Source organism: Tepidibacter aestuarii, assembly GCF_934924865.1.
Lineage (GTDB): Bacteria > Bacillota > Clostridia > Peptostreptococcales > Peptostreptococcaceae > Tepidibacter_A > Tepidibacter_A aestuarii.
In genome coordinates this window covers 749730-865072 of the sequence record NZ_OW235315.1, presented here as the reverse complement: position 1 = coordinate 865072, position 115343 = coordinate 749730, and the positions used below count along the sequence as shown (strand labels likewise).

The following is a 115343-nucleotide window of genomic DNA, read 5'->3' as shown; positions in this document are numbered from 1 at the left end:
TTAAAAATAGGTCTTGATGAAATATCAAGACCTACTTTTATTTTTGTATATTTATTTCATATACAACCTCATTATAAACTTTATGTTTATCGTTTTCGTCATGTAGTATATAACTTATATTAATAGTTCCTTCTTTGATAGCTTTAAATTTCCATGTATACGAATAATTTTTTTCATCTTCAGAAACACTCTGAGATATAAACTCGATTAAACTATTCTCATCCTCACATACCATAGAATACTTAGTTCCTTTTGAATTTTGAAGTGTAATTTCAAAACTTTCTCCAACCTTAACATTCTTTTGATATTCATTATTCATGCTAAATTGAGCTATACTTCTAGTCTTTTGTTCTAAAGGTTCATCTGAAGCCATTTGAATATTCATTATATCATTATTCTCACTTTGTTCATTTTGAACAATTGGCTCATTTTGAACAGTTTGTATGTTTTGATCAGGCTTTTGATTATCTACAGAAGATTTCATACTATAATCAGATGAGACTTCTTTTTTCTTAGGTGCACTTGTACTAGTTTTTTCATTATCAGAAACTGTAGACACTATATCCACGTTCTCCATATTAACATTGCCATCTTCAACATTTTCCATGTTACTATCTTGCATAGGACTTTGCTGTGCATCTTCGTTATTAGAAGTCTCACTAATTTCTATATTACTACTTTCTTGAGTATCTATAGTCTTTAACTTGTCAATATTTTGTGTACTAAAAAACACTATAGCTAACGATGCAGCAATATACATATATTTACTCCATTTTCTTTTCCCTTTGACTCTCTCATTATTTAATTTTTTTCTTAATGTTTCATCATAATTGTCAGGTAGAGGAACCTGGTCAACACTATTTAAGCTATCTATCAAAACAAGCATTTGTTCATACTCACATCTACACTGATCACAATTGTTCATATGATTTTCAAATTCATGCTTATCATTGTCATCTAAAATATCATCTATGTAATAAGAAATATTTTCTCTGAATTTATCACAGTTCATGGGGTTTCTCCTTTCATTTAATAAAGATATTCTTCCTTCATACTTTGTGTTAATATCTCTTTTAGATTTTCCCGACCTCGCTTGATCCTGGATTTAACAGTTCCTAGCGAAGAATCTGTTATATTAGCTATTTCTTCATAACTAAAACCCTGTATATCTCGTAATATGATTGCTGTTTTTTGAATAGGCGATAATTTATCTATTGCATCCCGTATTTGCTGAGTTTCTATTTTTTTATCTAATATTTTTTCTGGATTGTTCTCAATATAATCATCTTGCTTATTAATAATCTCTTCATTTATAGGTATAACCTTATTTTTCTCATTTTTCTTCATGTAATCAAGACAAGTATTCATAACTATTCTATATAGCCAAGTCGAAAAAGAAGATTTCTGGTTAAAATTTTTGATATACCTATACACCTTAATCAAGGCTTCTTGGGATATATCCATAGCATCATCCGGGTTCTTTACAATTCCCAAGGCTATATTGTACGCAGTCTGCTTATATTTATCTATAAGCTTTTCAAACGCATCAATATCACCATCTATGCACCTTTTAATTAATTGATTTTCATTTAAATCCAAGTTCTACCCTCCTTAAACTTAAAAGCCCCCTTGTACTTATTAGACGACTTTTAATCAAAAAAGTTTCATTTATCTATGTAATACATCTATTTTATAACAAAACCGTAAAATATGATATGAATATAAATTCCATCTAATACAATAAATCTCATTCACAACATTTAACTATTGTTCATATTATGGAAGTATTCAGCGAAAAATTTTTAAAAGGAGGTTTCTAATGATTCCATATACCCCTTCATACCATAAAAGACCTACAATGAATAGAAACGACGATAATAAACCAAATAACGACGGAACAATATCAGTTGTAGGAACAGCATCTATACAAGTACCACCAGACATGGCAACAGTAACAGTAGGTGTTATAACCCAAGATAAAGATTTACAAAGAGCACAAGCTGAAAACACAAAACAAACAAACAACGTTATTAAGAGTTTGAACAACATAGGAATTGAGGATGAGGACATACAAACTATAGATTATTCAGTAAATATAAACTACGATTATATAAATGGAAAGCAAAAATTTAGAAACTATGAAGTAAGACATATACTTCAAGTAACCGTAAAAGATATAGATCAAGTAGGAGAGGTTTACGATGTAGCAATCAAAAATGGGGCAAACATACAGGGCGGAGTAACCTTTGGATTATCCAATGAAAAATATTATTATGACAAAACTTTAGATTTAGCAGTTAAAGACTCTGTAAGAAAAGCAAATAATATAGCAAGTTCATTAAATACAAAAGTTAATAATATACCTTCAAGCATAAAAGAAACATCATTTGGTCAAGCTGAAGTATATCCTACAACTTATACAGCTAAAAGTAGTGCACCACCTATTCAAAGCGGACTTATAGAAGTTTCTGCACAAGTAAATGCTACATTTAAAATGATTTAAAAATTTAGTACCACCCACTATATTCTTCATCATCTTTGCCACTTAATATATGAATATCATAAGGAGTATAATCCTGTATAAGTTTTTCATTATAATACACTAATTCTTCTACATCAACTTCATCCATACTGTTTATCAAAGTATTATATATATCCATATTTTTTTCCTTAAGATTCATAAATTCAGTGCCTACAATGCCAATGTTAGCTTCTAAATATGCATTATATACTTTACAAGGGGTACTATAATTTTTATCCGTTATTAAAGTTTTGAATTTTCTAGTTTCCTCTAAATACTCTCGACTATATTTTATTAGATCGTCTAAATTATCTTGTTTTAAGTTTATATTATTTATACTTTCTTTTAATCTATTGCTCTTTTTAATAATTTTGCTCCACACAGTTATAATATTCATAAATTTTCCTCCAAATCTAAATATTTAAATCTAAATAATATATATAATAAAAAATGAGAGTTTAGATCTAAACTCTCATTTTTTATTATATATATTATTTTCAATTAGCCTTCATTTCATTCTAATTCAAAGTCTTTACTATCTATATTTTCATAGTAAGTTTTAACAGGTGTATAATCCTTTATATCATTTCCATACTCCATATATAAACTTTCAATGTTTTTTAATTCTTTTAAACAGCCTATGTCTTCAATTTTATTTTCAATTATGTACAATCCTTTTAAATTAGTAAGGTTAGCTAAGGGCTTAATATCACTAATTTGATTTCCATTTAAAGAAAGTTGTTCTAATTTAGTCAAGTTAGACAAGCTATCTATATTTTGTATACTATTTCTTTGTAGATATAATTCATTTAGATTAACTAATACTTTTAATGAATCTATATCTCTTATATGATTTTCAGCTAGATACAATTTTTTAAGATTAATTAAATTTGATAAAGATCCTATTTTCTGAATACCATTTCCATTTAAAGATAATTCCTCTATATTAATAAGGTTTTTCAACGGCTTTATATCTTTAATTTTATTCCTTTGAAGATGTAAAACCTTTAATTTAGTAAGATATTTAATTTCTTCTATATTATCTAAATAATTATTATCCAAATAAAGTTTTTCTAAATTCACAAATTTAGATAATCCATCCAAATCTTTTATATCCCAATCACTCAATTTTAGTTCCTTAATATTTTTAACATCACTTTCAAGTATATCTCCTGTTGGCTTATTTATACTCTCCCTTACAGCTTTTTCTAAATTATTGTCAGCAAACTCTATTATACTAAGACGACTAGTTATACTAAGACCTTTTTGCTCATCCCAATCAGATTTTAGTCCAAATTCATCTACAACAAATCTCCATGTAAGCGGAAAATATGTTACATATCTAAAATTAAGTATAGGATATTCTTCCTTTGAGTTATCTATCTTTTTTCCATTTACCTCTATATTAAACTCCGGTATTATAGCAAGATACTTTACATCTAAAGAATTATTTCCTGTTGAATCCATTTTTATATCGCCTATTTCATTTAATTTTGAAACTTTTAGACCTTCTACTTCATCCCATGATGTTTGTAAACCTAAAGCCTTACTACAATCCCAGGTCATAGGAACATAAGTTACATAATTGTACACTATAAAAGGATATTTGCTATGTACATTATCAACCTTAACTCCATTAATTATAATATCAAACTTTGGAATCTCTACACCAACCCTCTTTTCCTGCGCATTAATATTTAGAGGAGAAGAAATTATCATTACTAACAAAATTAATACATATACTTTTTTCACCCTAACCAATCCCCCTTTTCTTCATTCTGTAATATTATACAAAATTTAGGATAAGTTTGGCAAATGTTTTGATTTAGAATTTTCAAAATTTTCTATTTCAAAATTCTTTCTGAATCAACTTTAAAACTTAGTTTCTCCAATTCTTCTATCATTTTTATCAATTCTTTATTATCTCTATCTCCTAGCAATGCTTTCTTCTCTATTGTTAATCTAAACAAACTAAGTGATATTAAGTCTAATTCTCTTTTATTTAAATTCATTATGAATTCCCCCTTTTAAATGTTCATCTCAAAACTCCATACAAATCTCTTTTTTTAATATTAACATTAAATACAATAAAAAAACTAGATATTAGTCACCTTTTTAAGTGTATAATATCTAGTTTAAGATTCATAATATAGAAATTATATTTTTAGTATTATATGATTTTTTTAATTTTTCTTTATAAAATATATATTTTTTAAGTTTAAATCTTATATAATTTTTAATTTGCTTCTTTTCTGTAGAATAGTAAGCCAGAAAAGAATACAACAGTAGAAATTCCTAAATCAATTAATACAGAAGGCTTAGAAAGTCCACCATATACAACTATTGAAGCCCCTAGAAGAGCAAGTATAGGAATAATGATTCTTTTCACAGTTGATAAGTCCTTCATTTTTATCATAAACGCAATGTAAATAACTATATAGAATGCATAAATTAAAGCTATTGGTAATTCTGAAATATCTATGAACATTCCGCCAGGAAATGATCCTGCAAAATTCATATACCAAATTATTAAATATCCACAAATCAGACCAAAACTCGCCATAGCTGAATTAGTAGGCATATTAGTTTTAGTATCTACTTTAGAAAAAAACTCAGGCTTTATACCTTGTCCACGAATAGCTAATGAATAAAAAGCACGTGAACCTCCAAGTATAAGTCCATTAAGCGTACCCAGACATGATACTATTATAAATGTAGTAAGAATAGATGCTCCTAAACTTCCAAATACAACACTGGCAGCAAGATTAACAGCATTGTCCCCTTGTTCTAAAATAGTCTCAGCGGGAATAATTCCTACTATACCAAGGAAATAAGAAATATATATAACTACTATAGCTAAACTTCCAAATATAAGAGCCTTAGGAAGAGTCTTTTTAGAATCCTTTATTTCCCCATTAATCGTCGTTGCAATAATCCAACCTTCATATGCAAAAGCTGTTCCAAGTACAGCAGCTGCAAATCCATTTCCTCCAGTAACTGCACTTGTTGCTGTAGAAAAATTCTCAACTAAGATTCCCTTATTCACCCCTTGGAATATACCAACTATAGCTATAATAATTAAGGGAACGATTTTAATTGCTGTTGAAGCAACCTGGAACTTTCCTGATAGTATAGGTGATAAGTAGTTCATAATATATATTCCTAACATATATATAGCAGACATAATCCACACAAAGTTACCTTCTTGATTAAGTAAAATAGCAGTATAATTAGCAGCTACCCACGCTAGTACCGCAGCTAGTGCTGGATAATAAATAATTGCATTAAACCAACCTATTAAATAAGCAAACCTTTCTGAAACTATCCCCTCAGCATAATCAACTATTCCATTAGACCTTTCAAACCTATTAGAACACTCTGCAAAAACTAAAGCTCCGAAAATCATAGAGATTGCTCCAACGATCCAAGCAATTAAAGCTGTTTTTACATTTCCTCCTGAAGCCATAAGAATGTTATCAGCCTTAAAGAATACTCCTGATCCGATTACTATACCAATAACCATAGCAATCGTGGTCCAAAGACCATATTTCTTTTCCATCATAGTTCATACCTCCTTTTAAACACTAATTTGATTCTAAAATTATATCCAGAATTATAATTTAATATATTATATAATACAATTTGAGAAAATTCTATATTTTACGACATTTTTTTATATAAAATTTTATTTTTCCTTATAATGTATATTTTTCTATACTCTATACTTAAAATTTATAGGTGTATTTATCATTTAACTATGTTTATTAAACTCAAAAACACTTCAAATTCTAAGTATTTGTAAATAATAAAAAGCTGCTTGCCAAACAAATTTGACAAGCAGTCTGTAAATCTAATTTATTATAATTTTTTAGATTGGCTTTTTCACTTTAATCACCTTATTAATATTTGTTATATCCAAACCCTACTCCACCATCAATTTTTCCTTTAAATGCATTTATTATTTTATCTTTACACTTATTTCTTAGTATAATTTTTTTAGTTTTACCGTTTATGACTAAATTCAACTTTAATTCTTTAGAAGAGTGGAAATCTATCTTATAGGATTCTATATCTTCATATTTATAATTTTTCATACCTGTGATAACTCCACTAGAATATATAATAAACACACCTCTAGAGGCCAACAAGCTCAGAATTATACTTATAATTAAAGCATCTTGTACACTTGATTTTTTAACTAACATTGTTTTAACAAAGAATATAACAGAAAATAATATTATCATCTTCAACACACTGTATATTATATTTAGACTATGTACTCTTTTAGATGATGAAAATATAATTTCTGAACCATCTAACATTTTTTCAACCTTTTTTTCATAGTATATAGAAGCAATAATTACAACTAAAACTCCAAATATATATAATTTCCACTCCATATCACTAATCCCCTTATTTATTATTAAATACCCTATCCATCTTTTTTATATCGTACTCCATCAACCATGCATTATATTTATTATATAAATGCTGTAAATCATCTTTTTTATAACCTATAACATCAAATCCTCTATCATCATACAAGTTGTAAATTATATTTTTATTTATATTAACAAAAAAACATCCTTCGTAAACTTTAGGATTTAAGCCTATTTCATGATTTGCTATTGCTTCTAATAAATCTTTTGTTCTTATATCCTTAACTTTGCATTTCAAAACATATTGATATGTAACTATATTTTCTTCTTCGTCCCAATTATAAAGATAATATGGTAATTTAACTATATCAATGCTTTTAATTAAATTCTTATTTCTTATATAATGCTTAAATACATCTATATTTTTAACATTTGGTATGTCTTGCTCAAAACCTTTCCTACTATTTACTACAAGAAATAGATCATCATTCTTATCATTTATCGCTTTAAATAATAATTGAGATTTTATATATAGATTCTTTACATATCTTTCAAATTCATTATTATACGATGGACTATTTAATCCTGTCCTAAATCTTAACCCTATGTCAGTGTTATAAAAAAGCCCCAAGGATAATTTTAACTGTGGAAAGTATTTATTCATATAATTATTAAATAAATCTATATTTTTCATTTATTCTGTCTCACCTACTCTAGTTTTTGTTGATATACTCTTATACATTGGTAATTATATCAAAAATTCAAAATTTTTGTAGATATTAATTGTGTTTTTTTCCAAATACTTACTAAAAAGGAGTTTAAACAAAAAAATCCCCCTTAAAGGGAGATATCACTATTTCATATCATCATATCTATAAATTTTTATATTATAATATCAAATAAATTTTTTTGGAAAAAGAAAATTAAACCTTGTAGATATTGATAGCATAGGAACGCTAATAACCATATCAAAAATAACAGACAACCCAAAATCTCTTTCAGCCTGTGCTTCTACAGTAAATATTACTTTGTCAGCTATTATAATAAAAGTTATTAGAGCAATGCCTTGATTATCAGAGATAAACTCTTTGTTCATTATTATTCCTCTAAAATTTAGGTAATTACTATCTTAACTACTTGTTATAATATTTAAATAAAATACAGTATTAAATAATTTTCCCAAAACAGAGCAATTCTATTAAATAAACCTGTTTGTATATACAAAAATCACCTTTTTATACAAACATATTATCTAAATATGTTTGTAAATATGACAATTAACAACACCCCTTTCATTATTTATTATACACATTATGTTAAAATAAGGAAATCAAAGAATATAATCTAGTTATCATCCATCTGCTCCTATTGTGCTTTTCTTTTTCTTACTTCTCTTATTAGAGTACTTTTACTTATTCCCGTTATCTGTACTACTTCGTTATAACTATTATCTTCTAGCATACTTATAGCATGGTTTAATTGTTTAGGAGTATACTTCTTTGGTCTGCCTTCTTTAAAACCTTTCTTCTTCTTTGCTATTGCTTTTCCTTCTTGTGTTCTTTCTATAATCATCGCTCTTTCAAACTCTGAAAATGCTAATAAATTAGTTACTATCAATCTTCCTATAGGAGTATTATCTATCCATCTCATATTTAGTATATGTATTTTAACATTCTTGCTTCTTAGCCTATCTATGTATTCAAGACCTTCCTTAGTTGTTTTACAGAATCTATCTAATTTAGTTACAACTAATTTATCTCCATCTTTTAACTCTTTTAAGATCTCATTAAATATAAATCTCTCTTTTTCTCCACTATAGCTTTCCTCTTTTATAATTGCTTCAGGATATTCTTTTAAGATTTTCTCTCTCTGCTCCTCTATACTATTTCCATCCAGTTGCCCTTTTGTACTTACTCTTGCATATCCATATATCATAACTTCACCTCTGGTTTTTGAATATAAGTTTTGACGCCATTATATGTATTGATTATACGTTATGCCCAAACAGGTGCCAATACTTAGAAGTTATGACACTTTTAAATGTATTTTTTCGGAATAGCATTCAATTTACTTAGAGCATTATAAAGGATATAATAGAGTTCTTAAAAAATGTTTATGAAACGATATCTAGGAGGTAATATGTACAATAAAAACTGGAAAGATATATCTTATTTAAAAGCAGGTAATGACAAACAAAGAAAGAGTTATGAAATACTTACGCATATAAAAATATTTAATATATTATCTGAGTATAACCCCATATTAGTGGGAACTATACCTCTAGGAATTGATATAGAAAATAGTGATTTAGATATAATTTGTAAAGTAAATCATTTTGAAAAATTCAAAAATATATTGATAGATAATTTTGCAATATATAAAGATTTTAAAATCACATACAAAGAAGAATTTGTGACAATATGTAACTTTATAGTAGAAGGTATAGAAATTGAAATTTATGGTTCAACTTATGACACCGAGAAATCAAATGGATATAGGCATATGATTGTCGAAGATAGGTTATTGAATTTATATGGAGATAATTTTAGAAAAGATATAATAGATTTAAAAATCAATGGATTGAAAACAGAACCAGCTTTTGCAAAAGTTTTAAAATTAGAAGATAATCCCTATAAACAGTTATTATTACTTGAAACATATAGTGATGAAGAATTATATAAAAAATACTAAAATTTTATGTTCAGTAAGACAATTACTTTTCTATAACATACCGAAGCACAACAAATAGCATAGGAGTTTACCGTCTATGCTACTGATTATGTATATAATTTTTTAGAAATATTACCTTTTATTATTATATTTCATTAAGAAATTTCTGCAATCTTTCAATATAATTACCTACATGAACGCCATCTAAAAGCATATGATTTACTTGTATAGAATATGGTAATAAAATCTTACCATTATCATTGAAGTATTTTCCAAAAGATATTCTTGGAATAGAATCCTCTTTATTCATTACAATTTCATTTGATATACTTGTGAAAGATATCCAAGGAATACAAGAGAAGTATATTAACTCATCTTGATTAACATTAGTTTCAGGAAAATAATTTGTTTGTTTAATTGACTTTTCTTTTGCCTTATTTGAAAATTCAATAATATTACTTTCTAAATCTAGACTTACAATTTTAAATAAGTTTTCAGAAGGCCCCATATCCGCAAAGGATGGTTGTAACTTATCATGAAGGATAATTTCTCCATTTCTAATTTTATAACGAAAATCTTCTATTTGATTCATTACATATGTAGATGCATAAATCATACTATAGTAAAATGAAATTTCATTACTTTTTACAAACTTAAAAAAATTAGTTACATCAACATTTAAACATATATTAAATTGTGGATTATCTACTTTTTCAAAAAATTTGTAATGATTTTTTCTCTTCCAAGTATCAAAATTAATATTCTGCATATTTACCTCCTAAATACATTTTCACATACTATTATAAAATAACTTTAATTATATACGCAATAAATTAGTTCCTAAAAATACATGTAAAATCTATTATTATATCTAATTATGCTATTTATTCAAAAAGGAGTCATTACTTAAAAGTTATGACACTTGCAAGTAAACGGAATAAAATAAAAATAGACTCGTAAATGAGTCCATCTATAAATTATTATATTTTTTCTTAAAAGAATTTATCAACAACATTAGTTGTAATAAAATATTCAATGCCTACTATAACCACACAACAACCACCAAAAGCGAATAACTTCATTTGCGAAAACCATTCATTCAGATAATCTCCATTGCGTATAGAAAGCCAAGCTGGATTATCAGAAGATATAAAGCACTCGTAAAAACCACTCATATTATTAAAAAACTTTTTGAATAAGTATTTGTATATTGGAATATTAACAATGATTAAAATGAGTAATATAATCTTTTCCATTTTATTCCCTCCAATTTCTGATATATGATTAGATTATATACCATATATTCTATACTTCAATAAAAAAATATACTCATTTTAAAGTCTATCCCATCAGTTCTATTTTGATATACAAAAAATCACCCTCCTACCTAGTCATATTAGATATATGCCTATATAAAAAGGTGATATTTCAATACTTTCTAAATATTACTCTTCCATTTCCCAGTTATGGTAAACTTCTTGTATATCATCATCATCTTCCATCATATCTATCATCTTGTTCATAGCCTTAACTAAATCTTCAGTATCAAGCTTTGCAGTAGTTTGAGGAAGCATCTTTACATCTGCTGCTATAAACTCATATCCTTTTTCTTTTAATGCACCACTTACAGCACTAAAATCTTCTGGAGCTGTTAATACTTCAAATCCATCTTCTTCACTTATGAAATCTTCAGCACCAGCTTCTAAAGCTACATCCATTAATTCTTCTTCATCTATACCTTCACTACCTATCATTATTTGACCTTTTCTATCAAACATGAATCCAACGCATCCTGAAGTTCCTAGGTTTCCACCATTTTTATCAAAGTAGTATCTTACGTTTCCAGCAGTTCTGTTCTTGTTATCAGTTAAAGCTTCTACTATAACCGCAACTCCACCTGGTCCATAACCTTCGTATACAACAGCCTCGTAGTTATCTCCTTCAGTTCCACCTGCACCTTTTTTAACAGCTCTATCTATATTATCATTAGGCATGTTGTTAGCCTTAGCCTTGTCTATAGCAGTTTTTAAAGCCGCATTATATTCAGGATCTCCTCCACCTTGTCTAGCCGCAACAGTTATAAGTCTTGCATACTTTGTAAATATTTGAGCTCTCTTAGCATCTTGCTTACCTTTTCTGTTAATTATATTTCCTATACGTCCCACGATTTCTCACTCCTTAAATATCAACATTAAACATTGTAATTTTAACACATAATTTCATTTTAGTAAACGGATTAGAATACAGGAGGCTTTGGAGGCATAACTCTTTTATGCTCTGATCTCTTATGTAATCTATCTATTATCTCTTTATCTTTTTGAGGAACTTCTTCCCCCTTAACTACCTTGTCTATCATATCATAAGTTGTTCCCATTTCATTCTCATCAGTTTGTCCTTCCCAAAGACCTGCAGATGGAGCTCTATTTAAAACAGAATCTGGAACACCTAAAACCTCTGACCATTCATAAACTTCTCTCTTTGTTAAGTTAGATATTGGAAGTATATCTACCCCTCCATCTCCGTATTTAGTGAAGTATCCTGTATGTACTTCAGCCGCATTATCAGTTCCAACTACCATGTAGTTTAAGTTATTAGCAGCTGTGTAAAGAGTACTCATTCTTACTCTAGCTCTTAAATTAGCATCCGCTATTCTAGTGTTGCCTTCATTATATATACCCTTATCTTCCATGTTATTGACTACTATATCGAATAATTTTGATTGAACCTCAGTTAAATCTAAATCTAAATACTTTATATTACAAGCTTCAACAACCTTTAAAGCATCCTCTCTATCCTTAGGGCTGCTCTTTATAGGCATTATTACTCCTAATGAATTATCAGGAAATGCCTTTTTAATCAAACACGCAACAAGAGCCGAGTCTATTCCTCCAGAAATTCCTACTACTAATCCTTTAGTACCAGATGTTTTCACTTGTTCTCTTAACCATTCTACGGTTTTTTCTATTTTTTGTTCTATAGTCAACATTTCATAACCCCTCTCTTTATTATATATATCTTTATTATAAGTCAAATTTATTAATTTATTTTACACAAATTTAATTATATCATAAATATATTTTCTAGTTTATGCTAAAAATAGTACTGGTGATAAAATATGAATATAAAGACTATATTAATAGGTTCCATAACAGGATTTATAAATGGTGTATTTGGTTCTGGTGGTGGAAGTATATTAGTTCCTGCCCTTAACAATATACTAAACATAGAGGAGCATAAATCTCACGCAACTGCTCTTAGTATAATAATATTTTTTACACTTACCAGTTCATTTATATACATAAGAAATGGAATATTTAATTTAAACATTACCTACAAGGTTGCTATAGGAGCTACGGTTGGAGGAATTATCGGAGCTAAACTTTTAAATAAGTTTTCTGGTCCAAAGCTTAGATTGATATTTGGATTTTTTATGGTAATAGCTTCATTAAGGATGGTGTTTTAATGCTTATATTAATAGGGCTTTTAGCTGGTATTATAGGTGGTATGGGGATAGGTGGAGGAACAATTCTTATACCTTCTTTATTGTTCTTAACGTCTATAGATCAGAAGATGGCTCAAAGCGTTAACTTATTGGCATCTATCCCAATGACTATATTTGCACTCATTTTCCATATAAAGAATAAGAATGTAGAATATAAAGTTATACTACCTATAGTCTCACTTGGAATAATAGGAGCTTTACTAGGCTCCAAAATATCTTCCAATTTAAACTCCGATTTTTTAAGAAGAATGTTCGGAGTATTCTTATTTATAATGGGAGTTTATGAAATAAAAAAAGGTTTAAATAAAAAAGATACTACTCCAAAGTAGTATCTTTTTTATTTTATATTTTTTCAATATGTTTAAAGAAATGTATACAGGGTACATATTAATTGAAAATAATTTTCATTATCACACAGCAAAAAGGAGGGTTTATTTTGTTAGACTTTAATATATTAATCGGAGGTTCTGCGGGACAAGGAATGGATACACTTTCTAAAAATATAGAGAAAACCCTTTTAAAAACAGGATACCATATTTTCTCTAATAAAGATTATGAATCTCGAGTTCGTGGAGGACATAATTTTACTCAAATTAGGTTTTCTGATAAAAAGATATATTCTCATTCTAGCAAATTAGATATTATAATAGCTTTAAATAAAGAAACTATAGAAATTCATAAAGATAGATTATCAGAGAATGGATTTATTATTTGTGATGAAGATATAATTGCAAGGGATAAAAATATTATATCTATAGATATGAAGAGAATAGCTAAAGATTTAAAGAACATGCTTGCTTTAAATACTATATCATTTGGTATTTTAATTAAGCTTTTAGGATTAGATTTAGATTTAGCTAAAACAGTTTTAAAATCTAATTTAAAAGATAGCATATTAGATTCTAATATAAATGCTTTAATAGCAGGGTATGATTCTTGTAAAAACACATTAGATATTGAAAAAACTGCTAAAAAATCTTATATGCTTATAAATGCTAATCAGTCTATTGGTCTTGGAGCTCTAGCAGGTGGAGTTAAATTCTATGGTGCTTATCCAATGACTCCATCTACAGGTATAATGACTTATCTAGCTTCTAAGCAAAATGATTCAGATATAGTTGTTGAACAAGCCGAAGATGAAATAGCTGCTATAAACATGGTTCTTGGTGCATCTTATGCTGGAGCTAGATCAATGACAGGAACATCAGGTGGAGGGCTTTCTCTTATGACTGAAACAATAGGACTATCAGGTATTGCAGAAATTCCTATTGTTATAGTCAATGTTCAAAGACCAGGTCCTGCAACAGGACTTCCGACTAGAACAGAGCAAAGTGATTTAAGCTTTGTACTTACTGCATCACATGGCGAAATCCCTAGAATGGTAATAAGCGTAAGGAATGCTGAGGATGCTTTTTATCAAACTGTAAGAGCTTTAAATCTAGCTGATGAACTTCAAATACCAGTGATAATTCTAAGTGATCAATATTTAGCAGATGCTAACCAGTCATTTGAACCTTTTGATTTATCAAAAGTTACTATTGATACCCATATGTATAGTATAAATAGTCCAAATGAAGATTATAAAAGGTATAAATTAAATGAAACAGGTATTTCTCCAAGAATAATTCCTGGAAAACACTTTGGTAATACCGTATTAATAGATAGTGATGAGCACGATGAGACTGGTCATATTATAGAAGATGCTAAGACAAGAATAGATATGATGACTAAACGTATGAATAAAATCAATATTTTAAAAGAAAAAGTTCTTGAGCCAAATTATTACGGAGTAGAAAATCCTGATATTTTATTAATAGGTTGGGGATCTACTGATGGTTCAATAAGAGAGTCTGTAGATACTTTAAATAAAGAAAATAAAAATGTTGGGGCATTAGTATTTGGAGATATATACCCCCTTCCTACAAAGCTTTTAAATAAGTATTATAAACAAGCTAAAACTCTAGTAAATATTGAACAAAACTATACAGGTCAATTAGCTAAGCTTATAAGACAAGAAACGGAAATTTCAATGGATAAAAGTTTATTAAAATTCGATGGAAGACAAATAAATAAAGATGATATAGTAGATTTTTTTAAGAAAGAGGTGTTTTAAGTGAGTAATAATTTATCTAGTGTTAAAAAATTTGATTCAGTTGAAACAGCTTGGTGCCCAGGCTGTGGTAATCACGGCATATTAACCGCTCTAAAACAGGCTCTTTGGGAACTAAATTTGGAGCCTCATGAAGTTTTGATAACTTCAGGAATAGGCCAAGCAGCTAAGACTCCTCAATATATAAATGTAAATGGATTTAATGGTCTACATGGTAGATCTTTACCTCCTGCTCTTGGTGCCAAAATAGCTAATAAAAATTTGAAAGTTATTGTAAATTCAGGTGATGGAGATACATTTGGTGAAGGCGGTAATCACGTTCTTCATAATATGAGAAGAAATATAGATATAGCTCATTTTGTCCATGATAATCAGATATATGGATTAACGAAGGGACAAGCATCCCCTACAACAGCTGCTGGGCAAAAGACTTCTACTCAAACAAATGGTGTCATCAATCAACCTTTAAACCCTATAGCATTTGCTATTATATCTGGTGCTACCTTTGTAGCTAGAACTTTTGCAGGAGATAAGGATCATCTTGTTCCTATTTTAAAAAAAGCCATAGAACATAAAGGTTATGCTATTGTAGATATAATGCAACCTTGCGTTATATTTAATAAAGTAAATACTTATCAATGGTATAAAGAGAATCTATACCACCTTCCGAAAACTCATGATAAGACAAATAAAATAGAAGCTTTAACTAAAGCTTTAGAGTATGAAGACGGTAAAGGTGTCCCAATGGGAATATTTTATGAGGTTCAAAAGCCTACTTTTATAGATCAAATTCCAAAGCTAAGAGATGGTGATGCACTTGTTGATATAGATGTCAACCCAATGTCTGCTCAAAAGTTTATAAATGAATTTATGTAATAAAAAACCGAGGATATTTCCTCGGTTTTTTTATCCTAATTCTACATATAAGCAATCATAGTAGACTATATTAAGGCCAAGTTCTTTAGCCTTATTTATTGTTTCTTCGTCAAAACTTCCAGGCTGAAACCATACATTTTTTATTCCAAGTTCTGATACATCATCTAGTAGTTTACTTGATATTTTAGGATTAACTACTACACTTACACAGTCAACCTTTTCTGGTACATCTTTTATAGATGTGTATATTTTATATCCTTCTATTTCACTATATTTAGGGTTAACTCCATGTGTTATATATCCCTTATCATTTAATTTTTTAAATATTTTATATCCATATTTACTTTTGTCTTCTGTAACTCCTACGACTGCCCACTTTTTCATTTGGATCATTTCTTTTTTCAATTTTTCTATTGTCATAATATCCCTCCTGTTATAAGGATATATACCCAGCTATAGATTAATCTAAAAGTATTTCTTCATTGTATTTTGATAGGTAGAAATCTTCTTTTTGTTCAACTTCAACATTTGAGCTTGTTATATCTATTATTTTGTTTTTTACTACCTCTACTTCATTTGATTTTGAGTATACTACTATTGTAACCATATCTTCATATAATATTTCTTTTATTATGTATCCTAAATTCATAAGCTCATTTTGAACTTTACCTAAAAGAGTATAATCCATTTTAAATCTTATATCAGTGTATAAAATTTTATCTATTATTTTTGCTGCACTAAGGCCTATCTTAGCTCCTTTTGTATAAGCTCTAACAAGTCCACCTGCTCCTAATTTTATTCCTCCAAAATATCTTGTAACAACTACTGCTACATTTCTCAAATCTTCTTTTTTTATGACTTCAAGGCTAGGTATTCCAGCTGTTCCAGATGGTTCTCCATCATCACTATATCTTTGAATATCCATGTTCATCCCTATAGTATATGCCCATACATTATGAGTTGCATCCTTGTGTTTTTTCTTTATTTCATTTATAAATTCTAAAGCTTCTTCTTCAGTTTTAACAGGCTTTGCATATCCTATAAATCTAGATTTTTCTATTATAACTTCATCTTGTCCGTATTCATGTATAGTTTTATATTGCTCCATAATAATAATCCTCCTATTTTTTATCCTATTCTAAAATTTTAGCACAAAGTTAAACTTAATTCAGTATAAAAAAGTCTGTTGATCAAATTAATCAACAGACACTTATTAATAACTAGTTGCTTGTTCTTCTTTTTTTATTATTTCGCTTTTCTTATCTCTTATGTAAAATGGTATGTACCATAATGAAAATATACCTACTGCTATAATAGCAAGTATAGGCACATAATATGGATAAGGGGGTAAGTAATCAAGTGGGCTTTTGCTAATAGGTTTACTTCTTAAATATGAATAATTAGCTCCTATAGCGTAATTTACTATTTCAACCCCTGCAAAGTAGACTATTGTCCAGTTTATAGTTTTTTTGAGTGATGATAATTTTGGTTCGAATTTGTAAAAATACATCATGAACAATACAGATATTAGCATTCCGCCATGGCCCATAAAAAACTGTACAAACATGACATGTGGAAATTCAAACCCAGGATCAGGAGTTATCAAAGCGACAACACTACCCGACATTCCCCAAAAGTAAGCCACCTCAAAAAAACCATAGCTCTCTTTTAAAATCATTACAATACATAAAATAGTCGTTACTCTACATATGTATAAAGGTAGAGATTCTTGCCAAGTAAAATTTCCAGAAGTTATGTACCAAGAATACATAAAAAACTGCTGAATAATAAGCATTATACCTATACCAAGCCCTACTTTTCTTCTATTTTTTTGTATATAATCTCTCATTAAAAACATACCTAAAATAATAGCACCTATTATTATCAAAGTCGTTATATGGCTCTTTGAATAAAGATTAAAACTCATTGAGTCATATGTATTGCTCCAAAATGCATCCATCTTTATTTTTTCTCTCCTTTTTTGTCTATATCTTACAATTTCATGTAACAACCTGTATATTATAACACATCTATATACAATAAAAAACGATCATAATTTCCTATTTTTAACATAACCTCAAACCTATAACGGTATTTTTTCTATAATAACAATTGTGTAGATAATATTTAACTTTATAATAGAATACTTACTCCTAAAACTATATATGAAAATATCGTTGTATTCACGGTATTTTCATATATAGTTTTGATTACCCACAAAATAAAAAAAGTAGCTACCTGAATTTCATTAGCACGAAATCCAGATAACTACTTTTATATTAATATTTTACTATAAATCGGCTACATCCTTTAAAGATACACTTTCTGCATCCTCTACAGGAGTTCCCACAAAATACACAGTTCCAATTATAGCTAAAACAGCTATTGGAAGAGTTATATATACAGGTACTCCAAATCCTGCTGGTAAATATCCAAATAGTATAGATATAGTACCTACAGTTACAGCATATACAATTTGAGTATTAACATGATCTATATGATTGCATCCTGCTCCCATTGAAGATAGTATAGTTGTATCTGAAATAGGTGAACAGTGATCTCCAAAAGTTGCTCCAGTTAAAACAGCTCCAGCGCTCATTATAATGTATGAAGACTCTGGCGATATAGCATGTGCTAAAGGTATAGTAAGTGGCATAAGTATACCCATTGTTCCATAAGATGTACCTGTCGCAAAAGATATAACAGCTGCAAGTGCAAATATCATAGATGGCAGTAAGAATTTAGGTATAGCACCAGATAATACTGATACTAAAAACTTAGCAGTTCCAAGCTCTTTTATAACACTACTTAAAGACCATGCAAGTAATAATATAACACCTGTTATAACTAGTGAATTCATTCCCTTTACCCACGTATCAATAGCTTCTGATACCTTGAATATTTTTTGACTAGTACCCATTATAATAGCTACTATACTTGCAAACAATGCACCCTGGAATAATACTATACTTGCATCAGATGCTCCAAAAGTTTCTCTAACAGCTGCAAATGAAACAGGTGAATTCTTTAATAATTCTATTAAAACAGTATCTTCTCCACCCATTATAGTATTGTATCCATTGTAGTAAAAACCAAGTAAAGATGCAAATATTAAAACTCCTATAGGAACTATAGCATTCCATACACTAAGCTTAATTCCTTCTTTAGGTTGAATCTCTTTACTTTCCTCTTCAAACTTAGCATCCATCTCATCACCTAAAACTTTTCCACTAGTTCTAGCTCTTCTCTCACACTTAAGCATCGGTCCAAATTCTCTTAAGAATATAGCAGTACAAACTATAAATATAAGAATTAATATATTGTAAAATCTATAAGGAATAGTAGATATAAATACAGAATAAGCATTTACCTGTTGACCTATACTTGCATAAGCATCCTTTATTAAACTTATTTCATAACCAATCCAAGTAGATATAATAGCAATACCAGCTATCGGAGCTGCAGTTGCATCTATTATAAATGATAATTTTTCTCTTGATATCTTCATTCTATCTGTTACAGGTCTCATTATAGGGCCTACTATAAGTGCATTTGCATAATCATCAAAAAATACTATAAGTCCTAAAATCCAAGTAAATAATTGAGCACTTCTAGGAGATTTAGCTCTTTTAGCAAGGCTCTCAGCTATAGCTTTAGCTCCTCCCATTCTAGTTATAAGTGCAATAAGTCCTCCTATAGTTAAACATTGAAGAATAATACCTGCATCCCAAGGGTCTGCTAAAGATGATAAAACCTTGTCTATTATAGATAAAAATCCATTAAATAATGCCATAAAAACATTAGAACCACTTAAACTAACCAAAAACGTTCCTGAAAATACTCCTAAAAACAAAGATAACACAACATTTTTAGTTACAAATGCTAAAACTATAGCAACTAAAGGTGGTAATAAAGTTAATAACCCAAACTTATCCGCATTAACTTGAGCTGGGTCTAGCTCTTCTGCAAATCCAAAGTTCATGCATAATGCAAACAACATAAAAGTTAAAATTAAAATAAATCCTCTTTTTCTCATTTTTACTCCTCCTAAAATTTAGATTACAAGCGAAATTTTTTGGAGAAGAGTCCATCAAAACAAAAAAACCTTGAGTCTTCACTCAAGGTTAAATAAGCATGTTTAAATTAATACCCTACAAATAGGGCTAATTGCCTACTTTCATTTGAATGATAGCTCCCCACAAATAAGTATTTGTGACAGTGTTGCATATATTATACGCAACCCCAACCCTACAACCTTAAAGCATCAGTTGTAAAGCTTCGGCATTATTTCCTTTCGTGCTTCTTCATAGTGCTTAACTCCAAAGCAGTACTATTAAACAATGCAACCTCTATCTTTTTTTTCGTTCACTTGTTATTTCATAATGATACAATACACTCTTAGTTTAGTCAACAACAAAATTTTAATTTTATATGAACTTTCTCAAATTTTCTAATGATTCTAAAGCTTTTTCTCTAGGTCTTACCTCTAATATATAAACCTTATCTTCAGCTCCTATATCCTCTATATACTTTGAAAAATCAAGCTTCCCATCTCCTACAACTTGATGATCACTTATATCATTTACATCATGGACATGAACAGTTTTAATTTTATCTATATTATTTTTGAAAAATTTTATTTCATCATACTTTTCAAAATAAGAATGACCTATATCCCATGTTAAAAATACATTTTTTTCATATATAATATCATCTAAAATTTCTTGGTACAATTTCTGAGTAAATTTTCCAGAATTTTCAACACAAAGTCTAATCTTGTCTTCACAATAATCACTCAAATCTATAAGAGAACTTTTCAAAATACTTTTATATTCTTCATGATATATATCATCTAAATAACATTTTTTATCTGTCAATGTAAAATAAGGAGTTGATCCTATGTGTATAGTTATTCTACTTGCATCTATATTTTTTCCAAACCCTATAATTTCTTTCAATCTATCAATACCAGCACGCCTAACCTTTTCATGAAGATTTAAAAGAGATATATCCTCAGGTGCGTGCATAGTAATCTCTATATTGTTTTCTTTCTTATATTTTTTTATATTTTCTATATCCTTTTCATCATAATTTTCAGGAAAAAAACACTTCATATTCATATTTATCTCAACTGCATTAAATCCATTTATTTTAGCAAATTCCATGCAATCAAGTATATTTTTTTCTCCAACTGATGCTGCATATCCTATTTTCATAAAACCGCCTCCTATAACTTTATACCTTTAGCCCACAATACATTTTTTGAATTTGATATACCTTCAATAGATTCTTTTGATACTCCTTCATCTACATTTAGTATCATTAAAGCTTTTTGCCCTCTTGTATTTCTACCAACTTGCATAGTTGCAACATTCACATTGTTCTTTCCAAGAACCATTCCTATATCCCCTATTACACCTGGAACATCCCAGTTTTGTATAAACAGCATATGTCTAGTAGGATTTACATCAACTTCATATCCATGAATTTCAACAAGCTTTCCTTCCTTTTTTGAAGATAAACTTCCAAGGAGAGTAAATTCACCATTCTTATTTTTTATTTTTACAGACATTGAATCCACATAGTTTTTATAGTTATCTTTTTTCTTTTCTTCATTTACAATTATTCCTCTATTTTTAGCACATAAATGAGCATTTATATAATTTACATTTTCCTTCATTACAGGCTCTAAAAGACCTTTTATAAATGCTATTGTAACCATTTGAACATCCTGAGAAGCTATATTTCCATGATATTGAATATCTACAAGTTCAATTGGCTCATTGTGAATTTGGTAATATATCTTGCCTAGTTTTTCTGCAAGTTCTATATAGGGCTTAATTAGTTTAAGCTCTTCCCTATGAATAGTTGGAAGATTAACTGCATTAGTTACAATATCACCATTTAATCCATTTATAATCTGATTAGCAATTGTTTTTCCAACATTCTCTTGTGCTTCTATAGTTCCAGCACCTATATGAGGTGTAACTACTATATTTGGATGATCAAATAATTTACTATTAACACAAGGCTCTATATTGTGAACATCAAGAGCAGCACTTGCTATTTTTCCATCCTCTATTCCCTTTAATAATGCATTCTCATTTACAATTCCACCTCTAGCTGCATTTACCAATCTAACTCCTATTTTCATACACTCTATTTCGTTTTCATCTATCATATTTATAGTTTCTTCTGTTTTAGGAGTATGAACAGTAATAAAGTCTGACTCTTGCAATAAATCTTTTAATTCATCCTTTTTAGTAGCTTTAAACTTTTCAAATCTTTCATCCATTATATACGGATCATAAGCTATTATATTCATGCCAAAAGCCTTCATTCTAGTTGCAACCAAAGATCCTATCTTTCCAAGCCCTATTATTCCAAGAGTCTTTCCATAAAGCTCTACACCCTTAAAAGAATTTCTTCCCCAATTACCTAGCTTAGTATCTTCATTAGCTTGAGGTATATTTCTTGATTGAGAAAGTAATAACCCTATAGTAAGCTCACAAGCAGACATAGTATTACTTTGAGGAGTATTTGCTACAATTATACCTCTTTTAGTAGCTGTTTCTATATCTATATTATCTATTCCATTTCCAGCTCTTCCTACTATTTTAAGATTTGTACCTTTATCCAACAATTCTTTGTCAACCATAGTATTACTTCTAACTATAATCCCATTATATTCATTTATTATATTCAATAATTCCTCTCTAGAAATACCTGCTTTTATATCTACATCTACTGTTTTTTGCAATATCTTTATTCCCTCTTTATCTATCATTTCTGTAATTATAACCTTGTTTTTCACTATAATCCCCTCCAATTTTGTACTTAGTATTCAGTATACATATTTTTTAGTTAAAATTTTTTTATAGCTTCTTCTAACGCATGTAAGGTTTTCTCTATCATTTCTTCATCAACGCACCCCATATGCCCTATTCTTATAATTTCATTTTTTAATTTTCCTTGACCTGCCGCTATTACTATATTAAATTCTTCCTCCATTATTGTTTTTATATCAACAGCTTTATTTTTCATTTTTATAGAAGTCACTGTATTAGATTGATATTTTTCATCTACAAAAAATTCTAATCCCATATTTTTAACACCTTCTCTAAACATACAAGCTAATCTTTCATGTCTCTTACAAACATTATCAATACCTTCTTTTTGTATCATCTTTAACGCCTCATTTGTTCCAACTATGAGCGATACAGCTGGAGTATAAGGTGTTTGAGGTAATTCTTTATCCATTCGATCTTTAGCTTTTTTAAAATCAAAGTAGTACTTCGGTATGTTAGATTTTTGATTGTATTTCCAGCCTTTTTTGCTAACTGCTATAAAACTTAGTCCAGGTGGCGACATCAAAGCCTTTTGAGATCCGCTTACTAATACATCTATATTCCAATCGTCCATCTTCGTTTCAATAGCTCCTAAAGAGCTAACAGCGTCTACTATGTAGAGCTGTTTTTTATTCTTCATGAACTCTCCTATTTTCTTTATATCGTTATTAGCTCCGGTTGACGTTTCATTATGAGTAATTATAAGTGCTTTGTGTTCGTCAGTTAATCTAGATTTTATATCTTTAATTTCAACTCCCTTTCCCCAAGGGACATCTAGTTTGTCAACTTCTATATCATATATCCTCGCTATATCTGCAAATCGATCTCCAAACACTCCTATTGAAACTATTAACACCTTGTCTTTTTTAGAAAGCATATTCACAATGCTTGCTTCTAATCCACCTGTTCCTGATGATGGAAATGTAAGTACTGTGTTATCTGTTTGAAACACATATTTGAGTCTTTCATTAAATTCTTTAAATATATTAGCAAACTCATCAGTCCTATGATGAATCATATTCTGGGCCATCTTATTCAAAACTCTTTTAGGAACATTTGTAGGTCCTGGTGTCATTAAAATTTTATCTATATTCATTTCACATCTCCCCTAAAATCTTTATTATATAAAATAAAAAATCCCCATCCTTGACGTTAGTCAAGGACGGAGATATTATCCACGTGGTACCACCTTGTTTTACTGTATATACAGTCTTTAATCTTTAACGGAAATCCCGGCATAAGTTTTTACCCCTATGCAGTTCCAGGTCGGATTCAATAACTCTTATTATGGATTCACACCAACCATCCACTCTCTGAAAATAGAAATTATTTACTACTACCTTTCTAAACTTTTAAAATATTATTTTGTAATGGCTTTTTTTATTTGAAATTGATTATATTACCTAAACAGAATTTCGTCAACACTTAAAATTTTTTTATATGTATTATTTTATTTAACACTAATTATTATTTTCATATATATATACTTAATTATATTATTTTGTTTTAATCTATTCAAATAATAAAAAAAGCCTTATTAAAAAATAAGACTTTTTAGTATATATTTTATTGCATATTGCTTCTAATCTGATCAATTAAATCTAGTGTGCACTTATTATTTTCATAGTGATTACACTTAGAACAATTTTCTTCATTTTGTCCAGTAGATGATGTAAACTGGTTTCCTCCCATAGGACTATATTGACTACATCTAGACGCTACTGCTTTTAATTCACTCATATTTAAATTTTCCATGCTTGTAAGCCTCCTTAAATTTTAGTCATATATAGTTTAACCTAAAATTTAAGCTTTAATTCTACTTAACTTACATTTCTCTTTTCAAATTTTTGTATTTTTTAAAAGATAAATTAACAATAGATTTATCTTGACTATAAGTTATCAATTCTAAGGCATCTTTTATTTTATAAAATCCACCATCTACAAATCCCAATTCTTTGTTTATATTACATGTTGCTTCATTTGATTCCATAACATACCATACTATTTCGTTACACACTGGAGTTTTTCTGCTTATTGAATAGAATTCATAATTAGTTTGACCTGCAGTTGATAATATTTTAGTATCTACTCCACATTCATTTTTAACCCTATCTATAGCTACTTTACTTGGAACATTATCCCCTTTAATTATTCCTTTTGGTAATACCCACTCATTTTTTTCATTTTTTAATAACAATACTTTATTTCCATAAAAAACTATTCCTCCTGCACAATTTCTAAAAAGCATTTTAAACTCCCCCTTATATTATATTTGGATAAAGCAAAACTTAATTCAGATGTATTTTTACTACAACTGAGTTTTTAGTTAAGCTAATCGAGAAGCTATTAAGTTCTTATCTCCAGCCCTAAAAGAGGATGAAGTTTTAGAACTTTTAGCTTTCGGATAAATTATAATTAAGATTATAAGATCAAGAGACCTTACCTTTCTGGGTTTTTGTTTGTATTATTAATATATGTTTTTAAAATAGTGCTTATGAGGATAATAGTCAATTTTTATTTTTAATATTTTCAAGAATATCTATGGCTTCTAAAAAAGCTCTTTTCACATATTCTTTTTCATTAGGATTATTTATCAAATTCTTTAACTTTTTTAAAGTAATTTCATTTCCTATTTTACACAAGGACTTAGCCGAATATTGTCTAACTTGTGGCTTTGCATCTATGAGCCCCTTATGCAAGTAATCTATACTTTTATCTGATCCTATTTTCCCCATAGCAGAATAAGACATTCTTCTCACTCCTCCATGAGGATGTTTAGAGCATGTATGGATTATATCTAATAATCTACAATCTTTTAGTTCTCCACATATCCAAAGAAGTATTATCAAATCATCTACATTTTTTTCTACCAGAATCCTTTTATACAATAACTTTTTTACATTGTTCAATTCATTTTCATTTAGTGAGTTTATAATATCCGTTCTTGAATCCTTATCTTCTTCAAGTAATATATCTATAATTGTCTTATTTTTGTGCTTAGTTTGATTCAAAAGTTGTTTGTATTTTATTATATCTCTATTTACATCATCAATTTTCATATTTCTTATTTTGCTTATCTGATTTATATTTTTGCCTTCTTGATATAGCAAGTATGTGATTTTAAAGTCTTCTAAGCTATCTATATTTTCCCAACTCAACACCACTTTTATCCTCCATATCTTACTTTATCTCATATTCTTTGTACTTTCCATAATCTATATCATCAAGTGTTACAGCGACAAATATTCCGTCTTCTTTATATTCAAAATCATCAACACTGTTCTTATTTTTAATAGAGTTAAATACCTCTCCCTTGTTATATGGAATTAGCAAAGATACATCATGAAGATTACCCATTATTTTTTCTTTTATTTTTTCTAAAAGCTTATCCATGTTATAACCAGTTTTGCACGATATAAATAGTACATCCTCATCTTTTTTTGCATCTACATCATATCCAAGTTTATCAACCTTATTAAATACAGTTATAACAGGCTTATCAAGTGCTTTTAACTCTTTTAAAACATCAAGAGTAGTATTCATTTGAATGTCATAACTATCATTTGATGCATCTACAACATGAATTATCAGATCTGCATATCTAACTTCTTCAAGTGTAGCTTTGAATGCATCGACTAAATCATGAGGCAGCTTGCTTACAAATCCAACTGTATCTACTACTAAAAACTCTTTTTTATTAGAAAGTGCTGCTCTTCTTAAAGTTACGTCAAGAGTTGCAAATAACATGTCCTTTGAAAAAACTTCCTTTTCCATTTCATAATCTTTATGAGTTTTCATAATTTCATTTGTAAGAGTTGATTTTCCTGCATTAGTGTATCCTACTAAAGCAACTATTGGTATACTATTTTTAAGTCTTTGAGATCTTTGTGTTTCTCTATTTTTCTTTACTTCCTTAAGCTCTTTTTTAATATCAGATATTTTGTTTAATATATGTCTTTTATCAACTTCAATCTTTTGTTCTCCAGGTCCTCTAGTTCCAATACCTGCACCTGTTTTTGACATTTCTTTGCCGAACCCTGAAAGTCTAGGAAGTCTATATTTCAGCTGAGCAAGCTCTACCTGAAGCTTTCCTTCTTTTGATAATGCTCTTTGAGCAAATATATCAAGTATAAGAGTAGTTCTATCTATAACCTTTACATTTAATAATTCCTCTAAATTCCGCATTTGTGCTCCTGAAAGTTCATCATTAAATATAACTACATTAACATCTAAGCTTTCACAATAATTCTTTATTTCTTCCAGCTTTCCCTTTCCTATATATAAAGCAACATCTCTAGATTCCTTGTTTTGAATTATCTTTTCTATAACCTCAGCACCCGCGGCCTTAGCTAATTCTTCTAATTCATCCATAGAATCGTAAATATCTATATCATCTTCTTTTTTAAATACATTAGTTATATTAAGTCCAACTAGTAGTGCTTTTTCATTCTTTTTATCCATAAAATCACCTCTTTAAAATTTTTCATATTATTTATTATACCATTTGTTGTTATTTTTAATTATAAAAAAGTCTTCCTTTGTAGATTTTAAACGTAGAATTTTTACTTCACATCCATATATATCCTTCATTTAAATTATACAAGAACATTAGTTTGGTGTAAATAAAAGACAAGACTAAATATGTATCTAGCCTTGCCTTTTAGCAAATTCTTCTAAATGTTTAAGATATTCTTCTTTTTCCCTTATAATATTCGATAAAAATCTATATGTATTAGTTTTTACATCTTCTTCTTTTACAACTAATCTTCCTTGTATATCTATAAACAATGCATATATTTGCTTTTCCAAATTCACAGAAAACTTCATAAGACTTTTCGTATCTGAAATTTTTGGATTCATCAATCTCTTTTTAAATTGATTAACCAGAAATAAAATTTTATCATATATCAAAAAATCAATTTCTTCTAATACATTTTCATTTTGTGCTATATATTTTTTTATCCTATTATAACAATCAATATTTTTATCTAAACCTTTGACTAAAGTATTTACAATTATATTCATTCCTTTGTTTTTGGAATTATCTTTTGCAATTTGCCTGTATATTTCTTTTCTTCTTTCTGCCATATCTATTGCTTTATCTATTAGGTCTATAGTATTATATGCCAATTGATACCTCCCTTTTCTGATACATTAGTGAATTAAAAGAGTTAAATGATATCAGAGTTATACTTATTAATTATATCCAATATAATTAATTCTTAACCACATGACCTTAGACCTATATTTTAGCAAGTTCTCACAGACCACACTATCAATAAAATACTAAAATTCAATATTTTAACTATATTTCACAATAAGAAAATTTATTTTTATAATAAAAATAAATGAAGGATTATATGTCATTTTAATATTGTATAAAATTATTGTATAATTAGTATATAAATAGAAGGGGGGGATATAAGTATGAGTGAAAATTATAAGTTTTTTCAAAATAATAAGTGTGAATACTTTCCATGTCATAAGGTAGGGGATTCAAAAGATTTTAATTGTCTATTTTGTTTTTGTCCTTTATATATGTTGAAAGATAAATGTGGTGGGAATTTTAAATACAAAAATGATATTAAAGATTGCTCTGACTGCACTATACCTCATAGTAAAGGTGGATATGACCATATAATGTCTAAAATGAAAGAAGTAATTAATATAGGAAGTAAAAAAACATAAGGTTAGTTATTAAGTCAAAAAATAACTCCTTAAAGTATTTTACAGATATTTTTTCTGTTTCTACTCTAAGGGGTTATTTTAATATATAAAATTATGTAGTTATTAAAGTTAATCATCCTTTCTAGAGCTACAGGTTCTAGATGTACATCCGCTACAACCTACGCATTCTCCTTTAGCTTCTTTTTTTAAAGTTCTAACTAATGCATATATACCATAACCTATTACCAAACCACCTATAATAAATGTCGCCATATTATCATCTCCTGGATTTCATATTGATTATCATTTCTTACTCAAAGTATATGTTAACTGATAATTTGTGCCATCAAAAAACTAACACGTAATTTCTTTCATAGTATTTTTAAAAGATGTCTTACTACTATTGTGACAGACAACTACTGGTATATTTCTTTTTTTAGCTTCCTTAGATACAGTACTAGCAACTTTGTGAGATATAGTATCCGTAAATATAACTATTCCGTCACTCTTTCCTATAGATTTTGTCATATCATTTCTGCCATATGTATATACCTTAGCTTTTACTCCATATCTTTTTGCTTCATCTATATAAATTCTCTCCATTCTATCGTGTCCACCATATATTACTATACTCATTTTAATCGCTCCTTATTTTTGTTATTAATAATCATTCTCACTTAATATTCTAAATCATTTTGTTTTTCTTGTCAATAAAAAAATACGATATCGTTTGATATCGTATTTTTTATTTATCTACTGTAAATTTATCTATTAATTTAACAAGGTTTCCAACCTCAGGCTTACTCATTTGAGCATCAGCTCCTACAGACTCACCCTTATGCATTAAATCATCCGTTATAAGAGATGAGAATATTATTACCGGAAGATTCTTCAGTACCTTATGCTCTTTTATCTTTCTAGTTAATGTATGCCCATCCATCTGTGGCATTTCAATATCTGTTATTAAAATTTGGACATCATCTATAAAATTTTCTCCCTTTTCGTCAGATATTGAGCTCAAGTAATTATATGCCTGCTCTCCATCATCAAAGAATCTTAAATTCTTAAACCCAGCTTTTACAAGAGTATCATTAAGTACCTTTCTTATAAGCGGAGAATCATCAGCCAATATCATTTTTACATGGCTTCTATCTTTAACCTCAATATCATTAATTCTTTTTTCACTTATTCCCGAAGCTGGACTTATATCCATAACTATCTTTTCAAAATCCAACAGCATAAGTATTTTATTATTGAATATTATATTTCCAATAACTAAAGATGTTTCATTTACATTTTCAGTTTTCTTAATTTGATTCCATCCTATTCTGTGAATTCCTAATATGTTGTCAACACAAAACGCTACCTTAATATTGTTAAATTCACATAATATTACTTTACATTTTTTAATATCTGTATTTTCTTTTTCTATTACATACTTCATATCTATTAATGTTACAACATCACCTCTAACTAAAGTAAGACCTGCCACTGCCGGATGGCTATTAGGTATCTTAGTCAGATAATCTACTTCAAGTATTTCTTTTACCTTTATAACATTTATAGCATAATGTTCTTTATTTATTGTAAACTCTAATATTTCAACTTCACCAGTGCCTGACTCTAGTAATATTCCTTTATCTTGCATAAATTCATCCCCTTCATTTTTCGACTACACCCTTTATCTTTCGACACTTTTGTCAGTTTTCCCTTTTTTATTCTATCGTTTTGTTATATACCCTTAATTTTATTAATAAAACCAATTCTAAAGACCTATTAATATAATAGTTATTATAACTAGTACAAATCCTATTATGAATACCGAATAAGTTATGCTATTTAAATGACTACCTATTTCTTTTGGTATATCAGATAGCTTATAACCAGTTTTATTAGCACATTTTATATTACTCATTTCTACATCAGCAATCTCTTTGATTCTTTTATCTGTGCTTTTGACAAGGCTTACAACAAATGTATCTATTGCAGAAAATCCTATAGATAATACTCTGTATACTAATTTGCAAACGGGTCTATAAAAATCATTTTCTAAATTAAACCATATAAGAGATGGATTTTTATATACCTTAGATTCTCTTTCTTTAACTAACAAATACTTTCTTATAAATAACACGTATACACCTACTCCTAGTAGTATAGTAATTATAGATGACCTTATGTTATCTATAGAATAAAATTTCATATCAAAATAACCACTCAAATGAATATTAAAAAACATGTAATCTTTATTCATAATATTTATTAAGAACGAAGGGTTTATAGCTATATAGATTATACTTATACTTAGTATAATCATCGGAATTAATGCTCTCTTTTTTATTTTGGCTTTATACTGACCTTTGAACTCATCGTTTTTTACAACAAATATAGATACAAATATTTTCAGTAGATATGCCACTGTAAAACTGCTGCACATTGTAAATAAAATTTCTAAAATTATAACTTCTTTCCCGTGAAAACTCTCTGATAAAGCATGATGTAACATAGTCTTACTAATAAAACCATTAAACCCTGGCATTCCTATAACACCAAGCATACCTATTAAAAACAGTACTTTTAATAAATTCTTATGCTTTCCAAAGCCATATATCTTATTTATACTAAGTTCATCTAATATCATATATATTGTACCTGCAACCATAAAAAGAAGAACTTTAAATAGTCCATGATTCACAATATGATACATACTTCCATATATAGCTATCTCTTTGTGCTCTCCTAGTAAGCCAATAAGTGCAACTCCCATTAATATATATCCAAGTTGACTCATACTACTATATGCTAATATCCTCTTTATATTCCTTTGGAACATTGCTAAAAATCCGCCTACGAACATACTCATAAACGATAGTATAAGTAAAATCTCACAAAACAGTTTATCATTTCCCATTATACATATTGAGACAATCATTATTCCATAAACACCAGCTTTTGCAAGTATTCCAGAAAGTACTGCTGTTGCAGGTGTAGGAGCTGCGGGATAAACTTTTGGAAGCCATACATGAAGCGGAAACATACAAGCCTTAACGGCAAAACCTATCATAAGAGAAAAACCTATTGTGTATTTCATACCTCCAATAGAATCTATTACAGATGATATTTCAGATATATTTAATGTATTTGTATAATCGAATAATAATAATATTCCCATTAATGTTATCATTCCACTGGCTATTGACATTCCTAAATAAATTTTTCCAGCTTCATGAGAATAAACGTCATCATCATGTATAACTAGCATATAAGATGTAAACGCCATCATTTCAAAGAATGTAAATAAATTAAGTATATTTTCAGATATAAATATACCTACTGTACTTGAAAGTGTAAGCATAAAAAATGCATAATACCTATTTCTATGATTATGCTTTATAAGATATTGCGTAGAATATATAGTAGTTAAAAACCATATAAAACACGTTAAAAATACGAATATATACCTCATCATATCCATTTTCAAATAAAGCCCAATTCCCATTACGTGAGGTATGAATATCTCTATAGGTTGTTTTGAAACACTAGGATACATCATTATTACCAAAAAAATCTCCATACCTGTTACAATATCTATAACTAAATTCCTAAGTCTTTCATTTTTTCTTCCAACTATATATCCTACCAAAGAGCCTATTAACGGAAGTATAATCATTATAATTAAATACATATCTAACCTCCTTTATATTAACTCTACAACTATTTTATGAACAAAATTCACCACAATATTAGGAAATATTCCCAATAATACTACAAGAGCTGTTATAGATATTATAGGGAACAGCATTCTTATTCCAGGGTCATTATTTTTTATTTGTGTATTATCATTTTTTTCAAAGAATGCAGTAACTATAATAGGTAGTAAATATATACTAGTCAAAAATGCGCTAAGCAAGAGTATTATAGGAAACATTATCTTATTTGCATTCAGTCCCCCAAGTGCCAAATACCATTTGCTTACAAATCCATTAGTAGGAGGTATTCCGATCAAAGAAATACAAGCTATTGAAAAACACCACATAGTTATAGGCATTTCCTTACCTATCCCCTTCATATCAGATATATTCTTAATGTGTTTTTTAGTATATATAGCTCCAGCACAAAAGAATAACACAATTTTAATAAGAGCATGGTTGACTAAATGCAAAATACCACCAATTAGCGCATTTTCATTTAACATTAAAACCCCTAAAATTATATATCCCAACTGACTTATAGTAGAATAAGCAAGCCTCTTCTTTAAATTATCATGATGTATTGCTAGAAACGATCCCATTAATATAGTTATTACCACAAATATACTTGAGTATATATGAGCATTAACACTTCTCATTACCTCTGCTCCGAATATAAAATAAGAAACCCTAACTATAGAAAAAATTCCCGATTTAACGACTGCTACTGCATGAAGTAAGGAACTTACAGGTGTTGGTGCTACCATAGCAGCGGGAAGCCAAGAATGAAATGGAACAACAGCAGCCTTAACTCCAAAACCTAAAAACATAAGTATATATACAACAAGAATCATATTTTCATTTCCATAAACACTACCACTAAGTATTCCTCCAGCAGTAAAGCTCAAATCAGGATTTATGTTATATAAAAGTATCATACCTAAAAGAACAAAAGTAGCACCACCAAAAGAATATATTAAATACTTCTTACCACTTTTAAAAGCATCCTTACTTTCAGCGTGAATAACTAAAGGGAAGGTAGCTAAAGTCAGCATTTCATAAAATACATATAGAGTAATTAAATTAGCAGAAAATGCAATTCCTATAGTTACTCCAAGTGTAAGTATAAAAAAAGTGAAAAATCTCTTTTCATTTTTTTCATGTTCCATATACTCCATAGAGTAAAAAGTAGTGAATATCCACAAAGTAGACGCAAGTAACGAAAATAGCACACCGATTTTATCAATTTTTAAGCATATATTTATAAACTCATTTATTTTTAAAATCTCCAACTTCATATCAATATCCAAATGCATAGTATACATAGTCAAAATAAAATTAAATATAATACAACATGCTATATATATGTTTCTACTTTTTTTATTATTAAACTTAAGTATATTTAGAAGTATAGCTAAAACAAACGGCATAATTATTGGAAAAAGTATAAATAGACTTTTCATTTAAATTCACCTTTCTTAAATCATTTGCTCACACGCTATAAGCAAAATTTTTATAATATAATTAGAAAAAATGCCGGTACAAACCATCATACCCATAAGTATAATAATAGGAATAATCTCTTTTATAGGTTTTTCCTTAGACATATACATTTTTCCGTTTAAATTTTCCTCTCCAAAGTATCCATTTATAACTATAGGAAAATAATAAGCTCCATTTAAAAGTGAGCTTGCAAGTATAATGGTTAATAAGTATAATCTCCCTGATTGTATACTAGCAAGAGCAAAGTTCCACTTACTTAAAAATCCAGGAAGTATTGGTATTCCTACCATTGATAAACTACCCAATGTAAATAAGGCTAATGTTATCGGCATTTCTCTTCCTATGCCTTTTAAATCCGAAACCTTCTTTCCTGTTTTTTCTATCATAGATCCTACACTTAAAAATAAAGCTGACTTAGTAAACGCATGACCAATTATATGAAAAATTGAAATTGCAAGGCCAAGTTTATTTCCAAGACCTATTCCAAAGAATATATAACCCATTTGAGCAACACTAGAATAAGCAATTACTCTCTTTAAATCTTTTTGGAATATTGCAAATACAGAACCCATTATCATTCCTATACTTCCTAATATTAATATCAAATCAAGAACAGGTATATTTAAAATTATATTAGTTCCAAAAATTCTATATATAATCTTTATAAAAAGTAAAACAAAGGCTTTAACTACAAGTGAAGAAAGCATTGCACTTGAAGGTGTCGGTGCTGATGAGTGTGCATCGGGAAGCCATACATGAAGAGGAAACATCGCTCCCTTAACTCCAAGCCCTATTGTAAATAATCCAATTGAAAGCAATGTAACTTTTTCATAATCCATATAGTTTTTAACAAGTTCTCTATTCATAAAATTCATATTTAAATTTCCAGTAATAGAATATAGAAAAGCAATTCCCATAAGTACAAGTCCTGACCCCAAACTACTTAATACAACATACTTTATAGTTGCTTTTACATTTTCTTTTTTATCTTTAATAACTATAATTCCGCAAGAAGCGAGCGTACTTACCTCAATAAATACAAAAGCATTAAATATATCATTTGTAAAAACTATACCTAAAAGAGAAGCTATTAATATATTTATAAGAACATAATAAAGACAAACCTTTTTTTCTTTAATATCTTTTTCTATACTATACAGTGAATACCAAATAATACAAAAGGAAACTACAGTAAATAAAACAGCCATCATAGATTCCAAAATTCCTATACTAAATTCAATTCCCCAAGGAGCATCGAAATGGCCCATCCTGTATTTAAAATCACCATGAACTTGTACATAGTAAAAAGTAAAAATAGATAATACCAAACATACAAAATTAGTTGTTAGACTTATAATTTTTATATTTCTATTATTCTTTATAAGGGGCATAGTAAATGAACTTATAAATAATATTAAAATCATAATTAACGGAAAACACTTTATAACCACACCTATCCCTCCTTCATATCCAAAATTTCTCTTAAATCTATAGTTTTGTATTTTTCATGAAGTTTTATTGTGAGAGCGAGCATAAATGCAGTCATACTAACCGAAACTACTATACCTGTAAGCATAAGAGATGTAGGAACTGGGTTTATATACCCATCAACTCCTTTGAATTGATCAATAACTATCGGTGCATCCTTTCCATATATAAATCCTCGGGCTATAAAAAATAAAAATATAGCTGTATCCATTATATTAAGGCCGATTATCTTTTTTATCATATTATTATTAAGTAATAATGTCATAAAACCAATTCCAAATAAAATAATAGAACCTACCTCTATATAATTATTCATTAAATTTTGCATACTATATTTCTCCTTCACTAAACAAGCTATATAAAAAATACATCGTAATAGCAACTATACAACCCACAAAAATATTAAGAGGAAGTAAGTAACCAGCCGAAAATATTCTACCAGGTGTACCAATTGGAAGACTTGGAAGATGTAGATGTAATCCTCCTCCTATAAAACTATATCCTTTTAACAAACCATATCCTATCAAAGAAAAAGACATATATTTCATTAATTTATTATAAGAAAACTTATCTTTGGCTTCATCAGCTCCATTTACAATCCTATAAAGAATAAAGCTGGCACCTATTATAGTTCCTCCTGCAAATCCTCCACCAGGAGATATATGACCATTTACAATAACATATATTCCAAATACTTGTATAAAAGGTATTATAAATTTTGAAACAACACTTAGTATTTTGCTATTCACACTCATCACCTTCTTTTCTCAAAAGCAGCAAAACAACAATTCCTCCTGTAAATAAAACAGTAGCTTCTACGAAAGTATCAAACGCTCTATAATCTAATATAATTCCAGTTATTATGTTAAGTGCACCCGTTTCTTTTACAGTATCTTCTAAGTAAGTCTTAGATACATAATTATGTGCCGGAACGTCCCCTTTACCAAATTCAGGCAATTCGCTTACTCCCATAAGTATTATCCCTATTAATAAAGTGGTCAAAATAACAGTTATAATTTTTCTCATTTTGAATCCCCCTTTATCCTCTTAAGAGTTAATATAAATAAAAGTGTTGAAATTCCAGCGCCAACAGCAGCTTCAGTTATAGCAAGATCGGGAGCATTTAATTGTTGCCAAAGCATTGCCATAACAAGAGAATAGACCATAAATACAATTATCGCACCTAATAAATCCTCAACGAATGATACTGCTACTGATGCAAATATCAAAAATAAAATCATAATAATACTAAGTAATCCCATATCAATTCACTCCATATATGCTTATTTTCTTCTATTAAACTCCGCCCTTGTTATTAAGTGTGTTGCAGTAGGATTTGTAATCCATAAAAAAGCTACTACTAAAATTAGCTTAAAACTAATAAATGAAAACCCATTGTATATAATTAAAGCAAGTAAACTAAGAACCGCACCCAATGTATCACATTTAGCAGCAGAGTGAGCTCTTGTAAAAACATCATTGAATCTAAACAAACCTATAGTTCCTATACAAAAGAAAAATAGGCCTGAGAATAAAAATATAGTTACTACAACCAATTTCATATTACCCCTCCTATTTATCGATTAAATCAGCTATTCCTATCGATCCTATAAAACTAATAAGTGCATATACAAGTACAACATCAATAAAATAAGTTTCGTTTAATACAAATGATATTAACGATATCAAAACTATAGTTTTAGTACCAATTACATTTACTACAATCAACCTGTCAGCAGCTAACGGGCCCTTGATAGCTCTTATCATACAAAATACTATTGTAATAGATAAAAACAAACTTGAAGCTATAAATATTCTTTCCATAGTATTTAAATCTCCTCTATTTTCAAAAGTATATTTTCAAACTTAGAATCTGAAAGACCATCTGCAAACTGTTTTTTAAGACAGTGTATCGTGTATATATCTTTTTCCATAATCATAGTCATGGTTCCAGGAGTCAATGTAATCGAATTTGCCAATATAACTCTACATAAATCAGATTTTAGTTTAGTTTTAAAGTTTACAACAACTGGATCAACCTCTATTTTACGACTTAAAACTATCACTGCAACATCTATATTTGCTTTCACAACTTCTACTATTAATACAAATAAATATTGAATTATATAAATACATTTTCTAAACAAAAATATCCCACCTTATTTTGTAATAAAATTTTCCTTATTAAATTTGTATACAAATAAACATATAAATATTCCAACTAAAAAATTTTCCATATTTATTGATCCCTGTAATATATCCCAAAATATTAATAACATAGTTATAACTATTAATAGTTTTTTCATAAAAATACCTCCTTTTGATTCTTGAGTTTAAAATTAATTCTTATATTATTCTATTAACATAGCAAGTACTATGCCACTTTTATCTTTTTTTATTTTTTTACTATTGAATACCTTATAATTTCAACGTTCATTATTTTGAAATTTTTTATTTCAAAACAAGATTTCATATAAAAACCTTATTTAGACTTATTTTATGTATCATTTTAGAACACTTGTTAATTTCAAGACACAAAAAAAGTGTATCAAAATGAAACTCGCGTTTCATTTTGATACACTTTATATCATGTAATCTATATTGTATTTTTCTATTTTTCTATAAAGAGTACTTCTTCCTATACCAAGGGTTTTCGAAGCAAGAGCTATATTACCTCCTACATCCTCTAATGTCTTTATTATTGCTATTTTCTCTATTTCTGCCAAAGTCAATAGTTCTTCTTTTATTCCTATCTTTTTGCATAAATTACTTGGCTTTATATAAGAAGGTAGATGCTTATATCCTATAGTTTCCCGTCCTTCAACCATATTTACAACTAACTGCATTACATTTTGAAGTTCTCTTACATTTCCAGGCCAGTCATAACTTTTGACATACTTGTAGAAACTTTCATTAATAGGTCCTAGAGTTTTATTAACCTTTTTACTAAATTTTTGAATAAAGTATTCAACCAAAAGATGTATGTCTTCTTTTCTATTTCTTAAAGATGGCGTAGTTATAGGCATTACATTTAGTCTATAATAAAGATCCTCTCTAAAGTTTCCTTTTTCAACTTCTTCCTTTAAGTTTTTGTGAGTTGCAGCTATTACTCTAACATCTGTAGGTATAACACTATGTCCCCCAACTCTAACTATCGACTTAGTTTCTAAAACTCTAAGCAAATTTACTTGCGTATCAAGAGGCATGTCTCCTATTTCATCAAGAAATATAGTTCCCTCATCTGCAAGCTCAAACTTACCTGGATGTCCACCTCTTTTAGCACCAGTAAATGCTCCCTCTACATATCCAAATAACTCACTTGCTACAAGTTCTCTAGGAATAGCCCCACAGTTTAAAAATACAAATGGTTTATTTTTTCTAGGGCTTTCATTGTGTATTGCCTGGGCAAACAATTCTTTTCCTGTACCACTTTCCCCTTGAAGAAGTATCGTAGTATTTGCTTTTGCAGCTTTTTTTGAAATTCTTTTAGCCTCTTGCATAATCTCACTTTCACCTATAATATCGTCAAATGTGAATATTGCTTCTGCTCCTATTATTTTATTTACAAGGTTGTGAATAGTTTTAGACCTTCTAAAAGTAACAACAACACCTTCAACCTCATCAGTATCACAGTCTTTTATAGGGGTCAAATTAACTATACAGTATATTCGTTGTTTTCTTTTATTTTTAAAATACATCTCAGTTTCTTCATATTTTTTACCTTTGTTTATAACACTCAGCACTATTTTATTATTTTTCTCACTTATAAGTTCACTGATATTTTTTCCTATAATATCTTTTTCATCAAGCGAAAGCAATTTTCTAGCAAATAAGTTTATATCCTTTACTATTCCTTTGTTATCTATGCCTAAAAGTCCCTCAGATATAGATTCCATTATCGCAAATAAATGTTTGTTTGTCATACTTAGCTTTTTATTCATATCATTAACTTTCAATTGATTTTCTATAGCTTCACCTGATGCCACTACCATTCCTAAAGTATGAGGATGTACTTTTTCATATGGTCCTGTCACACTCAGAACGCCAACCACATCACCATTCTCATCCTTTATAGGACAAGCAGATGAGCTCCAATTATGATAAAGCTTACAATAGTGTTCTCCTCCAAGAACTTGTATAGGTTCTTTATTTATTATTGCAAGTGATAGGGCATTAGTTCCCATATTTTTTTCACCTATATTGCTCCCCTTTTCTATATTAAGATCTTTATACGTGTCTATAAGATCTCCGTTTCCCATAAACTCAAGAATATAACCGTCTCCATCTGCAAGTCTTATCACAAGACCGTTGTCTTCAACTATCTTATACAAGCTGTTCATAAAAGGCTTAGCTATCTCGACTAGTCTCTTGGATTCTTCTTTTCTTTTTTTAAGCTTTTTTTCATCAAGCTTTAAAGCTTCATTATTTCCAAATGGATCTATTTTATATTCTTTACTTTTCAACCAAGATTTAGCTATAACAGGTCTTATGAGATTGTAATCTAACTCACCAGTTTTTATGAATTTTTTCCAAGCTTTAATACTATCTTCATTCTTACCTAGTAAAATTTCCGTTGGCATTTTTATCACCCCTTCGGACTAATGTTATTATTCATTATACCATTAATATAAATTTATGGTTTTTATTTTAAATATTCAACCTCACTTTTGGTCAATATATAATGTATATGTTATAATATAGTATATTTTGCTTACAAAAGGAGGTTGTTCCATGAACTGGATAGATAAATTGGAGCGCAAATATAGACATCTTGCAATCGAAAATCTAATGTATTATATAATAGGTTTATCCACCCTTGTATATGGTATATATTTCATAACACACTCTTATAACTTAATATCTTTGCTTGAACTAAATCCAAGGTTGGTCATGAAAGGACAAGTTTGGAGGCTTATAACCTATATATTTATACCACCTTTAACTACTCCGATATGGATAGTTTTTAGACTATATATTTATTATTCTCTAGGTTCTGCGCTTGAACATGAATGGGGTAGCTTTAAATTCAATCTATACTATTTACTAGGTATGATTGGAACTACAATAATAGCTTTTGTGATCAACTCCCCGGTTAGTGCTACTTATTTAAATCTGTCTATTTTTTTAGCATTTGCTAAAATATATCCAGACTACGAGTTTTATTTATTCTTCATACTTCCAATTAAAGTTAAATACTTAGCTTGGATGAACTGGATATTCATAGTTTATACAATAATATCTTCTCCTATAATCTTCAAATTAACAGCTATAGTATCTATAATAAATTACTTTATATTTTTTGGAAAAAGTAATTTATACGATGCTAAGAATAGAAGAAATGCTTATAACAGAAAAAAACAGTTCAAATCTAATATAACTAAAAGAGATTATTTTCATAAATGTACTGTATGTGAAATAACAGACAAAGACGATCCAAATATGGAATTTAGATACTGTTCTAAATGCAAGGGCGACTATGAATATTGTAGTGATCACCTTCTTAATCATGAACACAAAAAAAGATGAAGCATTAGCTTCATCTTTTTTATTGCTCTTACAGTTACATCTTGAATTTTCTGAAGAGCTATATAATACATATCTAGATATTTGTTCTATTTTTTACAATTTTTAAACTTATTTACCTCTTTTAAACTTTTATAAGTCTTTTCAATAAAATTTATATGAATAATTTTTTTTTTATAATTCATAAGTAATCAACTTCTTTTCTTGAGAATAACGTCATAAAACTTTTCAATTCATTTTATATGCAATATTTATAATCACCACAAGCATCTTTTCAACTCAAGGTTCATTTTTTGTAAAATTCAGAATATAAAAAAATTTGATATATCATTTATTTTTTGATACAATTGTTTCAATTGATGCTAAATAAATTAAACCCAAATCTAGTAAATACTAAATTTTATTAAGCAATAATATTATTTTGAAAATTTTAATAAAAGGGAGTGATAAAATGTTAGGTTTTTTAGAAACAATAGTTTCTTTAGGAAACACAATACTTTGGCAATACGTTCTTATAGCTTTACTTATTACAATAGGTCTTTATTTCACATTCAAGTCTAATTTTGTTCAATTTAGATTTTTGGGAGAGATGTTCAGACTATTAGGAGATGGAGCTAGCAATTCATCTAGCGAAAAGCAAGGTGTCTCTTCATTTCAGGCATTTTGTATAAGTACAGCTTCTAGAGTTGGAACTGGTAACTTAGCTGGTGTTGCATTAGCTATTTCTGTAGGTGGTCCAGGTGCTGTATTTTGGATGTGGCTTATAGCTTTAATAGGCGCTGCATCAAGTTTTGTTGAAAGTACTCTAGCTCAAATTTATAAAACCAAAGATAAAAATGGATATCGTGGTGGTCCAGCTTATTATATGGAAAAAGCTTTAAATAAGAGATGGATGGGAGTTTTATTCTCAATACTTATAACTCTATGCTTTGGTCTTGTTTTCAATTCAGTACAATCAAATACTATCTCACTTGCTTTTGAGGCAGCATTTGGATTAAATAGAATCATAATCGGATTAGTATTAGCTACAGTTACATCAATTATAATATTTGGTGGAGTTACAAGAATTGCAAAGGTTGCAGAGTTAATAGTTCCTGTAATGGCAGTTGCTTATATATTAGTTGCTCTATTTGTAATTATCAAAAATATAACTTTAATACCATCAGTATTCTCACTTATTTTAAGTAGTGCATTTGGTATGAAAGCTGCCGTAGGTGGTGGAATCGGTGCTGCCTTAATGCAAGGTATTAAAAGAGGTCTTTTCTCTAATGAAGCTGGTATGGGATCTGCTCCAAATGCAGCTGCAACAGCAGAAGTATCTCACCCTGTTAAGCAAGGTTTGATTCAAACTCTTGGAGTATTTACTGATACGATTTTAATATGCAGTTCAACTGCTTTTATAATACTTCTATCTGGTGCTTATTCGACAGAAGGTTTAACTGGAATTCAACTTACACAAACTGCTTTAAGTTCTCAAGTAGGTTCTTGGGGAAATATGTTTATAGCTGCTTGTATTTTACTATTTGCATTCAGCTCTATAATAGGCAATTACTACTATGGAGAAACTAATATTGAATTTATAAATACTAATAAAGCTTATTTATTAATATATAGATTATCAGTAGTAGGTATGGTTATATTCGGTTCAGTTGCTAAGGTTCAAATAGTTTGGGATATGGCTGATTTATTCATGGGTCTAATGGCATTAATAAATCTAATAGCTATTTCTCAACTTGGTAAAATAGCCTTTGCAGCATTAAAGGATTACGCTGATCAAAAAAGAGAAGGAAAAAATCCAGTATTTTATTCAGATAGTATAGAAGGTTTAGAAAATCTAGAATGCTGGGAAGCTTCAAGCACATCTAAAAGAGCATAAAAAATTCGCTAAAAATAATATAGAAAAGCATAAAAAAGAAGGATTTGATAATCCTTCTTTTTTATGCTTTTCTATATGTTTAATAATTTATACGATAGGTTTATTTTAGATTTATCTTGTGATGAATTTACAACGTCTATACTACCATCTATATTTTTATCAGATAGCATATCCATGTTATCTAATATATTTTTCAAATTATACGCGGTTCCAAATCCACCATCTATAAGTTTTACATTATTTCCTAACACCTTTTTTATAGCATTTTTTAAAAATATGTAGTGTGTACAGCCCAGTACAATTGAATCTATTTCATTTATATCAATATCTTCAAATAACTCTTTTATAGCGTCTTCGGCTTCAGCGCCTTCTGTAATCCCATCCTCTACAACAGTTACAAGCCTTGGAGCTGGAACCTTAATAATTTCAGCTTTACTCTTATATTTATCCATAAGTAAATTGAATTTATTTTCTTTTAGTGTTACTTCTGTAGCCAAAACTACAATTTTTCCACTTTTATATGCTTCAACAGCAGGCTTTAAAGCAGGTTCAATTCCTATAATAGGTATGTTGTACCTATCTCTAAATTTATCTACAACAGCACTAGTAGCTGTATTACAAGCTATAACTATAGATTTAACACCTCTATTTATAAAGTAATCTCCGATATCTAAACATATTTTTTCTAGCTCTTCCTTAGTTTTTTTGCCATAAGGTATATTTTTAGAATCACCGTAGTATATATAATCTTCATTAGGCATCAGTTTTTTTATTTCTCTTAAAACACTGATCCCTCCCATCCCTGAATCAAACACACCTATAGGTAGATTTCTCACTATATCACCTCCTAAATCACTATCATATTATATCATAATTTTATATTTTAATTTGGTTTCACTTTATCCGAAATCAAAAAGTTCTAGGACTCCTCCCTCTTAAGGCTAGAGATAAGAACTTAACAGCTTCTGGATTAGTTTAGCTAGAAATTCAGTTAAAGTAAAAATTCCATCTAAATTAAGTTTCACTTTACCTATACGATTTGTAAGTATTCATTTATTTTATCAATAACCCCTAAATCTCCTACTATTATCAAGCTATCATCTACTTTAAATTCAAGATTAGGACCAGGTGATAAAATCATATTTCCATTTCTTAAAACACCTAGTATAGTAGCCCCTGTATTTTCCCATATTTTACATTCTCCTATAGTCTTCCCTATGATATGGTACTCTTCTTTCAGTTGAATTTGTATGGGGTCTATTATCTCAGATCTTTTAAATTTATATAAATCTATAATCTTTTCCATGGTTTCGTGTATTCTTTTGTCTATTTCTTTTTTTTGATCCATTAAATTTTTAAGGTTTTGTCTTAAACCACTTATTGTCTCTTCACTATTTCTGAAGCTTTGGATAACTTCCCCAGCTTTATATTTTGATAATACAATTATCCCACTACCCTTACTAACTCTAACTACATCTCTATCTTCCAAAACCTTCATAGCTTTTCTTATAGTTTCAGGAGATACATTATATTCAGAAGCTAGTATAGACCTTCCTCTTAATTTTTCCCCTTCAGATATATTTCCTTTATAGATACGAGTAGCTACATCAACTGCTATTTTTATATATCTAGGAATCGAAATACGTTCGCTCATAATATATTCCCCCCGCCGAATTATTTTGAATCAATCTTTCTTGACCTATAATTTATTTTTGTAAATTTTATTATTTGTACAATATCATAATATGATAGATTTAAATTAACTACATAAACAGATAATATTATCAGTATTGTCCCTATTATTTGATTGGTATTTATTGCTTCACTAAATACAAAATACCCTCCGACAACTGTTACAATAGGTGAAAAATTCAAATACAATGTTGTAACTGTAGAACCAAGATTTTCTAAAGCATACATATATAGAACATATGAAATAGCAGAACAAAATATTGCAAGATATAGAAAGTTGTATATTACAACATTATTTATCAACTCCCAATTGTTATTTTCAAACAATGAAAACGGAATTAATACCATAGTCCCAAATATTATTTGATAAAATACAATCGCTAATTGTGAATATTTTTTAAACAAATTCTTTGTTGTATAATTATAGAACACCCACGAAAAAACAGCTCCAAACATAAATATATATCCTAGTATTTCATTTGTCCCTAACCTTATATTCCCTCCTATTATGAAATATATTCCAATCATTGACAATAAAACTCCTATAATATTATTAACACTCAGTTTGTTTTTCAATATAATACTATCAACTATTAAGGAAAATATCGGTATAGTTCCTATTATTAGAGACGCTTCTGATGAGCTAATATATTTTATCCCATAATTTTCGAAGCAATAATATATTGCAACACCAAAAACTCCTGCCATGGCCATGGGCTTTATATCTTCTCTTTGAAGCTTAGTATCCGGCTCTTTTATTCTCATTACGACAAATAATATAATTGATGCAATTAAAAACCTAAGCGTTGCAAGTGTCATAGGTCCAAACACATTTAAAGTTATCTTTATACTTAAAAAAGATATCCCCCACATAGTAACGGCTAGAATTATTGCGATAATCGAATAAATTTTAGTTTTCATAAATATCCCTTCTTTTCCCCTTATTAATTTAAAGAGCTTCAAGTTCAAGTATATTACTTTATAAGATATGTGTAAAGGTTGTTACTATTGTTTTTATATATTTAAAATATTTTTTCCTAGATTTACACTAACTCTAAATGGCTACATAAAAAAATTACGCTTATTGAAATGTTAATTAAGTATCGTTATTTCAATAAGCGTAATTTTTAACTTAGCCACCTAAATTTAATTATTAATCTTAACCTTTTTATTAGCTTATACATACTTTTCCATCTTTTAACTCTATATTTATACAAGAACCTTCATTCAGTTCACCTTTAAGATATTTCTCTGCTATCTCATCCTCTATATACTTTTGGATAGTTCTTCTTAAAGGTCTAGCTCCATACTTATCATCATATCCTTTTTGAAGTATAAAGTCTTTAACCTCATCAGAAATACTTATAGTCATGTCCTTTTCTTTAGCTTCTTCTACTACCTCATTTATCATTAATTCTACTATTTTAGATAGTTCATCCTTATTAAGCTTAGTAAATACTATAGTCTCATCTATTCTATTTAAAAACTCTGGTCTAAATGTTTTCTTTAACGCATCATTAACTCTTTCCTCAAGCTCATCATAACCATCATTATTAAATCCTATAGAACTTGATTTAAAGTTTGTTCCTGCATTAGAAGTCATTATTATTACACTATTTTCGAAAAACACAGTTCTTCCTTGACTGTCAGTAAGTCTTCCATCCTCAAGTATTTGAAGTAACATATTAAATACATCTTGATGAGCTTTTTCTATCTCATCTAAAAGTATAACGGAATAAGGCTTTCTTCTTATTTTTTCTGTTAACTGTCCACCTTGATCATATCCAACATATCCCGGAGGCGCTCCTATCAATTTTGAAACCGTATGCTTTTCCATGTATTCTGACATATCTATTCTTATAAGAGCCTCTTCACTTCCAAACAGTTCAACCGCTAAAGTTTTTACAAGTTCTGTTTTACCAACACCAGTAGGCCCTACAAATATAAACGAAGATGGTTTTTTCTTCTTTCTAAACCCAGAACGATTACGTCTTATAGCCTTTGATATGCTTGTAATTGCATTATGCTGGCCTATTACTCTTTTATGAAGTCTGTTTTCTAATTTTAAAAGCTTAGTAGCCTCTGATTGAGTAATCTTTTGAACAGGAATCTTAGTCCAAGACTCTATAACAAACGCCACATCCTCTACTGTAATTGCTACATCTGAGCACTTTGCTTCTATATTCTTAATGTCTTCTTCTATTTTGCATTCCTTCATTTTGCACTCTGCCGCTTTTTCATAGTTATTACTGTCTGATGCTTCTTCTCTTTCTATTTGGACTTTTTCTAATTCTTCTTTTAAAGCTTGTATCTCTATAAGCCCTTGATTCTTTAAGTTAGCTCTTGAACCAACCTCATCTATTATATCTATAGCTTTATCTGGTAAGAATCTATCTGTTATATACCTCTTTGACAAAGTGCTTGCTGCTACTATTACTTCATCAGATATCTTAACATTGTGATAATCCTCGTAATATCCCTTAATTCCTTTTAAAATTTCTATAGTCTCATCAACTGTAGGTTCCTCAACTAATACAGGTTGAAATCTTCTTTCAAGAGCTGCATCTTTTTCTATATGCTTTTTATATTCCTCAAGAGTTGTAGCTCCTATTAATTGAATTTCGCCTTTAGCAAGTGACGGCTTTAATATGTTTGCAGCATTCATAGCTCCACCTTGAACTTCGCCTGCACCCATAATATTATGTATCTCATCTATTACAAGTATTACATTCTCATTAGCTTGTGCTTCTTTGATTATATTCTTCATTCTACCTTCAAACTGACCTCTAAATTGAGTTCCTGCAACAACAGCAGTTAAATCTAGAAGGTATATCTGAGCATCAAATAATTTTGCCGGAACCTCTTTTTGAACTATTCTAACCGCAAGCCCTTCTGCTATAGCTGTTTTACCAACTCCAGGTTCTCCTATTAGTATAGGATTATTTTTATTTCTTCTATTTAATATCTGTATAGCTCTATCTATTTCTCTGTTTCTTCCAATTATTCTATCGACTTCATTGTTTTTCGCTTTTTCAGTTAAGTTACTTCCATACATATTAAGAAACTTATTCTTATTCTTTTTCTTTTTATTCTTTTTATCTTTTTTCTTCTCAAAATCTTCTTCAACATCTATATCATCTTCGTCTTTTGGCATAGTGTTGTTAAACATATTAGCGAACATATTATTTTCATCAAAATCATCCATATCCATTCCATCTATTACAGAGTTCATCTGCCCAGTTAAGTTTTCTATATCTTCTTCATTCATGCCTGTTTGCTTCATTAGTTGATCAATTATTGGCAATCCACTTTTTTTAGCACATTCTATACACAACCCTTTAATCTCTGATTTTCCGTTTTCAACTGTAGATGTAAATACAACTGCAATATTCTTATTGCATTTTGAACATAATTTCATATCAAATCATCTCCATAACTAATACTAAAATAATAATTATATTTTATAATATATATTTTTATCCATCAATACTTTAAATTTCCAATCCAACTAACTATATCTTCATATACCTCATATTTATTCAATTCATTCAATATCTCATGTCGCCCGTTTTCATATATTTTCAAATCTGTATTTTCAATACCTACTTTTTTATAGATATTATACAGTTTCATTGCATCCTTTGAATTTGATCCGACCATATCCTTGTCTCCTGATAATATTAATATAGGCAATTTTTTCGATATCTTTTTTATATTATCTCTATTTATAGTTAATTTAACTCCTTTTAACAGGTTAACATACAATCCTGCACTACATACAAATCCGCATAAGCTATCCTTAATATATTCTTTGACCTTATCTTCATCTGAAGATAACCAATCAAAGTCTGTTTTATTAGGATAAAAAAATTTGTTGTAGCTTCCAAAAGTTAATTTATCCATAAAGTTAGCTTTTTTATTATACCCATATATACTTGCATATATTTTAGATATAATATATCCTATATTTCTTTTTACAAAATTTCCTCCTATTGTTGTTCCAGATAAAATAACACCACTAAATTCATCCGGAAATTCTTGAATACAAGTTCTAGCTAATAAAGATCCCATGCTATGGCCAATCAATATAAGTGGTTTATCATTTTCTTTTTTTATATAACCTATTATATTCTTTATATCACTTACTATATTATCCCATCCATTTTGATCGAAATGTCCTATTTGATTATGTTCAGTGCCTGTTTTGCCATGACCTCTATGATCACACCCATACACAATATATCCATTTTTATTTAATACCCTACTAAATTCATTATATCTCAATGAATGCTCTGCCATACCATGAAGTATCAAAACACACCCTATTAAATTTTCTACATCCGCCCATCTGTGGACAGTAATATTAGCCCCATCTGTACCCTTAATCTTAAACTCCTCAACCATAATATCACCCTCAACTTATACTCTTTTTTATTTTCAAGGAAATTATATACTTTGCGACATGATCGATGCGTTAGCATCAAGCGAATTTTTCAACTTAAATTCCATAGTTACAGGATTATGATCGCTATATTCAAATCGTAAATCATCTCCCTTCACATCTAATACTTCTATATTATCAGAAACCAGAAATCCATCTATAGTTTCAACAAAGTTATATCCATATTCATAAGGAACATCTAGACTTCTTACAGTTGGAGTAAGAGGGTCTACCGCCCATTTAAAAGTATCTGGCTTAAAATTGCTAGGCATCTCCTGCATCCACTTGTTTTCTGATTTGCTTTTAAAATTTGTCTTATCAAGCTTATGATTCCAGTCTCCCCCTACTAAAACATAATTTCCTTTATCATACTCATTTTGTATGTATTGTTTCAAATAAGATAATTGTTGCTTTCTTATAACCCCTCCTTTATCATAAGCTGATAAGTGGATATTTATTAAAACAAGCTCTTTATCAGAATCTAATACCTTAAGTCTACTTTCTATAAAGCATCTATCTAATAAAAATAGCTGTCTTTCAAAACGCTCTTTACCTGGTAATTGATACCTAGTAGCGTTACTTACATCATATTTCGAAAAAGTAACTAGACCGGCCTTTACATATCCATGAGGCTTTTTAACGGGTACAGGCACCCATAGGACTTTATAATTATAAGCATATGAATCGCTATACTTATCAAGCTCTTCACTTATTTTTTTGTACTCATCTATGTAATATGTTCTAGTAGCTTTCTTATCTATTTCTTGAACGAAACAAAAATCAGAATTTTTATTTTTTAAATAGCTTGCTACTCCTTCTATATTTTCATAAGTTTTTTCCTTGCTCTGTGACCTTGACATGGTACCTTCATCCATGAAAAAATCTTGTTTTTTATCAAGTCCTCCAAATCCGATATTAAACGTAGTTATGCTCATAGTATTATCTAATTTTACTATTTCTTCTTTATTACTATTAACCTCAAGTGAAATAATTTCATCAGGTTTATAATCTGTGATAATAACTGCTAATAAGAATAATAAAAATAAACTTATTAACAATATAGATATCCTCAAAGTAAATTTTATAAACATTTTTATCGCTCCTCATTAATTTCATATTATAATTAATTTAAATAAAATCAATCTAATGCTACACCTACAAGTCTTACAACTCTGTTGCTTAGAAATGATATAAATTGTTATTTATTATAAAATTATATAACATTATTTAGTAATTTGCATTATCATTAAGGAGGTTTATATGAAACTAAGAGCTCATCATATATTTTGTATTCAAGGATATATAGGAAAAGGATACGATGAAGATTTTACACATAATATGGATAAGATAGTTAAACACTTAAAATCAAACCCCAAAGCAAAAATTACAATAACAGATTCTATAGATTGTATATGTTCTAAATGTCCAAATAATATAAATAACTCAAATTGTCAAACACAGGATAAAGTAACAGCACTAGATTCAAAGGTAATAGATTTACTCAATCTAGAAAAAGATAAAACCTATACGTATAATGAACTTTTAGAAATCTTAAAAAACAATCTATCAATAGAAAAATTCAGCCGTATATGCAGTAGTTGCCAATGGTTTGAATACGGTTACTGTAAAGAAGCCATGTCAAAACTTTTAAAAATGACATAGAACAAAACTTAATTTATATGGAATTTTATAACTTTTACCTTTCAGATAAATATATTCTCAAAAAATACAGATTATAATAAGTATATTTAATGATCAAAATGAAAGGAGAATTTTCATGAAAGATTTCACCACTCCTAATATCATTCTAAGCAAATGTATAGAACATGATAATTGTAGATATAACGGATCTAAAATAAACAACGATTTTATAAAAACTCTAAAATCTCATGTTAATTTTGTTACTGTATGTCCCGAAACAAGTATAGGCCTTTCTACTCCTAGAGATGCCTTAAGACTGGTTTCGAAAGATGATAAAGAAAATTTTAATTTAGTTTTTTCTAAAACAGGAGATGATTTAACTGACAAAATGCATTCCTTCTCCAATATATTTTTAAAAGATATATCTGACAAGGGTATAGATGGATTTATTCTAAAAAGCCGCTCTCCATCTTGCGGTATAAAAAATGTTAAAGTGTATAAATCCCACGGAAAGTCACCTGCTCTTCCAAAGAGAGGTAGCGGATTATTTGCAAGTAAAATATATGAATACTTTCCAGATGCAGTTATTGAAGATGAAGGAAGGCTTACTAACTTTGATATTAGAGAACATTTTTTAACAAAAATATATACAAAATCAGATTTTAAAAACGTGAAAAAAGATAAAAGCATAAAGTCTCTTATAGACTTTCAAAGTAAAAATAAATATCTTTTAATGTCACACAGCCCTGGATATTTAAAGAAGATGGGAAAATTAACTGCTAATACAGAGTCAAAGGATATATCGGATATAATAAGTGACTATGAAATATATCTTAACAAAGCTTTATCTATACCATCCAAACCAAATAGAAATATCAATATGCTACTTCATTTATTTGGGTATTTTTCTAAGCATTTATCCTTTAGTGAGAAAGCTTTTTTCTTAGAAACATTAGAAAAATACAACAACAAAAAAATACCATTTTGTGTTCCATTAACTATGATAAATTCTTGGGTTATGAGGTTTGAAAATGAATATTTACATAATCAGACTATATTTGAACCATTTCCTAGTGAATTAATACAAACTAGAGATTCTGGAAAAACAATTTAATATGACTATTGTATTATTTCATTAAGTGCTCTCATAATATATAATTATATATATATTACATAAAGGGAGATTCAAATGAAAAATAAAATAAGTATAGTTTTTATTATTACATCTATGTTATTTTTTATCTTAAGCTCTATTTTGATACTATTTCTATTTAAATCATCAACTCCATTACCAGATCTATACAATGAAAAATTCGAAACAAAAGATGAATTCATACAACTTGTATATTCAAAAACCAACTACGGTTATAAAAAATACAATATATATCCAAGTATCACAATAGCACAAGCAATTCTTGAAAGTAACTGGGGTAATTCTAATCTAACACAAAAAGGGAAAAATTTATTTGGAATAAAGGCTAGTAAAGACTATAAAAATAAAGTTGATTTTCCGACTAATGAATTCGTAGACAATAAAAAAGTAAAAGTAGTTCAAAGTTTCAGAGCTTATGATTCATATTCAGAATCTATTGAGGACTACACTAACTTGCTTGGAAAGGCTAAACGATATGAGTCATTGAAAAAATGTAAGGATTATAAAGAACAAGCTATAGCACTTTATGCATGTGGATACTCCACCGATCCAAACTACCCTCAAAAGCTTATATCAATAATAGAAAAGTATAAGTTATATGAGTATGATTAAAAAATTCGTCTAGTCGCTACGCACTGACTCATGTTGCCAACGATCCCTATGGGCTCCGTTGCTCAAAAATAGATGCAATTATAGCTCTATTACCAAGTTATCCACAAAACAAAAATGTTATAATTTCCTGTAGAATAAAAAATTCGCTTCATGCCATTGGCATGAAGCGAATTTTTTAATTTTATCCGATCACCTTAAGATCTTTGCTATATTTATTAAGCACTTCACATCCATCTTCAGTAACAAGTACTAAATCCTCTATTCTAACTCCAACCTCTCCAGGTATATATATACCTGGTTCTATTGAAAATATCATCCCAGGTGCTACTTCATCATGGTTAACACATGAAACATCGCCAAAGTCATGTACTTCTATACCTATTGAGTGTCCTGTTCTATGTGTAAAATACTTTCCATAACCTGCGTCTTCTATATAGTTTCTAGCAGCTAAGTCTATATCACTAAACTTAACACCAGGTTTAACTATTGATATAGCCTTCTTATTAGCTTCTAAAACAGTATTGTAAACCTCTTTAGACTTATCAGATACAGACTTATAAAATACAGTTCTTGTCATATCAGAACAATAAGAATCTTTAACACATCCAATATCTATAATTATACTATCTCCTTCTTTAAGCATAGAATTACCTGGCTCATGATGAGGATTTGCTGCATTTTCACCATAAGCTATAATAGGATCAAATGAGAATCCATTAGCACCTATTTCTTCATATATATCTCCTAAAATTTGACCCATTTTCTTTTCAGAATAATCTTTTGAAACAGATTGAATCATTTTCTCTACTGCCATATCGTTAAGTCTTGATGCCTCTCTCATAAAATCCTTTTCTTGATCATCCTTACACATTCTAACTTTATCTAATATCATAGATCCATTAACAAACTTACTTCCACCTTCAAGTTCCATAAGTCTTAATAAGAAACGAGCTGGCCAGTTTTTATCAACACCCATAGTCTTTTCCTTATCTACATACTTTGATACTATCTCTACAGCATCTTGAGTATCATTAAACCATATCTTTTCAACACCTAAATCTTCATTTACTGGAAATAGTTCATTTATGAATAATTTATGGTTTTCATTTAAATTTAAATAAAGAGCTAACATTCTCTCTCCTGGATGAATCCATTTTCCTGTTAAATAGAAAATTGCAGCAGGATCAGAAACTAACATCTGAGGTATATTTCTATCTTCCATTTCTTTTAATACTTTATTTAATCTTTCTTTTTTCATAAAAAATCCCTCCTTAATTAATACTAATTAAATCTACATTCATTAATCTATTTTCTTTATTTCTTTACAGTCTTCTTTAAATCCTATTCTTTTAACAAAGTTCTTTTAAACCATTAACCCCATAAGAATTAAAAGTAAATAAGGTACTGTTAATCTCAAAGTTCTAACATTTGTGAAAACCTTTGCAAAAGCCATCCCTCTAGTCCTGATAAGTTATAAAATCCAGAATAAAACTAAATAAACTATAAGTACAAAGAATATAAATGTAAAAACAACCCATGCTGGTATAGCACCCAGTCAAAAGCACGTGCATAATTTCTTATAATTTATAGAACATATATATATTCCATATTTTGATATTATCACAATTTTTTTCATATGTATATATTTTTTCAGTATTACTGTATCTTTTTACGTTATTACTGTAATTCGTTTAATATTAGTTAACAAATTATTCATTATCACTTCAAACATTGAATTGATATTTTAAATATGATATTATTTATTAAATCATTAAAATTACTTGGAGGTTAATAATGGTCAACGAAATCTCTGAAAAAATTCGAAATCTTAGAAAAGATAAAAATTTAACGTTGAAAGAAATGAGCGAAAAAACAGGTTTATCAGTCAGCTTTCTCTCTCAAGTAGAAAACAATACTTCTTCATTAGCTATCACATCTTTAAAGAAAATTGCTGATGCTTTATGTATTCCAATAGCTCATTTCTTTAAAAGTCCACCCAATCATACTTTTTTAGTAAAATCTGAAGAAAAAAGTGTTTTTAAAATAGAAGGTTCTAATTCAGAATTTGCTCGACTTAGTGGTGATTTTTCAGAAAGATGTCTAGAATCTGTAATGATTACTATTCCACCTAAAGAAAAACACGGTCATAAATTCAACCATCCAGGAGAAGAATTTATTCATGTACTTGATGGTGCAATAATAGTAGATTTAGATGGCAAAGAATATTTAGTTGAATCTGGAGATTCTTTTCACTTTCCATCAACAATACCTCACATTTTAATCAACCCATTAAATGAACCAGCTAAAATACTAACAGTTGTAACTCCTATAATTTTTTAAAGTCATCAAAGAATTTTTCTTAGATGACTTTTTTATTTACTAAAAATAAAATCTTTTATAGTGAAAACTTTTTTTATCATACTTAATATAGTATAATAAAACAGAACTTATGTTCTAAAATTTTAAAAACTAGTAGGTGTTATGATGAATCGTAAAATTATACATGTTGATATGGATGCTTTTTTTGCAAGCGTAGAACAAGTAGATAACCCTAGTCTCAAAGGAAAGCCAGTTATAGTAGGAGGTAGAACTAGCAAGGGAGTAGTTTGCACATGCTCTTATGAAGCTAGAAGGTATGGCGTTAGATCTGCAATGCCGGGATTTATAGCTGCACAAAAATGTCCTAATGGAATATTTTTACCAGTTAGACACTCAAGATACAAGGAAGTTTCTAATCAAATATTCGATATTTTATACAATATAACAGAAATAGTAGAACCTTTATCAATAGACGAAGCTTATCTTGATGTATCTGCCATAGACACTCCTCCAATTGAAATAGGACATTATATAAAAAATGAAGTTTTTAAAAAAACAGGGCTTACTATATCAGTTGGTATATCTCACAATAAATTTTTAGCAAAACTTGGCTCAGATTGGAATAAACCAGACGGAATCAAAGTTATAACTGAAGAAATGGTTCCAGAAATACTTAGGCCCCTTTCTATAAAGACAGTCTATGGTATAGGAAAGAAAACAATAGACAAGCTAAACAATATAGGTGTATATACAGTAAATGATTTATTGAATCTCCCCAAAGATTATTTCGTAGAATTATTTTCAAATCAATCTTGGGAACTTTATAATAGACTTTTAGGTATAGATAATAGACCTGTTCAACCTAATCGTCAGACAAAATCATTAGGAAGAGAAACTACCCTTTCATCAAATACAGACGATATAGAATATCTTATGCACTTCTTATCATTATTTAGTAAAGATATATCATATACATTGAAAAAACAAGATATATTATCTAAAACTATAACAATTAAGATAAAAACATCAGACTTTTCTAATCATACAAAGAGCAAAACAATTCATCATTACACAGATTCTTACGATGAAATATACACTATAGCATGCAGCTTATTAAAAGAAATAAACATACACGATGATATAAGGCTTATAGGACTTAGTGTATCAAATCTATCTGATAAAAAAATAGAACAACTTACTTTTCTGTAGGATTACTTGTATTATTTCAAAATGATGCTGATTAGCATCATTTTTGTAATTTTTTTGTAATATTTACTTTAAATGTATGTGATATAATTTTTATTGTATCTAAACTAAATTCGGAGGTGAAGCTAAGATGAATATTTTTAAAAAATTTTCTTGCGTGATACTATCTTTAATTTACATATTAAACTTATCATTTTATCCAAATTACATATTTTCACAAGAAAAGGATGATTTTAAAGTCGTTGCATACTGTTCAGACATATTCAAAGATTCAGTTGAAACAAATATTCAATATGATAAGCTAACACACATAATATACGCTTTTTTAATACCAAAAGAAGACGGTTCTTTAGTTCCAATAAAGAAACCCGATGAATTAAAAAAGCTAGTTAAAAAAGGTCACGAAAACAACGTTAATGTATTAATAGCAGTTGGAGGATGGTTTGATGAAGCTTATGCTCCACTAGATACTAGATTTGAAAAAATAGCTGCATCAGATGAACTCAGATCAAATCTTGTAGATAATATAGTAAAGTTTGCAGACGAATATAACTTAGACGGTGTTGAAATAGATTGGGAATACCCCGACCTTGGACAATCTTCTTTAAACTATGAAAAACTAGTTTTAGAGCTTAGTTCTAAATTAAAAGAAAAAAACAAATATCTAACAGCAGCACTTAATGGAGCTTGGTCTAAGGAAGAAGGCCCTGAAGTATCAAAAGCAGTAACTCCTAAATGCTTAGACAGTTTTGATTGGATAAGTATAATGGCTTATGATATGAACAATGAACAACATAGTCCATTTTGGTTTGCAGATACGTCTATAGAATATTGGTTAAATAGAGGTGTTCCTAAAGAAAAGATAGTAATAGGTATTCCTTTTTATGCACATCCAACCAATTCTAATTGGAATGTTTACAGAGATATAGTAAAAGAAGATAGAGAAAATGCATATAAGGATACAGCTACAATAGATTCTATTAAATATTATTACAACGGAATAAACACAGTAAAAGAAAAGACAAGACTAGCCCTTAATAAAGCATCTGGAGTTATGCTGTTTGATGTGAACGAAGATACTTTAGACGAGCTAAGTCTTGTAAAAAATATTGATGATGTTGTAAAAGAAACATCAAAACTTAATCCTAGTGAAAGAAATAAAAAAATATACTTTGTAGTTGATAATCATGAATTAACGTTTGACGAAAATGATAATCTAGGAATTCCATTTATTGATGAAAATTCTCGTACTTTAGTTCCTGTAAGAAAAGCACTAGAAACAATAGATGTAAATGTATCATATAATAGCTTAGATCGTATTGTACATGCAACTAAAGGTGATAACGACTTAAGAATTCCAATAGACAAAGAATATATATACTTAAACGGACAAAAAATTCAGATGGATACAAAAGCTATAATAAAAGATGGCAGAACTTATATCCCGTTAAGATATGTATTTGAAAGCTTTAACTATAAAACTACTTGGCACGAATCTAGTAGAACTATAATAGTGACTCCTCAATTTTAGTAAATATCTCAGCCACATGAGTTATGTCTGAATGAATAGTATTATGTGCTGATTTAATAACACTTAGGGCCTTAGTCATTTGTATCAAAGCTTTTCCAAAAGGCAGATAATATAAATGCATGCTAAGGCCTGATTCTTTAGTTGGAAGCATGTAGTTAATATCAAGCTTTATACATTCTAGATTCTCATAGAACCTTATTCTTCTATAAGTGTTTATGTCTTTATCATCTTCCTTTTCAACCTCTATCATACATCCATCTAAATTCTCGTACTTACCCTTCAATGTCTTAATCATTTTTGTACCATATCCGTTAGAGTGATACTCCTCTAATACAGCTAGATAATCAAGCCACATCAAATTAGTTTCAAAATCTATATAAACTATAATATATCCTATTAAATCACTTTTATCATAACATAATAAAAGTTTGTAGTTATCACTTTTAAATAAGATATCAAACTGATCTTTATCCTTTAATTCACTTTTCTCAAACTGAGAGTATAAATCATTGTATACATATTTTAAATTTTCCTTTGAATAATCTTCTTTTAAAATTAATTTTTCCATATAAAAAACCCCCTTACATAGTTATTGTACCACTTAATACCAATTCTATGTAAGAGGATTAAAATTTACTTTTACTCAAATGTAACTGCTGTTCCAGATACAGTAACCATCATCATACTTCCCGCTTGACCTAATACTTCATAGTCTACATCTACTCCAACTACAGCATCTGCTCCCATTTGATTTGCTCTATTTTTCATTTCAGCTAATGCACCTTCTCTAGCCTTTACAAGCTCATTTTCATAAGATTGAGATCTTCCTCCAAATATATCTCTAACCCCAGCCATGAAATCCTTAACTATATTAACTCCTGTTATTACCTCTCCAAATACAATTCCCTTATATTCTTTGATTTTTTTTCCTTCTACAGTATTAGTCGTACTTACTATTATCATAAGATCCTCTCCTCGATATTATATATTTAAACTTCTATATTATTATATTTCTAGTATTTCTGTTTAATTATATAATATCTTGTAATTCTTAAAACAACCTTAAAGTTATATTAAATTATTTTTAAATTAAACAACAAACATAGCGACAATTGTAGTTACAACTATACCTATCATTACAGGTACAAAATTTCTTCTAGCAAGCTCAATAGGAGAAACTCCGCATATAGCAGCAGCTGGTATTAGACCCCAAGGAACTACCGTTCCTCCTCCTACCCAAATAGCAGTAATCTGCCCTAGAGCTGCTAAAGAAGATGCTTTAACAGACGCAGCCTGTGCAAATACTTTAGCTAAAGAACCTGCTAAAGATATTCCTGAAAATCCCGATCCATCAAGTCCTGTTATAGCTCCAACACTACTCTCTATTGAACATACCATAACCTTATTCATAGGTACAGAGTTAGATAAAGCAATGCCTATATCAGACAATATTCCTTGAGATGAAGCTGGTAAGAAATTTGCTCCTATTGCCTCTGTAAATGCACCCATTTGACCTAGATAAAAAAATGCTGCGATTGGAATAATTGGCCCAAATATATCTATTCCAAATCCGAATCCTCCCTGAATATATTCTGTTACTTTTTCCAAAGATTTATTTTTGTAGTTTATAAATGTAACGATTACAAGTAACAATACAGCAGTTCCTCCAACTAATGCAGTAGCATCTCCTCCCTTTAAATCAAATACGAACATACATATAACATCTAATATAAATCCTATAGCTACTAATACAGCTGATATTTTAGTCTCTTTTGTATATACAACATCTTCATGTTCATTTGTATTTTGTTTAACTTCTATTTTTCCTTTTTTAATATCTCGATTTAACATAAAATATGCTATTGAAATCGAAACTATAGCCATAGTCCAGTATAAAATCATTCCATCTTTTATAATCTCGGATACTCCAACACCTGCTGCTGATGCAGTTATAGTAGGAGCTCCTTGTATTACAAAATCAGTTGATAGCGCAAGTCCATGACCAAATAAGTTTATCGCCATAGCTACACCGATTGCAGGAAGACCTGCTTCTAATGCAATTGGTAAAAATATTGCCCCAACTAAAGCTGTAGCAGGAGACGGCCAAAAGAACCATGATAAAATCAACATAACAATTCCAGCTGAAAAGAATGCACTAGTTCTATTTTTTATTACTTTGACAAATGGTGTTACCAAAAGGTGTGTAGCCTTTATTTCTTCCAATACCTTAGAAAGTGATACTATTATCGATATTATAAGTATTATCCCTAATAGCTCTTTTGTAGCTACTACAAATGATTTAAATACAGTTCCTACTGAAAATACAATATCACTACTAGCATATAAAGCTATACAAAATATCCCTATTATACACGGAATAAGTGTATCCCTCTTTAATGACATTGTAAGTAATACAATTAATATAAACAGCATATAAATATAATGAACACCTGTTAACATTTTTAAGGCCCCCTTTCTTTTAATTTATATACTATTCATATATAATGAGTTTTGTGTTTGTTTAATCAAAAAAAAGACTGTCCAAGTGGACAGTCTTTATTTATACTCTTCTTCTCTATCTTTTATTTCAGCATAAACATCATCTAATTCTTTTTTATGCTTATCAAGTATTGCTTCTATTTTAGATTGCATACCATCTTTAGAATCTACAAATTCAAAAGTTACCTCCCAAGTTGGGTTGTACGCATCTTCTATTTCTTTAACAGATAACACAATGTCATTTAAAACTTCGTCATCATAATAGTCTAATATAGCTGAAAACTCCCAGTCTTCAACATCTTTTTCAGTAGTTAGTTTAAGATGAACTATATTTTTTTCATCTTCACATGCCATATAAATTCCGTTTATTAAATCTAAGTTGCTGCTTATAGTATAGCTTCCTATTTCTTTTTCTATCTCGAGTGTTTCTTTATTTTTTTGCATAAGTACTAAAGCAAAAGATTCCATATTCTCACCTCTTTATTATTCTTCGTCAAAGTAAGAATTATATTCTTCTAATACTCTTTCAAACTCATCATCATCGTTTACTGCAACGTATTGTTCTGCTCCATCTTCTTCAACTATTTTATAAACGTATGCATCTTCCTCATTTTCTTCTTTAGCAAGAAGTACATATTTTTCTTCTTCTATATTTATCTTCTCAACTATTTCCAACTCTACCTTGTTTCCTTGTTCATCTAAAAATGCTACTCTTTCTTTTGACATTTCACAATCTCCTCTCATATATCAATATTTTGATTATATCTTTAAGAATTCAAATTGTAAATATATTTCACATTATATCAAATCATATTTTTTCTTTAATACTTTTGGAATCAAAGATAAAATAGTAATTAATACAGCACATACTCCAAGGCAAATAAAAATTTTATCCATATTTTGATAAGAATTTATAGATCCTCCTACTAGTGTAAATGCTATTATTCCAGGTATAGTTAATATCCAAGAAGCTAAAATGTATGACTTAAATTTAATATTTGTTATGCCGTAAGCATAGCTTTGTAGCATATACGGAAATCCAGGAACTAATCTTGTTATAATCAATATTCTCCATCCGTGATTTTTGACTAAATTATCTATTTTAGCAAGTGATTTATTAGTCTTAACTTTATTTTGGACAATGTCCTTAGCAACGTATCTTGCTATCAAAAAAGCAGATGCGTCACTTATAAGGGCAGCTATACAAGTGTATATAGATCCATTAATAGGTCCAAATGCCATTCCAGCAATTATAGCCATTGGCGGTGCTGGTATGAAAGCAACACATCCTATAACAAAGAATATAATATATATTATTGGTCCTAACATACCTAATTTATGTATGTAATTTTTTATTTTATATGCATTATCTATGCTTACATATTCAAATACACCTAAAAACTTCATACTAATAATTATGCTCACCATTAAAACTCCTATTATTATTCTTTTTTTTGAACCTATACTCACTTTATTCAAACCAAACCAGCTCCCTATAACAACGCTAAAGGATTGCTCTAACTAGAACAATCCTTTATGTTGAATTTTTACAATGTTCTATTTTTCCATAGGCATATCGAAATCTCCGCTCCACTCATATATTGAAGCTTCATAATTTCTAACTTTATCAAAGCCAACGGCTCTGAGGATCATAGATGTATATCCAGATCTTATACCCATAGTTCAGTATACTGTGAAATCATCTTCAGGAGTTACTCCCATATCAGCCATAATAGTTTTGATCTCGTCTGGAGATTTAGGTGTTCCATTTTCATTTAAAAGATCTGTCCATAGCATATGCTTGGCTCCTTTAATATGACCTCCCCTTGGTTCTCCTACTTTTTGAGATCCTTTATATTCAGCATCTGTTCTAACATCTATTACTACTTGTTTTCCTAGATTTTCATATATATAATCTTTTGTAGCACTATAACTTTCATCATAATCTTTAAGAACTACACCTGAAGTTGGAATTGGATTTGATACTTCATTAGTTGTATCATAACCCATATCTTTCCAATAAGAAAGACCTCCAACTAATAGTTTTACATTATCCATACCAGCTTGTTTTAACTGCCAAACAGCTCTTCCATCAGCTCCTGGTCCTTTAAATACATCTGAGTAAAATACTACTGTTTTATTATTATCTATTCCTAATGATTCCAATCTTGATTTTAACTCCTCTTTGTTTACAATAGTTCCCCAACCTGGATCTCCCGGTTTTCCTGTTTTATCTGAAAATGCGTGAAGACCTATACTTACAGCACCAGGAATATGTTGCTTTTGATAAATATCAGGTTTGTTACAATCAAGAAGTACTAGTTCTTCACTTCCTAATAAATCTTTTAATTCATTAGGAGTAATTAAAAAATCATTATTTTCATAAATTGAAGCATCAAATTCTTGTTCTTTTACTGTTGAGTTGTTTTTAGAACATCCAACTAAAGCAGTTATTAGCAAGATGCTCATTAATAAAAGAATTATTCTTTTAGATTTCAATTATAATTTCCCTCCTTGTCTTTTTTTGTCATCCCAAATTTTCTTAATTAGTGCTATTAATATACTTAGTGAAAATAAACATAATAATCCAAATACAAAAGTCTTTGCAGTTCCTGTAAGCATACCACCTATATATGAATAAATAATTGTAGCAGGAAGTTGTCCAATTCCTGTAGCTATAAAGAAAGACCAAAAACTCATAGATGTAAGTCCCGCTGCATAACTTACAATATCAAATGATATAAAAGGAAGTAATCTTGCAATTAAAATCGCATATTTACCGTATTTTTCAAAAAATTCATCTACACTTTTTAATGCAGTTTTAGATGTAAGCTTTTCTACTGCATTTCTTCCTAAAAATCTAGCTATATAAAAGCAAAGTGCAGCTCCTGCCATGGCACTAGACCAAGATAGAATAGCTCCTTTAATCCACCCAAACAACCCAGCATTAGCAAACGTAATAATAAATGCAGGAAGAGGTGCTGCAACCGATTGTAAAATCATAAGTAAAAAAGATACAATAGGTGCCCATATCCCAAATGACAATATATACTCTCTAGCCATATCGACATTCACATTACTTAAAATAAATACAGCTTGATTTACGTTTACTTTAACTGAAGGTATAAACAAATACATACATATAATTAATAATATAACTGATATTTTTATTTTGTTATTCTTTATAAACTCCATTATATTAATCCTCCTAATATTCTCATAATAAAAAGATATCATTATATGTATATTTTTGTCTAATTGATAAATTCTATATTTCAAGTACTTATTATAGATTATTTCTATACAAAAAAATAACCTAGATTTCATTTGTACGAAATCTAGGTTATTAATAAATTCTATGCAAGAACCTTCTTTATCTCATCAGCCTTAACAACTCTTCCTGATATCTTAACCTTTTCATCTACAACAAGAGCTGGCGTTTTCATAACTCCATACTTAGCTATCTCAACAAAATCAGTTACCTTCTCAATAGTTGCCTCGATTCCTAACTCTTCAACAGCCTGCTTAGTATTTTCATATAATACCTCACAGTTTTTACATCCCCCACCTAAAATTTTAATGTTCATATTAACTCCTCCTTTAATATATTTATTTTAAATAATTATATAAGCAAATGCGATATAGCATTAAACATATAACCTACTAAAATTATACTAACTCCTGTTATAGCTACAAATACTGCTATAAGTTTAGGTTTTATAACCTTTCTAAGAAGTATCATCTCAGGAAGCGATAAGGCAGTCGTAGCCATCATAAAGGCTAGTGCAGTCCCAATACCTACTCCTTTAATTATTAGCGCCTCAGCTATAGGTATAGTCCCTAATGCATTAGAATAAAGAGGAATCGCAACAACAACTGCTACAATTACAGCTAGAGGATTGTTAGGTCCTGCGTACTTACTAAGTATCTCGGCAGGTGCCCATCCATGTATTACAGCCCCAATACCTATTCCTATAATTAAGTATATCCACACTCTCTTTATTATATCTTTTACATTTTGAATTGCAAAATCTATTCTTTGCTTTCTATCTAATTCTTCTATCTCAGATTCTCCCATTTTTATCTGATACACATATTCTTCTACTTGATCTTCTAAATGAAGGCTTCCTATTAGTATCCCTCCAATTACACCAACTACAACTCCTGTTATAACATATACAACCGCTATTTTCCATCCAAATGATGCTAAAAGTATTGCAAAAGCTGCCTCATTTACTATTGGAGATGTTATTAAAAAAGAAAATGTAACACCTATAGGTATTCCAGCTTCAACAAATCCTATAAACAAAGGAACCGATGAACAAGAACAAAACGGAGTTACAATACCTAAAAGGGAAGCCATTATATTTCCAGATATCCCTCCAAATTTTTCTAATATCTTCTTAGTCTTCTCAGGTGAAAAATAACTTCTTATATAAGATATAATAAATATCATTATTCCAAGAAGTATTACTATCTTTATAGTATCATATATGAAAAAATGAATACTTCCTCCTAAGTGAGTTTCCATAGAAATACCAAATACATTCTCAACTAAAAGTCTTACCAAATTATTAAGCCAAGTAAACTGAAGCATATTGTTGATGAAATCCATATTATTGTCCCCCTAACTCTTTATTTAGATTTTTTACATTATCACTTACAATTTTTTCTACAATGTTTATTACATCAAGTACTTCTTTATTTCTAACCCTATAGTGCATCCAAAGACCCTTTTTCTCGCTATCTAGTATACCAGCTTCCTTTAATATCTTAAGATGCTGAGATAAATTAGATTGAGTAAACTCTACATCTTTATTTAATTCACATACACAAAGTTTTTGATCTCCTAATTTCTTTATTATCTTAAGCCTTATAGGATGAGCCATGGCCTTTAACACCCTAACTTGCATACCCTCCAAATCCATAAAATCACCTTTCTTTTAAATATACTATATAAGGATTCTCTAATATACTTATATAGTATGCAATTATCTATATTTTGTCAATAAAAATTAGCTTTATTTTAAATCTTTTTTATCTGACTATATAGGTTAAAAAGTTTTACGACATTCAATAGGTGTATAAATTTCACTTTATACACCTACTGAATAATTTATTGACAGATCTAACTTCATAAAGTGAATATCGATTTATACCATCAATCTGCCCTTTTTTATTTTTTCATTATTTTATTTAGCTTTTCTTCAATCCTCTTATTAGTATCTACTATATCAATCCCTATTCTTTTTAAATCCATAAGCATAAACAATATAGATATCAATATTATTGCAAAGAAAGCTACAAGTACTATAGACATAAACAACACATCCTTTCATATCAAAGAATTTATTTCAGTAATTATATTATACAAATTTAGTCTCTCATTATTAAATAACATTAAATTAGCATATCCAGTAGCATCTTATTTTCTTTCTATCAGCTTAATTTTGTGAAGATATATATTCTTTTATTTTTGCTATTTCTTTTCCTTTTGGTGTAAGACCTATTATTTCAAATGTGTCTCCACCTAATTTATCCATATAAGAAAACCAAAAAAACTGTAATAAGAATTATTAATGTAAATCCATTTTTTACTTTGCCCATTCATTCTCCCCCTATAACCTCTTCTGTTATAAGAATCTATCCTTTTTATCCTATAATTAGACCCTAACTTATAATGATATAGTTATATCCTGTTTTTTTATTATACAAATGTAATTACCTTTTTAATATAAAATACCATCTAATCCATAGTATAGACGTGAAAATCCTATAGATTTAATACTCGTTAGAGATATAATCAATGCATTAGCATTATATGAGGTAAAATTGAAACTTTGTAATATAGGTATATTCCCATTAAAACTTTCTGTAAAAATGTTAGTGAATACTTTTAGATATTTTGACTACTACAACTTAGGTTTTATCGTTTAATAATCCATTGAGAAATTTATGTGTCTGACCATAGGGAGTTCATAAATTTCAGGATTATTGATAAGATAAAATCTTAGTTGTATTCAAAATTTCGTTGTATTCACGGTATTTTTATAGTAAGTTTTTGATAACCCACAAAACATAAAAAGAGCCTAAATTTCGTTTTTTAAATTGTAAAGCACAACGTTATTAAGTATATAACTAACTTTAACACCTCTTCTTTTCATTTTTAAAGCGTTTCAATTATTTAACTTCTGGTACTTCTATTTCTCCAGATATAATCTTCTTACTTAAATCATCTATCTTAGCCTTAGTTTCATCGTCTACTAGTTTAGTCATATCATCTGATCCATAAGACATATATACTCCATTTTCTTTAATTCCATACTCGTATACCTTGCCAGCTTCAAATCCATTGTTTTGAATTTTTTCTAAAGATTCAAATATAGATAAGTCTACAGCTTTAACCATACTAGCCACTATATTATGGGGACTTATATATCTCTGGTCTACGTCTACACCTATTGCAAGCTTATTTGCATCCTTAGCAGCTTCAAGCACACCTTTTCCTGTTTTCCCAGCAGCTTGGAATATTATATCAACTCCCTTAGAATAAAGAGTAAGTGCACATTCTTTACCTTTTTGAGGCTCTTTGAAATTTCCAGCAAATATCGTTTCAACTTTAATGTCACTATTTATATATTTAGCTCCAGCTTCATATCCTATTTGGAAGTTTCTTATAACAGGTACATCCTTACCTCCTACCATTCCAATTTTTCCAGTCTCAGTTTTCATAGCAGCTAAAGCTCCTGCTAAGAAAGACCCTTCATTTTCTTTATAGTCGATACAAGCTATATTGTCTACGCCTTTTATTATATCGTCTATATATATATATTTCTTATTTGGGAATTCTTTTGCAACCTCTTGTATTACATCATAAAACTCAAACCCCATAACAACTACTACATCACTTATATTTGATGCTTGAATTAATTGATCCTTATATACCGATATATCCTTTTTACATTCTAACACCTTACCTATTATTCCTAATTTTTCTATTGCCATGTTTAATCCTTCATTGCTTGAATCGTAAAAGGATCTATCCCCAAGACTACCCGCAACTACTAAGCCAACCTTTAGTGCATCTTCATTACTTTCTTGAGGTGTTACTGATCCACATCCAACCAAGAACGTAACTAATACTAAAGCTATACTTAAACATTTGAATAATTTTTTTTTCAATTTATACTCCCCCTTTATATTATTCCTTAGTTATAAAATTTTTCTTCTATTTCATCTATAAGCATCGTTAGAGAATCTCTAAAAACAAATCAATTATAATAATCGCAATATTCAATTATATATTATACTAGATTTTTCATATTTTTTGCTATTTTTTGTATTTTATTACAAAAAATAGATTTAGCTAATCAGCTAAATCTTTTTTTGTATTTCATATAAAGCTTCAAGAGCTAAAATAATCTCTCTTTCCTCGCCTCTTTGAGCTAAGTCCTGTTCATTTACATATTCATTAACTCCATCTTTAACATCACTATTATAGAGTACAACATTATTGAGTATAGAACCAACCTTAACACCTCTTAAAGCTCCTACTGCATAAAGTGTTGCTGTTTCCATATCAGAGCCTAATACATTCTTTTTATTCCAATACTCCATTAATTCCATTTCGTTATCTATATAAAAAGAATCGTGGCTTCTAGTTATTCCTACATGATAATCATACTTAAGCTCTTCTGCTTTTTTCTTTAAAGCCTCTAATATTTCATAATTTGCTACCGCTGGGTAGCTTTTATCTATATACATACTAGATGCTCCATCTTCTCTAACAGATGCCATTGATATTATAAGATCACCTATTTTTATATTTTCTTGAGCAGCGCCTGCACTTCCTATTCTAACAAAGTACTCAGCTCCACAGCTTATAAGTTCTTCCATAGCAATACACGCTGATGCTCCACCTATACCTGTTGAAGTTACAGTTATATCCATTCCTTTATATTTTCCAATTGCACTTTTAAACTCTCTATTATTTGCTATAATCTTTGCATCATCTAAAAAACTCATAACCTTATCTACTCTTTTTGGATCCCCAGGTAATAATACCATCTTGCTTACTTTTTCACATTGTATATGCGGTTGAATCATTTTTTCACCCCTTTTACTGCTAACTCTATAAAACTCTCTGAAAGTGTAGGATTTATAAACAAGCTTCTTTTTATATCATCAATACTTATATTTTTATCAATCCAAATTCCTATATTTCCAATCAAAGAACCTGCATCAATGCTGTTTATCCAAACACCTTTAATATAGTTATCCTTTGTTATTATTTTTATAAATCCATCATTGTTACTATCAAATCCTCTAAAAGTTTCATTAAAGTATATCTTATCTACACTACAATCACTTAATTGACTTTCTTGAAATCCAGCTCCAGCAAGTTCATTTATTGTAAATATACATCTAGGTAAAGACTTATAATCAAAGCTTATATTCTTACCATCATATATATAATCAGCTAATAATATACCTTGTTGTATAGCTATATGAGCCATTCCATGAAGTCCATTTATATCTCCTATTGCATATATATTATCAACGCTAGTTTTTAGATTGTTATCTACCTTAATATATCCACATTCAGTAGTAACTCCTATTTCAGAAGCTCCTATTGGTGTGTTTGGTTTTCTTATTCCTGTTACAAGCACCTTAGAAGTTTCTATTTTCTTTCCACTTTTAAGCTCTATATATGCAATTTCTTCGTCTTTTTCTATACTTACTACTTCTTCATCTAGCATGAATTTTACATTATTAGATATAAGTCTTTCTTTTATATTTTTTATTAAATCAAAATCGTTTCCATTTAATATCTCAGATTCTCTTTCTATAACAGTTACCTTAGCGCCTAGCTCACTAAATAAAGATGCAAATTCTATACCTTCTACATTACCACCTATTATAATTACTTCATCACAAAGATCTTTCATACTAAGTATCCCTTTGTGACTCATTATTATATTTTCATCTATTTCACACGACCCTTTTAGGCTACAAGCACTAGTTCCAGAAGCTATTATTATATTATCAGTATCTAATATATCTTCATTTACCTTAACTGTATTTTTAGTTTCTATACTTGCACAACCTCTATAAACGTCTATATATTCACTATCTAATTTATCAAGTGTAAACCTTTCTATATTATCCATAGAGCCCTTACAAGCCTTGTATAATAACTCTTTATCATTATTAATTGTAATAAGACTCTGGTTTTGCAAACTTTCAGCTTTTTTTAGATCTTTTATTTTATCCATGAACCTTTTAACTGGAAGGCATCCTGTTGCAAAAGCAGTTCCTCCTAATTCGTCTTTTTCTATTATAGCTACTCTCTTTCCTTTTCTTGCACAACTTAATGAAAAGTATATTCCAGCAGCTCCCGAACCTATAACTACTGCATCATATCTCATGTTAATCAGCCTTTCCCTTAACTAATTTCTTTTGTGCAACTCCAAATAATACTATTACAGTAGCTAAATACGGTATCATTTGTGTAAATTGAGATGGTATTCCAAGAGACTGAACTCTTATACCTAAAGCATCAAAGAATCCGAATAATAAAGATGCCCCGTATACATTTATAGGATTTGAATTTCCAAATATTATAGCAGCAAGAGCTATAAAACCTTTACCAGCACTCATATTCTCAGTAAATAAAGTTAAGTATCCAAGTGATAAGTGTGCTCCTGCTAGACCACAGAACATTCCACATAGTATAGAAGATACATACTTTACCTTTTTAGGGTTTATACCAGCTGTTTCTAATGCTTCTTCATGCTCTCCAACCCCTCTTATCCAATAACCATAAGGAGTTTTATAAAGCAGTATATATACAAGTGCAACCAATATCCAACTAACATAAACTAGTATAGAGTGATTATTAAATATCTTATCTAAGAAATTTATTTTATCTAAAAAAGGAATGTGTACATCTGGGAGAGGTACTATATCCGGTGATGAAAAAGCTCCTTTAACTCCAAATATACTTCTTAATAAGAATACAGTAAGACCTCCTGCAAATATATTTATAGCTATACCTATTATGAACTCATCTGATTTTAACTCTATTACGAAAAATCCAAATAAAGCACCTATTGCTATTCCTGATATTACAGCAAGTACTACTCCCATTAACGATGATGAAAAGAAGTAACTTCCCAAAACTCCAAAGAAAGCACCTAATAAAATCATACCTTCCATTCCTATATTAAGTATTCCAGCATGCATTGTAAGAAGTCCTCCAAGTGCTGCTAATATAAGAGGTGTGGCTGTTCTTATAGTATTTTGAAAAAGTGCTAAGTCAAATATGTCCTTCATTATTTCACCAACTTTCCTTTATTCATACTTCTTCTTTTTATAATTTGTTTAAATCCATTTTCTCCTGCTATAAACAGTATGATAACAGACTGAATAACTAGTATAAGCTCCGATGGTACTCCTGTTGTAAGTTCCATAGTGTTAGATCCTGTCTTTAATACTGCAAAGAATATTGACATTATAACTATCCCTACTGGATTGTTCTTAACTATTAAAGATACAAGCATTCCATCAAAAGCTAACCCCTTTGATATATTCTGTAAGAATCTATAATGAGTCCCATATACCTCAAAAGCTCCTGCAATACCACATAAAGCACCTGATAAAACCATAGCAAGAATCATATATTTTTTGTTGTTAAGTCCAGAATACTTAGAGAACACACTGTTTTCTCCAACTATTTTAAAGTTATATCCATACGAAGTCTTTTTTACCATATAGTAAACCAAAATCGCTATTATCATAGTGTAGAATATACTTGTGTTAAGCTTACTCATAGCTACAAGTTTTGGAAATTTATAAGCCTCAGCAATCATATCTGTTCCACCCATTTTTCCTTGTTTAGCTTGGAATGGATAGTTAACTAAATAATTAGTAAAAAGCATCGCTATGCTGTTAAACATTATTGTAGTTATAACTTCATCTATATTGTATTTCACCTTAAGTAGTGCAGGTACATAAGCATAAAACCCTCCAGCTAAAGCCGACGCTATAATAGCTGCAATTACAGCAACAATCACAGGTAGATTAGTAAATGTAAAGCCTACATAAGCTGCTGCAAATGCTCCTAAGTAAAGCTGTCCTTCTCCACCTATATTGAATATTCCACTTCTAAACGATATTGCTGTAGCTAATCCTGTAAGTATTAATGGAACAGTCTTTGCTAGTGTGCTAGCAATGGCATATTTTGATCCAAAAGCTCCTTGTAATAGAGCAACATATCCCATCACTGGATTCTTCCCATTTAAAAGCATTATGAATGCTCCAAGCAATAAAGCCAGAGTTATTGCAAGTAAAAGAGAACCTATGTATTCAAAATCAAACTTTTTTCTCCCTTTCATAATTAACACCTTCCTAATTTCTATTTCCTGTCATGTAGTATCCTATATCCTGCTTAGTTATTTCTGTACTCTTAAACTCTCCAGTTATTTCCCCATCATAAATACTTATTATTCTATCTGATAATCTAAATATCTCATCTAACTCTGCAGACACTAATATAATTGCACAACCTTCATTTCTCTTTTTTATAATTTGTTCATGTATAAACTCTATAGCTCCTATATCTACACCTCTTGTAGGCTGAGATATTAAAAGTATAGGAGTATCAAATGAAAACTCTCTTGCAATTACAACTTTTTGCATATTCCCTCCAGATAAAGATCCTATCTTTACTTCTTCTGAAGCCGTTCTTACATCAAATTTTTCTATTAATTTCTTTGCATATTCTTTTATTCTATCTCTTTTTAAATGTATCCCTTTAGCTGCAAACTCTTCATCATGCTGTTTTCCCATTAGGATATTATCCTCTATAGAAGAATCCTTACTCATACCAGTAGTAAGTCTATCCTCTGGAATATGCGCAACTCCTAAATCCCTTATCTTCTTAGGAGATAAATTTGAAGCATCAACATTATTTATAGTTACACATCCTTTTTCTACTTTTCTCATGCCAGCTAAAGCTTCTATAAGTTCACTTTGCCCATTACCTTCAATACCAGCAACTCCTAATATTTCTCCAGCTTTTATAGAAAGGTTAACTCCTTTTAAGGCATCAAATCCTCTGTTATCCTTAACCCATAATTTATCTACACTTATCAATGTATCTCCAGAGTATTCTTTCTTCTCTATATTCTCAAATAATACTTCTCTTCCTACCATCATCTCAGCTAGCTTTTTCTCAGTTACATTTTTAGTCTCTTCTACTCCGATTAACTTTCCCGCTCTCATAACTCCTACTCTATCCGATATTTCTATAACCTCATTTAACTTATGAGTTATTATTATAACTGTCATATCCTTTTCTTTAACCAGCTTTTTTATAACAATAAATAACTCTTTGGTTTCTTGAGGAGTGAGTACAGCAGTTGGTTCGTCTAATATTAAAATATCCGCTCCCTTATATAAGGTTTTTAATATCTCTACTCTTTGTTGTACCCCAACCGATGAATCTTCAATTTTTACAGTAGGGTCTACCTCCAGCCCATATTCCTTTGATAAATCTCTTATCACTTGATTAGCCTTTTCTTTATCTAGAAAAACACTATTCTTTTTTATTTCATTACCTAAAACAATATTTTCCGCTATAGTGAATGATGGTATCAACATAAAGTGTTGATGAACCATCCCTATACCTTTTTGTATAGCTGTCGATGGACTAAATTCCTTTATCTCTTCTCCCTTTATAAAAACCTGTCCTTCAGTTGGTCTATGAAGACCATACATAGTTTTCATAAGAGTTGATTTACCAGCTCCATTTTCACCTACAAGTGCATATATCTCACCTTTTTTAACATCAAGAGATATATTATCATTTGCAAGAACTCCAGGAAATCTCTTTGTAACTCCTACAAGTTTTATAATTTCATTACTCATTACGTTGGCCTCTCTTTTCTATTTATTAGCTAAAAAAAGAAGAAGATAATCTTCTTCTTTTTTATCTTTAAAACTTTTCAATTATTTAGCTTCTGGTACTTCTATTTCTCCAGATATAATCTTCTTACTTAACTCGTCTATCTTAGCCTTAGTCTCATCATCTACTAATTTAGCCATATCATCTGATCCATAAGCCATAGATACTCCATTTTCTTTAGCTCCATACTCATATACCTTACCAGCTTCAAACTCATTGTTTTGAATTTTTTCTAAAGATTCAAATATAGATAAGTCTACAGCCTTAACCATACTAGCTACTATATTATCTGGATTTATATATCTTTGGTCTGCGTCTACACCTATTGCAAACTTATTTGTGTCCTTAGCAGCTTCAAATACTCCTTCTCCTGTTTTACCAGCAACTTGGAATATTATATCAACACCCTTTGAATAAAGAGCAAGCGCACTTTCCTTGCCTTTTGCAGGGTCTTCGAAATCTCCAGCAAATATAGTTTCAACTTGAACATCCTTATTTACATACTTAGCTCCAGCTTCATAACCAACTTGGAAGTTTCTTATAACAGGTATATCCATACCTCCTACCATTCCAATCTTTCCAGTTTCAGTCTTCATAGCAGCTAATGCTCCAGCTAAGAAAGAACCCTCATTTTCTTTGTAATCAATACATGCTATATTGTCTACACCTTCTATTACATTATCTATGTATATATATTTCTTATTTGGGAATTCTTTTGCAACTTCTTGTATTACATCATAAAACTCAAATCCAACAACAACTACTACATCACTTATGTTTGAAGCTTGAATTAATTGATCAGTATATAATGTTGCATCATTTTTACACTCTAATACCTTACCTGTTGCTCCTAATTTTTCTATTGCCATGTTTAATCCTTCATTACTTGAGTCATAGAATGATCTATCTCCAAGACCACCAGCAACTACTAATCCAACCTTTAATCCATCTTCACTTGTTCCACTTTCATTACTGTTTTCTTGAGGCGCCTTTGATCCACAACCAACTAAGAACATTACTAACACTAAAGTCATACTTAAAATTCCTAATAATTTCTTTTTCAATTTATTTTCCTCCTTTTATATTAGCCCTTAGGCCTAAAATCTTTGTTCTTCTCTTTCATCTATAAGCGATTCTATATCTATTATCTGTATCTTATATCTATCTACATTTATATAGCCTTTGTCACTTAATTCTTTAAGTATTCTATTTATACTCCTCTTTGTAACCACAAACTGCTCGCTTAACTGATTCTTACTTATATAAAAATTGTTTAAATTCTTCTTTTCTCTTTTCTCATAAGCTGTTATAAGATAGTCGCAAATTCTAAATTTTAGAGAATACAAGGTATCTTCTATTGCTTTCTTAGATAGATCATAACTTATTTTACATAAACTTTTCAAAAGATATAGAGTTATATAATTATCATTTTCAATCCATTCGATAAAATGAGATTTTTTCATTCTAATTAATGTAACATCTGTTATACTTTTTATTTCGCATATATAAGGTAGGCTTTCAAATATCTCTAATTCACCAAAATAACTTCCTTCTTTATATATAGACTGAGAATACGTTTTCCCTTTTTCCGAAGTATGGTATACATTAACACTCCCACTAACTATTACATAAAAATATTCGTACACATCATTGAATTTGCATATTACACTTCCTTGCTCATATTTCAAAACTTCCCATTTCTCTGAAGTAGAGCTGTGTGAATTTAATATAATTTTAAATATTGGATAATCTCTATTCAATATAGATCTCAATTAAATTCCTCCTATCCTCATTATAATTTGTCATTTTTCGTTTTTAAAGGACATATGTCCCATTTATTATACGTTATTATAGAAACTTATTCTATATAGTATATACCATATTTTTTTACGTTACATTATTCGTATTTTCATACTTTTTTATTATTTTTACTCATTATATCAAATAAATTTAATTCATATTTAATACTTTTTTATGATATATTTAAGATAACTAAGTTATTATAAAACAAAACTTAATTCATATTGAACGTTAGCACTATTGCTTTCGAATGAATTATGTATTTATACTTTAAAATTGCAATCACAAACAGATGAAATTAATTGGAGGGTTATTATGATTAAAAATCACAAAAAATTTTCAAAAACAATATCATTAGCTGTTATTGCTCTTACTCTATTAGTTGGTTGCTCAGCGGAAAACCAAGCATCTACTGATGAAACCCATACAACTAGTGAAAAAGCTCCAATGGCGTATACCATTTCTGATGAAAACTCTATAACAATGGAAGTAGCAAAGTCTATATCAGATAACAAAAACAACTACCACTTTTTAGATGATACAGATAGTCTATTAGAAGGTAAGGAACCTTATTTATCAGTAATTTATGTGGACAAAGCAGATCTTGAAGGTGAAGAACCTGGTGAAACTATGACTCTTGAGTTTATATATCCTATTAAAGATAGCCCAGAAAGTTCAGCATTAAAGCTATATTCTCAATATGGTGAACTTAGTGATGTTAAAATAGACGAGTTTACTGGTTCTACTAAGGCAGATTACGCTGATACAGATTACAAGATAATTCAATATTCTAGCCAAAAAATTATAGATCTTAGTGACTTTTCATTCGATAGTACAAAAAATTCTTTAAAAGGTACAGATGTATCTGAATTAAGCTCTAATTTAAATGTAGACACACCTACTATCGAGCTCGTACCTAAAGCATCTAACTCTAATATATACTTTTATATAATAGGAGATAAAGCTGCTCCTGAAGCTAAAGGACTTTTCATATTAACTAAAAACGGAAAAGTAAATAATATGAAAATTGGAGAACCTTACTTAAATTTAGATGAATTAAACAATATGCTTGATGCTTCAACTTACTAAAATTCGTCTAGTCGCTACGCACTGACTCATGTCGTTAACAATCCCGATGGGCTCCGTTGCTCAAAATTATTGAAAGTGCAGTCCTTCCATCAATGTTATCCACATTTCAAAAGGATTATAATTTCCTATTCATTATAAAAAGGGATGTTTTAAAATGATAGAAAAATCATTCTAATACATCCCTTTTAAAATTAATATTTATCTTTATAACTAACATTTCTTAATGTTATTCTTATGATTCTTCTTAAAATAGGTCTCACTTCAGGAATTGTAATTCCATAATATCTTATATCTCTAATAACACTTGTATTAGATCTTATTAAATTCCTTAAAATTTGTTGAGAAGCTTGTTGTATATCTAAAGGTGGATTATATATGTCAATACTTCTTAAAGTGAATGCAACAACTCTTCTTACTATACTCCTCACTTCATTTCTTGGTATTCCAAGCTTTTCTAATCTATTAAATATATTTGTTGTATCTCTAATTATATTTGTTATTCTTCTAATTTCCTTTTGAAGGTCGTATACAGGAGTTGGTTTTTCAATATACAATAAAATAAATATTATTATTCGTTTTAAGAATCTATATATTCTTTGATATTCTATTCCAGAAATACTCAATATTAAAAATATCCATGAATGTTTTTTATTCAAGTCATTTAATAGATAACCAGCTATTTCTTCTTTTGTACCTTTGTATTTATAACGATTGTCTTGTACATAATTAACAATAAACCTAAGTAAAGATGTAACAATATTCTTATTCATTCCTTGATTATAAATATTAGGAAAGTCACTTTCTATTCCTTTAATTATATAATCTATATTTTCCTGATCTTGTCTATATGAATTCTCATAATTTTTCAATATCATAAGTGGATTAAAAAACATAAAATCACCTCCCAAATTTCATCTCTTATATAATACGTAAAAAAATTCAGAAGGTGATTTACACTAAATTACTATATTTATTTTTTTAATATTCTCATTAGAACCTTTTCAGGTGTAATAGGTAAACTTCTAATATTAACACCAACTGCATTATAGACAGCATGTGCAATTGCTGGTGGTGGAGTATTTATTACTACTTCACCTATAGATTTTGCTCCAAAAGGACCAGTAGGTTCATAACTTGATTCAAAATCTACAGTTATCTTTCCTATATCTTTTCTACAAGGAATTTTATACTGCATGAATGTATTTGTTTGCATTTTTCCTGTATCACTATACCTAACATCCTCATACATTGCCATTCCTATTCCCTGAACCAATCCTCCTTCAACTTGAATTCGTGCAAGCTTTGGATTTATAACTGTTCCGCAGTCAACAACTGCAACATAATCAATTAAATCTATTTTTCCACTTTCTTTATCAACTTCTACCTCAGCAAATCCTGCTATAAATGGAGGAGGGCTTGTTTCTCCACCAAAAGAACCTACTCCAATCAATTGATTTTTTCCTTCTCCTACTGCTAAACGCTGTGCTATCTCATCAAGAGATAATACATTTTCTTCGTTTATTATTTTTACAAATGATCCATCAAATACTAACTCTTCTATTGATGCATCTAATAGATTTGCTACATTTTCTAATATCTTATTTTTTATATCTTCACACGCTTTTATAACAGCATTTCCAGTAACATAAGTTGTACTAGAAGCATATGAACCTGTATCATATGGAGAAATATCCGTATCAGCAGTATGTACAATTATTTTATCCATTGTAGTTTCTAAAACATCTGCTGCCATTTGTGCAAGTATAGTATCTGATCCTTGTCCCATATCTGTAGCACCTAATAAAAGTGTATAAAATCCATCATCATTTAATTTAACTATTGCCGAAGCTGTATCAATTCCTGGTATACCAGAACCCTGCATTGTTATTGCCATGCCAACTGCTCTAACTTTTCCATTACCCATATCTTTTCTAGGATACTTTTCATTCCATCCAACAAGTTTCTTTCCTTTTTCAATACATTTATCAAGAGTGCAACTTGCTAAAGCAACAGGATTTCCTTCTTTAGAACCTCCTAAAATAGGGTTAGTCTCCCCTTGTTTTATAATATTTTTCTCTCTAAGCTTTGCAGGGTCTATATTTAACTTAGCTGCTAACTCATTGATTGCTGACTCTAATGCAAATATTCCCTGAGTAACTCCATATCCTCTTAAAGCTCCTGCTGTCATTTTATTTGTATAAACTACATTCCCCATATATCTCACTGCTTTTGCTTGATTGTATAGAGGAAGTGTTTTATGTCCTGCAACACTAAATACAGTCCATGCATGTTCACCATATGCTCCCGTATCAGATAATGCCTGCATATCTATAGCCCTAATATTTCCCTCTTTATCTGATCCTATCTTTACTTTAATTTTCATAGCATGACGACTAGTTGTACAGCTAAATGTTTCTTTTCTATCATAAACAATTTTTGCGGGCTTTCCCGTTTTTAATGTAACAATTGCTGGAAAGACTTCTACAGATGCTGTTTGCTTTCCACCAAACCCTCCTCCAATTCTAGGTTTTATTACACGAATATTACTCTTTGGAATTTGTAAAGCTCTTGCAACAATTCTTCTAACATGAAAAGGAATTTGTGTAGCACTTACAATTGTAAGTCTTCCATTATGATCCATATAACTAAATGCACGATATGTTTCCATCATCCCATGAGCCTGAGCTTGAGTGTAATATGTTTCTTCAACCACAACTTCACTATTTTTAAGCTCAGCTTCTACATCTCCAACTTCTGTTTTATAAGAAGCTGCTATATTTTTTTCTTTATTTGTGCCAATATCAAAATTCACATGTAAGTCATCTTCTGGATGAATAGTAGATTTATGTTCTTGTGCTTTTTCAAAGTCTAAAACAGGCTTATATACCTCATATTCAACCTTGATTAATTTCATAGCTTTTGATGCAGTTTTTTCGTCTACTGCAGCTATAATTGCAACCTCATCTCCTACATAACGAACATATTCATCTAAAATTAATCTATCATAAGGAGATGGCTCAGGATAAGATTGACCTGCCATTGTAAATCTTACATTCGGAACATCTTTATACGTAAGTATACATTCAACTCCATTTAATGTTTCTGCTTTTTGTATATCAATATTTTTAATTTTTGCAAAAGCATAAGGGCTTCTAAGAATTCTTACAACCAATGAATTATTATCTAAATCGTCTGTGTAAACAGGTTTCCCTGTTGCAATATCCATTCCGTCAATTTTTGAAATTGCATTATTTACAGCCTTCATACTTATAATACCCCCATATATTTTTTTATTGCTCTTAACTGACCTACATACCCTGTACATCTGCAAAGATTTCCCCTTAAGTAGTGAACGATATCTTCTTCTGTAGGATTTTTAAGCTCTCTCTTCATTGCAAGTACAGTCATAATAAATCCTGGACTACAAAATCCACATTGTTCTGCTCCTTCATTTACTAAAAACTCAGCGAACTCTCTTGCCTCTTCTTGAACTCCTTCAATAGTTGTAATTTCTTTTCCATTAACCCTTGCAGAAAGAACTGAACACGAAAGAACAGGCTTATCTTCTACCCATACAGTACATAATCCGCAAGACCCTGTATCACAGCCTTTTTTAACACTTAAGAAGCCATTTTTTCTCAGTGTATCTGCTAAGAATTCATCACATTCTATTTCCATAGTCATTTTTTTATTATTAATTGTGACTTCTATCTTCATTATAAAACCTCCATTACTGCTCTTTTTATAAGAGCTTTACAGATTGCCTCTCTATACTCTTTACTACCTCTCATATTACTTCCAAAATTTAATTCCTTTACAGCAATATTTGAAGCCAGTTCAATATCTTCATCAGTTAATTTACTTTTTCCTAAGTATATAGACGCTTCTTTAGCAATTTTTGCCCTTTGAGGCCTTGCTCCAACTACTATCTTAAAGTCTGTATTTTCTTTTGAAACAGCTACATTTAATACTGCATAATCACTACTTGAGTTTCTCATTGATTTAAATACTGATTTTTTATTTGTTTTTGGAATAATAATTTTTGTCAAAATATCTTTTTCAAAGCTCTTCTCTAAAAATTCCTCTAAAGATATTCTTCCTGCATTATAAAGTACTACATCAGTATCTAGAGAAAGTAGAGCCGTAATTAAATCTGAAAATCCGTATTTTGAATAAACAGTTCCACCTATTGTTACATTATTTCTAAGCTGAACTCCTACTATGTTTTTTACAGATTGCGATAATACTCCACTAAAGTATTTTGTTAAAACAGGACATGTCTCTATTTCACGAAAGGTAGCCATGGCTCCAATTTCAATTATTTCATCACATTCTTTTATATAATTTAAATTGATTTTAGATAAATCAATAGCTGTTCCAATATTTTTAGATCCCATTCTTAAAAAAGAACAGCCTCCTAATACAGTATTATTTCTTTTAGATTTTAAAATATTATATGCTTCTTCCAATGTTTCAGGAAATACATAGTTTTGTATAGAAATCAATTGTATTCCTCCCCCAAATTTTTAAATTTAAATATTGTATAATTCTCTTATACATAGATAAAAGGCATAATATTGTTTTTCAATATATGCCTTTATTTATACAAATTCTTTTATGCTCCAGAAAGAGATTTATCAGTATTATGTTCTACTTTTTTCTCTTGATTTTCTGGTAAAATAATATTTAATATAATTGCAATAGTTCCTGTAACAACCATTCCTGATCCTCCAAAGATCATTTTTACTGATTCTGGTAAATATGCAATTGCTTCTGGTACAGAACCAAGTCCAAATCCTAGTCCCATTGCAACAGCAACAATCATACTATTTTTTCCAGCAAGAGGTTCTTTTGTAATAAGGTTAATTCCACTAATAGCTATCATCGAGAACATAACAATAGTAGCTCCACCTAATACACTTTGTGGCATTAAAGCAACAACAGTTCCAACCTTTGGGAATAATCCTGTTATAATTAAGAATACTGCTCCTACAGCAACTACAAATCTACTCATAATACCAGTTAACGCAACTAATCCAACATTTTGGCTAAAAGATGTATTTGGTAACACATTGAAGATAGCAGCTAAACAACTTCCTAACCCATCTGCCATAACTCCTCCTGAAAGTTCTTTATCAGTAGCTTCACGATTGGCTCCGCCCATTGTAATTCCTGAAATATCTCCAACAGTTTCTACTGTTGTTAAAATGTACATTAAAAGCATTCCAACAATTGCATCTAAATGAAATGTCATTCCGTATTTAAATGGTACTGGGAAAGATACCCATTTAGCTTGTGATACAGCAGAAAAATCAATTTTCCCCATTGGGATAGCTACGATATATCCTACTATAATACCAATTAATATAGACGACATACTTGTAATTCCTTTTGTATATTGATTAAAAAACAATACAGTTACTAAAACAATTGTTCCTAAAAGAAGATTTGATGGTGATCCAAAATCTTTTGCACCAACCCCACCTGCAAAGTATTTTATTCCCACTGGTAAAAGAGATAATCCTATAGATAGTAGCACTGTTCCTGTTACAACAGGTGGAAAATATTTTCTTAATGGTTTTAAAAATGCACCCATTATAATTTCAAAAAAACCACCAACAAAAGATGCTCCTAGCACTCCAGCAAGCCCGTATTGTGCAGATATACTTATACCTACAGGTAAGAATCCAAAACTTGTACCCATAACAATAGGAAGTTTTGCTCCTATTGGTCCAATAGGATACAGTTGAATTAAAGTAGTTACCCCAGCTATAAACATAGCACATTGAATCAAGAATGTTTTTTCATCAACAGGTAAATTCATAGCATTGGCAATAATAATTAAAGGAGCTACATTTCCTGCAAACATCGAAAGTATATGTTGTAATCCTAATGGTATTGCTCTATGTAACGGTGGAATCCCATCTAAATCATATATTTCATTATCTTTATTCATATTTTTTCCCCCTAATGCTTTTATTCTAAAATATTTTTTAAACATAATAATTAAAATACCTTTTTTCTAAAATCATTATAACACAAAAAAACATTTTTACGTACTATTTTATCATTATTTCTACATATAATTCCTATTATTGCGATCCTTTCTGTGTTAATGCATATTTATAGTTCGATTTTATCAATATGTATCATTTTATTTAATCAAAATCAATACCATCACTATTCATAGAATTAATAATAGCTAAAGATTCTACCCTTACTCCACTATCTCTCAAAAGTTTTCCTCCACCTTGAAATCCTTTTTCGATAACAATCCCAATTCCAGCCAAATTAGCCCCTGATTGATTTACTAAGTCTTTTAATCCTAATGCAGCCTGCGCGTTAGCTAAAAAATCATCTAATACTAATACATTGTCTGAAGAATTTAGATAGTCTTTACAAACCCTAACTGAATAAGTTTTATCTTTAGTAAATGAATAAACCTGGCTCTCATATGCATTATCATTATCTACATTTTTACTTTCTGCTTTCTTAGCAAATACTACAGGAACATTAAAATATTGAGCTGCTATTGCTGCTATTGCAATCCCAGAAGCTTCTATAGTCAAAATTTTAGTTATATTATCATCTTTAAAACGATTTTTAAATTCTTTTCCCATTTCATTTAATAAATTTATATCTAATTGATGATTTAAAAAACTATCAACTTTTAAAACATCTTCACCTCTAACTTTACCTTTTTTCACTATAACGTCTTTTAATAATTTCATTCTTATCCTCCCTAAAATAAAAACCCCCATTTTTTTAAAATGGGGGTTTAGTATATTACTTCATGTCTATCAATAGCATAAAATTTCAAGTATATTATTTGTATTACAAAAACACGTATAATTATACTCTAATCGTATGCTCTCAATGCATGCCTAAACACCCATAGTTGAATAATTTACGGTTACTCTGTAGAAACTCTGGGACCATATTTCCCTGATTATATGAGTGATACTATTCTATTTTCATATTACCATTAATTTTATAAAGCGAAACTTAATTCACAAGCTGTTAAGTTCTCATCTCCAACCTTAAGAGGATGGAGTCTAAAAGTTTTAGCTTTCGGATAAAGTTAATTCTAACTTAATTTTATGCAAAAATCAACAAATTTTTTATGCATTCCTATTTTTTCCCTAATCATACTATTTTTTGATATCTTTTAAGTGATTAAGACTTCCGTTATTTTTTACCATCAGCATTTCTGCCATAATACTAAAAGCAATTTCTTTAGGTGTTTCACCACCTAAAGAAATTCCAATAGGAGCATATACTTTATCTAATTTTTGTTGAGATACTCCTTCATTTTTCAGATTATCCATTATATATTTTGTTTTGTTTTTACTTCCAATCATGCCTATATATTTAGCCTCGCTATCTATAATAGCTTTTAAAGCTATCTCATCATGCTTATGTCCTCTCGTTACAATAACTATATAACTACTATCATCTATGTTATATTCATCTATAACTTGTTGTATATTCCCAACTTTTAGCTCATCAGCTTTTGGGAATCTATTTATATTACAAAATTCCTCTCTATCTTCAACTATAATAGTATAAAAATCTAGCATCTTACCTAATTCGTATAATTCAAGTGCAATATGACCGCCTCCAATAATAAATAGTTTATCAAAGGTATTGAAAACTTTAATAAAAACCTCTGCTTCACCACCACACTGCATATGCAAACTTCCTTTATCATCCGTTAATTTAAAATTAAATCTTTTGCTCTCTCCATTTATAATGCATTTTTTAGCATGCTCCATTACAACTAATTCTAATTTCCCTCCACCTATAGTTCCAAAAATACTTCCGTCTTCCTTAATTCCCATCATGGAACCTTCTTTCCTAGGTGTAGAACCTTCTACCCTAGTTATAGTAGCCAATGCCACTTTTTTATTTAACTTTATTTCATCCGATATTTGGTCCAAAACTTTATATTCCATCTTATTCACACTCCTTTCCTATCTTTTTCATATATAATATAGCTTCTAAAACTCCTCCTGCAACAGATCTAGCTTTATCTGAAATAGTAAAACAATATTCTTTTATTCCTCTAGGATCAACATCCGCTATTTTAAGACCTTTTTTAACCTTAGAATTATTCATAATGATTCCCCTTAAAACACCATCAATAGAAGCTTTTACAGGTTCATCATCTACATAAGCAATTATTTGGTCTTTTTTAATCATATCTCCTATATCTGATAAATTATTTATTATTCCATTGCAAGGGGCTCTTAATACCCTTTCTTTGCCATACCCTAATATTTTGCCAGGTATACCCGTATCAGCTTTTGCATATCCTTTCAGTATCAATTTTCCTAAATCATGTCCTCTAATTGTTTCAATAACAACATCTACATCTTCACCTGCATAAAAGCCCGGTCCAACACCAATTGTAATAGGAGCCATGTTTCTATTCATGCCTAGATTTTTTTTTGCTAATGTAGCATCTACTAAAATATCTATTTTTATTTTATCTATTATTTTACACTTAGGATCTACAATAACAGGTATATTATTATCATTCCATACTTTATACACATCCTCTGTGTTATATGCTTTTACTGATTTTACACCTTCAATCACGGACTCACAATCAAATACTGCACTAGCAAAAGAAACAGTTCTTCTAACCATAGTTGGATTTTCTATTTCAAGTATTAGTATCTTAAATCCACTTCTGTACAACTTATGGGCAATCCCTGTTGCAATATCTCCACCACCTCTTATTACAACAATATCATCAATCATTTAGTTTCATCTCCATTTCAAATATTCATCCCATGTATCTATATCTAATCTAGCAATATTATTATCAAAAAAAACAAACTCAACATCATTATATTTTTTTGTAATAATGCTTTTACCGCCTTTATCTCCTTCAATTTTAAGCAATTCGTCTTTTAGCTTAAAAGAGAAAATTACTGGATTTCCTCTTTTATCTTTATATATAGGTACTACTATGTCAGTATTTTTTTTATTGAAAGTATCTATTAATTTATTTATAGTACAAGGTTCTAAAAAAGGCTGATCTCCAACAAAAAACATAAATCCCTTTGTTTCTATAGACGAAGCATTAATACCCAACTTTATAGACTCACTTTGTCCCAATTGAGCCTTATCATTATACACTGCTTTTATTCTATTTTTTATTGCTATTTCTTTTATTTTTTCTTCTCTATATACCAATATTATTTCATCTATATTAGATTGTTTTACTGCTTTAATAACTCTTTCAACAATAGAGATTCCTTTAAAATCAAGTGTTAGTTTGTCTTTATTCATTCTTTTAGAAAACCCTGAAGCCATAATAATACCTGTAATCAAATTTTATCACTCCACTTAAAGATATTTTTTTGAGTAATAATACTAGATGCAATAATATCCACTACATCAAATTTACTTTCAACTACTAATTCTATAATTACTGATGCTGCTTTTTTTCTTTTTTCAGATTCTACCTTGTTCAGCAGAATATATTTTTTACATTCTTTAGGAGTATTTTTAAACAACCCTTTATCATTTATAATTAATTCAAATATTTTTTCTTCATCTATTATTTCTTCTACTTTACTATTGGTTATATTACAAAACAATTCTGGTCTATGAACATTTTCCATATTTATTTTTTTCCCAATACAATCTAACCCTATAACCCCTACTACTTTATCCGTATTAATAGGTATAACCGGTTCATGATCATCAGGTGATTTAATAGATTTTCTCTTAGAACCATCCGCTTCAACTAAAATATAATCAAATATTTTAAGATTATAAATTTCATCTATTGCTTCCTTGGATAATCCTAACAGCTTATTTTCTTTTGAAACTCTTCTTCCTATAACAGTAATGCTTCCTTCTTTAATTTTATCTATATTCCCTATATCAATTGAATCATTCACAATTAGTTCATCATACTCTTCTTTATCAGGGTGGTATATTGCTGTTGACGTTGTGATCAATACTTTTTTATTCATACTTTTTAATTGTTTTGCTAACTTAAATATAATTGTCGTTTTTCCTCCTGCACCTACAAATGATATCATTTCTTTTTTAGAAAAATTTATATCAAAGTATTCATAAATTTTCATAGTTTGCCTACTTTCTATTTGTATAATTTACATTCTAAGTATAAACCTACAAACTATTCGACTTTAAAACTCCGGAATTCTTGTTTTGTGAACAAAATTCGTATTTATACGAACAATCAAACACTCTAAACATCAAACTGATTACATATTTTTTGCTTTATTTAGGTGATTTAAGTAATTTTTCATTTATATTATATCACGATTTTAACGAATATTAATCTATTAATCAAGACTAATATATGCTTTTATCTAAACTTTATATTATTATATAAAAACTATATATTAAAATTTTAAATTCAAATAAAAAAAACTACCTTTAAAACGATTTATTAAATCATTTTCAGGCAGTTCTTTTTTTTATGAATTATATAAATCCATATCTATTTTATTCATTATTTTACTAGATACAAGACCCGCTACCATACTTCCACTTACATTTAACGCTGTTCTTGCCATATCTATTAAAGGCTCTATTGCTATTAATAATCCTACAAGTCCAACAGGAAGACCCATAGCAGATAATACTGTAAGTGCTGCAAATGTTGCTCCTCCACCTACTCCCGCTATACCAAACGAGCTAAGGCTTGTAACTATAACTAATTTGATTAAAAACACAGGATCCATTGGATTTATACCTACAACAGGAGCTATCATAACAGCTAACATTGCAGGATATATACCAGCACATCCATTTTGTCCAATACTTGTTCCAAGAGATGCTGATAGATTAGCATAACCTTCATCTACACCCAGTTTATCCTTTTGCGCTTCTACATTTAAAGGAAGAGTTCCTGCACTAGTTCTAGATGTAAACGCAAATATCAATACATGTATTACTTTTTTTATATAAGTTATAGGATTCAGTCCTATGAATGTAATTATTATTAAATGTATTATAAACATTATTATTATAGCTATATAAGAAGCCAAAACAAAATTCAATAATCTAAGTATTTCTGAATAATTACTTGTAGATATAAATTTTGTCATTAAAGCCGTTACACCATATGGAGTAAGTCTAAGTATCAATGTTACCAATCTCATTACAACATCATGTAAAGAATTTATCATTGAGATAAAAAATTCCGCAGATTCTGGTTTCTTTCTTTTAAGTCCCAGAACCGCAATAGCTATAAATGCTGCAAATACAACTACTGATAATGTAGATGAACTTCCCTGACCTGTCATTGAATAAAAAGGATTCGTAGGAATAATCTCTACTATTTGCTTTTGTATAGGCTTAGATTTATAATCTTCAAGCTTACTTTCTAGATACTCGCTTCTTTGAGATTCACTTTCTCCTATCTCCATTCCTTTTGCATTTAAATCAAAGTAATTAGCTGAACCTACTCCAACCAATGCAGATATAGCAGTAGTTGCAATTAATACACCTATTATAAGCCCTGCCATCTTACCTAAGTTATTTGAGTTTTGATTTATAACTGAAGACGTTATAGATACAAATACTAAAGGTATTACAATCATTTTTAATAATCTTACATATCCAGTGCTTATAATATCAAACCAACCGTTAGCTTGTTTGATTACTACTGAATCAACGCCATAAATAGATTGAAGTACTGCTCCATAAATTATTCCAAGCGCTAATCCCGTTAAAACTCTAGCAGTAAATGAATATCTTTTATTCTTCATAAAGTATAAACAATACATGATTCCAGTCATACCTAAAATACTAATAATTACTTGCAATATAGTGCTCATTCTGTTACAACCCCTTTTTTTATTTTTATCAATTTGATATTTTTTATTCTAGCATTATCAAATTGATAATGCAAGTATTATTTCTATAAAATAAAAAAAACTGCTTAGCTAATTTAAATTAGCCAAGCATCTTTTATATAAACATTCCTTTTATATTAATATTTGGTTTTACCTTTCTTATTTTATTTACTAAGATATGAGAGCCATTAAGACTTATAAAATAGGATTTATTATCTTTTGTTTTTATTATTATTCTATCAGGCTGACCATTTTGCATTCCTATACTGTATTGATTATTATCTTCACATGCATAATAAGTAGATTCTGCAATCTCTTTTATATCTTCTATTGGTATTATTAATTTTGAGAATGCATATTTTATCAATAGTTTATCATTTACTATTTCATATCTTGTGTTTAAAAAAACCATAAAATAACCTATAATAACACATAAAATCAAAATAGTTATAATGGTATAAATAATAAACACCTCTTTTCTCACCTTATAGTTATTTTTTTAACATACTCCCATTATACACTATATTAGAATTTTTTTCCATAAATTATATTCTATTTGGCTTCTAAATATGATAAATTTACTTAATTACAAAAACTTATTTATTCAAAATTAAAACAAGAGGAGTATCTTATTTAAAGATACTCCTCTTGTAAATTAAAAACATTTAGCTATTTGTTCAATTTTTTCATATAAACTAGATTTTACCTGATCTTCAGAAAGTATACTAGTTCCATCTATTAATATAGAAGATACATCTTCTACTCCTATAAATGGCATTATAGCCTTCATATAAGTATTTCCAAATTCAGCATTATTAGAAACAGCTTGTTCATACATACCGCCCATAGCTTGTATATGCAAAGCTTTTTTATTCTTTAATAGACCAACTGGACCATTTTCAGTATATTCAAAAGTTTTACCAGCTATACATATAGTATCTATATATGCTTTCATCATAGGAGGTAATGAAAAATTCCATAATGGAGTTACAAAAATATACTTATCAGCGTTTATAAATTCGTCTGTAAGTTCATTTATTCTTGAAACTTTTCTTTGTTCTTCATTAGTTAAGTTTGTAAATTCACTTCCCCCTTGAAGCTTATTCCACCCACTCAATACATCTTTATCTATTAGTGGAATATCTGAACTATACACATCTATCTCTATTATCTCATCCTCAGTATTATTCTCTTTATATAAATTTATAAATTTTTCTCCAACAGATAAACTAAATGAATTATCTTCATATTTTGGATTTCCAGTAATATATAAAACTCTTCTCATTAAAATCATTCCTTTCACCTTATCTTATATATCTTTTACCCAACAAAATGAATTTTAACTATGTTTATTTTTTGTAGTATTTGAAAAAATATCCATAACTAAAATAATAATTTATCTTAAAAACAATTTACTATTTATCAATTATGATTTCTGCTCTACCATCGTCCTTCATTCTTATTATTTTAGCCACGTCGGCTGGAGATTTTAGTCTACTTTTATCTTTTATATGCGTCGATTCATCCCAAAACGGCGTGTCCATTCCTCCCATATATACTCCAGTTATTTTTAACTTTGTATCTATTAATTCTTTTTGCAAACTTTCTGTAAATCCTCTGATTGCAAATTTACTTGCACAATATGCAGCTTCATTAGGCTTTCCCCTTAAACCAGCTGTTGATATTATATTCAATATTCTTTCATTTATATAAGGTAATAATGCCTGTGTAATTATAATAGTTCCCTTAACATTTACATCTATCATCATATTCATTTGATGTATAGTAAGATCTTCTATGGGTCCAAAAAATCCTATTCCTGCATTGTTTATTAAGTAATCTATACTCTTATGATTTATAGAAATTTTTTTAACTAATCTTTTTATAGAATCAATATCACTGATATCACAAAGCATACATTCTGCACTTGCACCATTTTGAACAATCATACTCGATACTTTTTCTAATTTTTCTATTGTACGCCCAACTAGTATAATATGATTTTTTTCTTCTGCATAACATTTGGCAAGTTCTGCTCCTAATCCACTTCCAGCTCCTGTTACTAATATTTTTTTCATTATAATTCCTCCATCTGAAATTTATATTACCTAGGTTTTACTTTCTTTTTATTTGGTTTATTATCAAATCCTTAAATCCATTAGGATTTTTTACTTTTATTATAGAATATGCAATTTTAGGAGTAAAAATCTTAGGGTAATATGCTAGAAATCTAGATTCCCACCTTGTTGGTCCATACTTTTTCTTATATTGATGAAGACTCTTAAAGCCATAAAAGTTATTTATATTCTTATAAATAAACTCCATTATAAACAAGCTTATTTGTATTTTTTCTTTATCCTCTCTTACATTAGCAAGAGGCGCAACTCCTAAGCTTCCCCACTTAACTCCTTCGTTTTTCATTTCATTAAAAGCATTAATCATAATCTTTTCCATTACTCCTATCGGAGCATCTGCTCTTCTTCTAGTAACATCTGCATAATATCCTTTTCCCCCTAAAAATGGTACAAAAACAACAAATCCTAATATTTTTTTATCTGAATCAACTGCTATAAAATATCTTCTATCCATAGGATTGTCTAGGCTAATACTTCCTAACATAAAAGATAATTCTCCGCTTTTTTTAAAAGAAAGCCATTCATTTGAAACTTCTAGTATTTCCTTTTCTATAGTAGTATCTTTATTTTCTAAAGGCTTATACTCGAATATCTCTACCCCTAATCTATTGGCATTGTTGATAGCCTGTCTTATTTTTGCAGCTTTTTTCCCACATGTAGTATATGTTTCTAGATCAAACATAGCTTCTTCTCCATATTTAATAAATCCAAATCCTAGTTTATTAAATTCATTTATAAATTTTCCACTTATTTGACAAAAGCAAATACGAAATTCTTTTTCTTTGCAATATGAAATAAATTCAGATAAAAGCTGTACAGCATCATCTTCATCACATATTGGATCTCCTGAACAAACGGCAACACCTGAGCTTATAACATAAATAACAGCACCATCTATATTTTTAGAAAAAAAATATTTTTTATCTTTCTCTAAGGCCAGATATGATATTGAATTATATCCGTACTTTTTTAGATATCTTCTTACTTTAGTTCTATCTTCACTTGATACAATTTGTTCTGTAAAAGTCTTTTTTTTATAATACTTATTACATAGGGAAATTAGTATGAGTCCGCTTAAAATATATAAGTTCTTATGATTCAAAATTGATTGCAAGTGTAACATTTTAATATTTTTGGGTAGCACTAATATAATATTAAGTATTCCTAATAATACTATAAAAAAAATAGAATTCTTAATAAATGTTTTTTTTAATTTACTAGTTAAATTATAACTGCTCATGTGATATATCTCCATTCTAAATTCAATTTATCCGATGACTAGTCTCTCTAATTAAATATAATCCATAAATCTTGATTTATACTTAATTGAATCTTAAAATTTTCTTAAATTCTCCATATTTTATTTTCCTACTAGAATAGGTATTAATTGTGAACTATAAGTTTGTTTTTTATGTGAATTATTTGTTATTACTTGCAACCTATATTAACCAAATTAAACAAATCAAATCTTATTTTATCATATAACTTCCATAAAATAAGAAAATAACCCCTTAATAAGAGGTTACCTTCTAGTTTCTTCTTGCAAAATCTACAAATCTAAACTTATCAGGTCTATGTCTTGATTCTGTATATTGAAACAAGCTCATATCGTCTAGATATGTGTAGTTTTTAACTACAACTATCATGTCGTATTCTTCTAAGTCTAGATATTTTTTATCTTCTTCTGTAGCTTTTTGTACTGTTATTTCTTTTTTTGCAAACCCTATTTTAAGACCAAGTTCTCCCTCTATATACTCATATACAGAGTCCTTACATATATCCTCGGTAAGTGATGGAACATGCTTTTTATTAAAGAAATCCTTGTCTAGTATAATTTTTTGCTCTTTTATCTCTCTAACTCTTATAACCTTCCATATATCACTGTTTTTAGATACATTTAACTGGTTCATCAAAAACTCATCTGGTTTAACAAGTTCAAGTTCCTCTAAAATAGTATTTGATTTAACTCCCATTTTATTTGATAATTCTTTAAAGCTTGTAAGTCCTGATATAGGAAAATCAAACTTATTAATATCTAGTACGAATGATCCCTTACCCTTTATTTTTTGGATATATCCATTTTGCTCTAAAAGATTTAAAGATTTTCTTATAGTATCTCTAGATACGCTGTACTTTTTCATCAATTCACTTTCTGATGAAAGCTTTGTATTTGGCTTCATATCGCCACTTTCTACTTTCTCTTTTATTTCATCATAAATAATTAGATATTTGCTTATCATATATTATCACCTTAATATATTGTAACTTTTTAATAATTATTTTTCAATATAATAAACTATAGACTCATATGCTCTTAAATTAATTTTTTGTATTTCAGTTGAAGAGTCACTGTAATTTGAAATTAATATCTTAGCTTTAGAATTGTCTAGATCCATATTTTGCGGAAGCTCAAATACAGCTTCTTTAGGATAAAAGTTATTTACAACTAATAGTTTATCTCCTTCATATTCTCTAATATATGCAAATATTGATTTATCATCTTCAAGTATTGGCCTAAATGTTCCATTAGAGATAACTTCATACTCTTTTCTTAATTTAATAAGATTTTTATAGTGATAAAATATTGAATTTTTATCATCGAGCGCAGATTTTGCATTTATGTGTTTATGCGTTTGTCCTGGTTTAAGCCATGGATCTCCCATTGTAAATCCACCATTTTCACTTTCATCCCACTGCATAGGTGTACGAGCATTATCACGAGATTTAGCTTGTAATATATTTATAATCTCCTTCTCATCCTTACCTTCACTTTTTAGTATATTGTAGTAGTTAATAGACTCAACATCTTTATAGTTTTCTATCATACCAATATACTGATTAGTCATACCAAACTCTTCACCTTGATATATATATGGAGTCCCTCTTAACATATGAATAGAAGTTGCTAGCATTTTTGCAGATTCTTTATGATACTTTTTATCATCTCCAAAACGTGAAACTATACGAGGCTGGTCATGATTGCTCCAAAATAGAGCATTCCATCCATTCCCCTCTTCCATACCTATTTGCCAAGAATTTAATATCTCTTTTAGCTTTATAAAGTCAAAATCCATTAAAGTCCATTTGTCTCCATTTTCATAATCTACCTTAAGATGATGAAAATTAAATACCATAGATAACTCTTTTTCATCAGGGTTTGAATATTTTATACAATTATCCATATTAGTAGATGACATTTCTCCAACAGTTATAATATCCTTATGCTTTCCAAACGTCTCCTTATTTAATTCTTTTAAATACTCATGCATCCTAATTCCATCTGTGTAAAATCTTCTTCCATCACCTACATGATCATCCTCATATACATCAGGCTTTGAAATCAAGTTAATAACATCTAGTCTGAAACCTTTAACTCCTTTATCTATCCAGAAATTAACCACATCAAATATTTCTTTTTTTACTTCTTCATTTTCCCAGTTAAGATCAGCCTGCGTTACATCAAATAAATGAAGATAATATTCATCGAATTCCTTAACGTACTCCCAAGCAGAACCTCCAAACTTTGACTGCCAATTAGTAGGTTCTTTTTCATTCTTTGTTTTTTTAAATATATAGTAATTTTTATATTTTTCATCTCCATCAATAGCTTTTTTAAACCATTCATGCTCTGTAGAGGTATGATTAAAAACCATATCAAGCATTATTTCTATACCTCTTTCTTGAGCTTGTTTAACCATATTTTCAAAATCTTCAATGGTTCCAAACCTTGGATCTATCTTACAGTAATCTGCAACATCATATCCATTATCATTTTGAGGTGAAACATAAAATGGAGTCAACCATATATAGTCTACTCCTAACATCTTTAAGTAATCCAATTTTCGAGTTACACCGTTTAAATCTCCAAATCCATCATTATTTGAGTCGTTAAATGACTTTGGATATATCTGATATACTACACTATTTTTAAAATCCTTCATTATAATTATCTCCTTCTGCTGGCTATATAATAAATAAAAGGAAGGAGATTGACTCCCTCCTTTTTTATTAAATACTCTTTTCTTCTTTTTTAAATGTCATTTTCTTTTTTGCAAATATAACTGTTAATACAAATGGTACTATTATAGCTATTATCATCGCTATTGCAAACATTCCCATATACTGTGGTTGTATAGATAATATCCCTGGAAGTCCTCCAACTCCTATTGAGTTAGCCATAACTCCTGAACCTACAGATATTACCGCAGCTATTGATGAACCTATCATAGCTGCTAGAAATGGATACACATATTTTAAGTTAATACCAAACATAGCAGGCTCTGTTACACCAAGATAACATGATATTGCAGCTGGTATAGATACTTGTTTTTCTTCTTCATCATCTTTATTTAAGTAAATCATTGCTAAAACTGCAGAGCCTTGAGCTATATTAGACAAAGCTATCATAGGCCATAAGTTAGTTCCACCCATTTCACTCATTAATTGTAAATCTATAGCATTTGTCATGTGGTGTAATCCTGTAATAACAAGTGGTGCATAACTAAACCCAAATATAGCTGCAAATAACCATCCAAACGTTGAAGTTAATCCTGTATATACTATACTTGAAATCATAGAACCTACCTTCCATCCTAAAGGTCCTAAAACAGTATGTGCTAATAATACAGTAGGTATTAACGCAAGGAACGGTACTACTATCATAGAAATATATCCTGGAACTCTATCTCTTAAGATAAGCTCCAATTTTGCTAAAACAAATCCAGCTAATATTGCAGGTATGACCTGAGCTTGATAACCAATCATCTTTATCTGAGTAAATCCAAAATCCCAAACGGGAGTCTCAGCACCACCAGCTACTGCGTAAGCATTTAACAGCTGAGGTGAAACTAATGTAATTCCCAGTACAATACCTAGGATTTGAGTTGTACCCATTTTCTTAGATATAGACCATGTAATTCCAACTGGCAAATAGAAGAATATCGCTTCACCTATTAACCATAAAAAGTGATGTACCCCTGCCCAAAACTGAGATATTTCTGTTAGAGACTTAGTTCCAGCTTCAAAAAGTTTAATATCTCCTATAATATTTCTAAATCCTAAAATCAAACCTCCAACAACTATTGCTGGAATAAGTGGTGAAAAAATTTCACCTAAATGAGATATTAACCTTTGAAGTAAAGTTAAGTTCTGTCTTCCAGCTTTTTTAGCCTCATCCTTACTTACAGCTTCAACCCCAGCCTTTGCTGTGAATTCATTATAAAAAGTTGCTACTTCATTTCCAATTATAACTTGGAATTGTCCAGCTTGAGTAAAACTTCCCTTTACAGCTTTTATACTTTCTATCTTTTTGACATCAGCCTTATTAGGATCATTAAGCACGAATCTCATACGAGTGACACAATGAGACACTGCTGCTATATTTTCTTTTCCACCAATATACTCTAGTAATTGCGATACATCATTCGAAAATTTAGACATCTATAAATCCTCCCTCTTAATCTATTTTTGCAAATCTGTTTAAATCCAGATAACGTTTTCTCTAAGCCTATCATGTACGTACAAGTTGTCTGCAAAATAATTATATCCTGTACGTACATGTTTCGTCAATATATTTTTTGATTTGTCCAAAAATTCCTTAAAAATAGATTTCCCAATGAATTCATTTATAATTTCATTAAAACAAAATAACCTGCCTTACGGCAGGTTATTTACGAAATTCAACTATATTTATTTATTTTCTTGTTCAAATAATTCACTAACTTTCTTAAGATTATCTATTATCTTTATATGCTGCGGACATGCTTCTTCACATTTACCACATTCTACACAATGCATAGCTTTTTCTTTATAACCAACGAAATTATTGTACATCCATTTAAAATGTTCAACATCATTGTACATAGAAGAACCATTTAGAATTTCAAAATTTCTAGGTATATTAACTCCAGCTGGACACGGCATACAATACTTACAATCAGTACAGTTTACAACCATCCTATTTAAATATATATTTTTAGCCTCATCTATTAATGCTTTCTCTTCTTCAGTAAGTGAATTTTCATGAGTATCACTTGCAGTCTTTATATTCTCGTCTATATGATTCATATCATTCATACCACTAAGTACTACGCTTACCTCAGGCTGATCCAATAAAAATCTCAATGCCCACTCAGCAGGGCTTCTCTTAACATCAGCTCTATCCCATACATCTTGAATATCCTTAGGAGTATTTCTTGCAAGACTTCCTCCTCTTAAAGGTTCCATTATAACAACCCCTAAGCCCTTGTCACTTGCATATTTAAGGCCTTCTCTTCCAGCTTGATAGTTCTCATCCATAAAATTGTATTGTATCTGACAAAACTCCCAATCGTAAGCATCAACTATCTCTTTAAAAAGAGGAAGTTCATCATGAAAAGAGAATCCAACATGCTTAACTCTTCCATCCTTGACTATAGTATCTAAAAAGTCGAATAAATCATTCTCTTTTAAATTACTCCATAGCTTTTGAGTCAATGTATGTACCAAATAAAAATCTATATAATCTGTTCCTAACTTTTCAAGCTGTTCATTTAAGTACTTATCCATATCCTCTCTACTTTTTATAAGCCAAGAAGGTAGCTTAGTAGCCACAAATACTTTTTCTCTATACCCATCCTTAAGTGCCTTACCTGTAACAATTTCACTCATACCTTCATGATAAGGGTATGCCGTATCAATATAGTTAACACCATTATCTATAGCATGTCTTATTTGCTTAATAGCTTCCTCTTCATTTATCTGATCATTCTTACCATCTATAACTTGGAATCTCATACAACCAAATCCCAGTGCAGATACCTCCTCATTAGTCTTTCCAAATTTTCTATACAACATATTTTCACGTCCTTTCCATTATATAGTGCATCCTAAATACTATATTAATCATTTACTTATCATAATACAATAGATCTTTTAATTATCCTTTTAAGTATACGTATTTTTGTAATTAAATTATAAGATCGTAAAGAATATAACTAAAAACTTACACTCTACAACCAAGCGAGTCTTTATTTTTTTGTTTATGTGTAAAAAACACTTGTATTTTTGTAATATACATTGTATTATATTATTAATTTAAAATTTGTTTAAGAGGTGGTATTATATGAATATTTTATACAAAAGTACAAGGGGAGATATTAGTAAGGTCACCTCTTCAAATGCTATATTGAAAGGCTTGGCAAACGATGGTGGCTTATATGTACCTACAGAGTTCCCCTATATAGATATATCTTTTAAAAATATGATAAATATGACTTATAATGAAATCGCTTTTTATATAATAAATAAATTCTTTAGCGATTTTGATGAACTGACTTTGAAAAACTGTATAGATAATGCTTATAATGATAAATTTAGTAATAATTTAATAGCACCACTAAAAAAGGTAGATAACAGCTATTTTTTAGAACTTTATCATGGACCTACTCTCGCTTTTAAAGACATGGCTTTATCTATTCTTCCCCATCTTTTAAAAGCTTCTTGTAAAAATTTAAATATACAAAAAGAAATAGTTATACTAACAGCTACATCTGGAGATACAGGAAAAGCGGCACTTGAGGGTTTTAATAATGTAGATAATACTCAAATAATAGTTTTTTATCCTAAAAAAGGAGTAAGCTCAATTCAAGAAAGACAGATGATTACTCAAGACGGGAAAAATACTCATGTAATAGGCATAGATGGTAACTTTGATGATGCACAAAGAGGTGTTAAAGAAATTTTTTCAGACAAAGAATTTAATGATCTATTATCTAATAAAAATTATATGCTTTCATCCGCTAACTCCATAAATATAGGAAGATTAGTTCCTCAGATAGTATACTACGTCAATTCATACGTTCAACTACTAAAAAATGGAGATGTCCAAGAAAAGGAAAAAATAAATATAGTAGTTCCAACTGGGAACTTTGGGAACATACTAGCTTCTTTTTACGCTAAAAATATGGGTCTTCCTATAAACAAATTAATATGTGCATCTAACGAAAATAATGTTTTATGCGACTTCATAAATACAGGGATTTATGATATAAGGCGAGAATTCAAGCTTACCTCATCTCCTTCTATGGATATTTTAATATCTAGTAATCTCGAAAGACTACTATATGAGATAAGTAATAAAAATCCATACTTAGTAAATAATCTTATGGAAGAACTGAAAACTAATGGAATATACGAAATCGATGAGGATATGAAAAGCAAGCTAGGTGACTTTTACGCTGACTTTGCAACTCAAGAAGAAACGTCATCAACTATAAATGAAGTTTACAGGGATTTTAACTATCTAATGGATACACATACAAGTGTAGCTTACTGTGTTTATCAAAAATACAGACAAAAAACTAATGATTCTACTAAGACTATAATCGCATCAACGGCTAGCCCGTTTAAGTTCCCAGAAAGTGTTATAGAATCAATAGATAACAACTATGATATATTATCAGATTTTAGATTAATTGATAAATTATCAAATATATCAAATTTAGAAATTCCTAATCCTATAAAGGCACTGGAAAATAAAAGAGTAATTCATGGTAGTATTTGCAAAAAAGATAAGATGAAATCTATGATTAATAATATATTGAATGTGTAGGTGATTAATATGATAAGTGTAAAAATACCAGCAACGACTGCTAATGTCGGCCCTGGATTTGATTGTCTAGGAATAGCCCTTGATATATACAATAATTTTTTTGTTGAAGAAATAGAAGATGGTCTTGTAATAGAAGGTTGTGACGATGAATACTGCAATGAAGATAATTTAATATACAAATCCATGAAAAAATGCTTTCAAAGAATCGGATACAAACATAAAGGTATAAGAATAAAAATTGAAAATGATATTCCTATATCTAGAGGTCTTGGAAGCAGTGCATCTTGTGTATTAGGAGGAGTAATTGCAGCTAATAAAATAGCTGGTAACAAACTAAGTAAAGATGAAATTTTAAAAATTTCTTCAGAAATTGAAGGTCATCCAGATAATGTTGCACCTGCTCTTCTTGGAGGAATGGTTACTTCTATTAAAGAAGGCGATGATATATATTGCAGCAAAATAAACATTCCAAAAGGATTAAAGTTCTGTGCACTAATACCAGACTTTAAGTTATCTACAGAAAAATCAAGAGCAGTTTTGCCAAGTGAAATACCTTATAAAGACGGTGTTTTTAATGTAGGAAGAGTCTCTCTTATGGTATCAGCTTTAATAAACGGTCAATTCGATTTAATTAAACTTGCATGTAAAGACAGCCTCCATCAAAAGTACAGAGGAAGCTTAATTAAAGACTATGATAATATAATAAAGAAATGTAAAGATTTAGATAGCATAGGAGTATTCTTAAGCGGTGCTGGTCCAACTATAATGGTAATGCTTAAAGAAAATGACATAAATTTTTATAATAAAATTCAAAAATATACTTCTACTTTAGATAATAAGTGGAGTATAAAAGAACTTAATATAGACAATAAAGGTATAGATGTATAAAAGTAAACTCGATGGATTTAATCCATCGAGTTTTATTTTTAAGATGCTTGTTTTTGTTTTCTCAATTCATCAAAATACATCTTCGTTTCTGTTGATATAACTCCACTAAGTCCTATTATAGCAATAAGATTTGGAATAGCCATAAGTCCATTAACTATATCAGCTATTGTCCATATCAAGCTAAGCTTTAAGAAAGGTCCTATTGCAACAAGGAATATAAATATGTATTTAAAAGGTTTTATTCCTTTAACTCCGAATAAATACTCAGTACATCTCTCTCCATAATAATTCCAACCAAGTATAGTAGTAAAAGCAAAGAATATAAGTCCTACAGTAACTATTAACTCTCCAACAATAGGCATAGAAGGAAGTCCAGCTCTAAATGCAGCAGTCGTAGCTGCAGCACCTTCAACATTTGGATTATTCCACATACCAGTAAGAACTAAAGTTAAACCTGTCATTGTACATACTAGAATAGTATCAAAGAACGTACCTGTCATTTGAACTAAACCTTGTCTTACACAAGAATTAGTCTTAGCCGCAGCCGCCGCTATAGGAGCAGAACCAAGTCCTGATTCATTAGAGAATACACCTCTTGATATACCACTCTTTAGTGCAAGTGCAACTGTTGATCCTGCGAATCCACCTGCTGCAGCAGTTGGAGTAAATGCACTCTTTATTATAAAGCTCATTGTCTCAGGAATTTGACCTGCATTTAATAAAAGTATTATTAATGTACAAATTACGTATGATGCCGCCATAAAAGGAACTATAATCTCTGAAACCTTTGATATACTCTTTATTCCTCCAAGACTAACCATAGCAACACATATAGTAAGTATTACTCCTGTTACTATAACGGGAACATTAAACGCTATATTCACAGCTGATGTTATAGAGTTTACTTGTGCAAATGTTCCTATACCAAAGAAAGAAACTCCTATCCCAAATATAGCAAAGCATTTCGCAAGAAACTTATTTTTGAATCCTTTCTCAATATAATACATAGGGCCCCCAGACATTTGTCCATTATCATCTACAACCCTATATTTAACTGCTAAAAGTGCTTCTGCATATTTTGTTGCCATTCCGAAGAATGCAGCTACCCACATCCAAAATAATGCTCCAGGTCCTCCCATTCTTATTGCTGTTGCAACTCCAACTATATTACCTGTACCTATAGTAGCTGATAATGCTGTACAAACAGCTGCAAACGCAGATACGTCACCTTCTGCCTTCATATCTTTTGCCTCAGGATCTTCTGAGAAAAGATACTTAAGTGCTAATGGAAGTCTGAATATTTGTAAAAAACCTAATTTAAATGATAAAAAGATACCTGTACCAACAAGTAATATGAGAAGTGGTGGTCCCCATACCAAAGAATTGATAGATTGTGCAATTTGATTAATTTGTTCCATACTGTTTACCTCCTGCTTTTATTATTTCGAATTGATAAAAAAAGCCGGGAAAATTTCCCTGTCCTTTTACCTGAGAGTTTCGCATGCATGATCAAATGCAGTTTGCTCCTTCGGTGCTCTATAGAGTCTCTCCAGAGATTTGTCCAATAGCGGTCTTTATACCTGAAAGCTTTACTTCTTCGGTGCTATGCTCTCCCGCTATCTTCATCCAAAACATTAATGATGTTTCTAATCAGAGTATAGTATTTCCATTTTAGATTGTCAATAATATAACAATTTGTTTTTTTGTAATACATTTTAGTAATCATGATTAGATTACTCTTATTTTATTTATAATTTTATTTTCATTTTCCCCATGCATTTACGTCGTTTTTTGTCGTTTAGAAGTGATTTTCTGTATATTTCTTTGTATTTTTAATAAAATACGTGTTTTTCATTCGTTAATTTAATATCTATTTTGTTTTTTTAAAATTGAATTTTACATTAAATTATTATTTTTTCGAAATCATTCAATTTTCAGACTTATCAATTTAAATAAAAAAGTCTCACTTTTTAAATTTTAATTCCAGATTTTTTTAAGATTCGTAAAGAAAATTATAAAAAAAAACAGCTTTTTTATTTCTAAAAAAACTGTTTTTTCACAATAATTTGTTTCTAAATATCAATTATCAAATCTATTTACTTTAAACAATCTCATATCCTCATCTTTTTCTTCATGATATAGTTTACTCAACATAATTCCTCCTAATATAGCAAATAATATACCATTACCTCCATATCCTAGACAGTACCATAGATTCTCATGTTTTTTATCAGGTCCAATATATCCTAAGTTATCTTTAGTAGACTCAATGCATCCACAATATTTATACTCTATTTCTATATCATCTATATATTTGAACATAGATTTAAGTCTTTGTTCTAAAATAGAGTATTTTTCAAAAGCTATATCCTCATTCTCTATTTCTTTAAAATCTACATCTTCTCCACCTATAATTAATCTATTGTCTTTTGTAGTTCTAAGATAGTTATATGGATCAGAATTATCCCTAATCAATACACCTTCTTTCCAACCTCGAATTTCTTTAACTGGTTTAGTAGCTATATTAAATGTATTATTTTTAGTTCCAAAATTTTTATTCGTGAACAAACTAGTATTATATCCTGTAGCGACAATTACTTTTTTTGCCTTAACTTTATATCCGTAAGATGTGTAAATAATTACTCCTTTATCTAAATACTCTATTTTTTTAGCCTCGGTATTTTCATACACAAGTGCACCTTTTTTAATACTTACTTCAAGAAGGTGATTGGTAAATTTATATGGATCAATCTCGGCTCCTCCTTCTTTTGATAAAAGTCCAGCTTTTAAGTCAAAGCCATAAGGATTATCTAATTCGTCTATATATTCAACATTAAACCCATTTTCTTTTCTAAATTTGTATTCTTCCTTAATGCTGTTTTTTTCAAGGTTTTTAGCTGTATAAAGTAATGTATCTCTCTTTATGTAGTCACATTTATTACCATATTCCTCTACAAATTTTTCTATTTCTTTCAGTGCACACAATCCAAGTTCATATGATCTTACTATATTTTTACTCTCTATAACTTCTTTAAGTTCAGATGCATTTTCATCTAATTCATACTGTAAAAGAGATGTTGTAATACTTGTACTACCATGAGCTATTCTTCCCTTTTCAATTAGCACAGATTTTATATTATTTTTAGACATATAGTAAGAACATATACTTCCAGTAACTCCACCACCTACAATTACTACATCGGTTTCTACATCTTCAGTTAAATACGCATATTGATTGTTGGTACTATTTATACTGGTAAATATAGGTTTACCTTTCACATATCCTTGCATGAATTACACCTCTAATTCTCAATTTTAATATGTGTTTAGTTTAACCTTATAAATTAATTTCAATTCTAAAAAAGTATCTATCAATTTAAGTAGATATTTTATACTTGAATATATTTATTTAATAATTTTTCGACTTCACTATTGTACTTTTCATATATGATGAAACTTATATTCTTTTCATCTAATTCAAACAAGACTTCATTAATTAAAGAACTTTTAAACTCCCATCCCTTAATATCACTCCATTTATCCTAATTCCCTGTTTATAAATATATTTATTATTATTTTGTCAATAAAACTTATTTTTTATTATTATCTAAAAACTCTATTAATTCATCTATTAATTTTTTATTTTCTTTTTCTTCTACATAATTTGTTGATACATTTAATACAGGTATATAAATACTTTTCTTATTTAATAAATAAAATATTTCTTCAAATAATATACCTTTGTTTTTATTATAGCTACAAGTAGGGCTTTCACTTATACCTATTATTCCTAATACTTTATTTGAATTATTTATGTATTTTTCAATATCCGTAACAACTTCATAAGCTATCCCTTTGCATATATCTCTATAATCTTCATTATCATACTCTTCTTTAGTTTTAGGTAGTCTATCAAGTCCTAGATATTTATTTTCTGGACACATTATTTGATATATTCCTATATCTCTTTTTATTATTTCTTCAACTATCTTATTGTAGCCTCCCTTAGCTCTAGCTAAAGGCTTTACGACTGAGTTTTGATTTAAAATACAATGTGATAAAAATACTACTTTTCCTTGTCGGTACACTATGTCATCCCCTTAAATGTTACCTTGTTTTCTTGTATATTTTTTTGGTAATCTTTTCAATAAAAATGATACAAATAAACATGTTGCAATTTTGTCTAGTATATTCCCTGTTATTCTAGGTATGAATGCCGCTGAAAATATAGTTTTTCCAGATGTTAAAAGCCATGTAAATATTACATCATTTCCATCTCCTGTAATACCTCCAAATACATAAATAGCAATTGGAGTTCCTATTAGTGGAGCTACTATAGCTAATATCATCCCTGCTATAAGTGCAGTTTGAAAGTTAAATTGTCTTTTTTTGCATATATATCCCACAATCAAGCCAATAGCTATGTTAACCAAAGCAAAAGGCATAGATTTAGGATTAGTTATTATCCCTTGAATAATATTAGTAAGCCCTCCAGCTACAGCACCATACCATGGTCCAAGTATAGCTGCTATAAATACGGTTCCTATAGTATCTAAAAATAATAAAGGGATTTTTATCATACTTACTACTGTTCCAAATACTATATTTATAACTATACCCATAGCAACAAAAGTTAGATTTCTTGTTTTATACATCTTTTGAGCCCCCTTATAAATATTATGATTACACTTTATAATTCTAATATTTACCAAGGTTTTAGTCCAATTGTATTATTTTATACTGTAGCCTTTAATAATAGATTGTTTTTATAAGTTCTTCTTCTATTCTGTTTGTAATAGCATATCCCCCCCAATTAGTATTCCCTAAAACATTAACCTGAATATTGTTATCTATATATATTGATGATCTAAAGCTTACCCCTGGATCCCTGCCCATTATACAATACTTATAGATTTTTCCTTCCTTTTTTGTAACCCATACACCAAAACCATAGTAGCAATCATCTCCAGATTCTGCCTGTGGTGTTAATAGTTTTTCAGTAGTATTCTTATCTAATAATCTGTTATCAAATAAAGCCTTCCAAAACTTTGTAATATCTAAAGCTGTAACAAATGCCCCTCCGTCAGGACCTCCAATTATAGGTATAGAATATACATTTGTTCTCCATATATTATTTTCTTCGTTTTCAATATAACCATGTGCACATCTTTCAGGTAACTTATCCAATGAAAAATAACCTGAATCATCCATATTACATACATCAAATATATTTTTTTGTATATAATCTTGAAATTTCATTCCTGTTTGTTGTTCAATTATCAAGCCTAATAATATGTATCCTGCATTATTATAATCGAATTTTTCACCTGGAGAAAATTTCATTTTATTATTTTGGAATAATGGTAAAAAATCGTTGCAGTTTTTCATTTTATACATAGGTATGTCGTCCCACAAAGCTTCATAATTATCCATAACAGATTCATCAAAATAATCTAATATTCCTGAAGTATGTGTAAGTAAATGGTTTATTGTAATATCAGAATCAAAATTTGGAAAACTAATATCTAAGCAGTCATTCAACATGGTATCAAAAGAAATTAAACCTTTTTGAACTAATTGACAAATAGCTACTGCCGTAAATATTTTGCAACCAGAAGCTATCCCAAATCTTGTATTTAGAGTGTTATTATTTTTTTGATTCCTATTTGCATATCCATATCCTTTTCCAAATATAAGTTGATTGTCTTGCGATACCGAAACTACTCCATGAAAATTTCTGTCCTCTTTTGTTTTTTTTATTATTTTTTTTATATCTAATGATTCAATCCTCATAAACATACCCCCTGTATTTTTTACTGAATAAATTATAATCTACTTAATTCAAAATATTGATCTTCTTGTTTTGTTTCCTCACACCACTTTATATATTTATATTCAAATCCCAGCTTTTCCAGTATTTTTTTTGAATTTTTGTTTCTTGGATCTATTGATGCAATAATTTTATTAATCTTTAGATTATTATAAGCATAATCAACGCATGACTGTGCTGCTTCAGTAGCATAGCCTTTACCCCAATATTCTTTTGCAAAATGATATATAAGTTCAATTTCACAGTCATTGCCTGTAGGATTAAAGCCACAAGCCCCTATTATTTTCCTATTTTCTTTTAAGATTACTGCATAAGGAGAAAATCTTTTTTCATTCTGAAGGCTTATATAAAAATCTATTACTTCTGTTAATCGTTGTCTATTCCCTGACTTACCGCAATATCTCATAACTTCTGAATTCCCCCAAAAATCCATTGCATATTCTAGATCTTCTACTTTCAATGTTCTTAATATCAATCTATCTGTTTCAAATTCAACCATCATAACCGCCCCCTATAGGTACTTTGATTTACGAAACATTTAATTATATTCTAAATTTTAATTTCTCAAATTTTACCATATACTAAGGTGTATTAAAATAAAAAAGTTTTTATTCTAAATATTTCAAATGTATATATTTAGTGTATACTATTTAAATGGAATAATTTGAAAATCATTGTATAAAATACAAAAAAGAAAGTGAGGGTTGATTTAATGAATAATAAAACAGCGTTATTAATTGTAGATGTACAAGTTGCAATGTTTTCATATGAAGATGCTACTTTGTACAATGGAGAGAAAGTATTAGATAATATCTATAAGTTATTGCAAAGGGCACGTTCAACAAATACAGCAGTAATATTTATTCAACATACTGGTAAAGACGATGATGAATTTGGTAAAGGAAAGTCAACTTGGAAGATACATCCTCGAGTCGAGCCATTAGAAACAGAAACCATTGTAGAGAAAAAAACATGGGATTCTTTCTATAAAACAGTTCTAAATGATGTGTTACAAGAACAAGAAATTAGTAAATTAGTTATTACTGGTATGCAAACAGAATTCTGCATAGATACTACTTGTAGAAGTGCATTCAGCATGAAGTATAAGAATATTTTAGCACAAGATGCTCATAGTACTTTCGATAGTAAAGTATTAGATGCTTCTCAAATCATCCAACATCACAACAATATTTTAGGTGGAAGATTTGTAGAATTAAAGACTACTGAAGAAATAGATTTCAGATAAATTCCAACCGATTTAATATAACTCTTTATTTCCCGAGAAATCAGATAATCCCTACTAATAGGGATTATTTTTAATCTTCTTTAATATAACTATGTATATGTGAAATCCTATAATGCCACCTATCCAGTTTAAAATCACATCATCAATATCACAAGTACCTACTCCAATTATACATTGTATTATCTCAATAGAAATTGTTGCAATCAAAGAGAGTATAGCTATATCTTTAAATTTATTAATTCTATTGAATGCAATTGGAGTCAAAAATCCCATTGGTACAAAAGCTAATATGTTTCCAGCTATATTTACAAATGTTGCATTTAAATTATGTGAGAAAAATATGTACTCTACAATTGTTTTAAAAGGAATGAAGTTATAGCTTCTATGAAAATACCCTCTTCCATAATGTGTGCTAAAAAAGACTAAATTCAATAGGTAGCTTATATACATTACTAAAAATATACTACTTAATATCCTAGAAATTTTTTTCATATATAACTCCTTTTCTAACAGATTTTACATACTCAAGCAGTTTTATATATTCAAGCACGTTGCAAATAATCCATATTATGGTAACAACCTAATCACAAAGAGGATTAATAAGCCTGTACCTTTTATCCATATTTTTTTCTCCCCATTCGCACATTGATTCTAAAATAGGTAATAGTGTTTTTCCCTTTTTTGTCAAACTATATTCTACTTTTGGTGGAACCTCAGGATATACTACTCTTTCCACCAATCCATCTTCTTCTAATTCTCTCAGCTGATTAGTTAAAGATTTGTGAGAAATTTTATCTATAAATATTTTTATCTGCCCGAATCGTTTTGTACCCTCTTGTCCTAAAAAATATAATATTAGTGGTTTCCATTTTCCACTTATCATATCTAAAGTCACTTCCATTTCACATACTACTTCTTTATACTTCAATGTTTTTACCTCCTAAAATCAACTCAATAGTTACCTTCTTGTTACTATATTCAAAAAAAGTGCATACTTAACAATATCTTTTTCATTTATTATAATCAAATCATGAAGTTTGCAAACTGTTCAAATCTTAATAAGTAATACTGTTCTAGAATACTAGACTTCAATTAATATATCAATATTTAATATCAAAATAAAACTGGAGGTTATACTATGAAAAAATTAATCGTTATCACTGGCGCAAGCTCTGGTATAGGAAGAGCAACTGCTATTAAATTATCTAATGAAGATCATCCTTTATTATTATTATCTAGAAACAAAGAAAAATTAATGGAATTAAATCTTCCAAATACAATTTGTAAAAGTGTAGATGTAACAGATGTTCAATCAATTAAAGAAGCGGTGGCTGGAGCTGAAGAAAAGTACGGTAAAGTTGATTGTTTAGTGAATTGTGCAGGAATCATGTTGCTTGGAGAAGCTCAAAATCAAAATCCTGATGAATGGAAAAAAATGCTAGATGTAAATATTATGGGAGTATTAAATGAAATTCATGTTGTATTAGATGACATGATAAAGAGAAATGAAGGAACAATTATAAATATAAGTTCAATAGCAGGAAGAAAAACATTCCCTAATCACTCAGCTTATTGTGGTACAAAATTTGCTGTACATGCTATAACTGAAAATATAAGAGAGGAAGTATCTAATCATAATGTTAGAATGATAACTATAGCTCCTGGTGTAGTTGAAACTAACCTTTTAAGCCATACAACTTCAGATGATATAAAAAGCACCTATAAAGATTGGAAAAAAGAAATAGGGGGAGGTTTACAAGCAGAAGATATTGCAAATACTATCAGTTTTGCTTATTCACAGCCTCAAAATATATGTATAAGAGAAATAGTAATTGCTACTACAAGACAAGATTCATAATAAAAATACCTATAATGAAAGGGGTTTAATCCACAACCTCTTACATTATAGGTATTTAATTTTAAATTTTAAATTTCAATACAAAGCTGTTTAGTCTTTGTGATAATAAGGTTTGATTTTGAGTAACTTCATTTACTTCTTTAATAGTTTTTGTAGTTTCAGTAATATTCCCAGATATCGCTTCAGTACTCGCAGTAACTTGTTCTACAGCACTTCCAACAGATTCTATGGCTAAATTAACTTGTTCTATATATGTTGATATCTGATCTGAACTAACTAAAAAATCACCTAACAACCCACCTACAAATTCTGCATCTTTTAAATACTGTACTCCCGTATCAACCAAAACTTGATAATCTAAAATAACTTTTTCATCAATAAATTTTAATATGCCATTTGTATTTTCTACTAAGTTTCTAAATGCATCCTGAACCTGGTTAATTACAGTTTGAATATCTGACACTGTATCTGAAACTTGCTCAGATAATTTACGTATTTCTTCTGATACAACTGCAAATCCTATCCCTTGCTCTCCAGCTCTTGCTGCTTCTATAGCAGCATTTAAAGCTAATAAATTAGTTTGTTCAGCAATAGCAGAAATTTCACCGGCCATTTTTTCAATTTCTTTTACTACCATTCCTTGTTCTATCGATATTAAAATACTATCTTGTTTTTCTTTATATATAGCTGTAGCAACGTTCCTTGATTCTTCTGCACTGTTTTTCATTTTTTCAGCACGTATTCCAATCTCTTTTGCTGAACAATTTCCTTCCTCTGCTTTTTGTGACAGTTTTTTTGCAAAATTATATATTTCTCTACTAAAATTATTTACCTCTTCAGCAGAGTTACTTGTTTCCTCCATACTTGAAGTAATTTCTTGAGTTCCTACATTGATATTTTGTATTTGAATATTAATTTCTTCAACAATATCATTAAGTTGCTTATTTGAAAAACTAACTTCTTTACTATTAATTACAACTTCTTTAATAAGATTTCTTAAATTAATTGTCATTTTATTAAAAGCACTTGATAAGGCTCCTATCTCATCTTCACCAAACTCATCCTCTATAATTTTCAAATTTCCTTCAGCAATCTGGTTAGCCTTTTGATTCAATATGTTCAATTTTTTACGCAATGGAATGATTGTTCTACACATAATAATCAATGTTATTAAATTTATTAACATAATACAACTTATCACTATTAATCGAACTTTTCTTTGAACTTTTGCAAAGAGGTCATGGAATGCATGGCTATTCTTTTCAATTTCTTTAAATATCTTCTCTTCAGACTCTATAAATTTTACTAAATCTATTTTTTTTGCTTCATAATTCTTAACATTTAATACCCAATTTTCCTGATCTTCAACATCTTTATAACACCAATAATCGCCTTCTTCCATATCTGACGGTAAAATTAATCTATCTAGTTTAGTTACCATATCTATGAAATCTTTAGGTTTTGTTTGTAATTCTTTTTGTTTTTCGTAGAATTTTCTTAAATAATCTAGATCATTTGTTTGAGTATACTTTTGCAAGTAATATTTATTTTCCCATACCAATCCAATATGATCTCTCTCTAAAGACTGCATTGTTGATAATTTTTCTAAATATGAAATACCAAAAAAAGTAACACTAATAGATAATACTGGCAATAATAAAAGAAGTCCTAATTTTTGTTTTAATAAATTTTGTATAGTTTTTTTTAATCCAAACATTGTTTATACCCCTGCTTTCATTTTGAATTCCAAATATTATTAGGTTATTAAATTATTAAATTTTATCATACCAGATAAGTATATAACAAAATCTCTCTTCCATTCAATAACATATTTATATTTATTTACCTATGCAAGGAGTTTATTGAAATAATCTCATATTAGTTTTCATATATGTTTCTTGTTGATAGCTTAATTTAAGATTAAAATAACTAATAGAATAAGGTAAACAGAAACTACTTATAATTTCTCACATATCCCTCGTCATAACCTAGGCCTCCAACTTTTTTATCAAATATATTAATTTCTAAAGTGTAAGTTCCATTATATACAGGTTTATTATCTATTATTTTATAAGTTGTATATTCCAGTGTATTTTCTAATACACCATTTGTACATTTTATCGCTCCTATATATTCATTAGGTCTTCTTAGTTTATAATAGCTTTGCAAAAACTTACTTTGATTAGAATCTATAATTGCTACTATTTGCGTATTTATAAAATGTTTCTTGAACTATATCTTGCGCATCCTATTCATTTGCTCCTATTTTTTAAAGATATTTATATAAAAGATTCATTTTTTCTTTAAAGTAGTATTCTAAATCCATGATTCCTCCTTTCATTTATTAATTATTAACAAAGTAAATTACATATATATAACTAATTAAGAACAAAAAAGTATACAAAAACTTTTAAATTATTTATAATTTCCTTAAATAAAAAAACAGCCATATTAATTAAAATATGACTGTAGTATATTTAACTATATTTATTTGTTAATTACAATACTTTCTCCAGCTCTTTTACCAAATACTAAAACCTCTGTTATAGCATTTCCTCCAAGCCTATTTGTACCATGAGTTCCTCCTACTATTTCTCCAGCAGCATATAATCCCTGAATTATAGTTTTATCTGCTTTTTCTACTTGATTTTTATTATTGATTTTTACGCCACCCATTGTGTGATGAACTGCAGGAGCTACTACTTGAATATAATAAGGACCTTCACTTATTGATACTAAATTTCCTCTTCTATTAAACTCTTCATCCTTACCAATTTTCACATAATTATTATAATCTTCTATAGTCTTTCTCAAAGTATCTTTATCTAGTTTGAAGAACTGCGCTCCATCTTCTATAGTCTTGAACTCTCCAAATAGGTTATCTTTCATAAGTCTTTTTGCTTCTGCCTTATGATTTATTGTTCCATTTCCTATAGTCTCAATTTCTTTTCCCCAAATCAAATAAGCAACTTGTCCTTCTTGAGCTAATATATTTTCCGAAACAACATCTCTTCTCTCTAACTCTTCTACAAATCTTTTTCCAGATTTATTTACTAGTATAGCTCCATCAAATCTAGATCCTCCTACATGAGAAAGTTCTCCTGTGTTTGGATTGCAAATAGGAAAAGTTTGGATGTAGTTCATATGAACAAATTTAGCTCCAACTCGCTCACTCATGATGTGGCCATGGCCCGTTACACCACTAACATTAGTCGTCTTATATCTATCATCAAGCTTAGAATTATATTTCTTTCTCATCTCAATATTTCCACTAAATCCTCCAGTTGCAAGTATAACTCCATACTCAGCACTAAAAGTAATTTCTTTTTCAGCTACTCTAGATTTAACCCCAACTACTCTTCCTTTATCATCACAAATTAAATTTTTACAATCTACTCCGGTTAGAATTTCTACTCCCAGTGATAAAGCTTTAGCTTTTAATTTAGATATAAGCTCTATTGCATATTTTCCATTAAATACAGAGGCCCTCGGAACTTTGTGTCCTCCAAAATGTATAAGTTTCTTTGGTTTAAACTCTACTTCTACAACGTCTTTTAACCATCTATATGTATCTAAAGCGTTTTGTACAAGAATATCCACTTGATCTAAGTAATTCTCTTGATCTCCACCTTGAAGTATATCATTATAAAAGCTTTCTTTACTATCTATTATTTCATTTTCCTTTTGTTCATCATTTTCAGGAATATTAACTCCACCCATAGATACTAGTGTATTTCCCCCTAAGTTATTCATTTTTTCTAGCAATACAACTTTTGCCCCGTTATCAGCAGCCGATATTGCAGCTGAAAGACCAGCTCCTCCACCTCCGACAACTACTACATCAAATTTTTCTACAGAGTTTAGAATTCTTTTCTTTGCATTAATTTTCTCAAGATTTTCCGATTGTAATATTAGTGTTTCTAGTTCTTTTCTATCCCCATTAGCTTCTATTAAAGCATTCTTTACCGCTTCTCTAATTCCTCTAGAACTCATTGAACACCCCGATACATTAGGAACTAAAATAGTATTTTTCTCTATTATATTTTTAATAATATACTCAAATGCTGGGTCTGATATAATTTTTGTTTCATTATGACTTATTACTACTATATCATTTATTTTACTTTTTAATATCTCAACTTCAAGCTCTATATTTCCTCCATACCCATTTCCTATGCCTATATATTTTCCGTCTTTATACTGCATAATTGTTCCTCCTAAATGTGATTAGTTTTATGTCAAACTATTTTTGCAACATATTCGATTATACATTCATATAAAGTTAAGGTCAATATATATTTTGTACAAAATGTTGAACACTAGATTTACCAAGAGTAAAATGAAAGTATAGTAATAGCAAAATAATGTTGTAGAAGATGATTTAGTTGAAAAATTTTGTTACTGCTTCTTGGCTATTTAATCATTTAGATAATAATAGTATGGTAGTTTTGGATTGTAGATTTAATTTATTTTTATCCAACTTATGGAAAAAATATATGAAGAAGATCATATTAAAAATGCATTTTACCTTGACATGAATAATGATTTATCAGGGGAAAGAAAAAAACATGGAGGATTCAGGCCTATTCCAGATTTGAATCTATTTAAAGAAAAATTAGAAAATATAGGAGTTAATAATCATACAACCATTGTCATATATGATGAATATTTAGATGGTGCTCCTAGGCTTTGGTGGTTATTAAAATATTTAGGATACGATAAAACCTATGTACTGAATGGTGGTACACAAGAATGGAAAAAGCAAGGTTATCCTATAACAAAAGAAATACATAAAGTAGAAAAACAAGGAAAATACAGTATAAAAATAAATAAAGATATTTATTGTTATATAGATTATGTAAAATCAAGAAAAGCCGACGATAATATCGTATTAATCGACTCTAGGGCCTATGAAAGATATCTAGGAGAAAATGAGCCTTTATATGCTACAGCTGGGCATATTCCTAGTGCTACGAACTACCCATGGCAAAATAATATAAAAAATAATTTTTTCAAAGAAAAAGAGTCCTTAAAAAAGGATTTGGATTAGCTATAAAGAAAACCCAGTTGCTAAACTGTAAATTTGTATTCTTCATCAATTACATTAAAAAGAAGAGCTTATGCTCTTCTTTTTCTAGACTAATTTCAGACTAACTTTCCATTTATAAATTTACTTTAAAAATAGTTTTTTCAATTATTATTTAATATAAAATTCACCATTCTTTGATTTGTTTCCTAAGTCAAATCTATTGAAAGATTTCATAGTCTTAATTACTTTATCTTTTTGATCTGTAGGCATCTCTTTCTCTAAATCTCTAAGCATATTTAGTACTACAGAGTATACATTTAAAACATTCATTGAATCAATCTTATCTATTGAATCTTCATCTGTATGATAGTTTTGATCTATATGATAGTCAAAATGTACAGATGGTATACCAACTGTATCAAATGATGTATGATCACTTCTGTCTTCAACACTACGATCATAATTATAACCAAGCTCTTTAGTACATTTTTCTGCTAAATCAGCCATGTACGTATTAGAATTATCTGTAGCTGTCATAATTCCTAAGGTTTCTCCAACCCCTATCATATCCATATTAATCATACATGCAATATTGTCTTTTTCTTCTTGGCTTAAGGATTCTACATATTTTTGTGAACCAACTAAACCTATTTCTTCTGCTCCAAATGCAACAAACTTAACATTGTAGTTTAATTTTAACATCTGAGAAGCTCTAGCAAGTTCTAATAATCCTGTTACTCCCGAGCAATTGTCATTAGCTCCAGGTGTATCAACACAGTCCATATGTGCTCCAATTATTACTGTTTTAGCATTTCTAGCATTTTTTTGAGCATATAAAGTCCCTATAACATTTTCAGAATAACTATCCTTCACCTGTGTATCTATTTTCATACAAACTTTTATTAATTCTCCTTTATCTAGTATAGCTTTTAAAGCCTCACCATCTTCTTGCATTATAGCTAATGCTGGAATATCTGATATCTGACCTAAAGTTCCACTAATCATTCCCTCACTATTATTAAAAATAATAACGCCTATAGCTCCAGCTTTTGCTGCATTTTGGACTTTATCATAGAAAGTATAGGCACCTCTTTTAATTAAAGCAATTTTCCCTTTCACATCAATGTTTGTAAAATCTTCTTCTGAACCTAAATTTGCAAAGACTATATCGGCTGAAATTCCTTCACTCGGCGTCGCAGGCGTATAAGTAAAATTTTTAGTCTCTATTTCTTTCCCATCAAGAGAATCTATAATTAGTTTAGATCCTTCATCTAAAAAAGCAGTTACTGGGAATTCTTGTCTATCTATAATTAAGTCATAATCTTCAAATTGTTGCGCTATGTAGTCAGCAGCTTTGTGCTCTCCCTCAAATCCTGTTACTCTAGCATTATCTACGCTTGCAAGCACATTTAGATGTTCATATACTCTGTCATCAGCAGGATAAGGTGAATCTTTAAGTGTAGGCTGTGCATAAGAAAAAGAACTTAACATAGTAAACATGGCTACCCCAACATAAAATCCTTTAAATCTTCTTAAATTATACAAACTACTCCCCCCTATAACTTTTTATTTTTTACACATAATGGAATTCATGTAATTATATCATATGATTTTTATTATAAAATGATTTTTTTTAAAAAAATCAGAATATAAACACAATTGTTTCATTTTGTTAACTGCTATGCTATTTTCATGTCTACATACTAAAAAGCTACCTTTAATTTAAAGGTAGCTTCAGTTTAACTTTCTATTATGTATTTATTCAATCCCTTATCAAATAAGCAAATCACCTTTAAATATATCCTCTTCAGGTAGCGGCTTACTTATCAAATAGCCCTGTATTTGGTCGCACTTATATTCTTTAAGCTTATCTTTTTGTGCTTCTGTTTCTACACCCTCAGCTACAACTTCTAAGTTAAGCTTATGAGCTATTTCGATTATTGATTTTATTATTGTCTCATCTATTTCATCATTTCTTATATCATCAACAAAAGACTTATCAATCTTTAGTATATTAGTAGGTATTTTTTTCAAATAATTGAGTGATGAATACCCCGTTCCAAAGTCATCCAATGATACTTGTATTCCAAGTTCAATTAATTGATTTAAAATTGCCTCATTTGTTTCAAAAGATTCCATTAAAGCGGTTTCAGTTATTTCAATTCCAATCAACTTTGGATTAACTTCGATTTTTTCAAGAATTTTTTTTATAGTAGACATGTAATTTGCATTCATTAACTCTACTACTGATACATTTACAGATACAATTATATTCTTTTTAGAACTCTTATTTATTTTTTTACTAAACTCACATGCTTT

The 115343-nt window shown here is 29.2% G+C and carries 123 protein-coding genes, 4 riboswitches and 1 other annotated feature (2 of these 128 cut by a window edge); of the genes, 22 read left to right on the top strand and 101 right to left on the bottom strand.

Features of this window, described 5'->3' with window-relative positions:
* A protein-coding gene (locus M2214_RS04140; RefSeq protein WP_248483101.1) for a 4Fe-4S binding protein crosses the window boundary here: on the top strand, positions 1–4 show its final stretch. The gene continues 488 nt to the left of window position 1, outside the view; 4 of the gene's 492 nt are visible here — the last part of the coding sequence; its start codon lies beyond the left edge, outside the window; the stop codon is at positions 2–4.
* Positions 5–37: 33 nt separating this feature from the next.
* Here M2214_RS04140 and M2214_RS04135 read toward each other — a convergent pair whose 3' ends face one another.
* The gene (locus M2214_RS04135) at positions 38–1012 is read right to left on the bottom strand and encodes a zf-HC2 domain-containing protein (protein ID WP_248483099.1); all 975 of its coding nucleotides are present in this window, start codon (positions 1010–1012) and stop codon (positions 38–40) included.
* A gap of 17 nt (positions 1013–1029) precedes the next feature.
* Positions 1030–1599, bottom strand: coding sequence for an RNA polymerase sigma factor (locus tag M2214_RS04130; protein WP_248483097.1), 570 nt, complete (start codon positions 1597–1599; stop codon positions 1030–1032).
* 220 nt (positions 1600–1819) lie between these two features.
* On the opposite strand from M2214_RS04130, the gene M2214_RS04125 reads away from it, so the two are divergent.
* Positions 1820–2503 (top strand): SIMPL domain-containing protein, encoded by a 684-nt coding sequence (locus M2214_RS04125; RefSeq protein ID WP_248483095.1) that lies wholly within the window; start codon positions 1820–1822, stop codon positions 2501–2503.
* A gap of 4 nt (positions 2504–2507) precedes the next feature.
* Here the strand turns inward: M2214_RS04125 and M2214_RS04120 are convergent, their stop codons facing one another.
* From M2214_RS04120 to M2214_RS04085, 8 genes are all read right to left on the bottom strand, one after another.
* Positions 2508–2918 carry a hypothetical protein gene (locus tag M2214_RS04120; RefSeq protein ID WP_248483093.1) on the bottom strand — a complete coding sequence of 137 codons (411 nt, stop codon included), beginning with the start codon at positions 2916–2918 and terminating at the stop codon, positions 2508–2510.
* 116 nt (positions 2919–3034) lie between these two features.
* On the bottom strand, positions 3035–4273 hold the full coding sequence (locus M2214_RS04115) for a leucine-rich repeat domain-containing protein (RefSeq protein WP_248483091.1): 1239 nt from the start codon (positions 4271–4273) through the stop codon (positions 3035–3037).
* Positions 4274–4365: 92 nt separating this feature from the next.
* Entirely contained in the window at positions 4366–4533 is a 168-nt protein-coding gene (locus M2214_RS04110) for a hypothetical protein (RefSeq protein ID WP_248483089.1), read from the bottom strand.
* Positions 4534–4757: 224 nt separating this feature from the next.
* Positions 4758–6083 (bottom strand): APC family permease, encoded by a 1326-nt coding sequence (locus tag M2214_RS04105; protein ID WP_248483088.1) that lies wholly within the window; start codon positions 6081–6083, stop codon positions 4758–4760.
* A gap of 337 nt (positions 6084–6420) precedes the next feature.
* The gene (locus M2214_RS04100; protein ID WP_248483086.1) at positions 6421–6921 is read right to left on the bottom strand and encodes a hypothetical protein; all 501 of its coding nucleotides are present in this window, start codon (positions 6919–6921) and stop codon (positions 6421–6423) included.
* Positions 6922–6934: 13 nt separating this feature from the next.
* Positions 6935–7594, bottom strand: a complete 660-nt coding sequence (locus M2214_RS04095; protein ID WP_248483084.1) for a DUF3885 domain-containing protein — start codon at positions 7592–7594, stop codon at positions 6935–6937.
* Positions 7595–7795: 201 nt separating this feature from the next.
* Positions 7796–7996 carry a hypothetical protein gene (locus M2214_RS04090; protein ID WP_248483082.1) on the bottom strand — a complete coding sequence of 67 codons (201 nt, stop codon included), beginning with the start codon at positions 7994–7996 and terminating at the stop codon, positions 7796–7798.
* A gap of 269 nt (positions 7997–8265) precedes the next feature.
* Positions 8266–8835 (bottom strand): recombinase family protein, encoded by a 570-nt coding sequence (locus tag M2214_RS04085; RefSeq protein WP_248483080.1) that lies wholly within the window; start codon positions 8833–8835, stop codon positions 8266–8268.
* A gap of 204 nt (positions 8836–9039) precedes the next feature.
* On the opposite strand from M2214_RS04085, the gene M2214_RS04080 reads away from it, so the two are divergent.
* Complete coding sequence (locus M2214_RS04080) at positions 9040–9591, top strand: DUF4269 domain-containing protein (protein WP_248483078.1); 552 nt, start codon at positions 9040–9042, stop codon at positions 9589–9591.
* A 124-nt stretch (positions 9592–9715) separates the two neighbouring features.
* Here M2214_RS04080 and M2214_RS04075 read toward each other — a convergent pair whose 3' ends face one another.
* The 4 genes from M2214_RS04075 to nadE all read right to left on the bottom strand — a co-directional run bounded on the left by M2214_RS04075 (position 9716) and on the right by nadE (position 12556).
* Entirely contained in the window at positions 9716–10339 is a 624-nt protein-coding gene (locus M2214_RS04075) for a chloramphenicol acetyltransferase (RefSeq protein ID WP_248483077.1), read from the bottom strand.
* Positions 10340–10562: 223 nt separating this feature from the next.
* A complete protein-coding gene (locus M2214_RS04070; protein ID WP_248483075.1) occupies positions 10563–10826 on the bottom strand; it encodes a hypothetical protein in 264 nt (87 codons plus the stop codon).
* A gap of 189 nt (positions 10827–11015) precedes the next feature.
* Positions 11016–11735 carry a YebC/PmpR family DNA-binding transcriptional regulator gene (locus tag M2214_RS04065; protein ID WP_248483073.1) on the bottom strand — a complete coding sequence of 240 codons (720 nt, stop codon included), beginning with the start codon at positions 11733–11735 and terminating at the stop codon, positions 11016–11018.
* Positions 11736–11806: 71 nt separating this feature from the next.
* Positions 11807–12556, bottom strand: a complete 750-nt coding sequence (gene nadE, locus M2214_RS04060; protein WP_248483070.1) for an NAD(+) synthase — start codon at positions 12554–12556, stop codon at positions 11807–11809.
* 129 nt (positions 12557–12685) lie between these two features.
* Between nadE and M2214_RS04055 the strand changes: the two genes are divergently transcribed.
* The 4 genes from M2214_RS04055 to M2214_RS04040 all read left to right on the top strand — a co-directional run bounded on the left by M2214_RS04055 (position 12686) and on the right by M2214_RS04040 (position 16058).
* Positions 12686–13033: a sulfite exporter TauE/SafE family protein gene (locus M2214_RS04055; RefSeq protein WP_248483068.1), complete on the top strand. Its 348-nt coding sequence runs from the start codon at positions 12686–12688 to the stop codon at positions 13031–13033.
* The gene (locus M2214_RS04050; RefSeq protein WP_248483066.1) at positions 13033–13401 is read left to right on the top strand and encodes a sulfite exporter TauE/SafE family protein; all 369 of its coding nucleotides are present in this window, start codon (positions 13033–13035) and stop codon (positions 13399–13401) included. Before M2214_RS04055 ends, M2214_RS04050 begins: the two co-directional genes overlap by 1 nt.
* 107 nt (positions 13402–13508) lie before the next feature.
* Positions 13509–15185: a 2-oxoacid:acceptor oxidoreductase subunit alpha gene (locus M2214_RS04045; protein WP_256466701.1), complete on the top strand. Its 1677-nt coding sequence runs from the start codon at positions 13509–13511 to the stop codon at positions 15183–15185.
* Positions 15186–16058 carry a 2-oxoacid:ferredoxin oxidoreductase subunit beta gene (locus M2214_RS04040; RefSeq protein WP_248483064.1) on the top strand — a complete coding sequence of 291 codons (873 nt, stop codon included), beginning with the start codon at positions 15186–15188 and terminating at the stop codon, positions 16056–16058.
* A 30-nt stretch (positions 16059–16088) separates the two neighbouring features.
* On the opposite strand, the gene M2214_RS04035 is transcribed toward M2214_RS04040, so the two are convergent.
* From M2214_RS04035 to M2214_RS03980, 12 genes are all read right to left on the bottom strand, one after another.
* The gene (locus M2214_RS04035) at positions 16089–16478 is read right to left on the bottom strand and encodes a CoA-binding protein (protein WP_248483062.1); all 390 of its coding nucleotides are present in this window, start codon (positions 16476–16478) and stop codon (positions 16089–16091) included.
* A 40-nt stretch (positions 16479–16518) separates the two neighbouring features.
* Positions 16519–17166: a YigZ family protein gene (locus tag M2214_RS04030; protein WP_248483060.1), complete on the bottom strand. Its 648-nt coding sequence runs from the start codon at positions 17164–17166 to the stop codon at positions 16519–16521.
* 105 nt (positions 17167–17271) lie between these two features.
* Positions 17272–17985, bottom strand: coding sequence for a YwaF family protein (locus tag M2214_RS04025; RefSeq protein ID WP_248483058.1), 714 nt, complete (start codon positions 17983–17985; stop codon positions 17272–17274).
* A 363-nt stretch (positions 17986–18348) separates the two neighbouring features.
* Entirely contained in the window at positions 18349–20094 is a 1746-nt protein-coding gene (locus M2214_RS04020) for a Na+/H+ antiporter NhaC family protein (RefSeq protein WP_248483056.1), read from the bottom strand.
* A gap of 145 nt (positions 20095–20239) precedes the next feature.
* Positions 20240–20418, bottom strand: a riboswitch (Lysine riboswitch).
* Positions 20419–20485: 67 nt separating this feature from the next.
* Positions 20486–21274, bottom strand: coding sequence for a sugar phosphate isomerase/epimerase family protein (locus M2214_RS04015; RefSeq protein ID WP_248483054.1), 789 nt, complete (start codon positions 21272–21274; stop codon positions 20486–20488).
* 11 nt (positions 21275–21285) lie between these two features.
* Positions 21286–22872 (bottom strand): phosphoglycerate dehydrogenase, encoded by a 1587-nt coding sequence (gene serA, locus M2214_RS04010; RefSeq protein ID WP_248483053.1) that lies wholly within the window; start codon positions 22870–22872, stop codon positions 21286–21288.
* A 50-nt stretch (positions 22873–22922) separates the two neighbouring features.
* Entirely contained in the window at positions 22923–24002 is a 1080-nt protein-coding gene (locus M2214_RS04005; protein ID WP_248483051.1) for a pyridoxal-phosphate-dependent aminotransferase family protein, read from the bottom strand.
* Between the two features lie 59 nt (positions 24003–24061).
* Positions 24062–24262, bottom strand: a binding site (T-box leader).
* A 210-nt stretch (positions 24263–24472) separates the two neighbouring features.
* Positions 24473–24661, bottom strand: coding sequence for a hypothetical protein (locus M2214_RS04000; protein ID WP_248483049.1), 189 nt, complete (start codon positions 24659–24661; stop codon positions 24473–24475).
* Positions 24662–24731: 70 nt separating this feature from the next.
* Positions 24732–25154 (bottom strand): NUDIX hydrolase, encoded by a 423-nt coding sequence (locus tag M2214_RS03995; protein WP_248483047.1) that lies wholly within the window; start codon positions 25152–25154, stop codon positions 24732–24734.
* A gap of 259 nt (positions 25155–25413) precedes the next feature.
* The gene (locus M2214_RS03990) at positions 25414–26070 is read right to left on the bottom strand and encodes a HEAT repeat domain-containing protein (protein WP_248483045.1); all 657 of its coding nucleotides are present in this window, start codon (positions 26068–26070) and stop codon (positions 25414–25416) included.
* A gap of 16 nt (positions 26071–26086) precedes the next feature.
* Positions 26087–27367, bottom strand: a complete 1281-nt coding sequence (gene hflX, locus M2214_RS03985) for a GTPase HflX (protein ID WP_248483043.1) — start codon at positions 27365–27367, stop codon at positions 26087–26089.
* Positions 27368–27553: 186 nt separating this feature from the next.
* Entirely contained in the window at positions 27554–28036 is a 483-nt protein-coding gene (locus M2214_RS03980) for a hypothetical protein (protein ID WP_248483041.1), read from the bottom strand.
* A 297-nt stretch (positions 28037–28333) separates the two neighbouring features.
* Between M2214_RS03980 and M2214_RS03975 the strand changes: the two genes are divergently transcribed.
* Positions 28334–28594 carry a cysteine-rich small domain-containing protein gene (locus M2214_RS03975; protein WP_248483039.1) on the top strand — a complete coding sequence of 87 codons (261 nt, stop codon included), beginning with the start codon at positions 28334–28336 and terminating at the stop codon, positions 28592–28594.
* A gap of 108 nt (positions 28595–28702) precedes the next feature.
* On the opposite strand, the gene M2214_RS03970 is transcribed toward M2214_RS03975, so the two are convergent.
* The 15 genes from M2214_RS03970 to M2214_RS03900 all read right to left on the bottom strand — a co-directional run bounded on the left by M2214_RS03970 (position 28703) and on the right by M2214_RS03900 (position 39833).
* Positions 28703–28846 carry a FeoB-associated Cys-rich membrane protein gene (locus M2214_RS03970; protein WP_248483037.1) on the bottom strand — a complete coding sequence of 48 codons (144 nt, stop codon included), beginning with the start codon at positions 28844–28846 and terminating at the stop codon, positions 28703–28705.
* Between the two features lie 81 nt (positions 28847–28927).
* Positions 28928–29209 carry a DUF2325 domain-containing protein gene (locus tag M2214_RS03965; protein ID WP_248483035.1) on the bottom strand — a complete coding sequence of 94 codons (282 nt, stop codon included), beginning with the start codon at positions 29207–29209 and terminating at the stop codon, positions 28928–28930.
* Positions 29210–29318: 109 nt separating this feature from the next.
* The gene (locus M2214_RS03960; protein ID WP_248483033.1) at positions 29319–30221 is read right to left on the bottom strand and encodes a chemotaxis protein; all 903 of its coding nucleotides are present in this window, start codon (positions 30219–30221) and stop codon (positions 29319–29321) included.
* Positions 30222–30338: 117 nt separating this feature from the next.
* On the bottom strand, positions 30339–32258 hold the full coding sequence (locus M2214_RS03955; RefSeq protein ID WP_248483031.1) for a complex I subunit 5 family protein: 1920 nt from the start codon (positions 32256–32258) through the stop codon (positions 30339–30341).
* Positions 32259–32270: 12 nt separating this feature from the next.
* Positions 32271–33725, bottom strand: a complete 1455-nt coding sequence (locus tag M2214_RS03950) for a complex I subunit 5 family protein (RefSeq protein ID WP_248483029.1) — start codon at positions 33723–33725, stop codon at positions 32271–32273.
* A gap of 15 nt (positions 33726–33740) precedes the next feature.
* A complete protein-coding gene (locus M2214_RS03945; protein WP_248483027.1) occupies positions 33741–35189 on the bottom strand; it encodes a complex I subunit 5 family protein in 1449 nt (482 codons plus the stop codon).
* A gap of 29 nt (positions 35190–35218) precedes the next feature.
* The gene (locus M2214_RS03940) at positions 35219–35581 is read right to left on the bottom strand and encodes a sodium:proton antiporter (protein ID WP_248483025.1); all 363 of its coding nucleotides are present in this window, start codon (positions 35579–35581) and stop codon (positions 35219–35221) included.
* Position 35582: 1 nt separating this feature from the next.
* On the bottom strand, positions 35583–36002 hold the full coding sequence (locus M2214_RS03935) for an MnhB domain-containing protein (protein WP_248483023.1): 420 nt from the start codon (positions 36000–36002) through the stop codon (positions 35583–35585).
* Complete coding sequence (gene mbhE / locus M2214_RS03930) at positions 35995–36279, bottom strand: hydrogen gas-evolving membrane-bound hydrogenase subunit E (protein WP_248483021.1); 285 nt, start codon at positions 36277–36279, stop codon at positions 35995–35997. Before mbhE ends, M2214_RS03935 begins: the two co-directional genes overlap by 8 nt.
* A complete protein-coding gene (locus tag M2214_RS03925) occupies positions 36276–36515 on the bottom strand; it encodes a hydrogenase subunit MbhD domain-containing protein (protein ID WP_248483019.1) in 240 nt (79 codons plus the stop codon). The genes mbhE and M2214_RS03925 overlap by 4 nt, the downstream gene beginning before the upstream one ends.
* 21 nt (positions 36516–36536) lie before the next feature.
* A complete protein-coding gene (gene mnhG, locus M2214_RS03920) occupies positions 36537–36815 on the bottom strand; it encodes a monovalent cation/H(+) antiporter subunit G (RefSeq protein ID WP_248483017.1) in 279 nt (92 codons plus the stop codon).
* A 10-nt stretch (positions 36816–36825) separates the two neighbouring features.
* Positions 36826–37077 (bottom strand): monovalent cation/H+ antiporter complex subunit F, encoded by a 252-nt coding sequence (locus M2214_RS03915; protein ID WP_248483015.1) that lies wholly within the window; start codon positions 37075–37077, stop codon positions 36826–36828.
* A gap of 5 nt (positions 37078–37082) precedes the next feature.
* Complete coding sequence (locus tag M2214_RS03910; protein ID WP_248483013.1) at positions 37083–37400, bottom strand: Na+/H+ antiporter subunit E; 318 nt, start codon at positions 37398–37400, stop codon at positions 37083–37085.
* Positions 37401–37412: 12 nt separating this feature from the next.
* Positions 37413–37559 carry a hypothetical protein gene (locus M2214_RS03905; RefSeq protein ID WP_248483011.1) on the bottom strand — a complete coding sequence of 49 codons (147 nt, stop codon included), beginning with the start codon at positions 37557–37559 and terminating at the stop codon, positions 37413–37415.
* 276 nt (positions 37560–37835) lie between these two features.
* The gene (locus M2214_RS03900; protein ID WP_248483009.1) at positions 37836–39833 is read right to left on the bottom strand and encodes a sigma-54-dependent Fis family transcriptional regulator; all 1998 of its coding nucleotides are present in this window, start codon (positions 39831–39833) and stop codon (positions 37836–37838) included.
* Positions 39834–39984: 151 nt separating this feature from the next.
* Between M2214_RS03900 and M2214_RS03895 the strand changes: the two genes are divergently transcribed.
* Together M2214_RS03895 and M2214_RS03890 are read left to right on the top strand one after the other, a co-directional pair.
* On the top strand, positions 39985–40779 hold the full coding sequence (locus tag M2214_RS03895) for a rhomboid family intramembrane serine protease (RefSeq protein WP_248483007.1): 795 nt from the start codon (positions 39985–39987) through the stop codon (positions 40777–40779).
* 448 nt (positions 40780–41227) lie between these two features.
* Positions 41228–42652, top strand: a complete 1425-nt coding sequence (locus M2214_RS03890) for an alanine/glycine:cation symporter family protein (RefSeq protein ID WP_248483005.1) — start codon at positions 41228–41230, stop codon at positions 42650–42652.
* 71 nt (positions 42653–42723) lie between these two features.
* On the opposite strand, the gene murI is transcribed toward M2214_RS03890, so the two are convergent.
* The 6 genes from murI to M2214_RS03860 all read right to left on the bottom strand — a co-directional run bounded on the left by murI (position 42724) and on the right by M2214_RS03860 (position 49876).
* Positions 42724–43488 (bottom strand): glutamate racemase, encoded by a 765-nt coding sequence (gene murI / locus M2214_RS03885; RefSeq protein ID WP_248483003.1) that lies wholly within the window; start codon positions 43486–43488, stop codon positions 42724–42726.
* Between the two features lie 194 nt (positions 43489–43682).
* Positions 43683–44306, bottom strand: a complete 624-nt coding sequence (locus M2214_RS03880) for a TrkA C-terminal domain-containing protein (RefSeq protein WP_248483001.1) — start codon at positions 44304–44306, stop codon at positions 43683–43685.
* Positions 44307–44326: 20 nt separating this feature from the next.
* Positions 44327–45265, bottom strand: coding sequence for a DMT family transporter (locus M2214_RS03875; RefSeq protein ID WP_248482999.1), 939 nt, complete (start codon positions 45263–45265; stop codon positions 44327–44329).
* 250 nt (positions 45266–45515) lie between these two features.
* Positions 45516–47762, bottom strand: coding sequence for an ATP-dependent Clp protease ATP-binding subunit (locus tag M2214_RS03870; RefSeq protein WP_248482997.1), 2247 nt, complete (start codon positions 47760–47762; stop codon positions 45516–45518).
* A 65-nt stretch (positions 47763–47827) separates the two neighbouring features.
* Complete coding sequence (locus M2214_RS03865) at positions 47828–48748, bottom strand: alpha/beta hydrolase (protein ID WP_248482995.1); 921 nt, start codon at positions 48746–48748, stop codon at positions 47828–47830.
* 42 nt (positions 48749–48790) lie between these two features.
* Positions 48791–49876, bottom strand: a complete 1086-nt coding sequence (locus tag M2214_RS03860) for an endonuclease/exonuclease/phosphatase family protein (protein WP_248482993.1) — start codon at positions 49874–49876, stop codon at positions 48791–48793.
* 169 nt (positions 49877–50045) lie between these two features.
* Between M2214_RS03860 and M2214_RS03855 the strand changes: the two genes are divergently transcribed.
* The 3 genes from M2214_RS03855 (at position 50046) to M2214_RS03845 (ending at position 52191) form a co-directional block, all read left to right on the top strand.
* Positions 50046–50447: a DUF1284 domain-containing protein gene (locus M2214_RS03855; RefSeq protein ID WP_248482991.1), complete on the top strand. Its 402-nt coding sequence runs from the start codon at positions 50046–50048 to the stop codon at positions 50445–50447.
* A 115-nt stretch (positions 50448–50562) separates the two neighbouring features.
* A complete protein-coding gene (locus M2214_RS03850) occupies positions 50563–51540 on the top strand; it encodes a YbgA family protein (protein WP_248482989.1) in 978 nt (325 codons plus the stop codon).
* A gap of 75 nt (positions 51541–51615) precedes the next feature.
* Complete coding sequence (locus tag M2214_RS03845) at positions 51616–52191, top strand: glycoside hydrolase family 73 protein (RefSeq protein WP_248482987.1); 576 nt, start codon at positions 51616–51618, stop codon at positions 52189–52191.
* A gap of 181 nt (positions 52192–52372) precedes the next feature.
* On the opposite strand, the gene M2214_RS03840 is transcribed toward M2214_RS03845, so the two are convergent.
* On the bottom strand, positions 52373–53449 hold the full coding sequence (locus tag M2214_RS03840; protein ID WP_248482985.1) for a M24 family metallopeptidase: 1077 nt from the start codon (positions 53447–53449) through the stop codon (positions 52373–52375).
* 536 nt (positions 53450–53985) lie between these two features.
* Here M2214_RS03840 and M2214_RS03835 point away from each other — a divergent pair.
* The 3 genes from M2214_RS03835 (at position 53986) to M2214_RS03825 (ending at position 57247) form a co-directional block, all read left to right on the top strand.
* Positions 53986–54531: a helix-turn-helix domain-containing protein gene (locus tag M2214_RS03835; RefSeq protein WP_248482983.1), complete on the top strand. Its 546-nt coding sequence runs from the start codon at positions 53986–53988 to the stop codon at positions 54529–54531.
* A 144-nt stretch (positions 54532–54675) separates the two neighbouring features.
* Positions 54676–55719, top strand: a complete 1044-nt coding sequence (locus tag M2214_RS03830) for a DNA polymerase IV (RefSeq protein ID WP_248482981.1) — start codon at positions 54676–54678, stop codon at positions 55717–55719.
* Positions 55720–55846: 127 nt separating this feature from the next.
* Entirely contained in the window at positions 55847–57247 is a 1401-nt protein-coding gene (locus M2214_RS03825; RefSeq protein WP_248482979.1) for a glycosyl hydrolase family 18 protein, read from the top strand.
* On the opposite strand, the gene M2214_RS03820 is transcribed toward M2214_RS03825, so the two are convergent.
* The 21 genes from M2214_RS03820 to M2214_RS03725 form a co-directional block, all read right to left on the bottom strand.
* A complete protein-coding gene (locus M2214_RS03820; protein ID WP_248482977.1) occupies positions 57222–57815 on the bottom strand; it encodes a GNAT family N-acetyltransferase in 594 nt (197 codons plus the stop codon). The genes M2214_RS03825 and M2214_RS03820 overlap by 26 nt on opposite strands.
* Before the next feature lie 71 nt (positions 57816–57886).
* Complete coding sequence (locus M2214_RS03815) at positions 57887–58210, bottom strand: YbjQ family protein (protein ID WP_456300430.1); 324 nt, start codon at positions 58208–58210, stop codon at positions 57887–57889.
* 126 nt (positions 58211–58336) lie between these two features.
* Positions 58337–59707 carry a hypothetical protein gene (locus tag M2214_RS03810; RefSeq protein WP_248482975.1) on the bottom strand — a complete coding sequence of 457 codons (1371 nt, stop codon included), beginning with the start codon at positions 59705–59707 and terminating at the stop codon, positions 58337–58339.
* Between the two features lie 96 nt (positions 59708–59803).
* The gene (locus M2214_RS03805) at positions 59804–60214 is read right to left on the bottom strand and encodes a DUF6762 family protein (protein WP_248482973.1); all 411 of its coding nucleotides are present in this window, start codon (positions 60212–60214) and stop codon (positions 59804–59806) included.
* A 15-nt stretch (positions 60215–60229) separates the two neighbouring features.
* The gene (locus M2214_RS03800; RefSeq protein ID WP_248482971.1) at positions 60230–60472 is read right to left on the bottom strand and encodes a DUF1292 domain-containing protein; all 243 of its coding nucleotides are present in this window, start codon (positions 60470–60472) and stop codon (positions 60230–60232) included.
* Positions 60473–60544: 72 nt separating this feature from the next.
* Positions 60545–61216: a TVP38/TMEM64 family protein gene (locus tag M2214_RS03795; RefSeq protein ID WP_248484749.1), complete on the bottom strand. Its 672-nt coding sequence runs from the start codon at positions 61214–61216 to the stop codon at positions 60545–60547.
* 87 nt (positions 61217–61303) lie between these two features.
* Entirely contained in the window at positions 61304–61426 is a 123-nt protein-coding gene (locus M2214_RS18120; RefSeq protein WP_256466700.1) for a hypothetical protein, read from the bottom strand.
* 3 nt (positions 61427–61429) lie between these two features.
* Complete coding sequence (locus M2214_RS03790; protein WP_248482969.1) at positions 61430–62245, bottom strand: sulfurtransferase; 816 nt, start codon at positions 62243–62245, stop codon at positions 61430–61432.
* On the bottom strand, positions 62246–62941 hold the full coding sequence (locus M2214_RS03785; protein ID WP_248482967.1) for a TVP38/TMEM64 family protein: 696 nt from the start codon (positions 62939–62941) through the stop codon (positions 62246–62248).
* 161 nt (positions 62942–63102) lie between these two features.
* A complete protein-coding gene (locus tag M2214_RS03780) occupies positions 63103–63333 on the bottom strand; it encodes a thioredoxin family protein (protein WP_248482965.1) in 231 nt (76 codons plus the stop codon).
* A gap of 35 nt (positions 63334–63368) precedes the next feature.
* A complete protein-coding gene (locus M2214_RS03775; protein WP_248482963.1) occupies positions 63369–64361 on the bottom strand; it encodes a permease in 993 nt (330 codons plus the stop codon).
* 1 nt (position 64362) lies between these two features.
* On the bottom strand, positions 64363–64674 hold the full coding sequence (locus M2214_RS03770; protein WP_248482961.1) for an ArsR/SmtB family transcription factor: 312 nt from the start codon (positions 64672–64674) through the stop codon (positions 64363–64365).
* A gap of 248 nt (positions 64675–64922) precedes the next feature.
* Positions 64923–65066 carry a hypothetical protein gene (locus tag M2214_RS03765; RefSeq protein WP_248482959.1) on the bottom strand — a complete coding sequence of 48 codons (144 nt, stop codon included), beginning with the start codon at positions 65064–65066 and terminating at the stop codon, positions 64923–64925.
* An 860-nt stretch (positions 65067–65926) separates the two neighbouring features.
* Entirely contained in the window at positions 65927–66928 is a 1002-nt protein-coding gene (locus tag M2214_RS03760; protein ID WP_248482957.1) for a BMP family lipoprotein, read from the bottom strand.
* Between the two features lie 192 nt (positions 66929–67120).
* Positions 67121–67852, bottom strand: a complete 732-nt coding sequence (locus M2214_RS03755; protein ID WP_248482955.1) for a nucleoside phosphorylase — start codon at positions 67850–67852, stop codon at positions 67121–67123.
* A complete protein-coding gene (locus M2214_RS03750; protein WP_248482953.1) occupies positions 67849–69174 on the bottom strand; it encodes a dihydrolipoyl dehydrogenase family protein in 1326 nt (441 codons plus the stop codon). Before M2214_RS03750 ends, M2214_RS03755 begins: the two co-directional genes overlap by 4 nt.
* 1 nt (position 69175) lies before the next feature.
* The gene (locus M2214_RS03745) at positions 69176–70081 is read right to left on the bottom strand and encodes an ABC transporter permease (protein ID WP_248482951.1); all 906 of its coding nucleotides are present in this window, start codon (positions 70079–70081) and stop codon (positions 69176–69178) included.
* Complete coding sequence (locus M2214_RS03740; RefSeq protein ID WP_248482949.1) at positions 70081–71142, bottom strand: ABC transporter permease; 1062 nt, start codon at positions 71140–71142, stop codon at positions 70081–70083. Before M2214_RS03740 ends, M2214_RS03745 begins: the two co-directional genes overlap by 1 nt.
* A 13-nt stretch (positions 71143–71155) precedes the next feature.
* Positions 71156–72676: an ABC transporter ATP-binding protein gene (locus M2214_RS03735; protein WP_248482947.1), complete on the bottom strand. Its 1521-nt coding sequence runs from the start codon at positions 72674–72676 to the stop codon at positions 71156–71158.
* An 81-nt stretch (positions 72677–72757) separates the two neighbouring features.
* Positions 72758–73777 carry a BMP family lipoprotein gene (locus M2214_RS03730; RefSeq protein ID WP_248482945.1) on the bottom strand — a complete coding sequence of 340 codons (1020 nt, stop codon included), beginning with the start codon at positions 73775–73777 and terminating at the stop codon, positions 72758–72760.
* Positions 73778–73810: 33 nt separating this feature from the next.
* Complete coding sequence (locus M2214_RS03725) at positions 73811–74485, bottom strand: Crp/Fnr family transcriptional regulator (RefSeq protein ID WP_248482942.1); 675 nt, start codon at positions 74483–74485, stop codon at positions 73811–73813.
* A 343-nt stretch (positions 74486–74828) separates the two neighbouring features.
* On the opposite strand from M2214_RS03725, the gene M2214_RS03720 reads away from it, so the two are divergent.
* A complete protein-coding gene (locus tag M2214_RS03720) occupies positions 74829–75602 on the top strand; it encodes a hypothetical protein (protein ID WP_248482940.1) in 774 nt (257 codons plus the stop codon).
* Positions 75603–75793: 191 nt separating this feature from the next.
* Here M2214_RS03720 and M2214_RS03715 read toward each other — a convergent pair whose 3' ends face one another.
* The 19 genes from M2214_RS03715 to M2214_RS03625 all read right to left on the bottom strand — a co-directional run bounded on the left by M2214_RS03715 (position 75794) and on the right by M2214_RS03625 (position 96417).
* Positions 75794–76495, bottom strand: coding sequence for a hypothetical protein (locus M2214_RS03715; RefSeq protein ID WP_248482938.1), 702 nt, complete (start codon positions 76493–76495; stop codon positions 75794–75796).
* A 77-nt stretch (positions 76496–76572) separates the two neighbouring features.
* The gene (locus M2214_RS03710; protein WP_248482936.1) at positions 76573–78867 is read right to left on the bottom strand and encodes a xanthine dehydrogenase family protein molybdopterin-binding subunit; all 2295 of its coding nucleotides are present in this window, start codon (positions 78865–78867) and stop codon (positions 76573–76575) included.
* Between the two features lie 2 nt (positions 78868–78869).
* Entirely contained in the window at positions 78870–79319 is a 450-nt protein-coding gene (locus M2214_RS03705) for a (2Fe-2S)-binding protein (RefSeq protein ID WP_248482934.1), read from the bottom strand.
* Positions 79319–80107, bottom strand: a complete 789-nt coding sequence (locus tag M2214_RS03700) for an FAD binding domain-containing protein (RefSeq protein ID WP_248482932.1) — start codon at positions 80105–80107, stop codon at positions 79319–79321. The genes M2214_RS03705 and M2214_RS03700 overlap by 1 nt, the downstream gene beginning before the upstream one ends.
* Before the next feature lie 110 nt (positions 80108–80217).
* Positions 80218–81558, bottom strand: coding sequence for a uracil-xanthine permease family protein (locus M2214_RS03695; RefSeq protein ID WP_248482930.1), 1341 nt, complete (start codon positions 81556–81558; stop codon positions 80218–80220).
* Positions 81559–81760: 202 nt separating this feature from the next.
* Positions 81761–82333: a xanthine phosphoribosyltransferase gene (locus tag M2214_RS03690; RefSeq protein WP_248482927.1), complete on the bottom strand. Its 573-nt coding sequence runs from the start codon at positions 82331–82333 to the stop codon at positions 81761–81763.
* A gap of 144 nt (positions 82334–82477) precedes the next feature.
* Positions 82478–82579, bottom strand: a riboswitch (purine riboswitch).
* A gap of 174 nt (positions 82580–82753) precedes the next feature.
* Complete coding sequence (locus M2214_RS03685) at positions 82754–83557, bottom strand: XdhC family protein (protein ID WP_248482925.1); 804 nt, start codon at positions 83555–83557, stop codon at positions 82754–82756.
* 1 nt (position 83558) lies between these two features.
* The gene (gene yqeB / locus M2214_RS03680; RefSeq protein WP_248482923.1) at positions 83559–84368 is read right to left on the bottom strand and encodes a selenium-dependent molybdenum cofactor biosynthesis protein YqeB; all 810 of its coding nucleotides are present in this window, start codon (positions 84366–84368) and stop codon (positions 83559–83561) included.
* A gap of 6 nt (positions 84369–84374) precedes the next feature.
* Positions 84375–84944, bottom strand: coding sequence for a molybdenum cofactor cytidylyltransferase (gene mocA / locus M2214_RS03675; RefSeq protein ID WP_248482921.1), 570 nt, complete (start codon positions 84942–84944; stop codon positions 84375–84377).
* On the bottom strand, positions 84941–85708 hold the full coding sequence (yqeC, locus tag M2214_RS03670; RefSeq protein ID WP_248482919.1) for a selenium cofactor biosynthesis protein YqeC: 768 nt from the start codon (positions 85706–85708) through the stop codon (positions 84941–84943). The genes mocA and yqeC overlap by 4 nt, the downstream gene beginning before the upstream one ends.
* 357 nt (positions 85709–86065) lie before the next feature.
* The gene (locus M2214_RS03665; RefSeq protein ID WP_248482917.1) at positions 86066–87430 is read right to left on the bottom strand and encodes an L-cystine transporter; all 1365 of its coding nucleotides are present in this window, start codon (positions 87428–87430) and stop codon (positions 86066–86068) included.
* A gap of 133 nt (positions 87431–87563) precedes the next feature.
* Positions 87564–87890 (bottom strand): SunI/YnzG family protein, encoded by a 327-nt coding sequence (locus M2214_RS03660; protein WP_248482916.1) that lies wholly within the window; start codon positions 87888–87890, stop codon positions 87564–87566.
* 213 nt (positions 87891–88103) lie between these two features.
* Positions 88104–88733 (bottom strand): NAD(P)H-dependent oxidoreductase, encoded by a 630-nt coding sequence (locus tag M2214_RS03655; protein ID WP_248482914.1) that lies wholly within the window; start codon positions 88731–88733, stop codon positions 88104–88106.
* 130 nt (positions 88734–88863) lie between these two features.
* Positions 88864–89526: an SDR family NAD(P)-dependent oxidoreductase gene (locus M2214_RS03650; protein WP_248482912.1), complete on the bottom strand. Its 663-nt coding sequence runs from the start codon at positions 89524–89526 to the stop codon at positions 88864–88866.
* A 37-nt stretch (positions 89527–89563) separates the two neighbouring features.
* A complete protein-coding gene (locus M2214_RS03645; RefSeq protein ID WP_248482909.1) occupies positions 89564–90685 on the bottom strand; it encodes a bifunctional lysylphosphatidylglycerol flippase/synthetase MprF in 1122 nt (373 codons plus the stop codon).
* A 427-nt stretch (positions 90686–91112) separates the two neighbouring features.
* A complete protein-coding gene (treR, locus tag M2214_RS03640; protein ID WP_248482907.1) occupies positions 91113–91823 on the bottom strand; it encodes a trehalose operon repressor in 711 nt (236 codons plus the stop codon).
* Between the two features lie 36 nt (positions 91824–91859).
* Positions 91860–93524, bottom strand: a complete 1665-nt coding sequence (treC, locus tag M2214_RS03635; RefSeq protein ID WP_248482906.1) for an alpha,alpha-phosphotrehalase — start codon at positions 93522–93524, stop codon at positions 91860–91862.
* A 67-nt stretch (positions 93525–93591) separates the two neighbouring features.
* Positions 93592–95022, bottom strand: a complete 1431-nt coding sequence (gene treP, locus M2214_RS03630) for a PTS system trehalose-specific EIIBC component (protein WP_248482904.1) — start codon at positions 95020–95022, stop codon at positions 93592–93594.
* Between the two features lie 249 nt (positions 95023–95271).
* Positions 95272–96417 carry an aldo/keto reductase gene (locus M2214_RS03625; protein WP_248482902.1) on the bottom strand — a complete coding sequence of 382 codons (1146 nt, stop codon included), beginning with the start codon at positions 96415–96417 and terminating at the stop codon, positions 95272–95274.
* A 268-nt stretch (positions 96418–96685) separates the two neighbouring features.
* Here M2214_RS03625 and thrC point away from each other — a divergent pair, with 268 nt between their 5' ends.
* Together thrC and thrB are read left to right on the top strand one after the other, a co-directional pair.
* A complete protein-coding gene (gene thrC / locus M2214_RS03620) occupies positions 96686–98173 on the top strand; it encodes a threonine synthase (protein ID WP_330651545.1) in 1488 nt (495 codons plus the stop codon).
* Between the two features lie 9 nt (positions 98174–98182).
* Positions 98183–99061, top strand: coding sequence for a homoserine kinase (thrB, locus tag M2214_RS03615; RefSeq protein ID WP_248482900.1), 879 nt, complete (start codon positions 98183–98185; stop codon positions 99059–99061).
* A gap of 38 nt (positions 99062–99099) precedes the next feature.
* Here the strand turns inward: thrB and M2214_RS03610 are convergent, their stop codons facing one another.
* The 6 genes from M2214_RS03610 to M2214_RS03585 all read right to left on the bottom strand — a co-directional run bounded on the left by M2214_RS03610 (position 99100) and on the right by M2214_RS03585 (position 105393).
* The gene (locus tag M2214_RS03610) at positions 99100–100479 is read right to left on the bottom strand and encodes an alanine/glycine:cation symporter family protein (RefSeq protein ID WP_248482898.1); all 1380 of its coding nucleotides are present in this window, start codon (positions 100477–100479) and stop codon (positions 99100–99102) included.
* 55 nt (positions 100480–100534) lie between these two features.
* Positions 100535–100617: riboswitch (glycine riboswitch) on the bottom strand.
* A gap of 2 nt (positions 100618–100619) precedes the next feature.
* Positions 100620–100687: riboswitch (glycine riboswitch) on the bottom strand.
* A 453-nt stretch (positions 100688–101140) separates the two neighbouring features.
* Positions 101141–102352 carry an NAD(P)/FAD-dependent oxidoreductase gene (locus M2214_RS03605; protein WP_248482895.1) on the bottom strand — a complete coding sequence of 404 codons (1212 nt, stop codon included), beginning with the start codon at positions 102350–102352 and terminating at the stop codon, positions 101141–101143.
* 299 nt (positions 102353–102651) lie between these two features.
* Positions 102652–103149, bottom strand: a complete 498-nt coding sequence (locus tag M2214_RS03600; RefSeq protein ID WP_248482893.1) for a CD3072 family TudS-related putative desulfidase — start codon at positions 103147–103149, stop codon at positions 102652–102654.
* Between the two features lie 12 nt (positions 103150–103161).
* Positions 103162–103716, bottom strand: a complete 555-nt coding sequence (locus M2214_RS03595; RefSeq protein WP_248482891.1) for a CD3073 family putative ECF transporter S component — start codon at positions 103714–103716, stop codon at positions 103162–103164.
* A gap of 94 nt (positions 103717–103810) precedes the next feature.
* Positions 103811–104854, bottom strand: a complete 1044-nt coding sequence (locus M2214_RS03590) for a serine hydrolase domain-containing protein (protein WP_248482889.1) — start codon at positions 104852–104854, stop codon at positions 103811–103813.
* Positions 104855–104886: 32 nt separating this feature from the next.
* On the bottom strand, positions 104887–105393 hold the full coding sequence (locus tag M2214_RS03585) for a GNAT family N-acetyltransferase (protein WP_248482887.1): 507 nt from the start codon (positions 105391–105393) through the stop codon (positions 104887–104889).
* 210 nt (positions 105394–105603) lie between these two features.
* On the opposite strand from M2214_RS03585, the gene M2214_RS03580 reads away from it, so the two are divergent.
* The gene (locus tag M2214_RS03580) at positions 105604–106137 is read left to right on the top strand and encodes a cysteine hydrolase family protein (protein ID WP_248482885.1); all 534 of its coding nucleotides are present in this window, start codon (positions 105604–105606) and stop codon (positions 106135–106137) included.
* A gap of 54 nt (positions 106138–106191) precedes the next feature.
* Here M2214_RS03580 and M2214_RS03575 read toward each other — a convergent pair whose 3' ends face one another.
* Positions 106192–106629, bottom strand: a complete 438-nt coding sequence (locus tag M2214_RS03575; RefSeq protein WP_248482883.1) for a VanZ family protein — start codon at positions 106627–106629, stop codon at positions 106192–106194.
* 88 nt (positions 106630–106717) lie between these two features.
* On the bottom strand, positions 106718–107065 hold the full coding sequence (locus M2214_RS03570; RefSeq protein WP_456300429.1) for a winged helix-turn-helix transcriptional regulator: 348 nt from the start codon (positions 107063–107065) through the stop codon (positions 106718–106720).
* 210 nt (positions 107066–107275) lie between these two features.
* On the opposite strand from M2214_RS03570, the gene M2214_RS03565 reads away from it, so the two are divergent.
* The gene (locus M2214_RS03565; RefSeq protein ID WP_248482881.1) at positions 107276–107995 is read left to right on the top strand and encodes an SDR family oxidoreductase; all 720 of its coding nucleotides are present in this window, start codon (positions 107276–107278) and stop codon (positions 107993–107995) included.
* A gap of 61 nt (positions 107996–108056) precedes the next feature.
* Here the strand turns inward: M2214_RS03565 and M2214_RS03560 are convergent, their stop codons facing one another.
* The 3 genes from M2214_RS03560 to M2214_RS03550 form a co-directional block, all read right to left on the bottom strand.
* Positions 108057–109712, bottom strand: coding sequence for a methyl-accepting chemotaxis protein (locus M2214_RS03560; protein WP_248482879.1), 1656 nt, complete (start codon positions 109710–109712; stop codon positions 108057–108059).
* Positions 109713–109948: 236 nt separating this feature from the next.
* Positions 109949–110164, bottom strand: coding sequence for a hypothetical protein (locus tag M2214_RS03555; protein WP_248482877.1), 216 nt, complete (start codon positions 110162–110164; stop codon positions 109949–109951).
* A 318-nt stretch (positions 110165–110482) separates the two neighbouring features.
* Positions 110483–112201, bottom strand: coding sequence for a flavocytochrome c (locus M2214_RS03550; protein ID WP_248482875.1), 1719 nt, complete (start codon positions 112199–112201; stop codon positions 110483–110485).
* Positions 112202–112478: 277 nt separating this feature from the next.
* On the opposite strand from M2214_RS03550, the gene M2214_RS03545 reads away from it, so the two are divergent.
* On the top strand, positions 112479–113045 hold the full coding sequence (locus M2214_RS03545; RefSeq protein WP_248482873.1) for a sulfurtransferase: 567 nt from the start codon (positions 112479–112481) through the stop codon (positions 113043–113045).
* Between the two features lie 147 nt (positions 113046–113192).
* Here the strand turns inward: M2214_RS03545 and M2214_RS03540 are convergent, their stop codons facing one another.
* Both M2214_RS03540 and M2214_RS03535 read right to left on the bottom strand, forming a co-directional pair.
* Positions 113193–114569 carry a M20/M25/M40 family metallo-hydrolase gene (locus tag M2214_RS03540; protein ID WP_248482871.1) on the bottom strand — a complete coding sequence of 459 codons (1377 nt, stop codon included), beginning with the start codon at positions 114567–114569 and terminating at the stop codon, positions 113193–113195.
* 228 nt (positions 114570–114797) lie between these two features.
* On the bottom strand, positions 114798–115343 hold the 3' end of the coding sequence (locus tag M2214_RS03535) for a putative bifunctional diguanylate cyclase/phosphodiesterase (RefSeq protein ID WP_248482869.1). The gene runs 1107 nt beyond the window's last position; the window shows 546 of its 1653 coding nt (coding positions 1108–1653); its start codon lies beyond the right edge, outside the window — the gene reads right to left on this strand; the stop codon is at positions 114798–114800.

What these genes read in the sequence shown, in the direction of transcription:
- M2214_RS04135 (WP_248483099.1), bottom strand. Translation starts at nt 1,012, where the DNA reads ATGAACTGTGATAAATTCAGAGAAAATATTTCTTATTACATAGATGAT.
- M2214_RS04125 (WP_248483095.1), top strand. Translation starts at nt 1,820, where the DNA reads ATGATTCCATATACCCCTTCATACCATAAAAGACCTACAATGAATAGA.
- M2214_RS04120 (WP_248483093.1), bottom strand. Translation starts at nt 2,918, where the DNA reads ATGAATATTATAACTGTGTGGAGCAAAATTATTAAAAAGAGCAATAGA.
- M2214_RS04110 (WP_248483089.1), bottom strand. Translation starts at nt 4,533, where the DNA reads ATGAATTTAAATAAAAGAGAATTAGACTTAATATCACTTAGTTTGTTT.
- M2214_RS04105 (WP_248483088.1), bottom strand. Translation starts at nt 6,083, where the DNA reads ATGATGGAAAAGAAATATGGTCTTTGGACCACGATTGCTATGGTTATT.
- M2214_RS04100 (WP_248483086.1), bottom strand. Translation starts at nt 6,921, where the DNA reads ATGGAGTGGAAATTATATATATTTGGAGTTTTAGTTGTAATTATTGCT.
- M2214_RS04095 (WP_248483084.1), bottom strand. Translation starts at nt 7,594, where the DNA reads ATGAAAAATATAGATTTATTTAATAATTATATGAATAAATACTTTCCA.
- M2214_RS04090 (WP_248483082.1), bottom strand. Translation starts at nt 7,996, where the DNA reads ATGAACAAAGAGTTTATCTCTGATAATCAAGGCATTGCTCTAATAACT.
- M2214_RS04085 (WP_248483080.1), bottom strand. Translation starts at nt 8,835, where the DNA reads ATGATATATGGATATGCAAGAGTAAGTACAAAAGGGCAACTGGATGGA.
- M2214_RS04080 (WP_248483078.1), top strand. Translation starts at nt 9,040, where the DNA reads ATGTACAATAAAAACTGGAAAGATATATCTTATTTAAAAGCAGGTAAT.
- M2214_RS04075 (WP_248483077.1), bottom strand. Translation starts at nt 10,339, where the DNA reads ATGCAGAATATTAATTTTGATACTTGGAAGAGAAAAAATCATTACAAA.
- M2214_RS04070 (WP_248483075.1), bottom strand. Translation starts at nt 10,826, where the DNA reads ATGGAAAAGATTATATTACTCATTTTAATCATTGTTAATATTCCAATA.
- nadE (WP_248483070.1), bottom strand. Translation starts at nt 12,556, where the DNA reads ATGTTGACTATAGAACAAAAAATAGAAAAAACCGTAGAATGGTTAAGA.
- M2214_RS04055 (WP_248483068.1), top strand. Translation starts at nt 12,686, where the DNA reads ATGAATATAAAGACTATATTAATAGGTTCCATAACAGGATTTATAAAT.
- M2214_RS04050 (WP_248483066.1), top strand. Translation starts at nt 13,033, where the DNA reads ATGCTTATATTAATAGGGCTTTTAGCTGGTATTATAGGTGGTATGGGG.
- M2214_RS04035 (WP_248483062.1), bottom strand. Translation starts at nt 16,478, where the DNA reads ATGACAATAGAAAAATTGAAAAAAGAAATGATCCAAATGAAAAAGTGG.
- M2214_RS04030 (WP_248483060.1), bottom strand. Translation starts at nt 17,166, where the DNA reads ATGGAGCAATATAAAACTATACATGAATACGGACAAGATGAAGTTATA.
- M2214_RS04025 (WP_248483058.1), bottom strand. Translation starts at nt 17,985, where the DNA reads ATGAGTTTTAATCTTTATTCAAAGAGCCATATAACGACTTTGATAATA.
- M2214_RS04020 (WP_248483056.1), bottom strand. Translation starts at nt 20,094, where the DNA reads ATGAGAAAAAGAGGATTTATTTTAATTTTAACTTTTATGTTGTTTGCA.
- M2214_RS04015 (WP_248483054.1), bottom strand. Translation starts at nt 21,274, where the DNA reads ATGAAAATAGGATATGCAGCATCAGTTGGAGAAAAAAATATACTTGAT.
- M2214_RS04005 (WP_248483051.1), bottom strand. Translation starts at nt 24,002, where the DNA reads ATGAATATAGATAAAATTTTAATGACACCAGGACCTACAAATGTTCCT.
- M2214_RS04000 (WP_248483049.1), bottom strand. Translation starts at nt 24,661, where the DNA reads ATGGAAAATTTAAATATGAGTGAATTAAAAGCAGTAGCGTCTAGATGT.
- M2214_RS03995 (WP_248483047.1), bottom strand. Translation starts at nt 25,154, where the DNA reads ATGCTTTTTAGAAATTGTGCAGGAGGAATAGTTTTTTATGGAAATAAA.
- hflX (WP_248483043.1), bottom strand. Translation starts at nt 27,367, where the DNA reads ATGGATAAAAAGAATGAAAAAGCACTACTAGTTGGACTTAATATAACT.
- M2214_RS03975 (WP_248483039.1), top strand. Translation starts at nt 28,334, where the DNA reads ATGAGTGAAAATTATAAGTTTTTTCAAAATAATAAGTGTGAATACTTT.
- M2214_RS03970 (WP_248483037.1), bottom strand. Translation starts at nt 28,846, where the DNA reads ATGGCGACATTTATTATAGGTGGTTTGGTAATAGGTTATGGTATATAT.
- M2214_RS03965 (WP_248483035.1), bottom strand. Translation starts at nt 29,209, where the DNA reads ATGAGTATAGTAATATATGGTGGACACGATAGAATGGAGAGAATTTAT.
- M2214_RS03960 (WP_248483033.1), bottom strand. Translation starts at nt 30,221, where the DNA reads ATGCAAGATAAAGGAATATTACTAGAGTCAGGCACTGGTGAAGTTGAA.
- M2214_RS03955 (WP_248483031.1), bottom strand. Translation starts at nt 32,258, where the DNA reads ATGTATTTAATTATAATGATTATACTTCCGTTAATAGGCTCTTTGGTA.
- M2214_RS03950 (WP_248483029.1), bottom strand. Translation starts at nt 33,725, where the DNA reads ATGAAAAGTCTATTTATACTTTTTCCAATAATTATGCCGTTTGTTTTA.
- M2214_RS03945 (WP_248483027.1), bottom strand. Translation starts at nt 35,189, where the DNA reads ATGATTTTAATATTATTTATAAGTTCATTTACTATGCCCCTTATAAAG.
- M2214_RS03940 (WP_248483025.1), bottom strand. Translation starts at nt 35,581, where the DNA reads ATGCAAAATTTAATGAATAATTATATAGAGGTAGGTTCTATTATTTTA.
- mbhE (WP_248483021.1), bottom strand. Translation starts at nt 36,279, where the DNA reads ATGAGAAAAATTATAACTGTTATTTTGACCACTTTATTAATAGGGATA.
- M2214_RS03925 (WP_248483019.1), bottom strand. Translation starts at nt 36,515, where the DNA reads ATGGGATTACTTAGTATTATTATGATTTTATTTTTGATATTTGCATCA.
- mnhG (WP_248483017.1), bottom strand. Translation starts at nt 36,815, where the DNA reads ATGAAATTGGTTGTAGTAACTATATTTTTATTCTCAGGCCTATTTTTC.
- M2214_RS03915 (WP_248483015.1), bottom strand. Translation starts at nt 37,077, where the DNA reads ATGGAAAGAATATTTATAGCTTCAAGTTTGTTTTTATCTATTACAATA.
- M2214_RS03905 (WP_248483011.1), bottom strand. Translation starts at nt 37,559, where the DNA reads ATGAAAAAACTATTAATAGTTATAACTATGTTATTAATATTTTGGGAT.
- M2214_RS03900 (WP_248483009.1), bottom strand. Translation starts at nt 39,833, where the DNA reads ATGCCAACGGAAATTTTACTAGGTAAGAATGAAGATAGTATTAAAGCT.
- M2214_RS03895 (WP_248483007.1), top strand. Translation starts at nt 39,985, where the DNA reads ATGAACTGGATAGATAAATTGGAGCGCAAATATAGACATCTTGCAATC.
- M2214_RS03890 (WP_248483005.1), top strand. Translation starts at nt 41,228, where the DNA reads ATGTTAGGTTTTTTAGAAACAATAGTTTCTTTAGGAAACACAATACTT.
- M2214_RS03880 (WP_248483001.1), bottom strand. Translation starts at nt 44,306, where the DNA reads ATGAGCGAACGTATTTCGATTCCTAGATATATAAAAATAGCAGTTGAT.
- M2214_RS03875 (WP_248482999.1), bottom strand. Translation starts at nt 45,265, where the DNA reads ATGAAAACTAAAATTTATTCGATTATCGCAATAATTCTAGCCGTTACT.
- M2214_RS03870 (WP_248482997.1), bottom strand. Translation starts at nt 47,762, where the DNA reads ATGAAATTATGTTCAAAATGCAATAAGAATATTGCAGTTGTATTTACA.
- M2214_RS03865 (WP_248482995.1), bottom strand. Translation starts at nt 48,748, where the DNA reads ATGGTTGAGGAGTTTAAGATTAAGGGTACAGATGGGGCTAATATTACT.
- M2214_RS03860 (WP_248482993.1), bottom strand. Translation starts at nt 49,876, where the DNA reads ATGTTTATAAAATTTACTTTGAGGATATCTATATTGTTAATAAGTTTA.
- M2214_RS03855 (WP_248482991.1), top strand. Translation starts at nt 50,046, where the DNA reads ATGAAACTAAGAGCTCATCATATATTTTGTATTCAAGGATATATAGGA.
- M2214_RS03850 (WP_248482989.1), top strand. Translation starts at nt 50,563, where the DNA reads ATGAAAGATTTCACCACTCCTAATATCATTCTAAGCAAATGTATAGAA.
- M2214_RS03845 (WP_248482987.1), top strand. Translation starts at nt 51,616, where the DNA reads ATGAAAAATAAAATAAGTATAGTTTTTATTATTACATCTATGTTATTT.
- M2214_RS03840 (WP_248482985.1), bottom strand. Translation starts at nt 53,449, where the DNA reads ATGAAAAAAGAAAGATTAAATAAAGTATTAAAAGAAATGGAAGATAGA.
- M2214_RS03835 (WP_248482983.1), top strand. Translation starts at nt 53,986, where the DNA reads ATGGTCAACGAAATCTCTGAAAAAATTCGAAATCTTAGAAAAGATAAA.
- M2214_RS03830 (WP_248482981.1), top strand. Translation starts at nt 54,676, where the DNA reads ATGAATCGTAAAATTATACATGTTGATATGGATGCTTTTTTTGCAAGC.
- M2214_RS03825 (WP_248482979.1), top strand. Translation starts at nt 55,847, where the DNA reads ATGAATATTTTTAAAAAATTTTCTTGCGTGATACTATCTTTAATTTAC.
- M2214_RS03820 (WP_248482977.1), bottom strand. Translation starts at nt 57,815, where the DNA reads ATGGAAAAATTAATTTTAAAAGAAGATTATTCAAAGGAAAATTTAAAA.
- M2214_RS03815 (WP_456300430.1), bottom strand. Translation starts at nt 58,210, where the DNA reads ATGATAATAGTAAGTACGACTAATACTGTAGAAGGAAAAAAAATCAAA.
- M2214_RS03810 (WP_248482975.1), bottom strand. Translation starts at nt 59,707, where the DNA reads ATGTTAACAGGTGTTCATTATATTTATATGCTGTTTATATTAATTGTA.
- M2214_RS03805 (WP_248482973.1), bottom strand. Translation starts at nt 60,214, where the DNA reads ATGGAATCTTTTGCTTTAGTACTTATGCAAAAAAATAAAGAAACACTC.
- M2214_RS03800 (WP_248482971.1), bottom strand. Translation starts at nt 60,472, where the DNA reads ATGTCAAAAGAAAGAGTAGCATTTTTAGATGAACAAGGAAACAAGGTA.
- M2214_RS18120 (WP_256466700.1), bottom strand. Translation starts at nt 61,426, where the DNA reads ATGGGTATAAGATCTGGATATACATCTATGATCCTCAGAGCCGTTGGC.
- M2214_RS03785 (WP_248482967.1), bottom strand. Translation starts at nt 62,941, where the DNA reads ATGGAGTTTATAAAGAATAACAAAATAAAAATATCAGTTATATTATTA.
- M2214_RS03780 (WP_248482965.1), bottom strand. Translation starts at nt 63,333, where the DNA reads ATGAACATTAAAATTTTAGGTGGGGGATGTAAAAACTGTGAGGTATTA.
- M2214_RS03775 (WP_248482963.1), bottom strand. Translation starts at nt 64,361, where the DNA reads ATGGATTTCATCAACAATATGCTTCAGTTTACTTGGCTTAATAATTTG.
- M2214_RS03770 (WP_248482961.1), bottom strand. Translation starts at nt 64,674, where the DNA reads ATGGATTTGGAGGGTATGCAAGTTAGGGTGTTAAAGGCCATGGCTCAT.
- M2214_RS03765 (WP_248482959.1), bottom strand. Translation starts at nt 65,066, where the DNA reads ATGTCTATAGTACTTGTAGCTTTCTTTGCAATAATATTGATATCTATA.
- M2214_RS03755 (WP_248482955.1), bottom strand. Translation starts at nt 67,852, where the DNA reads ATGATTCAACCGCATATACAATGTGAAAAAGTAAGCAAGATGGTATTA.
- M2214_RS03750 (WP_248482953.1), bottom strand. Translation starts at nt 69,174, where the DNA reads ATGAGATATGATGCAGTAGTTATAGGTTCGGGAGCTGCTGGAATATAC.
- M2214_RS03745 (WP_248482951.1), bottom strand. Translation starts at nt 70,081, where the DNA reads ATGAAGGACATATTTGACTTAGCACTTTTTCAAAATACTATAAGAACA.
- M2214_RS03740 (WP_248482949.1), bottom strand. Translation starts at nt 71,142, where the DNA reads ATGAAAGGGAGAAAAAAGTTTGATTTTGAATACATAGGTTCTCTTTTA.
- M2214_RS03735 (WP_248482947.1), bottom strand. Translation starts at nt 72,676, where the DNA reads ATGAGTAATGAAATTATAAAACTTGTAGGAGTTACAAAGAGATTTCCT.
- M2214_RS03720 (WP_248482940.1), top strand. Translation starts at nt 74,829, where the DNA reads ATGATTAAAAATCACAAAAAATTTTCAAAAACAATATCATTAGCTGTT.
- M2214_RS03715 (WP_248482938.1), bottom strand. Translation starts at nt 76,495, where the DNA reads ATGTTTTTTAATCCACTTATGATATTGAAAAATTATGAGAATTCATAT.
- M2214_RS03710 (WP_248482936.1), bottom strand. Translation starts at nt 78,867, where the DNA reads ATGAAGGCTGTAAATAATGCAATTTCAAAAATTGACGGAATGGATATT.
- M2214_RS03705 (WP_248482934.1), bottom strand. Translation starts at nt 79,319, where the DNA reads ATGAAGATAGAAGTCACAATTAATAATAAAAAAATGACTATGGAAATA.
- M2214_RS03695 (WP_248482930.1), bottom strand. Translation starts at nt 81,558, where the DNA reads ATGAATAAAGATAATGAAATATATGATTTAGATGGGATTCCACCGTTA.
- M2214_RS03690 (WP_248482927.1), bottom strand. Translation starts at nt 82,333, where the DNA reads ATGAAATTATTAAAAGACGTTATAGTGAAAAAAGGTAAAGTTAGAGGT.
- M2214_RS03685 (WP_248482925.1), bottom strand. Translation starts at nt 83,557, where the DNA reads ATGGAATATAAAGTTTTGGACCAAATATCGGATGAAATAAAGTTAAAT.
- yqeB (WP_248482923.1), bottom strand. Translation starts at nt 84,368, where the DNA reads ATGATTGATGATATTGTTGTAATAAGAGGTGGTGGAGATATTGCAACA.
- yqeC (WP_248482919.1), bottom strand. Translation starts at nt 85,708, where the DNA reads ATGAAAATTTATGAATACTTTGATATAAATTTTTCTAAAAAAGAAATG.
- M2214_RS03665 (WP_248482917.1), bottom strand. Translation starts at nt 87,430, where the DNA reads ATGAGCACTATATTGCAAGTAATTATTAGTATTTTAGGTATGACTGGA.
- M2214_RS03655 (WP_248482914.1), bottom strand. Translation starts at nt 88,733, where the DNA reads ATGAGAAGAGTTTTATATATTACTGGAAATCCAAAATATGAAGATAAT.
- M2214_RS03650 (WP_248482912.1), bottom strand. Translation starts at nt 89,526, where the DNA reads ATGAAAAAAATATTAGTAACAGGAGCTGGAAGTGGATTAGGAGCAGAA.
- treR (WP_248482907.1), bottom strand. Translation starts at nt 91,823, where the DNA reads ATGATAAGCAAATATCTAATTATTTATGATGAAATAAAAGAGAAAGTA.
- treC (WP_248482906.1), bottom strand. Translation starts at nt 93,524, where the DNA reads ATGAAGGATTTTAAAAATAGTGTAGTATATCAGATATATCCAAAGTCA.
- treP (WP_248482904.1), bottom strand. Translation starts at nt 95,022, where the DNA reads ATGTCTAAATTTTCGAATGATGTATCGCAATTACTAGAGTATATTGGT.
- M2214_RS03625 (WP_248482902.1), bottom strand. Translation starts at nt 96,417, where the DNA reads ATGTTGTATAGAAAATTTGGAAAGACTAATGAGGAGGTATCTGCACTG.
- thrC (WP_330651545.1), top strand. Translation starts at nt 96,686, where the DNA reads ATGAATATTTTATACAAAAGTACAAGGGGAGATATTAGTAAGGTCACC.
- thrB (WP_248482900.1), top strand. Translation starts at nt 98,183, where the DNA reads ATGATAAGTGTAAAAATACCAGCAACGACTGCTAATGTCGGCCCTGGA.
- M2214_RS03610 (WP_248482898.1), bottom strand. Translation starts at nt 100,479, where the DNA reads ATGGAACAAATTAATCAAATTGCACAATCTATCAATTCTTTGGTATGG.
- M2214_RS03605 (WP_248482895.1), bottom strand. Translation starts at nt 102,352, where the DNA reads ATGCAAGGATATGTGAAAGGTAAACCTATATTTACCAGTATAAATAGT.
- M2214_RS03595 (WP_248482891.1), bottom strand. Translation starts at nt 103,716, where the DNA reads ATGTATAAAACAAGAAATCTAACTTTTGTTGCTATGGGTATAGTTATA.
- M2214_RS03590 (WP_248482889.1), bottom strand. Translation starts at nt 104,854, where the DNA reads ATGAGGATTGAATCATTAGATATAAAAAAAATAATAAAAAAAACAAAA.
- M2214_RS03585 (WP_248482887.1), bottom strand. Translation starts at nt 105,393, where the DNA reads ATGATGGTTGAATTTGAAACAGATAGATTGATATTAAGAACATTGAAA.
- M2214_RS03580 (WP_248482885.1), top strand. Translation starts at nt 105,604, where the DNA reads ATGAATAATAAAACAGCGTTATTAATTGTAGATGTACAAGTTGCAATG.
- M2214_RS03575 (WP_248482883.1), bottom strand. Translation starts at nt 106,629, where the DNA reads ATGAAAAAAATTTCTAGGATATTAAGTAGTATATTTTTAGTAATGTAT.
- M2214_RS03565 (WP_248482881.1), top strand. Translation starts at nt 107,276, where the DNA reads ATGAAAAAATTAATCGTTATCACTGGCGCAAGCTCTGGTATAGGAAGA.
- M2214_RS03560 (WP_248482879.1), bottom strand. Translation starts at nt 109,712, where the DNA reads ATGTTTGGATTAAAAAAAACTATACAAAATTTATTAAAACAAAAATTA.
- M2214_RS03550 (WP_248482875.1), bottom strand. Translation starts at nt 112,201, where the DNA reads ATGCAGTATAAAGACGGAAAATATATAGGCATAGGAAATGGGTATGGA.
- M2214_RS03545 (WP_248482873.1), top strand. Translation starts at nt 112,479, where the DNA reads ATGGAAAAAATATATGAAGAAGATCATATTAAAAATGCATTTTACCTT.